The organism is Staphylococcus muscae (assembly GCF_003019275.1).
GTDB lineage: Bacteria > Bacillota > Bacilli > Staphylococcales > Staphylococcaceae > Staphylococcus > Staphylococcus muscae.
This window is the reverse complement of record NZ_CP027848.1, coordinates 1,441,787-1,557,129: the sequence shown is the minus strand read 5'-3', so window position 1 is coordinate 1,557,129 and position 115,343 is coordinate 1,441,787. Positions and strand designations below refer to the sequence as shown.

Annotated in this window: 99 protein-coding genes, 2 tRNA genes, 2 pseudogenes, 1 riboswitch and 1 other annotated feature (2 of these 105 running past the window's edge); of the genes and pseudogenes, 27 read left to right on the top strand and 76 right to left on the bottom strand. The window is 37.7% G+C overall.

Going from position 1 to position 115,343, the window contains the following annotated elements; translation table 11 throughout:
• A protein-coding gene (gene secY2, locus C7J88_RS07675) for an accessory Sec system protein translocase subunit SecY2 (RefSeq protein ID WP_095118095.1) crosses the window boundary here: on the bottom strand, window positions 1-834 show its 5' portion. It extends 411 nt beyond the left edge of the window; the window shows 834 of its 1,245 coding nt (coding positions 1-834); the start codon lies at window positions 832-834; the stop codon falls past the left edge of the window.
• 103 nt (window positions 835-937) lie between these two features.
• Window positions 938-1,186, bottom strand: coding sequence for an LPXTG cell wall anchor domain-containing protein (locus C7J88_RS10595; protein WP_142380986.1), 249 nt, complete (start codon window positions 1,184-1,186; stop codon window positions 938-940).
• On the opposite strand from C7J88_RS10595, the gene C7J88_RS10590 reads away from it, so the two are divergent.
• Window positions 1,185-6,431, top strand: a complete 5,247-nt coding sequence (locus tag C7J88_RS10590; protein ID WP_188595401.1) for a hypothetical protein — start codon at window positions 1,185-1,187, stop codon at window positions 6,429-6,431. The genes C7J88_RS10595 and C7J88_RS10590 overlap by 2 nt on opposite strands.
• A gap of 2,018 nt (window positions 6,432-8,449) precedes the next feature.
• On the opposite strand, the pseudogene C7J88_RS10790 reads toward C7J88_RS10590, so the two are convergent.
• Both C7J88_RS10790 and C7J88_RS07660 read right to left on the bottom strand, forming a co-directional pair.
• Window positions 8,450-8,593 (bottom strand): annotated as a pseudogene (locus C7J88_RS10790) (KxYKxGKxW signal peptide domain-containing protein); the annotation flags it as partial.
• Between the two features lie 336 nt (window positions 8,594-8,929).
• On the bottom strand, window positions 8,930-9,811 hold the full coding sequence (locus tag C7J88_RS07660) for a LysR family transcriptional regulator (protein WP_095115064.1): 882 nt from the start codon (window positions 9,809-9,811) through the stop codon (window positions 8,930-8,932).
• Between the two features lie 117 nt (window positions 9,812-9,928).
• On the opposite strand from C7J88_RS07660, the gene C7J88_RS07655 reads away from it, so the two are divergent.
• Together C7J88_RS07655 and C7J88_RS07650 are read left to right on the top strand one after the other, a co-directional pair.
• Window positions 9,929-10,498 (top strand): sugar O-acetyltransferase, encoded by a 570-nt coding sequence (locus tag C7J88_RS07655; protein ID WP_095115063.1) that lies wholly within the window; start codon window positions 9,929-9,931, stop codon window positions 10,496-10,498.
• An 11-nt stretch (window positions 10,499-10,509) separates the two neighbouring features.
• On the top strand, window positions 10,510-11,493 hold the full coding sequence (locus C7J88_RS07650) for an alpha/beta hydrolase (RefSeq protein ID WP_095115061.1): 984 nt from the start codon (window positions 10,510-10,512) through the stop codon (window positions 11,491-11,493).
• 59 nt (window positions 11,494-11,552) lie between these two features.
• Here C7J88_RS07650 and gtfB read toward each other — a convergent pair whose 3' ends face one another.
• The 8 genes from gtfB to C7J88_RS07610 form a co-directional block, all read right to left on the bottom strand.
• Window positions 11,553-12,896, bottom strand: coding sequence for an accessory Sec system glycosylation chaperone GtfB (gene gtfB / locus C7J88_RS07645; protein ID WP_095115060.1), 1,344 nt, complete (start codon window positions 12,894-12,896; stop codon window positions 11,553-11,555).
• Window positions 12,889-14,397 (bottom strand): accessory Sec system glycosyltransferase GtfA, encoded by a 1,509-nt coding sequence (gtfA, locus tag C7J88_RS07640; RefSeq protein WP_095115058.1) that lies wholly within the window; start codon window positions 14,395-14,397, stop codon window positions 12,889-12,891. The genes gtfB and gtfA overlap by 8 nt, the downstream gene beginning before the upstream one ends.
• A 16-nt stretch (window positions 14,398-14,413) precedes the next feature.
• Window positions 14,414-16,804, bottom strand: coding sequence for an accessory Sec system translocase SecA2 (secA2, locus tag C7J88_RS07635; RefSeq protein ID WP_095115057.1), 2,391 nt, complete (start codon window positions 16,802-16,804; stop codon window positions 14,414-14,416).
• Window positions 16,801-17,670: an accessory Sec system protein Asp3 gene (asp3, locus tag C7J88_RS07630; protein ID WP_095115055.1), complete on the bottom strand. Its 870-nt coding sequence runs from the start codon at window positions 17,668-17,670 to the stop codon at window positions 16,801-16,803. Before asp3 ends, secA2 begins: the two co-directional genes overlap by 4 nt.
• A 1-nt stretch (window position 17,671) precedes the next feature.
• Window positions 17,672-19,210, bottom strand: coding sequence for an accessory Sec system protein Asp2 (gene asp2 / locus C7J88_RS07625; RefSeq protein ID WP_095115054.1), 1,539 nt, complete (start codon window positions 19,208-19,210; stop codon window positions 17,672-17,674).
• Window positions 19,200-20,741: an accessory Sec system protein Asp1 gene (asp1, locus tag C7J88_RS07620; RefSeq protein ID WP_095115052.1), complete on the bottom strand. Its 1,542-nt coding sequence runs from the start codon at window positions 20,739-20,741 to the stop codon at window positions 19,200-19,202. Before asp1 ends, asp2 begins: the two co-directional genes overlap by 11 nt.
• Window positions 20,742-20,751: 10 nt before the next feature.
• Window positions 20,752-21,975: an accessory Sec system protein translocase subunit SecY2 gene (gene secY2, locus C7J88_RS07615; RefSeq protein ID WP_095115051.1), complete on the bottom strand. Its 1,224-nt coding sequence runs from the start codon at window positions 21,973-21,975 to the stop codon at window positions 20,752-20,754.
• A gap of 87 nt (window positions 21,976-22,062) precedes the next feature.
• Window positions 22,063-30,102 carry a KxYKxGKxW signal peptide domain-containing protein gene (locus tag C7J88_RS07610; RefSeq protein ID WP_159031413.1) on the bottom strand — a complete coding sequence of 2,680 codons (8,040 nt, stop codon included), beginning with the start codon at window positions 30,100-30,102 and terminating at the stop codon, window positions 22,063-22,065.
• A gap of 526 nt (window positions 30,103-30,628) precedes the next feature.
• Here C7J88_RS07610 and C7J88_RS07605 point away from each other — a divergent pair.
• Entirely contained in the window at window positions 30,629-31,363 is a 735-nt protein-coding gene (locus C7J88_RS07605) for an NAD-dependent protein deacylase (RefSeq protein WP_095115047.1), read from the top strand.
• A 46-nt stretch (window positions 31,364-31,409) separates the two neighbouring features.
• Here the strand turns inward: C7J88_RS07605 and deoB are convergent, their stop codons facing one another.
• From deoB to C7J88_RS10785, 10 genes are all read right to left on the bottom strand, one after another.
• Entirely contained in the window at window positions 31,410-32,588 is a 1,179-nt protein-coding gene (deoB, locus tag C7J88_RS07600; RefSeq protein ID WP_095115045.1) for a phosphopentomutase, read from the bottom strand.
• A 28-nt stretch (window positions 32,589-32,616) separates the two neighbouring features.
• Entirely contained in the window at window positions 32,617-33,279 is a 663-nt protein-coding gene (gene deoC, locus C7J88_RS07595) for a deoxyribose-phosphate aldolase (RefSeq protein WP_095115043.1), read from the bottom strand.
• Window positions 33,280-33,292: 13 nt separating this feature from the next.
• Complete coding sequence (locus C7J88_RS07590; RefSeq protein ID WP_095115041.1) at window positions 33,293-34,648, bottom strand: MFS transporter; 1,356 nt, start codon at window positions 34,646-34,648, stop codon at window positions 33,293-33,295.
• A 12-nt stretch (window positions 34,649-34,660) separates the two neighbouring features.
• On the bottom strand, window positions 34,661-35,368 hold the full coding sequence (deoD, locus tag C7J88_RS07585) for a purine-nucleoside phosphorylase (RefSeq protein WP_095115039.1): 708 nt from the start codon (window positions 35,366-35,368) through the stop codon (window positions 34,661-34,663).
• A gap of 240 nt (window positions 35,369-35,608) precedes the next feature.
• A complete protein-coding gene (locus tag C7J88_RS07580; RefSeq protein ID WP_229709381.1) occupies window positions 35,609-36,346 on the bottom strand; it encodes a GntR family transcriptional regulator in 738 nt (245 codons plus the stop codon).
• 859 nt (window positions 36,347-37,205) lie between these two features.
• Complete coding sequence (locus tag C7J88_RS10455) at window positions 37,206-37,355, bottom strand: hypothetical protein (RefSeq protein ID WP_157728655.1); 150 nt, start codon at window positions 37,353-37,355, stop codon at window positions 37,206-37,208.
• 1,020 nt (window positions 37,356-38,375) lie between these two features.
• Entirely contained in the window at window positions 38,376-39,368 is a 993-nt protein-coding gene (locus C7J88_RS07570) for a hypothetical protein (protein WP_095115037.1), read from the bottom strand.
• A gap of 238 nt (window positions 39,369-39,606) precedes the next feature.
• A complete protein-coding gene (locus C7J88_RS07565; RefSeq protein ID WP_095115035.1) occupies window positions 39,607-40,395 on the bottom strand; it encodes a membrane lipoprotein lipid attachment site-containing protein in 789 nt (262 codons plus the stop codon).
• 441 nt (window positions 40,396-40,836) lie between these two features.
• Entirely contained in the window at window positions 40,837-41,781 is a 945-nt protein-coding gene (locus C7J88_RS10450) for a hypothetical protein (RefSeq protein WP_095115033.1), read from the bottom strand.
• Between the two features lie 162 nt (window positions 41,782-41,943).
• Window positions 41,944-42,015, bottom strand: coding sequence for a helix-turn-helix domain-containing protein (locus tag C7J88_RS10785; RefSeq protein ID WP_371866977.1), 72 nt, complete (start codon window positions 42,013-42,015; stop codon window positions 41,944-41,946).
• Window positions 42,016-42,143: 128 nt separating this feature from the next.
• Between C7J88_RS10785 and C7J88_RS07550 the strand changes: the two genes are divergently transcribed.
• The 4 genes from C7J88_RS07550 (at window position 42,144) to xylE (ending at window position 47,634) form a co-directional block, all read left to right on the top strand.
• Complete coding sequence (locus C7J88_RS07550; RefSeq protein WP_095115031.1) at window positions 42,144-43,289, top strand: ROK family transcriptional regulator; 1,146 nt, start codon at window positions 42,144-42,146, stop codon at window positions 43,287-43,289.
• 120 nt (window positions 43,290-43,409) lie between these two features.
• Window positions 43,410-44,732 carry a xylose isomerase gene (gene xylA / locus C7J88_RS07545; protein ID WP_095115029.1) on the top strand — a complete coding sequence of 441 codons (1,323 nt, stop codon included), beginning with the start codon at window positions 43,410-43,412 and terminating at the stop codon, window positions 44,730-44,732.
• A gap of 5 nt (window positions 44,733-44,737) precedes the next feature.
• Window positions 44,738-46,228 (top strand): xylulokinase, encoded by a 1,491-nt coding sequence (gene xylB, locus C7J88_RS07540; RefSeq protein ID WP_095115027.1) that lies wholly within the window; start codon window positions 44,738-44,740, stop codon window positions 46,226-46,228.
• A gap of 17 nt (window positions 46,229-46,245) precedes the next feature.
• Window positions 46,246-47,634, top strand: coding sequence for a D-xylose transporter XylE (gene xylE / locus C7J88_RS07535; protein WP_229709382.1), 1,389 nt, complete (start codon window positions 46,246-46,248; stop codon window positions 47,632-47,634).
• A gap of 50 nt (window positions 47,635-47,684) precedes the next feature.
• Here the strand turns inward: xylE and C7J88_RS07530 are convergent, their stop codons facing one another.
• From C7J88_RS07530 to C7J88_RS07520, 3 genes are all read right to left on the bottom strand, one after another.
• A complete protein-coding gene (locus C7J88_RS07530) occupies window positions 47,685-47,885 on the bottom strand; it encodes a hypothetical protein (protein WP_095115023.1) in 201 nt (66 codons plus the stop codon).
• A gap of 73 nt (window positions 47,886-47,958) precedes the next feature.
• The gene (locus tag C7J88_RS07525; RefSeq protein ID WP_157728653.1) at window positions 47,959-48,201 is read right to left on the bottom strand and encodes an SdpI family protein; all 243 of its coding nucleotides are present in this window, start codon (window positions 48,199-48,201) and stop codon (window positions 47,959-47,961) included.
• Between the two features lie 175 nt (window positions 48,202-48,376).
• Complete coding sequence (locus C7J88_RS07520) at window positions 48,377-48,904, bottom strand: hypothetical protein (RefSeq protein ID WP_197696961.1); 528 nt, start codon at window positions 48,902-48,904, stop codon at window positions 48,377-48,379.
• A 193-nt stretch (window positions 48,905-49,097) separates the two neighbouring features.
• On the opposite strand from C7J88_RS07520, the gene C7J88_RS07515 reads away from it, so the two are divergent.
• Complete coding sequence (locus C7J88_RS07515; protein ID WP_159031412.1) at window positions 49,098-49,922, top strand: hypothetical protein; 825 nt, start codon at window positions 49,098-49,100, stop codon at window positions 49,920-49,922.
• A 431-nt stretch (window positions 49,923-50,353) separates the two neighbouring features.
• Here C7J88_RS07515 and C7J88_RS07510 read toward each other — a convergent pair whose 3' ends face one another.
• The 5 genes from C7J88_RS07510 to C7J88_RS07490 all read right to left on the bottom strand — a co-directional run bounded on the left by C7J88_RS07510 (window position 50,354) and on the right by C7J88_RS07490 (window position 54,280).
• Window positions 50,354-51,394, bottom strand: a complete 1,041-nt coding sequence (locus C7J88_RS07510) for a YjiH family protein (protein WP_229709383.1) — start codon at window positions 51,392-51,394, stop codon at window positions 50,354-50,356.
• A 118-nt stretch (window positions 51,395-51,512) separates the two neighbouring features.
• Window positions 51,513-52,097 (bottom strand): hypothetical protein, encoded by a 585-nt coding sequence (locus C7J88_RS07505; RefSeq protein WP_095115015.1) that lies wholly within the window; start codon window positions 52,095-52,097, stop codon window positions 51,513-51,515.
• Entirely contained in the window at window positions 52,090-52,707 is a 618-nt protein-coding gene (locus C7J88_RS07500) for an AbiTii domain-containing protein (protein WP_095115013.1), read from the bottom strand. The genes C7J88_RS07505 and C7J88_RS07500 overlap by 8 nt, the downstream gene beginning before the upstream one ends.
• A 128-nt stretch (window positions 52,708-52,835) precedes the next feature.
• Window positions 52,836-53,519: an AlbA family DNA-binding domain-containing protein gene (locus C7J88_RS07495; RefSeq protein WP_095115011.1), complete on the bottom strand. Its 684-nt coding sequence runs from the start codon at window positions 53,517-53,519 to the stop codon at window positions 52,836-52,838.
• Window positions 53,520-53,971: 452 nt separating this feature from the next.
• Complete coding sequence (locus tag C7J88_RS07490) at window positions 53,972-54,280, bottom strand: nucleotide pyrophosphohydrolase (protein ID WP_095115009.1); 309 nt, start codon at window positions 54,278-54,280, stop codon at window positions 53,972-53,974.
• A gap of 106 nt (window positions 54,281-54,386) precedes the next feature.
• Here C7J88_RS07490 and C7J88_RS10445 point away from each other — a divergent pair, with 106 nt between their 5' ends.
• Entirely contained in the window at window positions 54,387-54,545 is a 159-nt protein-coding gene (locus C7J88_RS10445; RefSeq protein WP_157728651.1) for a hypothetical protein, read from the top strand.
• Between the two features lie 86 nt (window positions 54,546-54,631).
• Entirely contained in the window at window positions 54,632-55,669 is a 1,038-nt protein-coding gene (locus C7J88_RS07485) for a S66 family peptidase (protein ID WP_095115007.1), read from the top strand.
• Between the two features lie 182 nt (window positions 55,670-55,851).
• On the opposite strand, the gene C7J88_RS07480 is transcribed toward C7J88_RS07485, so the two are convergent.
• Window positions 55,852-57,006 (bottom strand): Eco57I restriction-modification methylase domain-containing protein, encoded by a 1,155-nt coding sequence (locus C7J88_RS07480; RefSeq protein WP_282956679.1) that lies wholly within the window; start codon window positions 57,004-57,006, stop codon window positions 55,852-55,854.
• Between the two features lie 17 nt (window positions 57,007-57,023).
• The gene (locus tag C7J88_RS07475) at window positions 57,024-57,650 is read right to left on the bottom strand and encodes an N-6 DNA methylase (protein ID WP_106904265.1); all 627 of its coding nucleotides are present in this window, start codon (window positions 57,648-57,650) and stop codon (window positions 57,024-57,026) included.
• 72 nt (window positions 57,651-57,722) lie between these two features.
• Between C7J88_RS07475 and C7J88_RS10780 the strand changes: the two genes are divergently transcribed.
• The 3 genes and pseudogenes from C7J88_RS10780 to C7J88_RS07460 all read left to right on the top strand — a co-directional run.
• The gene (locus C7J88_RS10780; protein ID WP_095115003.1) at window positions 57,723-57,935 is read left to right on the top strand and encodes a helix-turn-helix domain-containing protein; all 213 of its coding nucleotides are present in this window, start codon (window positions 57,723-57,725) and stop codon (window positions 57,933-57,935) included.
• Window positions 57,936-57,945: 10 nt separating this feature from the next.
• Window positions 57,946-58,884, top strand: coding sequence for a restriction endonuclease (locus C7J88_RS07465; protein ID WP_095115001.1), 939 nt, complete (start codon window positions 57,946-57,948; stop codon window positions 58,882-58,884).
• Window positions 58,885-58,907: 23 nt separating this feature from the next.
• A pseudogene (locus tag C7J88_RS07460) lies at window positions 58,908-59,123 on the top strand (LD-carboxypeptidase); the annotation flags it as partial.
• 59 nt (window positions 59,124-59,182) lie between these two features.
• Here C7J88_RS07460 and C7J88_RS07455 read toward each other — a convergent pair.
• The 4 genes from C7J88_RS07455 to C7J88_RS07440 all read right to left on the bottom strand — a co-directional run bounded on the left by C7J88_RS07455 (window position 59,183) and on the right by C7J88_RS07440 (window position 62,699).
• Window positions 59,183-59,884: a zinc-ribbon domain-containing protein gene (locus tag C7J88_RS07455; RefSeq protein ID WP_095114997.1), complete on the bottom strand. Its 702-nt coding sequence runs from the start codon at window positions 59,882-59,884 to the stop codon at window positions 59,183-59,185.
• 21 nt (window positions 59,885-59,905) lie between these two features.
• Complete coding sequence (locus tag C7J88_RS07450; RefSeq protein ID WP_095114995.1) at window positions 59,906-60,793, bottom strand: hypothetical protein; 888 nt, start codon at window positions 60,791-60,793, stop codon at window positions 59,906-59,908.
• Between the two features lie 164 nt (window positions 60,794-60,957).
• Complete coding sequence (locus C7J88_RS07445) at window positions 60,958-61,899, bottom strand: hypothetical protein (RefSeq protein WP_095114993.1); 942 nt, start codon at window positions 61,897-61,899, stop codon at window positions 60,958-60,960.
• Window positions 61,900-61,994: 95 nt separating this feature from the next.
• Window positions 61,995-62,699, bottom strand: coding sequence for a GntR family transcriptional regulator (locus C7J88_RS07440; RefSeq protein ID WP_229709384.1), 705 nt, complete (start codon window positions 62,697-62,699; stop codon window positions 61,995-61,997).
• A 136-nt stretch (window positions 62,700-62,835) separates the two neighbouring features.
• Here C7J88_RS07440 and C7J88_RS07435 point away from each other — a divergent pair, with 136 nt between their 5' ends.
• Window positions 62,836-64,272 carry a 6-phospho-beta-glucosidase gene (locus tag C7J88_RS07435; RefSeq protein WP_371866975.1) on the top strand — a complete coding sequence of 479 codons (1,437 nt, stop codon included), beginning with the start codon at window positions 62,836-62,838 and terminating at the stop codon, window positions 64,270-64,272.
• Window positions 64,273-64,475: 203 nt separating this feature from the next.
• Window positions 64,476-65,297, top strand: a complete 822-nt coding sequence (locus C7J88_RS07430; RefSeq protein ID WP_095114987.1) for a Cof-type HAD-IIB family hydrolase — start codon at window positions 64,476-64,478, stop codon at window positions 65,295-65,297.
• A 90-nt stretch (window positions 65,298-65,387) separates the two neighbouring features.
• Here C7J88_RS07430 and C7J88_RS07425 read toward each other — a convergent pair whose 3' ends face one another.
• The 9 genes from C7J88_RS07425 to C7J88_RS07385 form a co-directional block, all read right to left on the bottom strand.
• On the bottom strand, window positions 65,388-65,903 hold the full coding sequence (locus tag C7J88_RS07425) for a YceI family protein (protein ID WP_095114985.1): 516 nt from the start codon (window positions 65,901-65,903) through the stop codon (window positions 65,388-65,390).
• A gap of 149 nt (window positions 65,904-66,052) precedes the next feature.
• Window positions 66,053-66,253 carry a TM2 domain-containing protein gene (locus C7J88_RS07420; RefSeq protein WP_095114983.1) on the bottom strand — a complete coding sequence of 67 codons (201 nt, stop codon included), beginning with the start codon at window positions 66,251-66,253 and terminating at the stop codon, window positions 66,053-66,055.
• Between the two features lie 57 nt (window positions 66,254-66,310).
• A complete protein-coding gene (locus tag C7J88_RS07415; protein WP_095114981.1) occupies window positions 66,311-66,979 on the bottom strand; it encodes an ABC transporter ATP-binding protein in 669 nt (222 codons plus the stop codon).
• 17 nt (window positions 66,980-66,996) lie between these two features.
• Window positions 66,997-68,046 (bottom strand): ABC transporter permease, encoded by a 1,050-nt coding sequence (locus C7J88_RS07410; RefSeq protein WP_095114979.1) that lies wholly within the window; start codon window positions 68,044-68,046, stop codon window positions 66,997-66,999.
• A 364-nt stretch (window positions 68,047-68,410) separates the two neighbouring features.
• Entirely contained in the window at window positions 68,411-68,509 is a 99-nt protein-coding gene (locus tag C7J88_RS07405) for a type I toxin-antitoxin system Fst family toxin (protein WP_106904264.1), read from the bottom strand.
• Between the two features lie 371 nt (window positions 68,510-68,880).
• Window positions 68,881-68,979 (bottom strand): type I toxin-antitoxin system Fst family toxin, encoded by a 99-nt coding sequence (locus C7J88_RS07400; protein ID WP_106904264.1) that lies wholly within the window; start codon window positions 68,977-68,979, stop codon window positions 68,881-68,883.
• A 371-nt stretch (window positions 68,980-69,350) separates the two neighbouring features.
• The gene (locus tag C7J88_RS07395) at window positions 69,351-69,449 is read right to left on the bottom strand and encodes a type I toxin-antitoxin system Fst family toxin (RefSeq protein ID WP_106904263.1); all 99 of its coding nucleotides are present in this window, start codon (window positions 69,447-69,449) and stop codon (window positions 69,351-69,353) included.
• 581 nt (window positions 69,450-70,030) lie between these two features.
• Window positions 70,031-70,420, bottom strand: a complete 390-nt coding sequence (locus C7J88_RS07390) for a DUF3021 domain-containing protein (RefSeq protein ID WP_095114975.1) — start codon at window positions 70,418-70,420, stop codon at window positions 70,031-70,033.
• 12 nt (window positions 70,421-70,432) lie between these two features.
• Window positions 70,433-70,888 (bottom strand): LytTR family DNA-binding domain-containing protein, encoded by a 456-nt coding sequence (locus C7J88_RS07385; RefSeq protein ID WP_157728649.1) that lies wholly within the window; start codon window positions 70,886-70,888, stop codon window positions 70,433-70,435.
• 423 nt (window positions 70,889-71,311) lie between these two features.
• On the opposite strand from C7J88_RS07385, the gene C7J88_RS07380 reads away from it, so the two are divergent.
• Window positions 71,312-72,883 carry a Vga family ABC-F type ribosomal protection protein gene (locus C7J88_RS07380; RefSeq protein WP_095114971.1) on the top strand — a complete coding sequence of 524 codons (1,572 nt, stop codon included), beginning with the start codon at window positions 71,312-71,314 and terminating at the stop codon, window positions 72,881-72,883.
• 42 nt (window positions 72,884-72,925) lie between these two features.
• Here the strand turns inward: C7J88_RS07380 and C7J88_RS07375 are convergent, their stop codons facing one another.
• The 10 genes from C7J88_RS07375 to C7J88_RS07330 form a co-directional block, all read right to left on the bottom strand.
• Complete coding sequence (locus C7J88_RS07375; protein WP_095114968.1) at window positions 72,926-73,768, bottom strand: CPBP family intramembrane glutamic endopeptidase; 843 nt, start codon at window positions 73,766-73,768, stop codon at window positions 72,926-72,928.
• A 37-nt stretch (window positions 73,769-73,805) separates the two neighbouring features.
• Window positions 73,806-74,123, bottom strand: a complete 318-nt coding sequence (locus tag C7J88_RS07370; protein WP_095114966.1) for a helix-turn-helix domain-containing protein — start codon at window positions 74,121-74,123, stop codon at window positions 73,806-73,808.
• A gap of 107 nt (window positions 74,124-74,230) precedes the next feature.
• Window positions 74,231-74,647 (bottom strand): hypothetical protein, encoded by a 417-nt coding sequence (locus C7J88_RS10440; RefSeq protein WP_159031411.1) that lies wholly within the window; start codon window positions 74,645-74,647, stop codon window positions 74,231-74,233.
• 460 nt (window positions 74,648-75,107) lie between these two features.
• Window positions 75,108-75,587 carry a 23S rRNA (pseudouridine(1915)-N(3))-methyltransferase RlmH gene (rlmH, locus tag C7J88_RS07360; RefSeq protein WP_095114962.1) on the bottom strand — a complete coding sequence of 160 codons (480 nt, stop codon included), beginning with the start codon at window positions 75,585-75,587 and terminating at the stop codon, window positions 75,108-75,110.
• A 340-nt stretch (window positions 75,588-75,927) separates the two neighbouring features.
• Window positions 75,928-76,710 carry an MBL fold metallo-hydrolase gene (locus C7J88_RS07355; RefSeq protein ID WP_095114960.1) on the bottom strand — a complete coding sequence of 261 codons (783 nt, stop codon included), beginning with the start codon at window positions 76,708-76,710 and terminating at the stop codon, window positions 75,928-75,930.
• 22 nt (window positions 76,711-76,732) lie between these two features.
• On the bottom strand, window positions 76,733-77,515 hold the full coding sequence (locus C7J88_RS07350) for a two-component system regulatory protein YycI (RefSeq protein ID WP_095114958.1): 783 nt from the start codon (window positions 77,513-77,515) through the stop codon (window positions 76,733-76,735).
• Complete coding sequence (locus C7J88_RS07345; protein WP_095114956.1) at window positions 77,512-78,849, bottom strand: YycH family regulatory protein; 1,338 nt, start codon at window positions 78,847-78,849, stop codon at window positions 77,512-77,514. The genes C7J88_RS07350 and C7J88_RS07345 overlap by 4 nt, the downstream gene beginning before the upstream one ends.
• Window positions 78,839-80,671: a cell wall metabolism sensor histidine kinase WalK gene (gene walK / locus C7J88_RS07340; RefSeq protein ID WP_095114954.1), complete on the bottom strand. Its 1,833-nt coding sequence runs from the start codon at window positions 80,669-80,671 to the stop codon at window positions 78,839-78,841. The genes C7J88_RS07345 and walK overlap by 11 nt, the downstream gene beginning before the upstream one ends.
• 15 nt (window positions 80,672-80,686) lie before the next feature.
• Entirely contained in the window at window positions 80,687-81,388 is a 702-nt protein-coding gene (gene yycF / locus C7J88_RS07335; RefSeq protein WP_095118090.1) for a response regulator YycF, read from the bottom strand.
• A 249-nt stretch (window positions 81,389-81,637) separates the two neighbouring features.
• Complete coding sequence (locus C7J88_RS07330; protein WP_095114952.1) at window positions 81,638-82,657, bottom strand: NADP-dependent oxidoreductase; 1,020 nt, start codon at window positions 82,655-82,657, stop codon at window positions 81,638-81,640.
• Window positions 82,658-82,707: 50 nt separating this feature from the next.
• Here C7J88_RS07330 and C7J88_RS07325 point away from each other — a divergent pair, with 50 nt between their 5' ends.
• On the top strand, window positions 82,708-83,262 hold the full coding sequence (locus tag C7J88_RS07325) for a TetR/AcrR family transcriptional regulator (RefSeq protein WP_095118089.1): 555 nt from the start codon (window positions 82,708-82,710) through the stop codon (window positions 83,260-83,262).
• Window positions 83,263-83,513: 251 nt separating this feature from the next.
• On the opposite strand, the gene C7J88_RS07320 is transcribed toward C7J88_RS07325, so the two are convergent.
• Both C7J88_RS07320 and C7J88_RS07315 read right to left on the bottom strand, forming a co-directional pair.
• Window positions 83,514-83,587 (bottom strand) — tRNA-Asp (locus C7J88_RS07320).
• A gap of 6 nt (window positions 83,588-83,593) precedes the next feature.
• Window positions 83,594-83,668 (bottom strand) — tRNA-Glu (locus C7J88_RS07315).
• 106 nt (window positions 83,669-83,774) lie between these two features.
• Here C7J88_RS07315 and C7J88_RS07310 point away from each other — a divergent pair.
• Window positions 83,775-84,668 carry a YitT family protein gene (locus C7J88_RS07310; protein ID WP_095114950.1) on the top strand — a complete coding sequence of 298 codons (894 nt, stop codon included), beginning with the start codon at window positions 83,775-83,777 and terminating at the stop codon, window positions 84,666-84,668.
• Between the two features lie 158 nt (window positions 84,669-84,826).
• Here C7J88_RS07310 and C7J88_RS07305 read toward each other — a convergent pair whose 3' ends face one another.
• From C7J88_RS07305 to hutH, 10 genes are all read right to left on the bottom strand, one after another.
• Window positions 84,827-86,113, bottom strand: a complete 1,287-nt coding sequence (locus C7J88_RS07305) for an adenylosuccinate synthase (protein ID WP_095114948.1) — start codon at window positions 86,111-86,113, stop codon at window positions 84,827-84,829.
• Window positions 86,114-86,398: 285 nt separating this feature from the next.
• Window positions 86,399-87,799 (bottom strand): replicative DNA helicase, encoded by a 1,401-nt coding sequence (dnaB, locus tag C7J88_RS07300; protein ID WP_095114946.1) that lies wholly within the window; start codon window positions 87,797-87,799, stop codon window positions 86,399-86,401.
• 109 nt (window positions 87,800-87,908) lie between these two features.
• Window positions 87,909-88,355, bottom strand: a complete 447-nt coding sequence (gene rplI, locus C7J88_RS07295) for a 50S ribosomal protein L9 (RefSeq protein ID WP_095114944.1) — start codon at window positions 88,353-88,355, stop codon at window positions 87,909-87,911.
• Window positions 88,352-90,319 (bottom strand): DHH family phosphoesterase, encoded by a 1,968-nt coding sequence (locus C7J88_RS07290; RefSeq protein WP_095114942.1) that lies wholly within the window; start codon window positions 90,317-90,319, stop codon window positions 88,352-88,354. The genes rplI and C7J88_RS07290 overlap by 4 nt, the downstream gene beginning before the upstream one ends.
• Window positions 90,320-90,330: 11 nt before the next feature.
• Entirely contained in the window at window positions 90,331-91,245 is a 915-nt protein-coding gene (locus C7J88_RS07285) for a DUF2232 domain-containing protein (RefSeq protein ID WP_231910259.1), read from the bottom strand.
• Between the two features lie 199 nt (window positions 91,246-91,444).
• On the bottom strand, window positions 91,445-92,410 hold the full coding sequence (metX, locus tag C7J88_RS07280) for a homoserine O-acetyltransferase MetX (RefSeq protein ID WP_095114939.1): 966 nt from the start codon (window positions 92,408-92,410) through the stop codon (window positions 91,445-91,447).
• Window positions 92,411-92,480: 70 nt separating this feature from the next.
• Window positions 92,481-92,583: riboswitch (SAM riboswitch) on the bottom strand.
• Window positions 92,584-92,638: 55 nt separating this feature from the next.
• Window positions 92,639-92,968, bottom strand: a complete 330-nt coding sequence (locus tag C7J88_RS07275) for an AzlD domain-containing protein (RefSeq protein WP_095114937.1) — start codon at window positions 92,966-92,968, stop codon at window positions 92,639-92,641.
• Window positions 92,965-93,657, bottom strand: coding sequence for an AzlC family ABC transporter permease (locus C7J88_RS07270; RefSeq protein ID WP_095114935.1), 693 nt, complete (start codon window positions 93,655-93,657; stop codon window positions 92,965-92,967). The genes C7J88_RS07275 and C7J88_RS07270 overlap by 4 nt, the downstream gene beginning before the upstream one ends.
• Window positions 93,658-93,926: 269 nt before the next feature.
• Complete coding sequence (gene serS / locus C7J88_RS07265; RefSeq protein ID WP_095114933.1) at window positions 93,927-95,207, bottom strand: serine--tRNA ligase; 1,281 nt, start codon at window positions 95,205-95,207, stop codon at window positions 93,927-93,929.
• Between the two features lie 75 nt (window positions 95,208-95,282).
• Window positions 95,283-95,483, bottom strand: a binding site (T-box leader).
• Window positions 95,484-95,517: 34 nt separating this feature from the next.
• The gene (hutH, locus tag C7J88_RS07260) at window positions 95,518-97,035 is read right to left on the bottom strand and encodes a histidine ammonia-lyase (protein WP_095114931.1); all 1,518 of its coding nucleotides are present in this window, start codon (window positions 97,033-97,035) and stop codon (window positions 95,518-95,520) included.
• A 213-nt stretch (window positions 97,036-97,248) separates the two neighbouring features.
• Here hutH and C7J88_RS07255 point away from each other — a divergent pair, with 213 nt between their 5' ends.
• Complete coding sequence (locus tag C7J88_RS07255) at window positions 97,249-98,061, top strand: NAD(P)H-hydrate dehydratase (RefSeq protein ID WP_095114929.1); 813 nt, start codon at window positions 97,249-97,251, stop codon at window positions 98,059-98,061.
• Window positions 98,062-98,121: 60 nt separating this feature from the next.
• On the opposite strand, the gene gyrA is transcribed toward C7J88_RS07255, so the two are convergent.
• From gyrA to dnaA, 7 genes are all read right to left on the bottom strand, one after another.
• Window positions 98,122-100,719, bottom strand: coding sequence for a DNA gyrase subunit A (gene gyrA / locus C7J88_RS07250; RefSeq protein WP_095114927.1), 2,598 nt, complete (start codon window positions 100,717-100,719; stop codon window positions 98,122-98,124).
• A gap of 36 nt (window positions 100,720-100,755) precedes the next feature.
• The gene (gyrB, locus tag C7J88_RS07245) at window positions 100,756-102,687 is read right to left on the bottom strand and encodes a DNA topoisomerase (ATP-hydrolyzing) subunit B (RefSeq protein WP_188595404.1); all 1,932 of its coding nucleotides are present in this window, start codon (window positions 102,685-102,687) and stop codon (window positions 100,756-100,758) included.
• 12 nt (window positions 102,688-102,699) lie between these two features.
• Window positions 102,700-103,815, bottom strand: coding sequence for a DNA replication/repair protein RecF (gene recF / locus C7J88_RS07240; protein WP_095114923.1), 1,116 nt, complete (start codon window positions 103,813-103,815; stop codon window positions 102,700-102,702).
• Window positions 103,812-104,042, bottom strand: a complete 231-nt coding sequence (locus tag C7J88_RS07235; protein WP_188595403.1) for an RNA-binding S4 domain-containing protein — start codon at window positions 104,040-104,042, stop codon at window positions 103,812-103,814. The genes recF and C7J88_RS07235 overlap by 4 nt, the downstream gene beginning before the upstream one ends.
• A 165-nt stretch (window positions 104,043-104,207) precedes the next feature.
• Window positions 104,208-104,897, bottom strand: a complete 690-nt coding sequence (locus C7J88_RS07230) for a DsbA family protein (protein ID WP_095114919.1) — start codon at window positions 104,895-104,897, stop codon at window positions 104,208-104,210.
• Between the two features lie 133 nt (window positions 104,898-105,030).
• Window positions 105,031-106,164, bottom strand: coding sequence for a DNA polymerase III subunit beta (dnaN, locus tag C7J88_RS07225; protein ID WP_095114917.1), 1,134 nt, complete (start codon window positions 106,162-106,164; stop codon window positions 105,031-105,033).
• Window positions 106,165-106,340: 176 nt separating this feature from the next.
• Entirely contained in the window at window positions 106,341-107,687 is a 1,347-nt protein-coding gene (gene dnaA / locus C7J88_RS07220) for a chromosomal replication initiator protein DnaA (RefSeq protein ID WP_095114915.1), read from the bottom strand.
• Between the two features lie 751 nt (window positions 107,688-108,438).
• Between dnaA and rpmH the strand changes: the two genes are divergently transcribed.
• From rpmH to C7J88_RS07185, 7 genes are all read left to right on the top strand, one after another.
• Complete coding sequence (gene rpmH, locus C7J88_RS07215; RefSeq protein WP_000240855.1) at window positions 108,439-108,576, top strand: 50S ribosomal protein L34; 138 nt, start codon at window positions 108,439-108,441, stop codon at window positions 108,574-108,576.
• Between the two features lie 159 nt (window positions 108,577-108,735).
• Window positions 108,736-109,083: a ribonuclease P protein component gene (gene rnpA / locus C7J88_RS07210; protein ID WP_095118088.1), complete on the top strand. Its 348-nt coding sequence runs from the start codon at window positions 108,736-108,738 to the stop codon at window positions 109,081-109,083.
• 148 nt (window positions 109,084-109,231) lie between these two features.
• Window positions 109,232-110,614, top strand: coding sequence for a tRNA uridine-5-carboxymethylaminomethyl(34) synthesis GTPase MnmE (mnmE, locus tag C7J88_RS07205; protein WP_095118087.1), 1,383 nt, complete (start codon window positions 109,232-109,234; stop codon window positions 110,612-110,614).
• Between the two features lie 17 nt (window positions 110,615-110,631).
• Window positions 110,632-112,506: a tRNA uridine-5-carboxymethylaminomethyl(34) synthesis enzyme MnmG gene (gene mnmG / locus C7J88_RS07200; RefSeq protein WP_095118086.1), complete on the top strand. Its 1,875-nt coding sequence runs from the start codon at window positions 110,632-110,634 to the stop codon at window positions 112,504-112,506.
• Window positions 112,507-113,226, top strand: a complete 720-nt coding sequence (gene rsmG, locus C7J88_RS07195; RefSeq protein WP_095118085.1) for a 16S rRNA (guanine(527)-N(7))-methyltransferase RsmG — start codon at window positions 112,507-112,509, stop codon at window positions 113,224-113,226. It abuts the gene before it with no gap.
• Window positions 113,227-113,253: 27 nt separating this feature from the next.
• Window positions 113,254-114,105, top strand: a complete 852-nt coding sequence (locus C7J88_RS07190; RefSeq protein ID WP_095118084.1) for a ParB/RepB/Spo0J family partition protein — start codon at window positions 113,254-113,256, stop codon at window positions 114,103-114,105.
• 158 nt (window positions 114,106-114,263) lie between these two features.
• A complete protein-coding gene (locus C7J88_RS07185; protein ID WP_106904262.1) occupies window positions 114,264-114,359 on the top strand; it encodes a type I toxin-antitoxin system Fst family toxin in 96 nt (31 codons plus the stop codon).
• Window positions 114,360-114,612: 253 nt separating this feature from the next.
• Here the strand turns inward: C7J88_RS07185 and C7J88_RS10435 are convergent, their stop codons facing one another.
• Together C7J88_RS10435 and C7J88_RS07180 are read right to left on the bottom strand one after the other, a co-directional pair.
• Window positions 114,613-114,789, bottom strand: a complete 177-nt coding sequence (locus C7J88_RS10435) for a hypothetical protein (RefSeq protein WP_095118083.1) — start codon at window positions 114,787-114,789, stop codon at window positions 114,613-114,615.
• 287 nt (window positions 114,790-115,076) lie between these two features.
• A protein-coding gene (locus C7J88_RS07180; protein WP_095118082.1) for a cyclase family protein crosses the window boundary here: on the bottom strand, window positions 115,077-115,343 show its 3' end. Its footprint extends 480 nt past the window's final position; only the last 267 of its 747 coding nucleotides appear in the window; its start codon lies off the right edge, out of view; its stop codon occupies window positions 115,077-115,079.

Sequence of the window (115,343 nt, the reverse complement as noted above, 5' to 3'; positions counted from 1 at the left end):
CGTTCCAGTTAGAAAAAACATCGCCATATTCAGCAAACTATTGATCAGAATATAAACAGACAAACTCATCATAATCGTAATACTACCTGCTGGATTCAACTTCCAAGCAACAAATGATGACAGCTGTGTTTGTTCTACTTGCATGATGTTGTAATATGACAGACGGTACTCTACTAATTCTAGGAATAACAAGATGATCATAACTATCACAATCGCTCCAATAACGAAAAACATCATATGTCTATCCATTGAAAAAGTAGACACCTTCTGATGAAAAAGCGTTCTAATAATACTTATCAACACAATGGGCATCGCGCCTGCTATGCCATATCGCACATTTTGATCTGCCAGCCAGATGAGCATCATTGCCCCTGTAACAAGAATAAGTAACAACATCCATACATTGACCTTCTCTAACTGTTCGTCACGTATATATTGATGAATGACAAAATAGCCTTGTATAAGACTAAAAATAAGCGTCAACCACTTTTCTTGACAGTGTTGTTCTCGACGTGTTTGATGCAACATCTTCTCACTATTGCGGTAGCGCCATAACATTAAGAGCACCAATGCCGTCAACCATGGCCCCAACCCCAATGTGAATATATTCAAAGTGTTGATATTGCCACCCACATTCGAAATCGCCAGACGATAAAATGACTGATTATACACTCGTACACTCGATTCATCTACAATCGTCACATGGCTACCTAATATGTATATCAATAAAATAAACAACGTAAACGCTGCTCTTTTATAAACAACTTTATATTCGTATTGATAAAAAATACGATGTAATAAATTCTTTTTCACTTTAGACCTCTTTTTTAACATGATGTCAAAGAGACAGTCGGAGTGGGGCAAAAACTTGATATTGATTTTTTGCCCCAACTCTCTGCCTCTTTAACGCATGTTTTCTTACTTATAATCTTGTCTACTACTCTTGATGTTCATCTTTTCTAGATCGTTTCATGAAACCTAATCCACCAAGCATTGCAGCAATTGCACCCATCATACTTATATGGTTAGAAGATGCCACTTGACCTGTATCAGGAAGTTGTTCTTTGACCGGCACTTTGGCAGGTTCTTTGACAGGTTCTTCTACTTTTGGTACATCTTTCGTGACTAAGCTATCTGTTGGTGGCACATGTAATAACGACTCACTCGTATGAACCGATTTACTCATGGATATTGAGTTACTTGGCGATACCGAGTTACTTGGCAACTTGGACTCACTTGTATGTGTTGAAGTTGAATCCGAGTGGCTAATCGGTGCCAATGACGGTGCATGTGGCGCTATGCGGAAACTATTCGTTGGTGCCAATGAATTTGTCGTAACATCACTAATCAATATCGATGTGCTTAACGATACTGAGTCGCTTATCGATAAAGAATCACTTACTGATGCTGAATTACTTTCACTTATTGATAACGAGTTACTTACTGATGTTGAATTGCTTACTAAAATTGATGTACTTTCGCTGGCTGAGTTTGAGTCTCTCAACGACCCTGAGTCTCTTAACGATGTTGACTCGCTTTCACTCACTGATACTGAATCTCTCTCAATATTTTCTGAGTTACTTACTGATGTTGATGTGCTCTCACTGGCTGAGTTTGAGTTTCTCAATGACTCGGAATCTCTTAACGATGTTGATTCGCTTTCACTTGCTGAAACTGATGCACTTCCACTTACTGATTCAGATTTTCTTATTGATGTCGAATTGCTCTCGCTTGTTGATGACGAGTCTCTCAACGACTCGGATTCTCTTAACGATGTTGATTCGCTTTCACTCGCTGATACTGAATCTCTCTCAATATTTTCTGAGTTACTTACTGATGTCGAAATACTTCCTGAAATGGATGTACTTTCACTGATAGATTCAGAGTTTCTTATTGACGTCGAATTGCTCTCGCTTGTTGATGACGAGTCTCTCAACGACTCGGATTCTCTTAACGATGTTGACTCGCTTTCACTTGCTGAAACTGAATCTCTCTCAACATTTTCTGAGTTACTTACTGATGTTGAAATACTTCCTGAAACTGATGCACTTTCCCTTACTGATTCAGAGTTTCTTATTGATGTCGAATTACTCTCGCTTATTGATGATGAGTCTCTCAATGACTCAGATTCTCTTAACGATGCTGAGCTACTCTCACTTGTTGATACTGAATCTCTCAATGAATCTGAATCTCTTAACGACGTTGATCCACTTTCACTCACTGATACTGAATCTCTCTCAACACTTTCTGAATTGCTTACTGATGTCGAATTACTTCCTGAAACTGATGCACTTCCACTTACTGATTCAGAATTTCTTATTGATATCGAATTACTCTCGCTTATTGATGATAAGTCTCTCAATGACTCTGATTCTCTTAACGATGTTGAAGTACTTACAGAAATTGATGTACTCTCGCTTGTTGACTCAGAGTTTCTTGACGACGTTGATTCACTTTCGCTCGCTGATAACGAATCTCTCTCAACATTTTCTGAGTTACTTACTGATGTTGAAGTGCTTCCTGAAACTGATGCACTTTCCCTTACTGATTCAGAGTTTCTTATTGACGTCGAATTACTCTCGCTTGTTGATGACGAGTCTCTCAATGACTCGGAGTCTCTTAACGACGTCGATTCACTTTCACTCGCTGATATCGAATCTCTTATTGATTCGGAGTCTCTTACTGATGTTGAGTTACTTGCTGAAATCGATGTGCTCTCGCTGGCTGAGTTTGAGTCTCTCAACGACTCGGAGTCTCTTAACGATGTTGAGTTACTTACTGATGTCGAAATACTTCCTGAAACTGATGCACTTTCACTTATAGATTCAGAGTTTCTTATTGACGTCGAATTGCTCTCACTTGTTGATGATGAGTCTCTTAATGACTCTGATTCTCTTAACGATGTTGACTCGCTTTCACTCACTGAAATTGATTCTCTCTCAATATTTTCTGAGTTGCTTGCTGATGTTGAGTTGCTTACTGAAATTGATGTGCTCTCGCTTGTCGATACTGAATTTCTCAACGACTCGGAATCTCTTACTGATGTTGAGTTGCTTGCTGAAATTGATGTGCTCTCGCTTGTCGATACTGAGTCTCTCATTGATTCCGAATTCCTTAACGATGTTGACTCGCTTTCACTCACTGAAATTGAATCTCTCTCAATATTTTCTGAGTTACTTGCTGATGTCGAATTACTTACTGACACTGATGCGCTTTCACTTATAGATTCAGAGTCTCTTATTGACGTCGAATTACTCTCGCTTATTGATGATGAGTCTCTCAATGACTCGGATTCTCTTAACGATGCTGAGTTACTCTCACTTGTTGATACCGAATCTCTTATTGATATTGAATTGCTTTCACTCGCTGAAACCGAATCTCTCTCAACATTTTCTGAGTTACTTACTGATGTTGAAGCACTTACTGAAACTGATATGCTTTCGCTTGTTGACTCAGAGTTTCTTGACGATGTTGATTCGCTTTCGCTCGTTGATACCGAATCTCTCTCAACATTTTCTGAGTTACTAACTGATGTCGAAATACTTCCTGAAACTGATGCACTTTCACTTACTGATTCAGAGTTTCTTATTGATGTCGAATTGCTCTCGCTTGTTGATGACGAGTCTCTCAACAACTCGGATTCTCTTAACGATGTTGATTCGCTTTCACTCGCTGATACTGAATCTCTCTCAATATTTTCTGAGTTACTTACTGATGTCGAATCTCTTATTGATTCAGAGTCTCTTAATGATGTTGATTCACTTTCACTCGCTGATATCGAATCTCTCTCAACATTTTCTGAGTTACTTACTGATGTTGAATTGCTTGCTGAAATTGATGCACTTTCCCTTACTGATTCAGAGTTTCTTATTGACGTCGAATTGCTCTCACTTGTTGATGATGAGTCTCTTAATGACTCTGATTCTCTCAACGATACTGAGTTACTCTCACTTGTTGATACCGAATCTCTTATTGATATTGAATTGCTTTCAATCGCTGACTCAGAGTCTCTCATTGATTCCGAATTCCTTAACGATACAGAATTACTTTCACTTACTGACTCAGAGTTTCTTATTGATGATGAGTCTCTCAATGACTCAGAGTCTCTTAACGATGCCGAGTTACTCTCACTTGTTGATATCGAATCTCTTATTGATTCAGAGTCTCTCAACGATGCTGAATCTCTTTCACTGACTGATACCGAATTACTGGCTTCCATCGAATTTCTTACTGAAATTGATGTGCTTTCACTCGTTGATTCGGAATTTCTCAACGATGCTGAGTTACTCTCACTTATCGATATCGAATCTCTTATTGATGTTGATACCCTTTCACTTTCACTTGTTGACTCACTCGCACTTATTGAGTTTCTTCTTACATTTTCTGAGTTACTTGCGGATGTTGATTCGCTCTCTGACAACAATTTGCTTGCGCTCGCCGATTTACTTCCCGAAACCGATTCACTTTCTCTTGTGCTGATCGATAACGATGTACTTTCGCTTGTCGACACTGATTCTCTCAACGACTCTGAATTTCTTATCGATTCAGAATTTCTTAACGACGTTGATTCGCTCTCACTTGCTGAAACTGAATCTCTCTCAACACTTTCTGAATTTCTTGCTGAAGTTGATGTACTTTCACTTATAGATTCAGAGTCTCTTATTGACGTCGAATTACTCTCACTTGTTGATGTTGATACTCTTTCACTTTCGGACGTTGACTCACTCGCACTTATTGAGTTTCTTCTTATATTTTCTGAGTTACTTTCAGATGTTGAGATACTCGCTGATGTTGATTCGCTCTCTGACAAGGATTTGCTTGCACTCACTGATTTGCTTCCTGAAACTGATTCACTTTCTCTTGCGCTGATCGATAACGACGTACTTTCACTTGTTGATACTGAGTCTCTCAACGATGATGAGTCTCTTTCACTGACTGATACCGAATTGCTTGCCGAAATTGATGTACTTGTACTTACAGATTCTGAGCCTCTCATTGATGCTAAGTTACTCTCACTTGTTGATGTTGATACTCTTTCACTTTCGCTTGTCGATTCGCTCGCACTTATTGAGTTTCTTCTTACATTTTCTGAGTTGCTTTCGGATGTTGAGATACTCGCTGAAGTTGACTCACTTTCTGACAACGACTTAATTAAGCTTGCTGACTTACTTCCTGAAACTGATTCGCTCTCTCTTACGCTAATCGATAACGATGTACTTTCGCTTGTCGACACTGATTCTCTTAATGATATCGAGTCTCTCTCACTTACTGATTCAGAGTCTCTTAATGATGCTGAGTCTCTTTCACTGGCTGATACCGAATTACTGGCTTCCATCGAATTTCTTACTGAAATTGATGTGCTTTCACTCGTTGATTCGGAATTTCTCAACGATGCTGAGTTACTCTCACTTGTCGATATAGAATCTCTTATTGATGTTGATACCCTTTCACTTTCGGAGGTTGACTCACTCGCACTTATTGAGTTTCTTCTTACATTTTCTGAGTTACTTTCAGATGTTGAGATACTCGCTGATGTTGATTCGCTCTCTGACAACAATTTGCTTGCACTCGCTGATTTGCTTCCTGAAACTGATTCACTTTCTCTTGTACTCAACGATGTTGACGTACTTTCGCTCTCTGACAATGATTTACTTGCACTCGCTGACTTGCTTCCTGAAACTGACTCACTTTCTCTCGTGCTCAACGATGTTGACGTACTTTCGCTTTCTGATAACGATTTACTCACACTCGCTGACTTGCTTCCTGAAACTGACTCACTTTCTCTTGTACTCAACGATGTTGACGTACTTTCGCTCTCTGACAGCAATTTACTTGCACTCGCTGATTTACTTCCTGAAACTGATTCACTTTCTCTTGTACTCAACGATGTTGACGTACTTTCCTTCTCTGACAATGATTTACTTGCGCTTGCCGATTTGCTTGTTGAATCACTTAATGATGCTGATGCACTTGTACTTGTTGAACGGCTAATTGAGTCACTTGTATTCACACTTGCTGAGCGACTCACAGATTCTAATGCGCTGATACTTTCAGATAATGACTTACTTGCACTTGCTGATGTGCTCACTGAATCACTTAATAATGCTGATGCACTTGTGCTTGTGGATTGGCTGATTGAGCTACTTGTGCTCGCACTAATTGAACTGCTCACAGACTCCAATGCACTGATACTTTCAGATAGTGATTTACTTCCACTTGTTGAAATAGATGTACTCAAGCTCGCACTTGATGACGCGGATATACTTTCACTAGTTGATACAGATGTTGATTTAATTGCTGAGATTGATGCACTTTCACTCGCAGCAAGTGAGACACTTGTACTGTCAGACAATGATGTACTTCTACTTGTAGCTGCCGATGCACTTTCACTTGCAGCCAATGATGCGCTTGTACTTGCTGAAATACTTTGACTCTCGCGTTGGCTTATTGATTGATCACGTTCACTAATAGATTGTGAGTTACTTGTTGAGACACTATTGATTAATGACTGTCGCTCAGATTGGCTTCTTGAGTCTCTTTCTGAGTTAGACAGACTTGTACTTCTCGATACACTATCGCTAATGCGTTCACTGTCTCTTTGCGAATTACTTGTAGATATACTATCTATCAACGACTCACGTTGCGAAAGACTTCTACTATAACTATCATAGCTTGAATCACGCTCCGATATACTTCTAGAGTCTTGTTCTGAAAGGTGTTGACTATATGAAAGACTTCTTGAGTCTATCTCGCTAAAACGACGACTACCTGATTCGTATTCACTCTCTTCAGTAGAAATCGATATAGATTGGGAAACAGAGTGAGAGTAATCAGCATTACGTGAATCAATTTCACTATATAGTTGACTCAGTGATACAGAACGACTATTCGCTGCATCATCACTCATTGACTCTCTAATAGAAATGCTTTGTGATCTTGAAGTGCTGCTCTGCTCTTCAATTGCAAGTGATTGACTACAATACTGACTGTGTGAACGGCTATAAAAATCACTGATAGACTGTTCAATATACGTGCTTTCCGATGCACTTCTTGATTCACTTACCGATGTCCAACTTTCGCCAAGACTACGTGACTCACTCTCGCTTAATCTCCGGCTATTCGATTGTATTTCACTCAATTCCTCAGATTGTCTAATAGAAGTACTTTCTGATTCTTCTGCTGTTGGATTGTAACCACCATCTACAATATTCCCTGAGCTATCATTCGGCTTAAGAATATCGTGGAAGTAGTTCACGCGTCCTTGTGATGGATCATCTTGTGTACCATGTGGAATGAAACAATATTCTAGATCTTGGGATGCATCTGAAATAGGAACTGTCACGATAGAAGTTAAACCATAACCTTGATTCGCAATCGGCCCTGTTAAAACACCAGACGTCCAAGTATAGTCTTGTGTCCCATACCAATCATGAACAGCGACATTTTGAGACTTACCGTCTTTAAAAACATCTGTGTTGTAGCCTGGTAACGTAATACCAATTCTAGCCGGTACCGGTGCACCAAACCCTGGACTTAACTTCAATACTGGGAACGTTCCTTGTCTTGTACTCGTAATCGTTACATCTCTTGGTAGTTCTGGTGTTTCAATGTATGGCGTATCAGGATTGTCATAAGAAACCGTATAAATGAATGTCAGTTGGTGTCCATCATTGAGCACTTTCAACTTATAATAAATTGGTAGATTTACCTTTGTATCTCGGCCAGAACCTGTAAACACTTGCTCAGCTGGAATTCTTGATGCTGTACTATAATATGAATGGTGTACAGAACGAAACGCTGTGCCCCCAAAATTTTGAAGGTCGTTTTTGATAATTTTAGAAATATAGGTTGGCTGTGAACTTACAGCCTTATCTGTTGATGTATGTACTGGAGTATGTTGTGTTCTTGCTATAAGTGATGTTGGCTGTTCTGAACTAGCACTGTCTGAAGTTGTTGTTCTCGTAGAAGTGTTTGATTGTTCATGTAGTAATGAAGTCGACGTTTCACTATCTAATATAGAAGTATGTGTGTGCTCAGATGATGTTTCCGAAGTCGATTGACTCTCTGATACTTCTGAAGTAGATGTTGATTCACTACTTATTGATTGTGACCTTGTACTGTCTGCAGACTGTGATATATCACTGCTATCTGTGATTTGATCTTCGCTTAATACAGAAGCTTCACTTCCAACTTGTGAGTCATCAATAGTTGCAGATTCACTCTCTGATGTTTGCGATTGATCAATTGTCACTGAAGTTTGATCTCCAATGGTTTGACTATGTACTGTAATTTCCGATGCGATAGGGGCTTCTGATGCTGCTAAAGCATGTTGATCATGCAACATATTGAAAGTAAATAAACCACCCGATATGGCAGTGGTTTTTAACGCATTGTCTTTGATTCGGCTACCGATAGTTGTCGTATCATTGTTTGTTTTATCAACCGTATCAGTTAACAACGACAAGCCTAGCATCTTTAGCAACTTAAATTCTCTAATTCCTGCTTTGACCCAGCTTTTTCCAGACTTATACAAACGTACTCTGGCTTTTTCTTCACTGAGACATCTTTTAAATTCTCTCAATTTTCTCGTCATTGCAAATCTCCCGTCAATAATTTTGATATCAACATAGCCTATATCCTTCTCTTGTCTATTGAAATATAGAGCTATTCTGATATTCTACACACGGTCGTTTTTTGATACAACTAAATAATTATTTTTATTTAAATGATTAAAATACAATGTTTAAATGAAAATTCAATGAGAATTCGTTAAATAACAAGGCGACAGAAAACTCATGTTTCTGCCGCCATAGATGTGATTCGCAATAAAATATAGTCACTTGCACAATAAAAATCATACAATGATATTGTAATATTAACCGAAAAGTTTGCAATTATATAAAGTTTGAAAAGCTAATTATTAAATCTATTACACATCGCTTGAAAGAATTAACTTTAACCTTTCCAAAAAGAATTGGGCACTGGTGGATAAAGGCTTGCCACGTTTCCAAATAACACTCAACTTAGAAGTAATCTGGGGTTTAAGGGGAAGAAATATCAAGTCCGTACCTGTTGTATTGATAATCCCATCCAGTGTCACTGCATGTCCAACATGTTCCTGCACGAGCAACGAGGCGTTATAAAGTAAATTGTATTGCGCTACAATATCTAATGATGTTTCATCAAGCCCTAATTTGTTAGCAAGCATGCGTGTCGTACCTTGTTGTGCAGATACGATGAGTGGCAAGCCGACTAATTGTGTTGCCGTGACACTTTCATATTGTGCGAGTGGCCCATCCTTTTGTGTCAATACACCCCATACGTCTTCATCATTCAACGATAAAGTTTCATATTCAACCTTGTTAATCGGCTCTACAATCACACCATAGTCTAACAGACCATTATCTAGCTGTTCCAAAACTTGTTGTGCATTACCACTTTGAATATGAAAGCGAGTATTCGCATACGTCTGCTGAACATCTTTTATCGCTTTGGCAATTGAAATAACCGCTCGAGACTCTGCTAATCCAATCGTGACAGTTCCGTACATATCATGGCTCTTGGCTAAATTTGATGTTGTCGCATCAACAAGGTTTAAAATATTCTTCGCTTGTTCAGCCAAGTAACGACCTTCTTGCGTTAATGTCATATGTTTTCCTTTTCTCTTGAACAATGTCACATCTAATTCCTCTTCTAAACCTTTCAACTGACGAGACAATGTTGGTTGAGTAACATGTAGTAACTGCGCAGCTGCACTGATATTTCCTTCTGATACAACCGTTAAAAAGTAACGTAAGACTCTGTTTTCCATCTTCTCACTCCCATGCTTTTAAGGCATAATACTCCATTCAATATAGGTATTGGTAATATAATCCACTTCATTATACGATAGTTTTACATACTTTTTATACTGATTGGGGTGAAACAAATGGTTCAATATTTATGGGACGATATACTCATCGGTACACCGATTCATGTCGACAATCCACTTTTCACAAAAATTCATGAAGTGGTCAATGCAAATGCACAACGCATTATGACTTTGAATACACAACCGGCAACACAAGAATTACAACACCAACTATTAGAAGAGATAACCGGGCATCCGATTGATTCAACCCTTCAGGTCAACCTACCTTTCAATACAGACTTTGGCAAACATATCTCAATCGGCAAACATGTGTTCATCAACAGCAACGTCATGTTTACAGATCTCGGTGGTATCACACTAGAAGATCACGTATTGATTGGACCACGTGTCAACTTGATAACAGTCAATCATGATATCGACCCACAAACGAGACGGTCGCTCGTCTTGAAACCTATTACGATTAAGCGCAATGCGTGGATTGGTGCAGCTGCAACGATTTTACCGGGCGTCACGATTGGTGAAAACGCAGTGGTAGGTGCCAATGCTTTAGTCACGAAAGATGTTCCACCAAACACCATTATTGCTGGTAACCCTGCACGTATACTAAAAATGATTGAATCTTCATAGGAGGCGTTATTATGACATACACAACACATTTACACATCACACAAGCTTGGGACAAAGTATTTCCAAAAAGTGATAAAGTAATCCATTCAAAAGTCACATTTCCGAACCGCTTCGGCATTACACTTGTTGCAGATTTATATCTTCCTAAAGATGCCGGTAACGAACAGTTACCTGCACTTGCAGTAAGTGGTCCATTCGGCGCAGTTAAAGAACAATCTTCTGGCCTATATGCACAACAAATGGCAGAGAAAGGATATCTCGCAATTGCATTTGACCCCTCTTATACTGGTGAAAGTGGGGGCACACCACGTTACATGGCTGCACCAGACATCAACACAGAAGACTTCCAAGCTGCCGTTGACTTCCTAAGTAACCACCATCTTGTCGACAAAGAACGTATTGGACTTATTGGTATATGCGGTTGGGGCGGCCTTTCATTAAATGCCGCAGCGATTGATACACGTGTCAAAGCAACAGTTGCTACCACTATGTACAATATGAGTCGTGTGAATGCGAAAGGGTATTATGATGCAGAAGACAGCCCAGAACAACGCTTAGAAAAGAAAAAACAACTCAATGCACAACGTACGCAAGACTTTGCTTCTCAAGATCCAGAACTTGCTGGTGGTGTGGTTGATCCATTACCAGACGATGCACCACAATTTGTAAAAGATTACTATGCGTACTACAAACAACCACGTGGTTATCATCCACGTTCATTAAACTCAAATAGAGGTTGGTCTATCACAATACCCCTCTCATTTATCAACACACCGTTGTTACATTACATCGATGAATTAGAAAGTGCTGTACTACTCATTCACGGTGATGCTGCACACTCATTCTATTTCAGCGAAGATACGTATAAACAACTGAAAGGTGATAACAAAGAATTCCATATCATTCCGGGTGCATCTCATGTAGACTTGTACGACCGTCTCGATATCATTCCTTTCGATATAATCGATGACTTTTTCCAAAAACATTTAAAATAAACGCACAAAAGCCGTATCGTTCAAGCAATGTATGCTTGTGATACGGCTTTTTACTGAATTTATTTAAAAAGTTGTGACATCACACGATTGAAGTCTTTCACACTGACTTCATGTACATGTGCTTTTTGATACGTCTGTCGTGCTTTGAAGTAACGTGGCTTGCGCTGAATATCTTTCAATGCTTGTATCAGTTCTGAAACACCTTGTCCTTCTTTACTGAACAAGTTTTCAGGTGCTGTAACGGCCTTATTATGGGCATTCTGCTCATATCCTAAAACGAGTAAGTCATGATCAAATGCTCTGCGGACAGCATTAATAATCTCGCCACCTTCATTAATATCTAAATAAATGTCGCATGATTGATAGAGTTGGTTCACCGTTCCAATCTCAATGGCAGGGAAAAGTTTAACGTTGTCGTATCTTTCCATTGCCATAAGCTTATCCGACATTTCAGTGACAGCACCGATATGGAACGTCGCATTTGGGCAAGCTTCTACTATTGCTTCGATATGTGGCAACTGATCTGAGTTAGTCATCGTGACAACTTTTGGTTGATACATATTTTGGCGCTTATAGTCATAAATATAGCCACCTTTAAACACATATTGACGTTCTGCTGCTGACATCTGCTGCGTCAAAACATCATATTCTTGTAGATCTGGTACAACGACACGATATTGTCTCGTATGATGATTTTCTAACATCAATTTCATATTTCCCGGGACATTGCCATCGCTCTGTTCTTGCCAGAATAAGATGTCGTTGCCATGCATATCTAAACGATAACTCAGTAGGAATGGCATACCTAACGAATTGATGATAAAACCATTCAAGTCCAACTGCAATGAATTGATAAAAAATTGTAGAAATTCAACTTTATCGCTGAAGTGATGTGACTTACCTTGCCAATTGAGGATGATCGATTGCGCCACATAATTCTCATAGATCACTTCATATCCCTGTTGGTCTAGGTATCTACGGAATATCTTCTCACCTTTTAGATTGTAGACTGTCTTCGCAAAGCAAACACCTTCTTGTGTGTAATGATCCACATATTGTAAACGCCCCTGTTCATCTATCCATTCGACACGATCCACAATACGTGGTTTCAAACCTTGATGGTAACGAATCTCACCACGTACTTTCCCCATATCCTTGATCATTGCTTCACTGTTATTTCCGTCAATTTCCCAGTAGCGTGGAATATCGATTTGATTGAAGTACCGAGACTTGGCATTGTCTGAAATCTGATACTCTGCAAAATAACGATACGGTGTGATGATGGATGCTGGTAAAAATCCGTTATCTTCCAAAACAATCGTCTCATGCTTGTAACCAGCAAGTTGTAACGTTGTATACAGTGTTTGCGCTTGATGATCAAAATGCTCAAATAGATTAATCATGGGACACCTCCGAAATCAAATCTTGCCATTGTTGTTGCACATCTGGTGTAAGGTATGGACGCGCTAATTGATATGACACTTGATGTGGTTCACTTGGTCCATCATTAAAGAATCGAATGATTTGTTCCGCATAACGTGCCACAATCTCATCTGTGCTCTCTTCTTTCACGTCAATAGGGATGAGATAACCATTCTGTTCATTTCTAATGAATGTCGGATTCCCATAATTCACATCAAAACCAATCATACCGAGTCCAGAGCCAACCGCTTCTAACAAGGTTAATCCAAATCCTTCACTTGTTGACCCTGATACGAACAGTTTATAGTTCGCATAAACATCGTCCAACTTAACGTGCCCTTTTAAGTGAATAAACTCTTGGGCATGATGCTCTTGAATGAGTGTTCGCAACGTTTCCTTTTGACCGCCTTCACCATAAATGTCGAACTGCAACTCTGGCACTGATTGTTTCGCAATGATTGCCGCACGTACGAGCCAGTCAATATGCTTTTCACTTGCCAGTCTTGATGCGCTAATCATCGAATACGGGCGGCGCTTAGCGTTAGGTTGTTTGAGTTCATGCACACTGCCTACTGGAATCGTTACAATTCTCGGCGTTGCATCCAAATACTTTTTAAATTGTTCTGTTAAAATTTGATTTTGTAAGTCTGTCGCAGTGATGTAAAAGTCAATTTCATCATGTTGTGCAAATTGATATTCATAGTAATTGTTCCACAAGATATGATCATCATCCGTCGCATTGATACTGAAATGTTCTGCATGAACGACGACCCCTATTTTGGCAGGTCCTATGTTTTGTAAAATAGCTTGTCCTACTTCTGTTGCACGATCAAGAATGACGATATCTTCGGAATTTAAGTTCAACTGTTCGATAAAGTACGCAATAAACGCTTCACGACTGTATAACTTGTTATTTGGAAAGTCATACATATTCGTCTGACCGTCAATATATTCCGTATATGCAACTGTGCCATCTTCATTATAAAACTGACGCATATACACCTTTGCCTTTTGATCACTTGGCGCATAGTACTCCGAAAAAGTACGTACGTAACTGTAAAAATCTTTACGTACGAGCATACCGTTCACAACAAATTCTGCACGGTCCACAATGTCTTGATCTGCATACTTCAAATAACAAGTAATAAAATTCTGTTCACCCGGTAAGTAGAGACGCTTGATCTTCCCTTCATGCGTCTCACGCTCCACAGATTCAGCAATATCATTCACGATATCGGTCACAGTATATGTTGTTGGCGCAACTGGGATATCTGTAAAGTATTGATAGAGCCAGATCACTTCATCATCTTTGAACCCAATATTTTCTGTCAATGTCTGGATATTCTCATTATTAATAAACTCTAAAAATACAAACTTCGTCGATACATTCAGTTCTCTTAGGAGCTTTGCTCGGTAACTTTGGGCATACTCTACGCCACTACTCGCCCAGCCAATACCAAAGTTAACATTATAAATTGTCACGTTTCAGATCACCTCTTTAATTTGGAAAATGTATTACCAGATCACCTTGCTTATCAAATGTTGCCACGCTTTGACATAAGTTATGGATGATATGTGCTTTAATGACATCTCGCATGGATTCAAAAGATGCCAATGCAACGCGGTGGTATTCAAAGATAGCATTACGCTGCCCATTTTGTCGGTTATTAATACTCCCACGCAGTTGTTGTAAATGATCGACTTGTTGTATCCAATTGCTGTCTATCGCTTTTAGAATCGCCTTCTGTACAAATCGCATAAACATGTATGAATCACCGATGACTTGCTGTTGTGCATCCAGTTGTTGTTCAAATAATGATACGAGATGTGCCACAACGGCTTGCTCACGATTTAAATCAATCTCTTCTAACTGCCCTGTATACTGGAAACTAATTTGCTGGTAAATATAATTGCGCAAGTTCTCTTCATCATTCAGAGATTGTTTGCGATACGCTTGATGGAATACTTCTGTCGCAAGCTGACGTAATGCCATCTTGTCGATATCCCATTGATTCAGCACACGGTCACGTTCTTCATAAATAATCTCACGTTGCGCACTCAAACTTTTTTCGTATTCATTCGCCATTTCTCGCATGGCAATCCCTTGCTCTTCAGACACACGCTGTGCACGTGTCACAATATGTTTTACACGCTGTTGGAATAGTCGACTCTCATCCAATCCTTGTTCGCTAATACGCTCAAGTTGTGTGCTGTCTAAAAGCTTACTCTTGCCCCAGCGTTGTACCACATAGTCTTCGAGCGAAATGTATATCTGAGATGAGCCGGGGTCACCTTGTCGGCCAGCACGTCCACGCAGCTGTCGATCAACACGGCTATTCTCCATATGCTCACTCACAATGACTGCCAGTCCACCGAGTTCTTTCACACCTTCTGCCAGTTTGATATCCGTTCCTCGACCTGCCATACTCGTCGCAACTGTGACCGCACCCAATTGTCCCGCTTCAGCAATCATCTGTGCTTCTTTTGCGACATTTTGTGCGATCAGCAAGTTATTGGGAATATCTCGGTCGAAAAACTGCATGGAAAAGTACTCAGCCAATTCAGCTGTTCGTGTGATAAGCAAGACAGGACGTTTCTTGTCATACAATTCACAGACACGATCAATAATCGCCGCATTTTTTGAAGCAATATCTTTAAAAACACGATCTGAGTAATCGATACGTTCAATCGGCTTGTCTGTCGGTATTTGCACAACAATTTTGCCATATAAATCGAAAAACTCTTTTTCTCCTAACTTACTCGTGCCAGACATTCCCGCAAACAGTGTGAATTGGTGAAATAAATTTTGGAAAGTAATCGATGCCATCGCACTCATATCTTTAGAAATATCGATGCCTTCTTTCGCTTCAATTGCTTGGTGCAAGCCTGATTGTAGCTTCGTTCCCGGCAACATTCTTCCCGTCACACGGTCAATCAGAACTACTTCCCCGTTAAAAATAAAGTAATCCAAGTTCGATTCAAACAGATAACGTGCACGCAATGCTAAGTTGATATTTCGTACGAGATCAAAAGTAACTGCATCATATATGTTTTCAACACCAAAATACGCATTCGCCGCCGCAATGCCTTCTGGCGTCAACCACACGGCCTTTTCTTTGGCGTTCAGTTCAAAATGTGTATCTTCTTCTAATGTTTCCACAAACGTCTTTGTAATACCAAATAAATTTGACTGTACACGTGGTGCACCTGAGATAACCAATGGTGTTTGTGCTGCATCTAAAATAATCGAATCTACTTCATCGATAATACCAAAGTATAAATCCGGTAAAAACTTCCCTTCTTGTCCATCTGCAAGATGATCGATGAGATAATCAAAGCCTAAGCGACCGTTCGTTGTGTATATAATATCATGTGCATAAATGGCTTTTTTCTCACCCGGCTTATATTCGTAATCAGGTTCATCGACAAAACCTAGCGAGATCGTCAATCCTAGCCATTTGAACAGTGGCGTCATTTCTTCACAGTCACGTGCTGCCAAATAATCATTCGTTGTAATCAAATACGCCCCTTTGCTCGTCAAACCATACAGATAGAGTGGCATCGTAGCAGTCAGTGTTTTCCCTTCACCTGTCTGCATTTCCGGCATATTACCTTCAGCCATTACAATAGCACCTAACACTTGGACTTCTTTCGGATACATCCCGAGCACACGCCAACTTGCTTCACGTGCAACCGCATACGCTTCGGGTAACAGATTCATCAATGATTCACCTTGTGCTAAACGCTCACGGAATTCGTGTGTCTTTGCTTGTAATGCGTCATCACTTAACGCACGACACGACTCATGCCAACTATTCACTTGGTTCAATCGCTTGGAGAGTTTGTTCAATCGGCTTTGATTAATGATCTGTTGAATAGAATGTTTCATTCCTGCATGCCCCCGTTCAATGACATTCTGTCCAAGTCACGCAAAGGTCGGCTTTCATGGAATAATGGCGCAACCAATTGATGTGGTGAGTGAGACATCGTACCATACTCATGAATCGTTGCCGCACTGTTATCTTGTATGTCGCTCTTTGAAGTTACCCATGCTGTTGCATCTAAAGTACTAGCCACTTGGTATGCCAATTGATTCGTGTATGATGTATAACCAATGACATTTAGTACATAACCACGAGTTAAAGGCTCTAAGCATGTCACTATGCGTTGTATATCATCTTGGTGGGCATGTTCAATCAGAATTATATTGTGCAATCCTTGTTGTGCATCACGAGATAGCCCCTGATCACCCACACAAATAATATTCATCGTCGATGTTTCAGATTGTTCATTCAAAATAGAAGAGATAGTCAATGCTCTATTTACCTTCATCTCTTGTTGCTCTGCAATAACAATCGCACGGAAACAGACAGATGTTGCAGCCGCATTGATCATTTGTATGTCATAAGAGAAGGCGTCATCAGGAAACGTCACATCCGCTTCGTGAGACTGAACAATGATATGCTCTAGTTCAACACCATTTCTCTTCTTAAAGTTAATTTTGAAGTACACCCCACCCGCTGGTTCGACATCAAAGTCAAAAGTAAAACGATACGTGCGACCATGTTTCAAAATGGGTAATTGTGGAAACGTCTTATCAGTACTGTAAACTGTCATCATCTTCCATTCATGAATGACACATCCAGAAGGCATCAATGCATTTTCAAAGTATGTCGCTTGTTCAGTTATTTCTAGACGCGTCCCATACATGAAAGTATCTGCTGTGACTTGCGTCCACGGTATCACTTGTTGCATCTTAACGCTCCCTTCCGAATTGACTTTCTAATATCAGATGATAGAAGTTCACAAACCAACTTGTAATCGTTGGTGAATCATCATTATGTCGACCAGGCACACCCCTTTGCATGACACGTGCATGTTGACGACTCAGTGTTGGCAATAACATATTAAACGCTTCTTTATCATAGTCATCATGCATCATATAGGAAATCGCAAAGGTCGTTTGAGAGAAGTCCGCTTGGTTAAAACACCGCCAAAACTTATCATTCAATCTCTGAATCGCTTCGGCAGATAGGTCACCTTCATTTTTTCGTAAAATATCAAGTGACGTACCAAAATCATTCGGTCTCACCAATGCCATATTCTTCGCAACAGTTCCGATATTAACTAGAGGTTTACCCACGATAATCGCTGCGGGGTTCAGCTGTGCCCCATAATATAGTGCGCCGAACGAGCCCATCGACAGTCCTGATAATATGAGCTCATTACTTTCAAAGCCTAACTCATCCAGTCTATCTTGAATAACCTGTTTAATCGCACTTTCATAAGACGGTGATCCGAGATAGAATGCGCCCCCTTCTACACGAGGATCACCGATTAAAATAAACGGTGCATTCAGTTGATTCATCATAAAAAAGCCTTCGAACCCTTCTGCTGAACGATACCCACTGAAATAAACGTTCAACGGCGGCTTCATATCTCCGGGATTATAATAATGAATGAACTCATTACGATTCTCGTCTGTATACCGTTCTCCACCTAGAATAAATTGTCCCATATCCAGACGTGACCAGCGCTTATGAACCGCACCCACTCGTATCGTGCCTGTTCCTTTTGCATGCATCGTCATAACAATATACGCGTCATCATCACGACTTGGAATTTCCAATGGTGTTTGTAAGTCTTCATGACGCAAGACAAATTGCTCATCCACTTTATCTATCGCATGAAATGATACGAGACGACAAACAAACTCAATCTCAACATTTCCAGTCAACGTATATTCCGGCCAGACTTGTATCACTTTATTTTTGTCATAGATGAGATGACGTTGCCATGTTAATAACGGCATCATGGTATCCCCAAACTGTCCTGATACCACAAAAGCATTATTCCCTTCATAATGTGCTGTTCCATCAAATGATCGAGACACCATACAAAACTTAGGTGAGATTTTGTCACCATATTGCCCGGGAAATGTTACTGCCTTTAACTTTTCTAATCGTTCCGCATCATCTTTATATATGAATGGTCTGATTATTTGTTGTTGAACAATCGGGTTTTGCGCATAACCTGTATCCCAATACGCTTGATCAATATAGGTAGTGTAAGGCGCACTTAATGTTTCTAAGACTTGAATGAACGCATCAGAAAATGGTGCTTGAACAAAGATAAAATCAAACGATCCTATCTCTGACAAGGCTTCCAGTATCGCTTCCGATTCCGTTATGACTTGCTCTGTCGTAACAAACTGCCAAAGTGTTTCTGACTGTTGTTGCATCATATCAGACAAGTCATGGTCTCCTATTTGTAATACTTTAAACTTACGCGCCATTACTTTCACCTTCAATCAATGCATCTAGTTGCGCAATAATCTTATCCGACGCATATTGTTTACCTAACTTCATTGCATAGGCATAAGACTGGTTCCAATTTTTCAATTGTTGCAAATAATAATCTAATGCACTAGATAATGCTGTATCATTCTCTAATACCATGCCGTTCATCTGATGTCGAACATAATCTGTCGCACGCATATTGATTTGTGGCAAACCGGCACTTAAGCAACTGATTTGTAAAAATAAGTCCGGTTCATATGACAGATCAATCATCACACGCAACGTCGCAAGTGCTTCAATCACATCCAGTTCAAATGGTACACTTTTCAGTTCCACAAATATCGTTGGTTCATCTTCCTTCATCAGTTCTCTAACCGCTTCTGATGTGTCACCTGGTTGTTGCAGTCGTACATTCAGTTCATCAACTTTCTGCGTCAACCATTGTGGCACCGTATATTTCTGACGTCGCGTTAACAATGTCAGTCGTAAAGCTGTATCTCGACGCATATAGTCAGCTAATTGTTCTAAAATCTGATCAAGTCGTGCATCTGCCAATCCATCTATCCATAATCCCACATACGTTTCATGTAACTGACTACTGATATTCGGTAATGTTTGCGCATCAAAAGGTGTAATACGCATTAATCGGTTCGTCAACTGATGTGTCACTCGATACCTAGCCAATCGCTGTTCATTCTCCAACGTATCAACCAGCCAACTTGCATCTTGATCCAATGTCTGAAGTTGTTCACCTGATTGAAATCGTTGTTGAAACACAGAATAACAACGGTTGTACGAAGAGAAAGTCTGAGCCAATGCCTCATTATGTCGCACATCCGCAGCAATCACGACGACATCTTGTTGTTCAAATGTACGATTACGATAGGATGTGACATATTCAAAAATAACCGTTTCCATAGATGGGTAATGACTTTGTGAAAACATAGACTGATACGGTGCATGCACTGTTACCTCACCACTCGATATCTCAACTTCTAGAATCCAATCTCCTGTATGAGTCAAATACTGTTGTTTCACATGTGTGCCGACTTTATTGTAAAAGTCGATACGTGAGACAAAACCACGATCGTCAACAATGTAACTATACTGCTTTGTTTCGGACTGATAGACTTCAATACTTGAAACATACCCTTCTTGGCTAAAGCGAATATTAGCATACCGATCATCAGGCATCAGTGCACGTATCATAGCTGGCAAATAGATGAATTCCGTCCCTTTTGGCCAATCCAATTGTCGATAATCAACAGCTTTCGGCGTCGCATGTTGAAACCCTTGAATTTCATCAAACACAGACCAATAGGTTGTATCGAATAATTCATAGCGATGTAAAAATGTGCGTAAGTTGGGCTTATAATTCAAGACAATCAGTTGAAACGGCTGTTCATTTTGATGATGCATAGACATCAAACTAATCATGTCATCGAAAGCAGTCGTCGATGATGTCTCTTCTATCTCACTATGCCACATAGGTTGCTGACTGTACCATGCAGGTATGAAATATTTCATAAAATTCTCCTTACCAATACTTTGTTAAAAATGGTTTATATTTGTCGAAATAAAAATAGGTTCGAATGGTTTCTGCAATATTGATGCTGATATACATCATAATCATCATTTGAATAACGAAATAAATCTGTTGAGAGAACTGTGGCACTAACAATGACAAATACAATGGCCCACCAATAATGACACCAATCATGAGTGCACCTGTCCAACAGATAATACGTGCTTTGTGGTTTAAATAATGCTCCGTTTCTATCCCCGGTGCGACACCTTCAAAATAATTGCCAGATTTCAAAAATTCTTTGGACTTCTGTTTCGTATTAATTAACAACCGTGACAACGCATAACTCAGGACTACTTGCAATACGATATAAATGGTTACACCTATCGGATGACCAAGCTCTATAATATGAAGTGGCTGTTCTCGGCCAATAACAAGGTAAGCAATTACATTTACTAAACTACTTAATAAGATAAACACCGATAAACTAATCATAATCGAAATACTGCCAGCAGGATTTAATTTCCATGCGACAAAAGTTTGGGTATTATTTTGCGTGACTTGCATAATATCACGGTATGGCAAGCGATATTCAACCAACTCAATGCATAACAGAATCAGCATAACCAACATGATAAGTACTAAAATAGTCCCCATAACAATATGATCCATAGACGCTGGATTTCCGTGATGACGAAGTGTTGAACGAACGATACTTAACAAGACAATCGGCATCGCTCCGGCAATACCATAATGGATATTTTGATCCGCTAGCCATATCAACAACATCGTTCCTGTCACAATAATGAGTAACAGAACCACAATCGTTGTCCAGTCCGCCTGTTTCATTTCTACATGACGTGAAATCACAAAAAGCCCTTGCACTATACTAAAAGCCAATGCAAGTAGCTTTTCTTGATAGTGCTTCTCTTTACGCGTCATCTGCATCATTTTTTCTACATTTTTATAACGCAATAGCATTAAAACCACCATTGCCGTTAACCATGGACCGAGTCCGAGAGAAAAAATGTTGAGATTCTGAATATCACCACCGACATTCGTAACCGCAAGTTCATAAAATGACTGCTTGCCGTTCTCCAATTTTGATTGACTCAAAATAGGGATACGACTACCCAATATGTATATAAATAAAATCACTAATGTAAATGCTAACCGCTTGTATACAATTTTATATTCGTATTGACGTAAGATGCGATGTAATAAGTTGTTCTTCACGTTAAACCTCTTTTTAAAACATGGTATCGAAGAGGCAAACACTCACCGAGAGTGCTGCCTCTTCAACGCATGTCATATTATTCTTTATTACTTAGATTGTTCTTTATTTTGCCCTTTTTTAGACTTTCTAAACAATCCTAATCCTGCAAGTAACGCTGCAACGCCACCCATCAAACCATAGTTATTATCTGATGTTGCTTGTCCAGTTTCAGGAAGTTCACCTTTAGCCGAATCTGTCATAGACGTGCTATGAGTTGCTTGGCTTTGAGACATAGATTCACTTGTATTCATTGATGTTGACGTACTTGTTGACATTGAACCATTCATACTTGTTGAAGTTGAGGTGCTCATTGATGTCGAATTGCTTACGCTCACTGACATTGAAGTACTCATGCTTGTTGAAGCTGATGTACTCATTGATGCTGAGTTACTTTCAGAAATTGATGTGCTTTCTGATAATGAAGCCGAAGCACTTATCGATGCTGAATCAGATTCGCTTACTGATGTCGATTCAGATACTGATTCACTTTCTGATAATGATGCGCTCATTGATAATGATGCACTTTCACTTTCTGATAATGATGTACTCATGCTTGTTGACGCACTCGTGCTATCTGATACTGACGTACTCATGCTCATTGACTCACTATTGCTCAACGATTCACTGTTGCTTAGTGACTCGCTATTACTCAATGATTCACTGTTACTTAATGATTCACTATTACTCAACGATTCACTATTGCTTAATGACTCACTATTGCTCATTGACTCACTATTACTCATTGACTCACTATTACTCATTGACTCACTATTACTCATTGACTCACTATTACTCATTGACTCACTATTACTCATTGACTCACTATTACTCAACGATTCGCTGTTGCTTAGTGATTCCCTGTTGCTGAGCGAGTCGCTGTTGCTTAATGATTCGCTGTTACTCAACGAGTCGCTATTACTCAACGAGTCACTATTGCTTATTGATTCACTATTACTCAATGATTCGCTATTACTCAATGATTCGCTATTACTCAATGATCCACTGTTGCTTAATGACTCACTATTGCTCAATGATTCGCTGTTACTTAATGACCCACTGTTGCTTAGTGACTCGCTATTACTCAATGATTCACTATTACTTAATGACTCGCTATTGCTTAATGACTCGCTATTGCTTAATGACTCACTATTACTCATTGACTCACTATTGCTCAACGATTCACTATTGCTTAATGACTCACTATTGCTCAACGAGTCGCTGTTGCTCAACGAGTCGCTGTTGCTTAATGATCCACTATTGCTTAATGACTCGCTGTTACTCATTGATTCGCTATTACTTAATGACTCACTATTGCTCATTGACTCACTATTGCTCATTGACTCACTATTGCTCATTGACTCACTATTGCTCAATGATTCACTATTACTTAACGACTCACTATTACTTAATGATTCACTATTGCTTAATGATCCACTATTACTTAATGATTCGCTATTATTCAACGATTCACTGTTACTCAACGAGTCGCTGTTACTTAATGACTCACTATTACTCAACGAGTCGCTGTTGCTCATTGATTCGCTGTTACTTAATGATTCACTGTTGCTTAACGACTCACTGTTACTTAATGACTCACTATTACTCAACGAGTCGCTGTTGCTCATTGATTCGCTGTTACTTAATGATTCACTGTTGCTTAACGACTCACTGTTGCTAAGCGATTCGCTATTGCTGTGCGACTCACTATTACTTAATGATTCACTATTACTTAGTGATTCGCTATTACTCATTGATTCGCTGTTGCTTAACGACTCACTGTTACTTAATGATTCGCTATTACTCAACGATTCGCTGTTACTTAATGATTCACTGTTGCTTAACGACTCACTGTTGCTAAGCGATTCGCTATTGCTGTGCGACTCACTATTACTTAATGATTCACTATTACTTAGTGATTCGCTATTACTCATTGATTCGCTGTTGCTTAACGACTCACTGTTACTTAATGATTCGCTATTACTCAACGATTCGCTGTTACTTAATGATTCACTGTTGCTTAACGACTCACTGTTGCTAAGCGATTCGCTATTGCTGTGCGACTCACTATTACTTAATGATTCACTATTACTTAGTGATTCGCTATTACTATTACTCATTGATTCGCTGTTGCTTAACGACTCACTGTTACTTAATGATTCGCTATTACTCATTGATTCGCTATTGCTTATTGATTCACTATTGCTTAATGATTCGCTATTGCTTATTGATTCGCTGTTACTTAATGACTCACTGTTGCTCAATGATTCACTGTTGCTCAATGATTCACTGTTGCTCAATGATTCACTGTTGCTGAGCGACTCGCTGTTGCTTAATGATTCACTGTTGCTTAACGACTCACTATTGCTCAATGACTCACTATTGCTCAATGATTCACTATTGCTTAATGATTCGCTGTTACTTAATGACTCACTGTTGCTTAACGACTCACTGTTACTCAACGAGTCGCTGTTACTCAATGACTCACTATTACTCAATGATTCACTATTACTTAATGACTCACTGTTGCTGTGCGACTCACTATTACTTAATGATTCGCTGTTGCTTAATGATTTACTGTTACTTAACGACTCACTATTACTCAATGACTCACTATTACTCAATGATTCACTATTACTCAATGATTCGCTGTTACTCAATGATTCACTGTTGCTCAATGATTCGCTATTGCTTAATGACTCACTGTTACTTAATGATCCACTATTGCTTAATGATTCACTGTTGCTTAGTGATTCACTGTTGCTTAGTGATTCACTGTTACTCAATGATTCACTGTTACTCAATGATTCACTGTTGCTTAATGATTCACTGTTGCTTAGTGATTCGCTATTGCTTAATGACTCACTATTACTCAATGATTCACTATTGCTTAATGACTCACTGTTGCTTAATGACTCACTGTTGCTTAATGACTCACTATTACTCAACGATTCACTGTTGCTCAACGATTCGCTGTTACTCAATGACTCACTATTACTCAATGATTCACTGTTACTCAATGATTCACTGTTGCTTAATGATTCACTGTTGCTTAATGATTCACTGTTGCTTAGTGATTCGCTGTTGCTTAACGACTCACTATTACTTAATGATTCACTATTACTCAACGATTCACTGTTGCTTAATGATTCGCTGTTACTCAACGATTCACTGTTACTCAATGATTCACTGTTACTCAATGATTCACTGTTACTCAATGATTCACTGTTACTCAATGATTCACTGTTACTCAATGATTCACTGTTACTCAATGATTCACTGTTACTCAATGATTCACTGTTACTCAATGATTCACTGTTACTCAATGATTCACTGTTACTCAATGATTCACTGTTACTCAATGATTCACTGTTACTCAATGATTCACTGTTACTCAATGATTCACTGTTACTCAATGATTCGCTATTACTCATTGATTCGCTATTACTTAATGACTCACTGTTGCTGTGCGACTCACTATTACTCAACGACTCACTGTTGCTTAATGATTCACTGTTACTCAACGATTCGCTGTTACTCAATGACTCACTATTACTCAATGATTCACTGTTACTCAATGATTCACTGTTGCTTAATGATTCACTGTTGCTTAGTGATTCGCTGTTGCTTAACGACTCACTATTACTTAATGATTCACTATTACTCAACGATTCACTGTTGCTTAATGATTCGCTGTTACTCAACGATTCACTGTTACTCAATGATTCACTGTTACTCAATGATTCACTGTTACTCAATGATTCACTGTTACTCAATGATTCACTGTTACTCAATGATTCACTGTTACTCAATGATTCACTGTTACTCAATGATTCGCTATTACTCAACGATTCACTATTGCTTAATGACTCACTATTGCTTAATGACTCACTATTGCTTAATGACTCACTATTGCTTAATGACTCACTATTGCTTAATGACTCACTATTGTTTAATGATTCGCTATTACTCATTGATTCGCTATTACTTAATGACTCACTGTTGCTTAGTGACTCGCTATTACTCATTGATTCACTATTACTTAATGACTCACTATTGCTCATTGACTCACTATTACTCAATGATTCGCTGTTGCTTAACGATTCGCTATTGCTTATTGACGTGCTTGCTGATTTACTTAATGATTCACTGTTGCTTAGTGATTCGCTGTTGCTCAATGATTCACTATTGCTTAACGATTCACTGTTACTTAATGATTCACTGTTGCTTAGTGATTCGCTGTTGCTCAATGATTCACTATTGCTTAACGATTCACTGTTACTTAACGACTCACTATTACTCAATGACTCACTATTACTCAACGATTCACTGTTACTCAACGAGTCGCTGTTACTTAATGACTCACTATTACTTAATGACTCACTATTACTTAATGACTCACTATTACTTAATGACTCACTATTACTTAATGACTCACTATTACTTAATGACTCACTATTGCTTAATGACTCACTGTTACTCAATGATTCGCTATTGCTTAACGATTCACTGTTGCTCAATGATTCGCTATTGCTTAATGACTCACTGTTACTTAATGATCCACTATTGCTTAATGATTCACTGTTGCTTAGTGATTCACTGTTGCTTAGTGATTCACTATTACTCAACGATTCACTGTTGCTTAATGATTCGCTGTTACTCAACGATTCACTGTTACTCAATGATTCACTATTGCTTAATGACTCACTGTTGCTTATTGACGTGCTTGCTGATTTACTTGTTGACTCACTGTTGCTTAACGATTCGCTATTGCTCAATGATTCGCTATTACTTAACGACTCGCTATTGCTTAATGATTCACTGTTGCTTAATGATTCGCTGTTACTTAATGACTCACTATTGCTTAATGACTCACTATTGCTTAATGACTCACTATTGCTTAATGATTCACTGTTGCTCAATGATTCACTGTTGCTTAGTGATTCGCTGTTGCTTAGTGATTCGCTATTGCTTATTGACGTACTTGCTGACTTGCTTGTCGATGTGCTTAAACTTTCGCTTGCCGATTTACTTGTACTTTCACTTTCGCTATTTGAAACACTTGTACTTGCTGACTTGCTTGTCGATACACTTACGCTTTCGCTTGCCGATTTACTTGTGCTTTCACTTTCGCTATTCGAAACGCTCGTACTTGCTGATTTACTTGTCGACGTGCTTATGCTTTCGCTTGCCGATTTACTTGTACTTTCACTTTGGCTGTTCGAAACGCTCGTGCTTGCTGATTTACTTGTCGACGTGCTTATGCTTTCGCTTGTCAATTTACTTGTGCTTTCACTTTCGCTATTTGATACGCTTGTGCTTGCTGACTTACTTGTCGACGTGCTTATGCTTTCGCTTGCCGATTTACTTGTACTTTCACTTTGGCTGTTCGCAATACTTGTACTTGCTGACTTACTAACTGATGCACTTTCACTTTGACTATTCGCCACGCTTGTACTTGCTGACTTACTAACTGATGCACTTGTACTCTGACTATTCACAAGGCTTGTACTTGCTGACTTACTAACTGATGCACTTTCGCTTTGGCTATTCACAAGGCTTGTACTTACCGATTTACTCATCGATACACTTTCACTCAACGATGTTGATTTGCTTACACTCTCACTTTGACTATTTGAAAGACTTGTACTTGCTGACTTGCTTGTTGATGTGCTTAAACTTTCACTTGACGATTTACTTGTACTTGCACTTTGGCTATTCACAAGGCTTGTACTTGCTGACTTACTAACTGATGCACTTTCACTTTGACTATTCGCCACGCTTGTACTTGCCGACTTACTCGTCGATGTACTTAGGCTTTCGCTTGCTGATTTGCTTGTTGACGTACTTACGCTCTCGCTAGCTAATTTACTTGCGCTCTCACTTTCGCTATTTGATACGCTCGTACTTGCTGACTTGCTTGTCGATGTACTTAGGCTTTCGCTTGCTGATTTACTTGTGCTGGCTGACTTGCTTGTCGATGTACTTTCACTTTGACTATTCGCAAGACTTGTACTCGCTGATTTACTTACTGATGCACTTTCACTTTGGCTATTCGCAAGGCTTGTACTTGCCGACTTACTCGTCGATGCGCTTGTACTCTGACTATTTACAAGGCTTGTACTTGACGACTTACTCGTCGATACACTTTCACTTTGACTATTCGCAAGGCTTGTACTCACTGATTTACTTGCTGATGCACTTTCACTTTGGCTATTCGCAAGACTTGTACTTGCTGACTTACTCGTCGATGTACTTGTACTCAATGATGCTGATTTGCTTGTCGATGTTGACTCACTTTCACTTAATGATGTTGATTTACTTACTGATACTGATTCGCTCTCGCTTACTGACGTCGACTTGCTTGTCGATGTACTTAAACTTTCGCTAGCCAATTTACTTGTGCTGGCTGACTTACTGGCTGATGCACTTTCACTTTGACTATTCGCAAGACTTGTACTCGCTGATTTACTTACTGATGCACTTTCACTTTGGCTATTCGCAATACTCGTGCTTGCTGACTTACTTGTCGACGCACTTATGCTCTCACTATTTACTTTACTTGTACTCGCACTTTGGCTGCCTGCAATACTTTGTGAGGTACTAGCACTCTGGCTGTTCACTAAACTTGTGCTCGCACTTTGACTATTCGCTTGGCTTACACTTGTCGATACAGATCTACTTGTTGAAGCTTTTGACTCACTTTCTTGTAGTGATTGACTCTGTGATGTGCTTGAAACCGGTTCCGTTCCAGTCACTGTGTCTTTGAAATAATTGTTAACGGCATATAGTGATCCATCTTGTGCCGCAAAAGGTTTGAATGTCCATGTTGTATCACCAGATGGATTATTGATAGGCACCGTAATAGTGGTTGTCTGACCATAACCATTGTTCACTTGGGTACCACCCATTGCTTGTGTATCCCACCAATAGTCACCAGTTTTCTGATCAAGGTTAACTGCCGGATTACTTACAGGTGGTCTAGATAAATATGTACCATTAAACCCTGTTGTATATCCATTTTGTGCCGTTGTTGGTGAACCATAGGCATTTCCTAACGATAACATTGGATAAATACTATCCAGTGATGTCGCAACAGCTTGTCTCGTTGATACTAATGGATTTGGTTTCTCAATCGTTGCTGTATTCGGGTTATCATACGATACCGTGTATTGGAACGTCATGTTTTTCCCATCACTCGTTACTTTCAAATGGTAATAGACAGGAAGCTTAAATACTGTATCGTACCCTGTACCAATAAATACTTGTTCTGTCGGCACAGTTGTTGCTGCACGTGATAATGAATAATTCATCGAACGGAATGCTGAGCCACTTAAGTTTTGAATCTGTGTCTTGATTGCTTGAGACGTTGATGTAGACTGAGAAGTTGTCACTTCTGCTGTTGTTGAATTATTTAATGCAACTTGCATCGTTGAAGATGCTACTTTTTGTTCAGAAGTCTGTATTTTTTCTGATGTGATATCTTTATTTGTAGTTTCTAATTGTGATTGATACACACTTGTTGATTGTGAAGCTTTTTCATTTTCAGACTGTGATAATGACTTCGATTCTGACTCTGATAAACTTGCTTGATTTTCAGAATCTACTTTTTCACTTTCTGCAGATGTACTTTCTGACGTCATAACTTCGCTTTCTTCTGAAGTTTGACTATCACTTGCGATTTGAGATTCACTTGCTTCTGATGGTTGTTCGCTTTCAACCGTTGATTGTGATTGTTGAATCACAACAGATGTTTGATCACCCACTGTTTGGCTATTCATTGCCAATTCAGATGTGACTGGCGTTTCAGATGCTGCTAATGCTTGGTGATCATGCAACATGTTCACTGTAAATAATCCACCTGTAATGGCTGTCGTCTTGAGTGCATTATCTTTGATGAGTGTTCCGACATTTGTTTTGTCATTTTGCTCTTTATCAACCTTGTCTGTCACAAAAGACAAGCCTAACATTTTAAGTAATTGAATCTCTTTTAAACCTGCTTTAACCCAGTTTTTACCAGATTTATACAGCTTTACTCTTGCTTTTTCTTCCCTAAGACTTTTATTGAATTCCCTTGTTTTTCTCGTCATTGCAAAACTCCCATTACAAATTTTCTCCCAATATAAAGGTATATTTAAGGACATATCATTATATTGATATTGCTCAATGATAAAAACATTTATATATTGCGGTCAACATAAATGAAATTTGTAAATTTTTCCATTTAATTATCATTAAAAAAGTAAACTTGTAGAAATCCTTATTTTTCAACCTTTAAAACATTTTTATCGCTTTAATACGACAAGCCTTTTATGCAAGTTTGTGTAAACGCACTAATAAGATATCGCTTCCAAAATACATCATGTAAAAATACAAAAAACATTCTAAATCTCTATATGTAAATCATAACGCCTTATCTCACAAATCAAAGGGACACAAAAGTTATCCTCATATATTTCATAATGAATAAAAAGCCACTTATTTATGTAAGTATACAAAATCCAATCATATAGGAATTTCTTAATACTAACGCTTAAAAACATTGCCTTCACGCCTTTTATCAACATATGTTACGATGAATATATGATTATGATTCACTAAAATGGAGTGATAGAAATGGATAATGTCATCACACAACTAAAAGAAATTGTAGATGCTTCTGAGCGAATTGTATTCTTTACAGGAGCGGGTGTCTCTGTCGCAAGTGGGATTCCCGACTTCCGATCAGCAGGTGGTTTATATGATGCAATTGAACAAAAGGGAGCCTCACCAGAATACTTATTAAGCCATGATTATTTGAGGGAAGATCCTGTTGGTTTTATGGAATTTTGTCATCAATACTTACTCTTTGCGGACAAAAAGCCAAATCCTGTACACGAATGGATGGCACAGTTAGAGGCGCAAGGGCACTCTCTCGGAGTCATTACACAAAATATCGACGGCTTACATTCCGATGCAGGGAGTCAAAAAGTGGATGAATTGCATGGTACGCTCAATCGTTTCTACTGTATACAAGATAGTCATACGTATACAAAGTCTGAAGTAATCGACCAATATCTATTACGTTGTCCAGAGTCCAATGGCCCGATTCGCCCGGATATTGTTCTATATGGTGAGATGCTGAATGAACAAACCATTTTCAGTGCATTGAACAAGTTACAGAAGGCTGACACACTCATTGTGTTAGGTTCTTCACTGCTTGTACAGCCAGCTTCCGGTCTTATATCGAACTTTACCGGTCAGAATCTCGTCATTATCAACCGAGATCCAACACCTTTCGATCGTAACGCACAACTCGTCATTCACGATGATATGGTCTCTGTCATTAAACAACTACAAAACCATCAATAAACACATAAAAAACCTCTATCCAGAACGATAGAGGTTTTTCTTATCATTATTTCAATTCTGCTAAATAGCTACGTCCAAATTCTGGTAATTCAACACCGAAGTTATCCGCAATTGTTGCGCCAATTGAGCTAAATGTTGTGTCGCCTTCAAGGGCTGCACCACCCTTGAACTTCGGACTGTAAAACAATACCGGAATATATTCACGTGTATGGTCTGTCCCATCCGCTGTCGGGTCATTACCGTGATCAGCTGTAATGATCAACAAGTCGTCTTCACGCATGTTGTCTAACAGTTCAGGCAAACGTTCGTCGAAATCCTTCAACGCTTGCGCATAGCCTGGCTTGTCTCTACGATGACCGTAGAGCGCATCAAAGTCTACCAAGTTCAAGAAACTCAAGCCTTTGAAATCCTTCTTCACAACGTTCATCAGCTGATCCATACCGTCCATGTTGCTCTTCGTGCGGATCGCTTCCGTCACACCTTCACCGTCATAGATGTCATTAATCTTACCAATCGCAATGACATCATGATCGGTATCCTTCAATGTATTCATCACCGTACGGCCGAATGGTTTCAATGCGTAGTCGTGACGGTTACTCGTACGTGTGAAGTTACCTGGTTCACCCACATATGGACGGGCAATAATACGTCCGATTAAGTATTTCGGATCTTTCGTTAATTCACGGACTTTCTCACAAATATCATACAATTCTTCAAGTGGAATAATGTCTTCATGTGCCGCGATTTGTAACACAGGGTCTGCAGATGTGTAGACGATCAAGTCGCCTGTTTCCATCTGATGCGCCCCCCACTCGTCAATGATTTGTGTTCCTGATGCTGGACGGTTCGCTACGACTTTACGTCCTGTCAGGCGTTCGATTTCTGAAACAAGTTCATCTGGAAAGCCGTTCGGGTACACTTTGAATGGTTCGTTAATATTCAAGCCCATGATTTCCCAGTGACCCGTCATCGTGTCTTTCCCAACAGATGCTTCGCTCATCTTCGTATAGTACGCCGTTGGGGCATCGACACGCCCAACGACTGGTAAGTCATCGATATTACCGAGTCCGAGGCGTTCTAAGTTTGGTAATGTTTGATCAAAGCCTTCTAATGTATGTTTTAACGTATGTGACCCTTCATCGTTGAACGCTTTCGCATCAGGCGCTTCCCCGATACCGACAGAGTCCATAACGATTAAATGGACACGTTGAAATGGTACTGTCATCACAATCACTCCTTATTCGTGTTCAATCTTAATAATCTGTGTCTGCTTCTAATCCTTGCATAATTTGTACGCCTGCACTTGCGCCGACACGTGTTGCGCCTGCTTCCAACATCGCTTGGAAGTCCGCCAAGTTACGCACACCACCTGATGCTTTCACTTCAAGTGCGTCACCTACTGTATCTTTCATTAACTTCACATCTTCCGGTGTTGCACCGCCGCCTGCGAAGCCTGTTGATGTTTTCACGAAGTCTGCGCCTGCTGCTTTTGATAACTCACATGCTTTCACTTTTTCTTCATCTGTTAATAATACTGTTTCAATAATGACTTTGACTGTTTTGTCGTCAGACGCTTCCACAACCGCTGCGATGTCTGCTTGAACATCATCATAGCGCCCGTCTTTTAATGCGCCGATATTGATAACCATGTCAATTTCATCTGCCCCTTTAGAAATGGCATCTTTCGTTTCACATGCTTTCACTTCAGATGTTGAAGCGCCTAATGGGAATCCAATCACTGTACACACAAGTACGTCTGAATCCGCTAATTTTTCTGCTGAATACGCCACGTGTGTTGGATTGACACAAACTGATTTGAAGTGGTATTCTTTCGCTTCTTCAATAATCTTATCAATTTGTTGACGTGTTGATTCTGGTTTTAATAATGTGTGATCAATATATTTTTCGTAGTTCATGTTATAACTCCTTTTATGCTTCTGTTTTTGTCCAACGGTTTAAGATAATGAATAATACAAGTCCAACGATACTCATCACGCCCAAGATAGCTAAGATAATACCAAAGTGTGATGTGAGAGCTGTATTACCCGGGAAATTAAGTGCTTTAAGATCAATTAAAGCTGCCGCAATCGCAATACCTACTGATACTGCAACGTTGATGATCAAGTTGTAGAATCCAATCGCTACCCCTGTCATGTTCACGTCGATTGTACGAATCGCTTCGTTTAATAGTGGTGCATACATTAACGCAAAGCTACCTGCGAAGAAGATCATTGAGATGACAAAGATAGAAACGTGTTGTCCTACTGCGAACGCTGGTAAGAACAAGCTTAAGGCAATTAACGCAATCGCTGTAATAATCGCTTGTTTTGAATTTAAGAAGTTCGCAATTTTACCACTCAATGCACCGACAACCACAGCGACTAAGTAACCTGGGATGAGTAATAATGATGTTGTATCTAATTCAAAATGATAAATCTGTTCCATAATGAATGGGAACGTGAAAATATAACCAAGTTGTATCATATACATCACAAACACAATAAACAAGAATGATGCATAACGTTTGTTTTGGAAGAATTTCTTATCCACCAATGGATGTTTTGCATTTTTAATATATAGTGCGAAAATCGCGATGACAACCAATGCAGCTGCTAAGTACCACCAGTTAAAGTTCGTGATAAATAACATCACTGTTGTCGCAATTGTAGACACTAAGACTAAACCAATGAAGTCAAGATGCGCTTTGTTCTCTGATTCTTCTTTTGGTAACAGTTTGAATAAGAACGGTAACGTAAATACAACAATCAATGCGATTAAGAACATGTTTGTCCAGTGAAGATACGTTGAAATAAAGCCACCTGATAACGTTCCGATAACAAGTGATAATGAATAACTACTTGTACTCAAACCAAGATATGTCTTCTGATCTTCTTTAGACAAGTACTTCGCTACATAAATAACATATAACGTTTCTGCCGCTGCAAGTCCTGCTGTTTGAATAATACGTCCTGCTAATAACAGTGGGAAGTTGCTTTGGAAAATATAACCAATAATAGAACCGATAATGATTAAAAATACGCCGTAAATGAACAGTGTACGAATACTGATCGCATCAGAGAGTGATGAATATACCACTGCCCCAATACCAATCACAAGACCAGCAAGAGTCGCTTGCCAACTTACTGTCGTTACAGAAATATTCAAATCATTCGCAATCGCAACTGAGATTAATTTGAATGAGTTGTCGATTACTAAACTAAATACGAATAAGAAAAGTAAAATCGGTACGGCTTTTTTAATTTTGTCATATGATGCTGTTGTCATCGTCGCCACTCCTTAAATGAGAGACAGTGCGATTTCAATCATATCCGTAAACGCACGTTCTCTTTCTTCTGGTGTTGTTGCTTTGTTATGAATAAGATGGTCACTTACTGTAAAGACACCTAATGCTTCAACACCTGCATATGTTGCGTTCATGTATAACGCTGCAGATTCCATTTCAACACCTAAGATGCCCATACGTTGCCAACGCTCATTGGCTGTTTCGTCTGCATTGTAGAAAATGTCACTTGATAAGATATTACCTACGTGATAGTTAACGCCTTTTTCACGAGCCTTACTTACCGCTCCCTCTAACAAGTTGTATGATGCAATCGGTGCATAATGTCCTGGTAAATTATATTGCTTCACGTAGTCTGAGTCTGTTGATGCACCTTGTGCAATGATGACATCATATAAGTCAATATCTTCTTGCATTGCGCCACATGAACCGACACGGATTAACTTCTTACATCCAAATGTGTGAATTAGTTCATAAGAATAAATACCGATTGATGGGATACCCATACCTGAACCCATCACAGATACTTTTTGACCTTTATAAGTTCCTGTGTAACCAAACATGTTACGTACACCATTGAATTGTTGTACATCTTCCAAATACGTTTCTGCAATAAACTTCGCACGTAGTGGATCCCCTGGTAATAAGACTGTCTCTGCAATTTCAACGCCATTCATCGGCTTAATATGTGGTGTAGCTTTCATTTATAACGACCTCCAAGTTGTATAGTTATTTGTCTAATTGTCTAACCACTTATATCTTACAACTTGTAGATAGCGCTTTCAAGATGTAATTTGTGACAATTTGACGAACAGCATCAAAACAGCAAAAAAGCCATACAAGTGTATATGTTTTAGACATATTTTCTCGTATGACTTTCATTTATTTTCTATTAGACAACCTTTATTTATTTTAGACAACTTATGCTATGCAAGGGAACTTGTCTATGTCGTTTCCTTCATTCGTGTTACATTTATATCCGCCTGTGTATGCGGTACGTACCATTTATTAATCATCACTGGACTCTCATGACCATTATACAGGGTCTCTACAATCAACCAGCAGTGATTGCCGCCATCAAACGTATGCGTGTCGTGTGCAAAGTGTGGTTTTTGCGTCATTGAAAACTTCAAATCAGACTGCGCCGCATATTGATACACCTGTTGTTCCACAAACTGACGTACTGCTGATTCGTCCTGTGTTGATACCTCGTACAGATCAATCACATTGATAGGAATGAACGTGAAACACATTGCATCCGCTTGTTGCGTTGAATTGCCTTCTCTTACATAATAACGCTCCATTGCCACAACTGCTGAAGGATGGTCGGGAAACAAATGATTCGTATATTCACTTTCCAAATCCACACGGTAGTGAACCGCTTCTAACGTCATCTCTTCACGTGCCATTTGTTGGAGCGGATGTGCCAAGTGTGCCATGCTCGACGTACTATGATCACGATGTTGTGACACAACAAAATGCCCTTTCCCACGAATACTCTCAACAACACCATCTTCCGTCAATAACTTGATCGCTTGACGCAACGTCATACGACTCACACCAAAGCGTTCACAAAGCACCTTCTCCGTCGGCAATGATTCGCCGCCTGGAAACTTACCCATTTGTATTTCTTCATAAAGTGTATTGTAAATTGTTAAAAATTTTGGCTGTGCTTGCGTCACCAAAATAACCCCCAGTATCTCTATGCTTATATCTTCATCATACACCAATTTCATGCGTAACATAATGGCAATATTGAAATATTCAAGACACCCTTCTTAGTGACCGCACTGTGACGGAAGACTGACCTAGCTTTCTATATCGTTTGCTCTCATTATAATCAGGAACTTATTGTCATTAAGGTCTAACTCTTTATGACAATATTGTAAGGGGGTGGATTTTACTAAGGAGATAGATTTTAATGTAGATTTTGCACGAATATAATCTTTAATCATCGCGCTATATTTACGTTGAATAGCAGTATGTTGTGTCTTTAAATAATTATTTACATTTTAGGGAATATGGACTTTTATTTTATATTGCAAATAGTTCTGATTACTAATAACAATTAATTTAGTTAAATCTAAGGCATAATTGGGTTTATCAAGCGGTTCATGTCCAAGCTGAATTTTATATTTATTTGGAACTGTTTTTCAATTACTCCTAAGCGGTATACAAACTCTATTATCATTGATTTTAAACGAGTAATAATAGGGTCTTCTTCCAACTTTATTGGCAATCATTTCTTTTCCTTGTAAATGGTCTCTAAGAAATAATTGGGGACTTAAACAAATAATTTCCATTAATACTTCACCCAAAAATAATAAAAAAGACGTTCTAGACGCCTTTTCTACTTCATATTGTTATACCTATTATAATGGTATCTTTTCGTATAGTATTAATTTTTATATCTGCGCCACAACGCTGATTCTTTTATATTTACATGATATTATGATATCGTAAGCGCTCAATGTAAATCTGCACTATCATATTTAAAAGCTGTACAAAAAGGTGATATTCCCACTCTTGTATGGCTGTTGTTTATGATTTTTTAGGTAGTTTCCCTAATAAAAATATAATAAGTGCACCAACTAATAGTCCATATACTAAAGAAAAGATAAAAGTATGTTCATGAACAACTGCGTACATTGAACAAGCATAGCAATGATTCCAATTTTTAACATATACCATAGCCTCACCCCTTTTTTATTTGTATAACAAAAGGAAGAGAGGCATACATTTCTCATAACAGCAGAGACTGTGATTGTTGAATGATTAAATAGCTATTATCCTCGTTTAAACCTTGTCTTAAATTTATTTTTATGTTAATATATTGATTGAGTAAATCACTGAATCATTTTTATATAACTTTATAATAGCAATACATACTACCAAAATTAGATTTTTGTTTCGTTCAATATCTAATACCATTTCATCTGATAATCAAGGAGAGACTAATGAAAGATATATTAAAAAAATATTTCAATACACCCAAAATGCCGCTTTCATTCTATTACACACCCTATACTGTGATTTACTTTTTTCACTTCTTAATAATGCTCTTATCGGGGGCGCACGGCGTTATTAGTTGGACTTTCAATATTATTGTATTTATTTTAGGGAGTTATACTTATGCTTGGTTGAGTGAATATATGCTGACCACATCTAATAATTTTTTTATTAGATATTTGTTTACTAAAAGTATGATATTCCGAGGAGATTTCCGTGAGTACGTTTCAAATGTATACTCTGCAAACAGTAAACATAATATAACTAATAGTAGAATCTCAGAAGCACACGAAGTTTATGTAAAAAGAACTTTTATTTCTATTGGAGTAAATGTGATTATTAAGTTTCTGCTAGCGTTAATCGCATCTCCATTATTTATGATATCTATATTTACGCACCCTATCATCATGAAAAAATTCTACTTATTAATTGATAAAATGAATGCTGTAAATAATTCTTACTAGTAAATACTAGAATATAAACTATTTTGTATACTCCATTCTCGTAAATTAGAGCATGGGGTATTTATATGTCATATATCACTTCCTATCATTCTTCCTATGTTTAATTTTAAGGGGTATTTCTCTCATTCAAGATTGGATTTATGGTTGTAAAAATGCCAAACAAATACTCAAAAAAAGTGTGAGCCAGATATCGATATATCTCGTTCACACCTTTCGCTTTTCATTATTAAATTATTTTCTACACTTCAATACCTTTTTCATCATATTTTGTTACGGTGCCATCTTTACTGACAATATATGACCCTGCCAAGTTCCCTGACTTATCAAGGAATGAGAAGCCCCAGCTACCATCATCCATCTGTTCTGGCTCTTTATATGTGTATTTCTCTGTATCTAATGCATGACCTTCGTATTCTTCCACTATGTCGATTACATTCTCACGTGTCACTGTTGTATCTGATGAGCTTGATGTGTCCGTATTTGAGCTACTTTCTTCTGAATCACTCGTAGCTGATGATTGTGTCGGTTCATCGATAAATTGGCTTTTGGCTTGTGGCGGCTCTGGGCCAAATGCAATCTTACTTGCAAGCTCTTTATAGTTTTGATGACTGTGCTTATTATATAAATCCTTTATATTGTATACATTGGCTGCATCACTACTATTCTGATCTAAAAGGTCATGATATCTTGGCGCATGTTGCGTCGCATAGATTATAATTTGATCATTCGAGATTGCAACATAGCCAACCGACCCGCCCGACTTTTGAGGATATGGTTTATACAGCTTCAAATCACTTGGTGGACCTGGAATTGTCGCTACTGTTTCTGGAGTCAATATGAGTTGAGATACAGGCAAAACTCTGTCTGAAGTGCCCGGTGGACCATATCGTTTCTGTGTATATTGACCACTCATCAATTCATCTTTTGAAATACTCACTTCACCTTGTATGATACCTACTTCACCAAGAGAAAGTTCATATAATGCGAGTGCGACTTTTTCTTCATCCGTTAAGTTTTGAACCGCTTCATCTGCCGATATTTGTTTTTCAGTTGTTTGATTTGATGATTGATTGCCTTGCTTTTTCGTTTGTTCATTTGATTTATTTTGAACTGCTTCTTTTTTATTGCTTATGTCTTTTTCTTGATTAGCTTGTTCGTTATCTCCACCTGAACAAGCTGCTAATGTTATTGATAATGCTGTTGTCATCAAAATACCTAGTACGTTTTTCACAGTTCTATCACCCTTATCCTTTGAATCATTAAACTTATGTTCAAGCTATTATCTCACAAATAAGTTTGTTATTAAAGTACTATTTTAGTAATTTAATATATTAATTTTGGATACACACATATTGTTTGAAGAAAATCATTTAATAGTCTCACTAAAAAACACTACAATGATAACTTTGTCTCTATCATTGTAGTGCTTGTTTATCACGTTATATTCAATTCAATGTATATTTTGTGTATTATTCTACTTCATCAACATATTCATCATCTTTAGAGTCGAAAATAGACTTTTCAACCTTGTCTCCTACTTCAGTCACGATATATCTTCCACGATTACTATAAAGTCCTGCGTATCTCTTCTCATGAACATCAACTGGATCAATAGAACCTATTAATGTTAAATCATGTTCCTTCTCTTCATAGTCTGAAAAATTATTTGATTTTTTAAATACGAACATTTCTTCCCCTGTCTCATCTTCAGAATAACCTGCAAAACCTGTATACAAGACTAATTTCATTTTTTTAAATTCAGGGTCTTCATAGTGCGTTTTCTGAGTCTTAATAAGCTCTTGATTTAATTCATCGTATTCTGCATCAGTTTCTTCAATTTCATTTTCAACTAAAGGATCACCTGCATCCTTATGTAGTTCATGTAGTTCATCTTCTGTGCTTTCCATTTGACCTTTTATAGAACTTATCAATTCTCGCTTCTGGGCATTAAACGCCTTTTTATCTGCTTCTAATGCTTTATCTTCAATTTTTCTATCTTTCATTTTCGCAAAATCACCTAACGTATACTCCCCTTCATACACATTATATAACTTTGTTTCACCTTTTTTAGAGACAATCACAAATTCTACTGGTGCATCTCCTTTTGATTCTTTCGGGTCATGCGTTGTAATGTAACTAATGTGTTCTTTACCACTATTAAAAACTTCTCCCATTTTCAATTCTTTTGAGTTTGTTTCATTTGAACATCCTGTTAATAGAAACATTGCAGTAATTCCACCAAGCAAAATTTTTTTCATGTGCTAATCTCTCCATTTCATATAATGATTCGACTGAATCTTATTATGCTAATATTCTCTCATATAACTTTAAATAACTAAAGTACTAATTTAATATTTTATAAACAAATATATGGAACTTTCTTTTTCCTGAGAATGTTGCACTTGCTTTGCAGATTTAACGACAAGACAAAAGGGGGACATATTGATGCCTTCGTAGATCAATCATATAGGGGGAGCTATCCTTCCAATACTATACGTCATAGCAATGATCTATTTATATGTTATACACCACTTTCCTAACTTCCTATCATTCTTCCTATTCCTAATTTTAGGTGAAATCTTCCTTATTGAAGAATGGGTTCGTGGTCGTAAAAATATCAAAAAATAATACAAAAAAGTGTGAGCAAGATATCGCTGTATCTCGTTCACACTTTTTTCTTTTTATTATTAAATTTTTATTTACTCTTCAATGCCTTTTTCATCATATTTTGTTACAGTACCATCTTTACTCACAATATACGATCCAGCGAGATCCCCTGACTTATCAACGAATGAGAAGCCCCAGCTACCATCATCGCGTTGTTCAGGTTCTTTGTATGTGTATGTGTCTTTATCTAATTGATGGCCTTCATATTCTTCTACTAAATCAATGACATTTGCACGTGTCACTGTTGTACTTGATGAACTTGATTCGCTTTCGTCTGAATCACTTGAGCCTGATGAAGAAGTCGATGATCCTTGATCTACTGCTGGTGCAGGGCCAACTACAATTTTACTTGCTAACCCTTTATAGTCTTGGTTGCTGTGTTTACTATATAAATCTTTGACATCGAATACCATCGTATGTTCCTGATTCATAACGTAATCATATGTTACTGGTGATTGTACCCCAAACACAATTACTTGACCGCCAGTCACTGCAACATATGGAACAGCATTAACTCTTATTGGAGATACACTATAGAGCCTTAAATCACTTGGTGCCCCTGGAAGGATCGTCTGAGTATCTCTAGGTGTTAATGTAAGTTGTTCTACAATTCTCATCTCAACTGACATGTGAGTCATAGGTTGGTATGTATATTCACCTCTTGCCAATTCATCAGCTGTAATGATTGTTGGATCTACACTCGTTTCATAAAGAACCAACGCAACTTTTTCTTCGTCTGTTAAGTTTTGGATTGCTTCTTCTTCAGATTGGTTTTTCTGAGCCGATTTGTTTGTATTACCATCAGCGTGATTATTTTTGTCACTAGGATTATCATTTGACTGACTTTGACTTGCTTGATTTTCATTACTTTTCCCTGAATGATTCTCTTGCTTATTTTGTCCATTGTCCCCATTTGAACATGCAGCCAACGTTGCAACTAAGGCAGTTGTCGTTAAAATACCAAATATCTTATTCACAGTCATATCACCCTTATTTTTATATTGATTACAACTATATTATCTCATAGGCTTTTTAGACATTAAAGGTCTATATCCTTTGATGACTTATATATAGAATGTTAGTTACACAAAAACGCCATATTCCCTAATAAGAGAATATATGGCGTAACGTTAATATCTTTATTCATTTACGATAATATCACCAGGCTGACATTCTAAATAATGACAAATCGCTTCCAGTGTGAAAAACAAAATCTATGGATATACCTTTCACCACACATATCTTCAATTAATGCTATACTTATGTATTATTATGGCAGACATTTACATCTACCTGCCGAACGTCTAAATAGTAAGAACACATTAAAGGGGTACGCGCAATGAAACAGATGCAACACTTAGCCTTTACTGCCAATGAACAGATGGTGCTGAAGGCGATCTTTAATCATAAACCGATTTCGATGACAGAGATTGCACGATTGACAGAGACGAATAAGGCGACGATATCAGGTGTCGTCAATGGCTTAAAGACACAAGGCGTTGTTCGAGAAGCAGGACAAGGAGAGAGTACGAAAAAAGGCGGTAGAAAGACCATTTTGCTGGAGATTAATCCCGATTTTGGCTATACCGTATCGCTAGATTTCACTTATGACTCTGTGGATATAATGATCAATGCATTTAGCGGTAAGATGATGGCGTATCGTTCATATCCCCTATCAGAGAAAACGATGGCATGTGCTTTGTCGATTGTAGAAACAGAGTTGGATCCACACGACCAACGTGACACGCAACATGGCTTACTCGGGGTTGCGGTGTCTATTCACGGAATTGTAAACCAAGACCAATCGATTCGCACGCTACCATTCCTTGAACTGGGTAGTATATCGGTGACAGACCGATTGGAACAATATGCCCAAGTACCCGTACTTATAGAAAATGAAGCAAACTTGGCTGCGCTGTATGAGCATGCGCTACGCAACCATACATGCACAGGAAGTTTGGCAACGCTCAGTATTCACAAAGGGATTGGCGCAGGTCTCATATTGAACAATCAACTGTATCGTGGGGCAGATGGCAGTGCGGGTGAAATTGGCCAGTCGCTTGTACGTGTCTCAGGAACGCACTATGACAAAATCGAAAATATTTGTTCTCAAGATGCGCTGATTTCATGCCTTTCTGACCGCTTAGATGAATCGCTGGCGCTTGAAACAATCGCAACTTATTACAAGTCACAACACCCGATTGTTTGTGAAGAAATTGAACATTTTATCAGTCGCATTACTGTGTTGATTCATAACTTTTCAATACAACTTAATCCAGCACATATCTTTATCAACTGTCCAATTATGAATGAAATCCCTGATATTTTAATACAAATTCAAGAGAGACTTCATGCCTATTCACACTATGCGACCATGATACGTCTAACGTCTAACGTCCGATATGCGACGTTATTTGGCGGCGCATTGGGAATTACACAACGCATTCTCGATATCGACAACATCAAACTTGATTTTTCATCGTAAAAAACAATCCAACATTTGGGTTGTTTTTTTATTTACGAAAACGTTTACAAACATTTAAAAAGGTGCTATATTCTAGTTAGTTAATTTATTAAACAAACTAACATGCGGGAGGTTTTCTCTATGACATATTTCAATATAGACAAAGTATCTTATGAAGGACCCACATCAACAAACCCATTTAGCTTTAAGTATTACAATGCAGATGAAAAAATCGGCGACAAAACAATGAAAGAACATTTAAGATTCAGTGTGGCTTACTGGCATACATTCACTGCAGACTTATCTGACCCATTCGGTGTAGGAACAGCACAACGTGATTGGGACGACTTAGACGAAATGGATAAAGCAAAAGCACGTGTAGAAGCCATTTTTGAATTTATGGACAAAACGGGTATTGAATATTTCTGTTTCCACGATGTTGATATCGCACCTGAAGGCAAAACATTGGCTGAAACAAATGCGAACTTAGACATCATCACAGACTTAATTAAAGAAAAAATGGACGCCACTGGTAAGAAGTTATTATGGAATACAGCGAACAACTTCACACATGAACGTTTTGTTCATGGTGCTGCAACTTCATCTCATGCAGATGTTTTCGCCTATACTGCCGCAAAAGTGAAAAAATCATTAGAAATTGCGAAAAAGCTAGATGCAGAAAACTTTGTATTCTGGGGTGGTCGTGAAGGTTATGAAAGCTTACTCAACACAGATATGAAGTTAGAGTTAGATAACTTAGCACGCTTCTTCAAAATGGCGAAAGCGTATGCAGACGAAATTGGCTTTACAGGTCAGTTCTTAATTGAACCAAAACCAAAAGAGCCAACTTCACATCAATACGATACAGACGTTGCGACAGCACATGCATTCTTACAAAAATACGGCTTAGAAGATGTCTTCAAATTCAATATTGAAGCGAACCACGCAACACTTGCAGGACATACATTCCAACACGAATTACGCTATGCACGTGATAACGACATGTTAGGTTCAGTTGATGCGAACCAAGGTCATCCATTACTTGGCTGGGATACAGATGAATTCCCATCAGATGTTTATGAAACAACACTTGCGATGTATGAAATCTTGAAAAATGGCGGTTTGACTCCGGGTGGTCTTAACTTCGATGCAAAACCAAGACGTACATCATTCGCACAAGAAGACTTAGTACTAACGCACATCGTAGGTATGGATGCTTTCGCACTTGGCTTACGTGTCGCACATAAAATGATTGAAGATCGTTTCTTTGAAGACATCGTCGACAATAAATATGCATCATACAAAGAAGGACTAGGGGCTAAAATTGTGAATGATACGACTTCATTTGCAGAGTTAGAAGCTCATGCATTAGAACTTGGCGATATCGATTTAGAATCTGATCGCTTAGAAGTCATCAAGTCACGTATTAATCAATATATTTTAACGATTAACAACGAAGGATGATCCATATGAACTATGTTATTGGCATGGACATCGGTACGAGCGGCTTGAAAAGTCTCAAAGTCAATATGGAGGGAGACGTTGTAGATCAATACAGCGTCTCTTATCATACAGACCACCCACACTCTGGATATAGCGAGATGGATCCGGAAGTATGGTATCAAGCCACGATCGAGAGTCTCACATACTTTTTTAAACAAAACGACGTACAAGACATTGTAGGTATTAGCTTTTCTGGACAAATGCATGGTCTCGTAACGATTGATGAACAAGGTGACGTAATTCGCCCTGCGATATTATGGAACGATACACGCACAGCAGATGAAGTCCGTTCGTTACTCGATACAGTTGGTTTAGAGACGTTCTTACGAGAAACACAAAACACTGTGTTAGAAGGATTCACCTTACCAAAGTTGATGTGGGTTCGTCGTCATGAACCAGATCATTACAATCGCATTCATAAAATCATGTTACCGAAAGACTATATCGCCTTCCGTCTGACAGGCAATGTCTTAAGTGAACCGTCTGATGCATCAGGAACGTCACTGTTTAATGTTAAAGAAGGCGCATGGTCGACGCCTTTATTACAACAATTAGACATTCGTGCAGATATTTTACCGGATATTATTCCGTCACACGGTAAAAATGGTGTACTGACGGATGATATCAAGCAACAACTTGGCATTTCACATGATGTGGCCATCTATCAAGGGGGCGCTGACAACGCATGCGGTGCGCTCGGATCTGGTATTACAGACGACAAAACACAAATGGTCAGCATCGGCACGTCTGGTGTCGCACTATCTATTCAAAATGATCCACAGTTCGAGAATGACGGCAGTGTCCATTACTTTAACCACTGTGTCCCTAACCAGAACTACATGATGGGCGTGACACTATCGGCAGGTTACAGCTTGGGCTGGCTCAAAAAGCTTTTACGTCCAGATGAAGACTTTGAACAATTTCTTGAAGGTTTAGAGGAAACGAAGGCCGGTGCAAATGGTTTATTGTTCACACCGTATCTTTTAGGCGAACGTACACCGTACAACGACACGACAATACGCAGTAGCTTCATGGGACTTGATGCGACAACGACGGATAACGACTTGAAACGTGCTGTTATTGAAGGCATTACCTTCTCAATTCACGAAAGTGTCAACATCATTCGCCAGAGTGGTACACCGATTACACAAATCGTCTCAATCGGTGGCGGTGCGAAAAACGCAGACTGGCGCCAAATTCAAGCGGACATCTTTAATGCGCAGATTATTACGCTGACACAAGAACAAGGTCCTGCTTACGGTGCCGCTATTCTTGCGGCGATGGGAGCAGGTTGGTTTGAAGACTTCCAAGACATTCGAGAACAATGGATCAGTTACCGAGACACCGTTCAACCAAACACAGAACAGCACCAGATTTATCAAAAACTGTTCCCAATCTACCAGTCAGTTTATCAACAAACACAAGCCATTTCTCAACAATTACTGTCATTCAAATAAACGAGGGGATGCATTCAATGAGAAACTATGATAATAAAAAGTTCATTTTCACCATTGCCTTAATTGCCACGCTCGGTGGTTTACTATTCGGTTATGATACAGCCGTTATCTCAGGTGCCGAGCAATCATTACAAAAATATATTACAGCGGACTATAACGACCTGATTCATGGTCTTACCGTTTCCAGTGCCTTAATCGGCTGTGTTATCGGTGGGATTCTGTCATCAACACTTTCTAGTCGCTTAGGTCGTAAACGTACCTTACAAGTCGCAGCGATTCTTTTCGTCATCTCAGCATTGCTGTCAGGCTACCCAGAATTTTTATTCTTCACACCTGGCGAACCGACACTTGCATTACTGATTATGTTCAACATCTATCGTGTCATCGGCGGAATTGGTGTCGGGCTGGCATCAGCGATTTCACCGGTATATATCAGTGAAATCTCACCTTCCAGTATTCGTGGACGTTTGGTATCGTTCAACCAGTTCGCGATTATCTTTGGGATGCTCGTTGTATACTTCGTTAACTACGGCATTATCTATGGAGAAACAGCACAGTGGATTCAAACAATCGGATGGCGTTATATGTTCGCAACAGAAGCCATTCCAGCAGCTGTCTTCTTCTTCCTGTTGTTCTTCGTGCCAGAAACACCACGTTACTTAACGTTGATCAACAAAGAACAAGAAGCGTTGTCTGTGTTGAACAAAATCTATACATCCGCAAACCATGCACAAAAAGTATTTAACGACATCGTATCAACAAAAAATAAAGAAACAGACATCAAAGCACCACTTTTCAGTTTTGGTAAAACGGTTGTTATTGTTGGGATTTTCCTATCCATTTTCCAACAATTCATTGGTATCAACGTCGCATTGTATTACGCACCACGTATCTTTGAACAACTCGGTGCCGGTGGTAATGCAGCTATGGTTCAAACCGTTGTGATGGGCTTAGTCAACGTTATCTTTACCGTTGTCGCTATCTTATACGTCGACAAATTTGGCCGTAAACCATTACTTATTATCGGTTCAACAGGTATGGCTATCGGTATGATTGGCATGAGTGTCCTTACAGCGAACGGTACATTCGGCATCATCACACTGTTATTCATGGTTATCTACACAGCGTCATTCATGATGAGTTGGGGTCCGATTACATGGGTATTACTCTCTGAAATCTTCCCGAACCGTATTCGTAGTGGTGCCATGGCCATTGCCGTTGCAGCACAATGGCTTGCCAACTTCACAATCACATCAACATATCCGTCTATGATGGCATTCAGCGGTACATTCACATACGGATTCTACGCATTGATGTGTATCTTATCTGGCCTCTTCATCTGGAAATTCATCCCAGAAACAAAAGGCAAAACACTCGAAGCACTCGAAAACGTATGGCAAAAATAACAACAATCCCCCAGCGATACACCTTAATGTGTTCATTGGGGGATATTTATTTAAAGTCCTTTTCGCTTCACTTGTCGTGCTAAAAATATCAGCATTAAAAGACCGTGTATGATCGTTAATCCTTTGAAAATCGGTGAACTGAATGAAATAAAGAAATTGGTCAGTATCATTTCAAGGGCGAGTATAACGATAATTATTGCCAGTAATCCTTGTTGAGACTTCGGCATTTGTTGTTTTTGTTTATCCTCCATAATGAGTCCTTTGGTGTGTATATTTCCTAATCATAACATAACTGCTATATCACTAATCCAACTGTCGATTGACTTACCCACATACGACAAAATGAACTAACAAGAAGGTGATTGCCTGGGAAATAACTGAAGTGATAAACAATTTATCATTGTTCATAATTAATAAAGCAATATCAATGATAAGTGGTACAACTGAGACTATCAATGTATAACGACAAGCTTTTACAAGCATTTCTGCATAAAGCTTTTGTGCTTGATTCCAATTTTTCTGACTCTTCATCGCCTTCTTAGAACGAAATCCAAAAAAATAGTTCATATGTATCGGTGGTGCATCCATAAATAGACGTGTGACTGCATTTGAGTAAGATCATTGGTAGTCCTCTTTTGTATCGCTAACATAATGTAGTAAAAGGTGATTTCTTTATTTAAAATATAATGAGATGATGTTAGTCTATCATTATTTCATAAACGTAAAAATAAATAGAGGTTTTTTATATATTCTTTCTTCTTACTACTTTGTCACTAAGTCTTCTCTCAAGAAATGGTTTTATTGAAGTCACTATAATAGCTTTAATTTTACTTTTTTGTTTATCACTAGGCTCTCTTCTTTGATTAAACATTTTTAAAATGAATTCATAATCATTTTTTGCATTATAATTATTATATTTATTAGGCTTAAATGCATTTTGGTCAAAAAGGTATCTCAATAATTTTCTAGAAAAATAATCACTATCCAGAGATATAAACTTATTCTCTTTTACTGCATGGAATAACTTAAATAACCTTTCATTAACAGAAGTAATCTCATTCAAATCATTTCGATTAAATTTTTTTATACATGAACTACCGATAGGAAAGAGAATCTTATCATTCTTCATATTTTTTATTGTAAATAAGTATCTAATATTTTCTTTCCCGCATATACAAGAGGAACTATTGTGCTCATCTTCCTCTACATCATATATTTCCCATTCTTGTACCGCATCATTCCAAGCATTACTTTCAGAACTATCAATCACTTCACATATTATTTTTTTAAATATTCAGACTTCATAATCTTCACTCCTTTTCAGGGACTTGTGGTTTACTAATACAATCATAAAATATTCATCACTTCCAAATTGAATACTTATGATTTAAAAAGAGCTAAATAATACTTTACTTGTAATTTTAGTGTTGCTATATTTGATTATATATTATTTATATATCTTTATGGAAGGGAATATAATTTTGGAGCAAAGTTTATTAATTATTCAAACAATTACAGGAGTTTTATCTTTATTATTAGCAATTAAAGCTATAAATTTAAACAATCAATCTAATATGAATTCAAATAATAACTATATTAACACTGGAACTCATAATCAATCCTACATCAACAATAATATCAATATAGTAGAAGAAAAACATTCAAATAAAATATTTCAAGAAAAACGACGTTACATAAAATACTTTCATTGGATTTTTATGATTGCATTTTTTGGTACTGGCTTATATACATTATTTAAAATGTATCCTGTGTTCCTTCAAAATATTAACATCTTAGATGGCGGTATAACTCTTACGAATATAACCAAACTTCTTGTATATTCTCTGCAAAATGCTTTGCTAGGTTCCCTATTAATTAACATAATCAGTGGATTAATATTAATTATCACTATCATCATCAAACCTTATATCACTAAAAGAAAGATACCGTTAAGTATGATTATTGTTTTAACCAACTCATTAATATTTATTGATTTATGGAATAATAAGTATTATGAAGAGTTTGTCTATAATTCATCCACTAACAATTTCACTAATTATCTAATTGTCTGTTTTATTCTCATTATTATGATGATCGTCTTAGCAAATAATACGATACTTGGTATATATCTATTTGATTTGAATGATTATGATGGACAGTTAGAGGATCCACTAGTAAGAGTGACAATTATACTTTTAACAATAGTTATTTTTATATTTGCGAAATGGATTGTCTTTTATAATGGTTTAGAACTTATACAAGAACAATTAACTAATTATTTTGATTAGAAATCATTACTTCCCTCGACATGTTTGCTCAACACTTATTGGAACGGGTATTTATAATAACTCTTTAAACTAATAAAGACTGTATAACAGCTATCAATAAACTGGTTTACAACAGAAAACATTACGTGCAAATTAAATGCATGTTAAAGAATTTTCAAGTTGTTTTTGGAAGTTGTTTATAATATATATGCCCCAAAAGTGATATGTCTCATATATTTATGCGCTGTGGTTAGGTTCAACCGCTTCAATCATTCTAGAAACAATAAAGCTTTGATTTGTCACTAAAAAAGATATTCTAGAAATGAATATACTCATACTCTTTTCTAAAATATCTATTGATTCTATATGAACTTTTCTTTATTAACCTAAGAATAAGAATGCCAGTGGTGTCACAATGATTAAACTAAGAATCGAACGTTCAAACCAGATAATCAAAAGTCATGTATCTTTAATGGTATGTGTGTCGACATCATACTTGGAACGCTGACTGAAAAGAATATGATTGTGGACACTGATACAACAGCAATAATAAATTTAGTTACGATTGGTGCACCGACTACAATGAGTGATGGTAAGAACATTTCTGTAATACCAATGGCTGTTCCTTTTGCAGCTAAGAATGGTTCTGGAATTTGTAAAAGTGCTGTTAGTGGATAGAAGATATACGCAACATAGTTAAAGACCGGTGTATACTCAGCAAGTAACATGAAAATAAGGCCAATTAATAAGATTGTAGGCAGGATGCTCATCGTCATCAAGATACCTTCTTTAAAGTTTTTCCATACGTTGTTCAATAAACTTGGTGATTCTTTAACCGTTGTGAGTCCCCGCTCCCATGCAAGTGAAACCTTATCTTTAAAAGACAAATCACTTAAACCTTCTTCAACTTCAGGCGTATCATAATATTCTGTACTCATGCGACTAATAGGTGGAATACGTGTTGTCAGTGCTGTGACTGCAAAGGTAACGAACAGCGTTACAAAGAAATATAAGTTCCAATGTGACATTAAATCTAAAGTTTTAGCAATAACAATCATAAATGCCACCGTTACTGTTGAAAAACCAGTAGCAATAATGACTGCTTCTTTATGATTGTATTTACCTTCTCTATACTCCTTGTCTGTAATCAACAAACCTACTGCAAAACTTGCGACAAATGAAGCTAGTGCATTAACTGCTGCACGACCAGGTACATTCCATATTGGTTTCATAATACGTTGTGTGAATACCCCGACAAACTCAAACAACCCATAGCTAACCAGAAATGTAAGAAACGCCGCTCCAATAGGTACTGTCAACCCTACAGGTACAACAAGATAATCATACAGGTATAACCCTGTATTCTCATTCACAAACCAATCTGGACCAATTCTAAAAAATAGTAAGATACCAATCATCGCACCTAAAACTTTGAAAAAGATAAAGCTAATGGCGATTTTCCCCTTTTCCCAATCTTTCTGGATAAATGGCAAGATCCCACCACAAATAACTGCGATTAAATTGCCGTTTTCCTACATTTTAAATTTGCCCTTAACAACATCTAGAAATTATATTATTGGATTATAGGAATCCGTGGGTACAGTTATAAAATTAATTAATTTTATTCCAATGATTATCAAGATTGATCTCACCAGATAACAAATTATCATCAAGTATTAAGAAATTGTAGGTTTTTGGTTTGTTTTTTAAATTATAATATCTTATTTTAATTTCATCAATCTCATTACTAGTTTTCAATATAAAGTATAATTCATATTTTTGTATGTTATGACCTTCTATAAGAAATGAATAAGCTCCATCATTTGCTAATGGCAATCTTTGTTTGGAATATTCATTAATCTGTTTAAAATCTTTAATTTTATTACCTTTGTAATATGCAACTAAATTAAAGTCTCTTACAACTTTATTAACTTGAGTAGTATTTAAAAACTCAACCCATAAAGGAATATTAATTTGAAATTCATTTTCTTTATGTTTTATTATTTGGGCTTTAGTATTTGATGCCTTCCCCTGAATATGCTTATAAAATATATGTAAACGTCCCTTTCTTTTGTATATCCCTTTAAATAAACTTTGAATAGCAAAAGCAATTGTACCAGTTATCAAAGTCAAGATAGATCCAATAATCAAATATAATATTTTAGAATTTGTCATTAGTTCATTTAAATCAATCAACTACTTCTCCTCCTGAAAATAATTTATTTATATCTGAATTGACTTTCTTGATTTTCTCGCTTGAAATATTATCAAAATTTATATCAAAATCATCAATATTACCAAAATTACTTTCTAATTTCAAAAGTATCTCCATTAGATTAAACCTAACTTTGTCAACCACACTCTTATAATGTGAAATATTTATTTTATTTATGATGCTATAACACTGTATAGATGTTTTTTTATAGACCTCGGGAGCAAATGTAGTTAAATCAATACCTAATTTAAGATTTTCACTTGTACTATATTCCTCAATTGTTTTTATTCCTTCATTTATACAAATAGTAAAAAAAGTATCTTTTAATTCATTAGGTATATAGTGCCATGGTAAAGGTACATTTTTCATATTAAACGCACCATTTATTCCAGAATAAATTATATTCATGTTTTTCACAATTCTATAAGAAGGAAGATGATCGCCTTCTTCATAACCATTTAATTCACATTTTATCCATTTCATTAAATTTTCATTCTTCATACCATATGAAATAATATAAAGTCTTTCCAAACCACTACTTAAAGATATTTTATTCATAGTTATATCTTTAATAAGCATACTTTTAGCCACTTTTGATTCCCCCTTTTTAAAATAATCAGCTGTTTTTTCATTCCTTCTTGATGAATTAATTTCATACGCACATTTTAAGTTTGTAATCTAAATAAGCATCCTTTGAAGTAACCATTGTTTCTGTTGCTTTAATAAGTCAATTTTTTTACTTTGTTTTTTACTAATCCATCAAATATACACAGTAATTCTCCTATTTTATTTTGTTCACCAATACTACTTGTAATTCTTATATCCTCTTTAGAATAATCCTTGAGAAAATCTTCTATTGAAAGATTTTTTATTCTCTCCTCTCCACTATTTTTATAGACATCATCTCGATACATTCTTATATCTTCAATATTCAAATCGTCCAAATCATATCCTTCAATGATGAAACTATCTAAATCACTTTGAGAATTAGCGTGCATATATTGAATTTGTTCTTCTGTCGCCTCCCTATCACCCGATCCTAACCTTTTATATGAAATCCATCTTTTCTTTGTTTTTACACTTATTGGTTTTAATCCATATTCTGCTTCAGGGACTGTAATGATTATAACTTCTTTCTCTTCCATCTTTTTTAAACAAACATTTTCATTAGTTAATATATTTTTATTGACCTTCTGTTTACTTGTAATTGTATTCCAGAAATCATCAATAATTGATTGACTATTTTCAACACCTTCAACAATAAATCGACCGTCTACTTCTTTTATACCTAAATATATTGTTCCCCCGACAGTATTAGCAAATGCGCTGTATGTTTCCCAAACATCCTCTGGTAATTTATTTTTAGCCAACTTATACTCTATTTCTAAATTTTCATTGATCATTTGAACACCTCGCACTATTTCATTTATTTGCCATTGATTATTCCCTTGATACTACTGACTTATCATATTATTTCACTCGTTTATCAATCGATTATTCCCTTGATACTACTGACTTATCACATTATTTCACTCGTTTATCAATCGATTATTCCTTTAATATCACTTATTCCTTTCCTGATTTAAATTTATATGTATATACATGAAATAACTTGAACTAGCAAATCCTATTGAATAGGGAGAGTAAATTTGAGATATTTTATATTTATGTCATTTTGTCACAAGTATGTACTAATTAAAAGGTCATTAGTGTAACGGATGTAAGTTCTTCATAACCACCTATAATGGGAACGTATGTTCTGTTTGGGGTATTAATATTTTATAGTATATCTAATAAAATGTAAATAACTCTCTACTTTTAAATTCTTACCTTATGCTAAGTTATAAAATCATTCCTATTCCTCACTCTCTAGAACAGGATACTTCTCATTATTTTTAACAAGTTTCTTTTCAATAATATCATCAATATCAAAGTTTAGGTTATCTGCCATCATATAGCTGTATATCAAGACATCTGCTAGCTCTTCTTCAATACGTTCTCTATTATTTTGAACGACATCTTCAGGGTTTTTCCACTGAAATAGTTCAAGTAACTCAGCTGCTTCAATACTAATAGACAACGCCAAGTCTTTCTCATTATGGAACTGTCTCCAATTGCGATCATCTCTGAATTTATTTATCTTATCCATACTTTTCTTAGTCATTTGGAAGGCTCCTTTTCAAATATTTCCGTATTTATATCATCATTTTTATCATACCACAATGTATGTTACCCTCCTTATACAACTACCCTATAAAGGAGAAATCGCTATGCGTGAAAAATTGATATCCGGCTTTATCATTCTTACTTTATTAATCGGTGCAATGGCTCTCAATTTCCTAGGTATTTCAGACTTAGGTTTTCTTATATATGCCGTAGTTTCTATTGTCATCATTGCCTTACTCTTTAAATTAACTAGAAAATCCTGACCTTATTTCATTTTTATAATTTTCAGAATTCTATTTTTATGTTATTCTTTTAATACTCAAAACATCAAAAACAAAGGGGGTTTTTCATGACACATTTACAGAAACCACCTGCATTGAAACCTGGAGATACAGTCGCGCTTGTTTCACCTTCATCTGGACTGGCAGGAGAAGTCGATATAGAACATCGTGTTACAACAGCAATCCAACGCTTAGAACAAGATTTTCAGCTAAAGGTTAAAGTGATGCCTCATGCACTGAAGGGGTTAGATTATGTGCAGAAGCATCCTCAAAAGCGTGCTGAAGACTTAAACAATGCATTTGCTGATCCAACTGTCAAAGCCATCATTGCGTTTATCGGTGGTGATGACTCTATTAGAGTTACAGAGTATCTCAAACCTGACATCATCAAAAACAACCCTAAAATTTTTATGGGTTATTCAGATGCGACATCCCTTCATCTCTTTTTATATCAACATGGTATTGCATCATTTTATGGACCAGCAATACTTACTGACTTTGCGGAAAATGTGTCAATGGATGACTACACAACCCATTGGATTCGTCGGACACTATTTGACGATGCACCGCTCGGCAATATCCCTACTTCACCTTACTATCACCGCTTCGGCCTATTATGGCACGAGCGCACCCATCACACACCACGACCTACTATCTACAATCATGGCTACGAAGTCATTAACGGCCATGGGACAGCAACTGGTCAACAATTAGGTGGTTGTATTGAAGTGCTTGATCGATTACGTAATAGCACTGTTTTCCCTGACGCAGAAACCTTTAAAGACAAGATTTTATTTCTCGAGAACTCTGAAGCACCCCTTTCTGTCCCATTACTCGCTGCATTTATTGAATTTCTCGGCACTTCACAAATTTTAAAAAATGTAAATGGTATTATCATCGGAAAACCACAAAATGGCGAGCACTATGAAGCGTATAAACGCACGTGGCAAGCCATGTTAGAAGACTTGAACTTACATGACCTTCCTGTCTTCTATAACGCAAGCTTCGGTCATAACGAACCAAAATGTATCATCCCATACGGTGCAACTGCTTCTCTTGATGCCTCTAACAAAACCTTCACAATTCATGACAATGCTTGTGAATAAAATATAACCACCCATTTTATGGGTGGTTGACTTTAAGACTAAATGTCTCTGTTACTAATAAGATCTTATAAAAAGGCTAAAAATAACTGTAATACTTCATCAGTAATCTTTAATTTATTCTCGCCTACTGCAAATAGGGCAATATGTTCTACCATTTAGAATTTTTCTGCCTCCAGGAGCTGTTACTGGCAAAAGTCATAATAATCTAAGTTATATAGAGAAAATATATATTCATTCAACAATTCAATATTGTTGCTTTTTTCCAACTCTATAATTCTAAAAATATCATCCCTTTTTAGGAATGGTATCGTGAATTTTTCAATGTATTTCTTTTGGTAACTTACATATCCAGAACTAATGAAATAGCTTGTACAGAGCATAAATATTTTAGTGAGTTGAGAGTTCAATATAATCTCTAGGGCTTTAAGTCCATCATTGGGTAAAGATTCTTCCTTTAAACCATAAATGGCATACCCATTAAAAAAAAGAGCACGATCATTCACTAAGTTGAAATTAGGCTCAAGCGAATTTGTGGGGAATAATATTTTCTTTTGGAAACGATTTAAAGATTGACTTCTTCCATATTTATACCAATTTGAATCAGTACTATTAATACCACTTCGTTTACACAACTCTTCTTTTGCATCCAATAAATAGTTGTATGTGTTAGGTTCATTTTTGGATATGTAGTCGATAGATTTTAAAATAGCTTTATTTTTCTGTATTGTATAAGGATAAATTATATATGAGTAGTTTAAATTCCCTTTTCTTTGACCTGAACCTTTGAATATTTTTACAACACTTTCTTTTTCAATTAGATACTCATTATTATTAAATATTTTCACCATATACTTATTGTCGATCAGGTCAGTTTTATCAACTAAATATAACTTATCTTTTTGAGTAGCTATCCCTGTTGAAATATCTAAAGTATATAATTGAGATTGTACTTGATTTACTAGTCGTTCTTCCTTATTGTCCATTAAATTTATAGAATCTTGTGTTATATTTTTAGGCGATAAGACTTTCCAATCACTATTCTCTAAGTACATTAACGATTCTGTATCGTTAGGTAATGATTTATATAAAATTTTGTTTTTTTGATGACTAAGTTCTACTGCCATAGAGTATGTGCCTACTCCATCAAATATTTTATTAGCATTGAAGTTTACAATTCTTTGAATATTATTATTTTCAAGTAAATAACTCCTTAAATTTTGTGCTGATTTAATTTTCAAAAGATAATTAGGAACCAATTGTAAAGATATTCCATTTTCGTTTAACAACGAAATAGATAGTTCTATAAACGCATAATATAAGTTATAATTAGACTTAATAGTCTCAAAATTATATATTAAAAATCTCTGTATGAACTAGGGATATTTTGCTGTTTTACATATGGGGGATTTCCAACAATTAAATCAAACTTAACAATATTACTTTGGTTATTTATAAAATGTTTTAGAGTATCTACATTGAATAAGTTAAACTTTATATTTTGGGGGTTTTCTCCAAAATATAGTGATAGCAAGAACAAATTTAACTTTGTAAAATAAATATTCTCTTTTTTTACATCATATCCATATAAATTATTTTCAATAAAATCAACTATCGACATTTCTGGATACTTTTCTTTTAACAATAAAATTAAACCAACAAAAAAGGCACCATTCCCAACCGATAAATCAGCAATCTTATAATTTTTAACATATTCGAGAGGTAATGATAGTACATCTTTATACATATACTTAACAATAGGGATAGGGGTGAACGTGATACCATCTGATTTAGCATCATTTATAGAGAAATTGTGTCTTAGTATCGATGTGATATCTAAAATATCAGGATCAAAAAGGTTATTCGACTTACTTTTACTGATTATTTCTTGGATATATTTATTTTTGATGACTTGGGGGTCAATTTTTTTAGCTAACAGGCTGGTAATGTAATTTGTTTGTACTTCATTTAAAATATCTAGCATATTAAACTCCTTTACTAATCAAATTATAACTCCAGGAGTTATAATATGTCAAGAATATAAAGGACGATAATTATGATATTTTTTAACTTACATGAAATTTTAAAAAAAGAAAATATGTCACAAAATAAATTTTCAAAGATAAGTGGTGTTAGGCCAAATACTATTAATAATATCTGCAATAATAACCTTAAACGCTTCGAATTGGCTACTCTTGAAAAAATAATGGCTGTATTGTTTCCTATGGGATATAAAATTGAAGATGTTATTACATATAAAGATAGATAGGGGATACGGTATGTTTAGTGATTTTAAAGATTTTAATAAGAATGAAAGTTTTGCAAGATTACAGAATCGAGTGAATAATATTCAAGAACTTATGAATAGCGCTGTTCAATATAAGATGTATAGAAATCCATATACAGATGAGATTGTTACAGGTACAACTAAAGGAAGTACTTTTGAAGATGGATTAGCAGCTAAAACTTCTCTAATAAGATCTCAAAAATTAATTTATGAATTACATGAGTATATAAAAGATGAGTTTATTAGTTATGGTATTAAGCCTAGTTTAGTGTTTCCACCTAAGAACAAAGCTAAGCCAGAGATCACCATTAGCGGAAGGTTTAAGCAAAAACAGCAGGATGTTTGCATTGTACCTGACGATATTGATAATAAATTAGAAAAAATAGATTGGGGTATTTTGAAACATAGTAATAAAGAATCGAAATATGGTTCTTACAAAGAAGAAAGAATATTGTGTGTCAATCTAAGAAGTCAACTAAGTAGTTTAAATAAAAATACAGATACATTGTTTGAGAGAATGATTGCAGAGCCACTAAACCTTCATCTTCAATACCCTAAGCTGGTAACTGGAGAATTATACATGATTCCCGTTTTTGAGTATGATGAGACTGCAATGCATCAAAACAAAGTAAAGTTTAAAAATAAAGTAACAAATCTAGCTAAATATATATCATTTTTTAGTGAACTAAATGGTTATAGTTCAACCAACGTTGAAAAAGAACCATTCAAATATAATCATGCAGGTCTTTTGATTGTTGATTTTAGTAGAGAAATACCTAAAATATATACATGTACAGACGAACTCAAGCAAGATAACCTCATTGAACAAGACTATTCACTAGAATTGGCTGAGATTTCACCCATAGACTTACCCTATAAGTTATTAAAAGAATATAAAACTTTTCATGATGAAGGATACATTTTGAAATAAATCACTAAGAAAAATACAAAGCGTTTATCATCGGAAAACCACAAAATGGCGAGCACTATGAAGCGTATAAACGCACGTGGCAAGCGATGTTAGAAGACTTGGACTTACATGACCTTCCCGTCTTCTATAACGCAAGCTTCGGTCATAATGAACCAAAATGTATTATCCCATACGGTGCAACTGCTTCTCTCAATGTCTCTAACAAAACCTTCACGATTCATGATAACGCCTGTGAGTAAACAAACAGCATGCCGTGTACAAAGTTTGTTGTACATGACATGCTGTTTTATGTAGCACTCTAATATTGTGGGCCATTCTCTACCGCAACGACATATCCATTTTTCGTATGGACATAAATACTGAAGCCGTTATTCGGATTGTTGTCATACAACATCGGACTGCCACCACCGATTTTAGGGTCGCCGTGGAAGTTTGTGAATGCCTGTGTTGTGACATTATCCGGTGTGACATAAACAGAGATCACCTTGTCGTCAGCACCGTACAGTACACCGATGTTATTGTACCTTATCAGGCGTTTGCCGCTGAGTTGTACCGTGCCGGTAGACTGCCCTGTCGTCAGTTCTACTTGATGGCGTGTCATACCGACATCAATCCCATTATATCCACCGACATGTGGTTCATTCATAAAGTTCGCACTGAAGCTATCCGACAAGACATCAATGTTTGTTGTACGTTCTGCACGTTGCTGTTGGTTCGGTCCAGTGATTAACGCCGTAGCCGGGGTGTCTGTGTCATTCTGCATTTGCTGAGATGTCTGTGCACTTTGGTTCGATCCCATATTGTTATAGATTTGAAGCCCCGCAAATGCTAATCCTGCTAACAGTATCAATACGCCGAGAATACCGAATATCCACGGCCATGGACTGCGCTTTTTCGGTTCAGCATACGCAACCATTCTGCCAGCAACGGGGTGCCCGCATCGATTACAAAATTTTTGATTTTCTGACAGCTGATTCCCGCATCTTGTACAATATTTCATGTTTATCTCCACCTATATTTATTACTCTGGGTCACCGTTCTCATCATACTTCGTGACGGTACCATCTGGATCAATAATATAAGAACCTGCTAACTCTCCTGTTGCTTTATCAATGATTGAGAAGCCCCAACTACCATCTGATTGCTGTTCTGGTTCTTTGAATGTATATGTGTCCGTATCTAAATATTCCCCTTCATAGTCTTCCACTAAGTCAATGACATTGTCACGTGTCACTGATGTGTCGGAGTCATCACTTGATGAACTTGAAGGTCTCTCTACATCAAAGCCTTCAAATGCTTCAGCCGCACTTGGTTCTGGTGTACTGTGTGTGATGTACTGTGCGACATAATTAATATCGGACTGTGCTGAATTTTTAATCGTTACAGTACGTCCTTGATCGATTATTTTTTGAGATTCTCTTAATGAAAAATCATCTTCAAACCAGCCATCATCATGAAAATGACCCGGTGCATCAAAAAATGTCACTGTGCCATCATTGTTATCTCTGAATGTCACACTACCCGCCGCTGTTACGGATGGACTTAACACGATTGTGCCATCAGGATAATTCACTGTCGCATCTGGATTATAAGGATTAACAAGCGTACCCGATGCATCTATCGGTGTATATGACACATCATTCATACTCGTAAATACTGATAAGTTGTCTCTATCTGTTAACCAGATTTGCGCATAGTATTCCCGTGTGTTTTTATCATAAATATATGACCCTTGATCATTCGTATTTTGTTGATGATTTTGATTGCTTTGTCCGTCTTGATGAGTGTTTTGATTTTTTGTATGATTTGTTGACTGATTGTTATTTTGATTATTTGGCGCCAACAAGTTGCACCCTGTCAACAATAGCGTACTTGCGACAACACCAATGAGAATGGATTGTTTTTTCATAAAGGCCCCCCACGAATCTTTTTATAAATTAATTATACATTGTACAAGGTAAATTAATAAACCACCTTTTGTAGATATTTTCGTCAAATATTAAAAAACTGCCGATATTGGGCGTACCCTTATCGACAGTTTTTCAATTTTATATGTGATGTATTCCTCATTCTTTACACTGGCTGCCCTTTTTCATCGTACTTCGTGACGGTACCGTCTGTATCGATAATGTATGACCCTTTAAGGTTCCCGGACTTATCTAAAATTGAAAAGCCCCATCGGCCGTCTGACATTTGTTCCGGCTCTTTATACGTATACATGTCTGTATCTAACATATGACCTTCATAGTCTTCTACTAAGTCGATAACGTTGTTACGTGTGACTGTTGTGCTTGATGAAGATGCGCTTGACGATGCACTACTTGATCCATTGCTTGAATTCGTCGTTCCCGATGAAATCGGTGTACTGTTTTCAATATGTTCCGCCACAAAATCAATATCTGATTGTGATACATCCTTAATTGGATAAGTTTGACCGCTATTCATCATTTTTTGCGTTTCACTTAATGAATAATCGTCATCCTCAATCCATTGAAGATCTTGGAACTTCGTTGGGACATCATAAACTGTGATTGTTCCATCATCATTATCTTTAAATGTGATAGAGCCTCCCGCTGTTGGCGTTGGCATTAATTGCATCGTGCCTTGTGGGAACGTTGCTGATGCATCTGCATTATTGTAATTCACTGGTTCTCCTGAGCGATCATAAACGCCATATGACAATGACAAATTATCGAAACTCTCCATATCGTTTCTTACACTCAACCAAATTTGTGCATAGTATTCTCGTGTGTTTTTTTGGTACACATGGTCGATTGAACGACTTTTACTTTGTTGGACTTCGTTGTTTTCAGATGTGTTATTTTTTTGTGTTTCGTTGCTTGTTTGTACTTCATTTTTCGTATTTTGATCTTGTTGCGTCTTTTCTTTATCTTTTTGACTCGCTGTTTGTGTCTCAGATTGTGATGTTTTTTCTGAGTTGTTATTTAAAAAACCACATCCTGCAAGTAACATTGTACTGGCCACGACTCCGATGAACATATTTTGCTTTTTCATAACAAACCTCCATTGAGTATTTCATTAATTTAATTATACAACATTTTAGTTTGTTATTGTGGCTTTTTATAACATCCAGACAATAAGTCACATTTTTAATTATTGACGGATTGTAAGAAGAATTTTGCGTGTTTGTAATGATACACAACTTTTGAATAATCAAATGGGATGCCTGTCGCTAAGTAAACGACTTGTTCCATATAAAGACCGGGCGATAACAGCGGTAAGTCTAACATGTCCGCTTCTGCCTCGTTCAATTGGTCAATGACTAAGTAGACGTCCGCAAAGCTAATATTTATCTTATAGGCTGTTTCTAAATAATGAAAAATAGACTGCTCGGCAATTTCTTTATTCAAATATGGAACAACTTGGACAGGAAAGTATGACACTTCCTTACATAACTTCTCTTCATCCATATACACGAGTCGTTCGACTAAGTAGACAGGCGCCCCTGCTTCGATATGCAAGTTGTTGGCGACGTCTTCGTCCGCAACAGTCTTTTCAACATTCAATACGTCATAGCGAATATTGCTGTCTTGGAAGTTGGCGCTGAAGCCACTTGTGACAAGTAAACTCATATAACCTTCACGTCGTTGGCGTCTAACGAAAATGCCACTACCACGTTGTTGGAATATCGCACCACGTTTTTCAAGGGTATCCAATGCCTTGCTAATGGTACTTCTGCTGACATTGTAACGCTTTGTCAATGTATCTAAGCTATCCAATTTTGTCCCTTGCGCCAAGTTATGTTCATGAATATGTTGTTCAATTTCATATGCGATTTGTTGATATTTATTCACGGCTGTTACTCCTTTATTCAAGCTTTCACTCATTATACACAATTCAACATAGTTACGCACTTGAATAATTGTACCAGTACAATTATAATGTTGATTAATAATTATGGTGAGAACAAAGAAATGAGGAGGCAATATCATGGCATTACCAAAAGATTTCTTATGGGGTGGCGCATTCGCTGCACATCAATTTGAAGGTGGTTGGGACAAGGACGGCAAAGGTCCTTCAGTAGTAGACGTCTTAACTTCAGGAGCACACGGTGTTCCACGACGCATTACAGAAAAAGTAGAACCAAATGAATTCTATCCAAACCATGAAGCTGTTGATTTTTATTCTAACTATAAAGAAGATATCGCCTTATTTGCGGAAATGGGCATCAAAGTTTTAAGAACATCTATTAGTTGGACACGTATTTTCCCAAAAGGTGATGAAGCAGAACCAAACGAAGCAGGTCTTCAATTTTATGATGATGTCTTTGATGAATTATTAAAACATGGTATCAAACCAGTCATTACGTTAAGCCACTTCGAAATTCCACTTCACATAGCAAGAGAATACGGTGGTTTCAGAAGTCGTAAGGTGGTTGACTTCTTTGAACACTTCGCAAAAGTCGTATTTGAACGCTATAAAGACAAAGTGGAATATTGGATGACATTCAATGAAATTAACAACCAAATGGATGTGAATAACCCATTATTCTTATGGACAAATGCAGGGATTGAAATTCAGCCAGGTGAAGATGCGCGCAGTGTGATGTATCAATCAGCACACCATCAATTACTCGCAAGCGCAAAAGCTGTCATTGCGGGGCATGAAATCAATCCAAATTTCAAAATTGGTGCAATGGTATCTCACGTGACAGTCTATCCCTACTCATGTCACCCGAAAGACATTATGGCAGCAGAAATCGCAAACAGAGAGCGTTTCTTCTTCCCAGACGTACAAGTGCGTGGGAAATATCCAATGTACGCCTTGAAAGAACTCGACCGTCTTGGTGTTACACTACCAATTGTGCCGGGCGACGAAGAAATTCTTGCGCAAGGTACCGTAGACTACTTAGCATTCAGTTACTACATGTCTACAACAGTCAAACATGACGTTCAAAACAACGAAACAGACAATATTGCGAACGGTGGGCTACCAAACGGTGTGAAAAACCCTTATATCAGCGCTTCTGATTGGGGTTGGGAAATCGACCCAGACGGCTTACGTTACGTCTTAAACACATTGTACAATCGCTACCAAATTCCATTGTTCATTGTTGAAAATGGCTTCGGTGCGGTCGATGAATTAACAGAAGACAACACTGTGCACGATGCATCTCGTATTGATTACTTCAAAAATCATATTCAAGCGATGAAAGATGCGGTGGAATTAGACGGTGTTGACCTACTCGGTTACACACCTTGGGGCATTATGGATATCGTATCATTTACAACAGGCGAAATGAAAAAACGTTACGGCATGATTTACGTAGATCGTGATAATGAAGGTAACGGCTCAATGAAACGCTACAAAAAAGATTCATTCGATTGGTACAAAAACGTCATTGCAACGAATGGGGAATCATTATAATCAATGTTATGAGGGGGAGTGGGACAGAAATCTTTATTACTATAAAAGATTTCGTCGTCCCACCCCGGCAAGGGTGACTAGAAGTGAAAAGAGTTTTCAAAAACGCATTTTCACTTTAGACACCTACTGCCACTATACTTATATCTATATTCAAAAGGAAGGAACTGTTTCAGCCCCCTCTTTTTCGAAAGGATGAAAAAGGCATGCAAGACATTCAATTAATCGCTTTAGATTGTGATGGCACACTCATTAATGATCAAGGACATATCACTGAACGAACACAACAGGCACTGATTACTGCTCAAAAACAAGGGATTAAAGTAGCATTGGTTTCTGGTCGTCCTCGTACGGGCTTTCATTATGAGACTGAGGAGTTACAACTCCATCAACATCACGGCTTGATTGGTGCTTATAACGGGGGACTTGTTCTTGATGTTACAACAGGAGAAACACGCTTTAAAAAAGGGATTGACCTAGCAGAAGCACGTGAATTTTTAACAGCCATACAAGACTTAAACTTGACTTACATTGTAGATCACGATGGTAAACTATATACAAATACACCAGACAATCAATATGTTCAACATGAATCTCGTGCACATCGCTTAGAGCTTATCTACGAACCAAAGTTACATGAGATAATTGACTTCCATCCAGTCAAAATTTTATTAACACAAGATCCTGACTATATTGATGGTATTGCGACAGAAATTCAAGGTTTTTGCGGTGACACGCTTCATACGATTCGTTCGACACCCTTTTACTTGGAAATCACCGCAAACGGCGTGAACAAATCCAATGCGTTAGACCATATATGCCAAGCAATCGGCATTCGAAAGCAAAACGTCATCGCATTTGGCGATCAGCTCAACGATATGGAAATGTTAAACGATGCAGGCATTGGTGTTGCGATGGGTAATGCAACACAAGAAATTAAGGACATTGCAGATATCATCACTGACGATAACAACCACGATGGCATCGCAGTGGTGGTAGAACAGATACTCGATGCACGGATGCGGTAAGTCTACCGTGTGAGTAACTTTAGACTTACGGACGTCTTAGAACGTAAAAAAAGCAACTTCTCATAAAGGAAGTTGCTTTTTTTGATTTGATTAGTCTTCTACTACAAACTCAACAGATGCTTCGAATTTTACATCTTTACCTAACATCACACCACCTGTTTCTAATGCTTGGTTAAATGTAATGTCATAGTTTTCACGGTTGATTTTACCCGTTACGATGAATCCTGTTACTTGTGAACCGTCTAATGGGTTTTTGCTTACGCCGTTGAATTCTACATCGAATGTTTCTTCACGTGTAACACCTTTGATTGTTAAGTCACCTGTCACGCTGTCTTCACTTACTTTTTTAGTAACGAATGTAATGGTGCTGAACTCTTCAGTTGCGAAGAAGTCACCTGATCTTAAGTGATTGTCACGATCTTCATTAGCAGTGTTGATTGATTTTGGATCAATTGTTACGTTTGCTTGAAGTGTGCTCAAGTCATTGATGTCACCTTCAACATTTACTGCGAAGTCATCGAAGCTTCCTTTTGTACGTGAAACCATTAAGTGTTTAATTTGAAAATCTAAATCGCTATGTGCTTTATCAAAAGTAAATTTTGTCATGATAATTCCTCCAAATAATTAAGTATAAATTTTATATTAGAGTCAGTTTATCAACTTTATTTGAATAATGCAATGATTTTATCTCGAAATCGTAATATTTTTTATTATTTAAAAAGAGATCGCTTTACACGACCCCTTTTCACTTCAGATTAAACGGTTATTTTACCATTGTCAGATGGTCTGAGTAAGGCAATAATTGCTTCAATAATAGCAATCACGCCTGGAATACCTGTCCAACAAAATAGCAAGTACAAGACACCCCAGCCTGTTTTTTTCGCATAAAATTTATGTGCACCAAGACCTCCTATAAAGAATGCAAGTAGTACATATGCAAATTTATCCACTACCATACGATCAACTCCTTCTATCTTTTATCATATATATTTTATTTGATTTGACCTCACATATCAATTCTGTACTTCTTCCAGCACACCATCTTCCATGTGATACACTTTGTCGCAATATGATGTCAGTCGCTCATCATGGGTCACAACGATACACGTTTTATTTTGTTCTTTAGACTGTTCTTTTAAAATACGCATGACTTCCATCGCATTTTCCGTATCCAATGCAGCAGTAGGCTCATCTGCTAAAATAATTGATGGTTTTGTATACAATGCTTTCGCAATCGCCACACGTTGTTTTTGACCGCCTGATATTTCACTTGGAAGTTTGTTTTCAATCGCATCCAAATTCAACTGTTTCATCAGCTTTTGATACGCTTCTTCACTCAAGATATCCTTCTTCTGTTTTGCCAACAACTTGAATTGTTGTTTCACCGTTAAAAACGGCACCAAGTTCGTTGCTTGTAGAATAAAACCAATCTCCTGCATACGTGTTTGTGCGAGCGCTTTTTGAGACATTTTGGAAATATCTTGATTATTAATTAAAATATCACCAGAAGTCGGTGTTTGTAGCGCACCGGCCATCGTCAAAAACGTACTCTTACCAGAACCTGAAGGCCCAATAATCGCAATTAATTCATTCTTCTCAAACTTCAATGATGTTGGCTTCACAGCTTGTATCGTTTGATTCCCATCTTTAAAATCCTTCGTTACATTTTTAAATTCCAACATGTCATTTTCACCTTCCTTTACCCAATTGCTTTCAATGGATCTACCTTTCGAATCGTCAATATTGAAAATAAGCTACCAATCAGTGACACAACGATAAGCACCACCCCATAAATAATAAGCGTTACTGTGTCGAACTTAATAGGAACTGCACTTGGCAAAAAGGCACCAGTTAGTAGTGTTAAACCTAAACCAATCAATGTTCCAATTAATGAAATAATGAACGTTTGTGATAGCACGACTTTCGCTAAATAACCATTTGTGAAGCCTTGTGCTTTTAATACACCAAATAAGCTTGTTTTTTGTAGTGTCATGACATACAAGAAAATACCGATAACTGTCGCAGAGATCACAAACAAGAATGAAATCATAAAGTTTAATGTTAAATTCTGTGCTTGATAGCCTGGTAAATTTTCAATAAAGCTTTCAATTTCGATTGCTTCCAAATCACTCTCTATTGTTTTCTTCTCCCAGTTCTTATCTTTAACAACAACTGCATTTGTCACTTCATCATTTAAAGAAGGATTCAGTTTTTCAATTGTGGCATCATTTCCAAACAACACCGGTGATGCGTTGTACTTCGCACTTTCACTAAATCCAACAATTTTAACCGTTTCATCAGATTGTGATAGAGAAAGTGTGTCTCCCACTTTGAATCCTTTTTCTTTTAACGTTTCATCCGCAATGACTTCATTGTCAGCCTTAAATGGCTTTCCTTCAATTATTTTTGGAATTAAAAATGATTGTTTTTCTACACCGAATAATAAAGCATTCTCTTCCTTATCACTATTCGATACGATAACTCCGGCCTGTTTTAACGTAGCTTGTTTGTCATAGACGTCCTTCACATCCTCTTTTTCAAACAATGATTGTTGTACGGTTTGATTCGCATCTTTATTTAGGATAATCGCATCTGCTTGCCAGCGATCAATCCCTTCTCTATTCATATTCATCAGCCCACTCGCCAGACCAGATAGTAAAAACAGCAAATAACTAATCATGATCAGCACACCGATAATAAGACCAAACTTTAATTTATTGCGTTTAATTTCATTCCAAGCTAAAAACATATACGCCCTTCTTTCTTCTTCATATATTGATATATTCCCAAAAATAAGCAAAATCATGTAGAGATTTCATTTTAAAAACATCCAGATTTTTAGAAGCCTAATGCTTTATATCTTATCAACATTTATGAATAGATGCAGTAATATCGGCTTCGTTCACGTAAAAAGAGACCTGCACCAAAACTTCAACACTTTACTATTTTGATATAATGAACATGTAGTAACCACAGAATCTAAACTTTCCTAATTTTTCTTTTTCTGGACGAAGTGTTATAATGTAATAGAAGAGTGTTCCAATCATATCATACACCAAAACCCCCACACTACTGTTACTAGTGTGGGGGTTTATTTGGTTTGGCTTCATCGTCTATTTTTTCTCGTCTCGTTTACGTAGCCAATGCGCAAACAAGGCAACTATACAACCACTTATTACTGTGGTTGCGACATGAAAGAGTGTCCCGATCATATACATCCACCCCCTTTCTACGTCATTTGACGTCTAAAGGATAGACGACTTACTTTTATATTAAACTGTTTCACACTTTTTAGTCGAACTCCATTCTTTTAATTTCTGTATAGTATTTCTGATTTTCCCTTTATAATATTCGACTAACAAACATTGTCATATCAATATTCCTTACTATTTAACTGCTTTATAAATTTTACAGTTTTTCATATTATTTATGCTATCCAAACACAGAATCTAAACTTTCCTAATTTTTCTTTTTCTGGACGAAGTGTTATAATGTAATAGAAGAGTGTTCCAATCATATCATACACCAAAACCCCCACACTACTGTTACTAGTGTGGGGGTTTATTTGGTTTGGCTTCATCGTCTATTTTTTCTCGTCTCGTTTACGTAGCCAATGCGCAAACAAGGCAACTATACAACCACTTATTACTGTGGTTGCGACATGAAAGAGTGTCCCGATCATATACATCCACCCCCTTTCTACGTCATTTGACGTCTAAAGGATAGACGACTTACTTTTATATTAAACTGTTTCACACTTTTTAGTCGAACTCCATTCTTTTAATTTCTGTATAGTATTTCTGATTTTCCCTTTATAATATTCGACTAACAAACATTGTCATATCAGTATTTCTTACTATTTAACTACTTTATAAATTTTACAGTTTTTCATATTATTCATGCTATCCAAACACAAAATCTAAACTTTCCTAATTTTTCTTTTTCTGGACGAAGTGTTATAATGTAATAGAAGAATACATCAATCATTTTCAATCCCCAAACCCCCACACTACTGGAACTAGTGTAGGGGTTTATTTGGTTTGGCTTCATCGTCTATTTTTTCTCATCTCGTTTACGTAGCCAATGCGCAAACAAGGCGACTATACAACCACTCATCACTGTGGTCGTTACATGATAGAATACATCGTGCAACTTCAATCCCCCTTTCTACGTCATTTGACGTCTAAAGGATAGACAACTTACTTTTATATTAAACTGTTTCATACTTTTTAGTCGAACTCCAGTTTTCCTGATTTTACTATGTTTAAATAACAATTTATTCATATACTTATGCTCACACCTATCTTTGATATCACAATGATTTGGTCAATTAAACTTGTTTTATACTCTTAACGTTTTTACTGTCTTGACTAAAGTCTACGGAATCTTACTATTTCTAAATTTCGCTAATTTAACACAACTCATTGCTTACCGACTAACTAGCTATTATTTCTGTTATTGTTACTAACTTCCCATGCTGATACGATAATGACACCTTTGAAACAAAAAAGTAGTGAAAAACTTACAATCATAAAGTTTCTCACTACTTCTTATATGCTATTTAATTTTTATCATGTTAAAAATATCTCAGCAATTTGTCTCAAACGGTAACTTTTAATGAACTCCATTCAAAAAATAAGTATGCCGTCAGTCTAAACGCTTTACTTCTCAATCAACTTAAAAAGTGCGAAGAAACTGCACAATGTTTCAATCTCTTACACACTTTTTTGTTGTTACTTTTGTGTTTCTTTAATTTTTTTATTGATCTGCTTGCTTTGTTTTACATTGATTATGAAGAATATGAACCAAATAACAAGAAATATCATTGTGAAAATGATGAATGCACCAACTAATGCCTCTACTTTTAATGGCACCCAATCATTGAGCGTTGAAATAATAAAGAACGCAATGATACTTCCACTAAAGTGAATCAAGAGTTGCAATGCAAGTGGCATACGTTCATTTTGATAGACAATCGGTAAAAAACCACACACTACCCAAATCACATAGAGCCCCAAAACATCTTGAATGCCCATTTGAATATTATATATCGGGATAACAAACAGCGTAATAGAACTACCAATTCCTATTGCCATAAGCATTGATTTTATCATTTTTTTCATAATTTCTCCTCCCTATATTCCTAAACTTTGCATTAATTTTTTAACATACCTTCTAGATATTGTGACTTTTTGTTGATTGGTTAGTGTTGCATACAAATTCCCAGAAAACGAAGGTGCTACTTTTGTAATATAGTCAATATTGACGAGAGATGATTTACTGATCTGTACAAATTGACGGTCTGCTAATGCTTGTTGTAATCGTTGAAGTGTCATTCGTGTTGTGTAAGCATGTTCTGTTGTCACAATCGTCAGTTGCTTTTCAAATATCTCCGCAAAGATAATGTCTGTTTTAAGTACAAGGTGAACACCCTGTTCTGTTTTTACACCAATTTTACTATGCGGTGCTTCGTACTGTTGTATGTACTTCAACAAGTCTGTTCCCAGTGCTGAATCATGCGTGTTAATTGTTACATCTGTGGTGGTTGAATTCGTATCCAAATTTAAATGGACATTGAGTAGTTGTTTCATCATCATCCCTCCTTCACCTATATCGTATGTCTTTTATTCATGCTTGTCAGTAGTTATGGCGCAACCGGTCTGTTTATAGGAATGAGCGGTTATTTAAAATCAAAATCACCTTATAAAATGTAACTATTTGACAAGAATGTAAATCATGTATATGTTAAGAGTAAGTATTATAAATGAAAGGGTGAACCAATTACATGAGCTACTAATCCTATTTTTGAACATAAACAATTGAAGGATTCTCATTATTTGATGTTGTATGAGTCTGTCTTCAACTGTTATTTTTCAGGATAGGATTGTATATCTGTATTGGTATCTAAGGCAGAATTATGCCTTTTAGATGACACCTATGTCGATTAAGACCTCCTATTCTGAATGAAATAGGGGGCATTTTTTGTCTCCACTTATTTTAAGGGGGATTAATTTATGAGCATTTTATTAGAAGCTTCTCACATAAAGTACTCTATCGCAGACCGCTTACTTTTGGACATCGATCATTTACAAGTTTATCAAGGTGAACGCATTGGGCTAGTTGGGCGCAATGGCACTGGAAAGACAACATTACTTCAAATACTCGATCATAGCATTTCGCCTGAACAAGCGACTGTCAGACATTATGCGCAATGTGGACATATACCACAATTAAAGACTGTGCATGCTCACAAAAGCGACGGCGAAGTAACACAAACATATATTCAACAAGCATTGGATAAGAGACCAGAACTATTGCTCGCAGATGAACCAACAGCCAACCTTGATATCACACATATAGAAGCGCTAGAACAGCAATTGAAGAATTGGCATGGAAGCTTTATTATCGTGTCTCATGATCGCTCATTTTTGGACACATTATGTACGACAATATGGGAACTGAAAGATGGAAAAATCAACACGTACAAAGGAAATTACAGCGACTACATGAAACAAAAAGCATTAGAAGAACGACAAGAACAACTAGCCTATCAAGAATATGAAAATCAGAAAAAGCACTTGCAAGAAGCAATCAAACTTAAAAAAATAAAAGCACAACAAGCAACGAAAAAACCGAAAAATCTCAGTGATTCGGATGCGAGACAAAAAGGGATAAACGTCTATTTTGCGAATAAGCAAAAAAAGCTCCAAAAAACTGCAAAGTCATTAGAAACACGATTAAATCAATTGGAGATTAAACACCAACCGAGAATGATTCAACCATTTAAAATGGATATTCTTCATTCCGAATCATTAAACAATCGTATCGTTATTCGAGTGGAAGATCTTACAGGATTAGTTAATAACAAAACCTTATGGAATCCAACCAGTTTCAATATTCGTGGTGGTGAAAAACTAGCAATTATTGGAGATAATGGCGTTGGTAAAAGCACCTTAATTAATAAGATTGTTCATCATGATCCTAATGTTTCACTCTCACCATCAGCTAAAATCGGTTATTTCAGTCAAAATTTAGATATATTAAAACTTGAAAAATCTATATTAGAAAATATTCAAGATTCATCTAAACAAAATGAAACATTGATTCGAACAGTCCTTGCGAGAATGTATTTTTTTAAAGATGATGTTCACAAACGGGTGAAAGTTTTAAGTGGTGGTGAACGCGTAAAGGTTGCACTTGCCAAGATTTTTCTAAGTGACGTTAATATATTAATATTAGATGAGCCAACAAACTTCCTAGATATGGAAGCAGTAGATGCATTTGAATCTTTATTACAAGACTATGAAGGCACTTTAATTTTCGCTTCTCATGATAGACGCTTTATTGAAAAAGTGGCAAATCGAATCCTGATGATTGAGAATCAGGAGGTCAACATATTTGAAAGTGATTTTAACCAGTTTAAATCTGAGCAAATGAAACAAGAAAGAAGTACAACAGAAGATGAAAAAATGATACTTGAGATGAAAATAACGGAGATACTCAGCAGATTAAGTATTGAGCCAACAGATGAATTAGAGCATGAATTTCAAAATCTCATCCAGAAAAAACTTGAACTTGATGATTGATATCAGATAAAAAAAGAATAAGCAAACCGAACTAATCAATAGTTAGTTCGGTTTATTTAATATTATATTCTTGTGATTAACGCCCTTTGAAATACACAAAATAAGAATGACGGATATGTAACCTAAAATCGAAATGAAAGATGCATCGATACCGTATTCGCCACCAGTCAACCAAACATTATCTATTTTGATAATGTACTGAAAAAGACTGTAATCTACTTCAACTCTAGTAACAGTAAATATTCCTGCTATGTTCCAGCACATATGCAAGGCAACACCTGCCCATATAGAATTAAAATAATACGAAGCAGTAGCATACATGGTACCTGCTAAAAATCCTGCTAAAATTAACAAATATAAGTCAATGCCTTCTAATTTACCATTAAATAAGTGCACAATACTGAATAAAAAGGAACTCAAAATGATTGCAAAAACAATATTCGTTTTCTCTTCAACATATTTTAGAAGTATACCTCTAAACACCATTTCTTCCACAATAGGTGCAACTATGCCTGAAATAAACACCGTATACAGTAGCATTTCAATATAATCCGTCATTGAATCTAATTGCGTCACTACAAACTCACCTGGTATAAAAGTGATATAAATCAAATTAACAACTACTGGTAAAATTATACCTAGAATGACACACAATGGGAATATCTTAATATGCGTTATACGATAATCAGACAACTTGCTCTTTAATCCTTTGTTAACGAGCCATTTAATCAACATTACAGTTACAATAAGGTTAGTCACCCCATGCAATACGTACTCTAACCCTTTCCAATTGAAAAAATGCCATAATACCCCTAAATTTTGTGCAAATACTGAAATGCAGAATAGTAATATAACCATACCTAAAATTTTGGCTGTCTTTGCCATCTAATGACCTCTTTCAAAAAATTATGTAGGCAACATTCTATCCGAAAATTTGTCCAAAAGTACCACAGATAACAAGAACAATGATTAAAATAAACCACCATTTTTCATTAGCAAATTCCCAAAAATTCATAGGTAATCTTTCTCTAGAATTTTTAGTCTGCACACCGTTTACTAATTCATCAAGACTTATCTCAAACAGTGTTGCTAATTCATTTAACATCTGAAGGTTAGGCTCCAAAACACCTTGTTCCCACTTTGAAACTGACTGTCGTGTTGTATTCAGTTTTTCTGCCAACGCTTCTTGAGTCAGACCCGCCGCTTTTCGATATTTTCTTATCTGAGTACTAAGTTCCATATATGTCACCTCTCAATAAATTTATCAAAGTTGCATGTCAAATTCTGCATACAATATGGATCATCGTGTCACTCATTTCGATCGTTATGTTATATCTGTTTCGGATTTTACATGTTGTCTCTCTTATTACATAAATAATCAAAGTGATATACAATTTCATCCCAGTTTTCAGAACGATTAATTATTTCAAAACTGTCATCACTTCCGTTAATCATTTCTTTTTCCACCACATAATATATAGTTTTTTCTCTATAAGAAGGCTTCACAATCAAGTACCTATTCTTTTCATTCAAAATAATATATCTTAATTCCAACTTTTCTCTATTAATTCTAAAAGTTGTTCTATCAATAGGAATTTTTAGAATAAAAATAGATTTTAATATATATGAAATTAATATTAAAATCTTGAGTATTCCTAGTCCTGAATTAATTTCAATGGATCTCTCACTCAAATAATCATATCTGACATTATTAAAAAATAACAAAACAAGAAAATAATAAATCCAATACTTTGTAAGTATCAATATATATAAATTAATAATTCTATTTATTGCGGCAACATAATTAACTGATCTACTTGTACCATCCGTGTACTCTTTTTCATTAAAGGTAAATTTATACGTACCTAGCCCCTTATAAATAAATAAAATGATAAGAACTATACATATAAATATAAATGTACATAAAATGAGATGGTCGTATATCAATGAAAATGTATGTAAGACTTTATTCTTCAAATCTTTATTTACAAAATTGCTTAATTTATCTATTCGGTAGCCTAAACACCAAATGATCAATGCTATGCCAAATAATACATAATGAAAAGGTATAGAGAGTCTTTTTTCGACATCATCTTTAAATCTACGATAATAACTTATTATATCTAATGTACTTATTATTAATATCTCCTTTCAACAACTACTTAAAGGTATTTTAGAGAATGCTTCTGCTTATCTGATAGTGATGTGATTCCAAAAAACCGCATCATTTATGGTATGCTTCTCCACGCATGATCTTAAACGCACGATACACTTGCTCCAACAATATCACACGCATCATTTGATGTGGGAAGGTCATTTTACTGAATGACAACGCATAATCGCTACGGTTCATCACATCTTGATGCAGGCCGTTAGAACCACCGATGACAAATGTAAAGTCACTTGTGCCACGCGTCATGCGTTGCTGGATTTCTTGTGCGAGTGCTTCCGAGCTCAACATCTTGCCTTGTATTTCTAATGTAATGACGGTAGATTGTGGTTTGATTTTAGCTAAAATACGTTGTCCTTCTTTGTATTTTACTTGTTCTACTTCTTTATCGCTCATAGTTTCAGGCGCTTTTTCATCAGGAACTTCTACAATGTCTATTTTTGTATAAGTGCCGAGTCGTTTTTCATATTCTGCGATCGCTTGCTTCCAGTATTTTTCTTTCAATTTTCCAACTGCAATTACTGTGATTTTCATTTTATGCTCCTTATGTGTATAATTCGATAAGTTATCCACATGTTATTAACTTATTCACACTATCTCTTCTTTTTATGCATCCTATGTATAGAACAACTATTTAAAAACAAACATTTACCCTTCTTTTTGTGGATAATTCTGTGGATATGTGTATAACTCTGTTGGTAAGCTCTTTATTAACATGTGGATAGTACATTTTGTTGATATTTTTGTGTACAGTTTTGGGGATAATTCATTGCATATTTGTGCATTTATTCATTTATACTATACACAAAAAAGACCATGACGTACACAGCGTTCATTGCTCTGTGATCATCACGGCCTTCATTGTTCAATTTCCTTATAACGTATAGATAGGTGTTGCTTGTTCTTTATCCGTATCACACAATTTTAGTTCATTCGTCGTATCAATATCATGCTCTTGCAATATTTGACCCACGCTCATACGCGCCAAATCTTTCATATTGTTGTCTTGAGACAGATGTGATAGGTAAATGCGTTTCGTCTGACCTGTGATGACATCTCTCATAGCATAGGCCGCATCTTCATTGGATACATGCCCCATATCGCTCAGAATACGTTGCTTCGTCTTCCACGGATAACGTCCCATTCGTAACATATCGACATCATGGTTACTCTCAAATACGAAAGCATCACTACCACGAATCATGCCTTTCATACGATCGGATACATAACCTGTATCTGTGATCAGCGTCAATTTCTTATAATCGTTATGAAAAATATAAAATTGCGGATCAATCGCATCATGAGACACACTGAATGATTCGATATCAAAACCTGCGATTGACTTTGTTTCATATGGTTTAAAAATAAATTTCTGATCTGTTGGAATTTTGCTGTCTTTCTTTTCGATGCACGACCATGTTTTTTCGTTCGCATAAATAGGCAGTCCGTATTTGCGCGCAATTACACCTAATCCTTTAATATGATCGACATGCTCATGTGTCACTAGAATACCGTTCAGGTTTTCAATTTTTCGGTCTATTTGTTCAAATAAGCCTTCCATCTTCTTACCTGTCAAACCTACGTCGACAAGTAGACTGCCTTTGTCATTCTCTATATAAGTGGCGTTTCCTGTGCTACCACTCGCAAGTACACTCATTCGTATCAAGTGACCACCCTTTCTACTGTTCTATAATTTTTGGATTCGATGAGACGGCCTCAACATAATACGTTTTCGTCTGATTGCCACGCTTCACATGAATTTCCCAATTGGCTTGAAGTACTTGAAGGTTCGTCTCTTTTACAACAGTATAATAGCCTAATCTCAAGCCCTTAACTTCATCGCCATCTTTAAGATACTGATTGTAATAAAGTGCTTCTAATGCTTCATATGCACTGATGACTTTGTGGCGCTTATTATTCGCCCCTTTAGACGGACGGACGTCTTCCATTGCAGCTTGTTTGTATGACTTCACTCGATTGTTATCTGCTGTGACAAATGTCAAGGCAGCTCGCCTATTATTCATGATTGGGAAGCCTTCAAATGTTTGTTCATATTTAATTTCTTCGCCTTTTGTTTCATGATATTGATATTCATTGCCTTTGTAGACGTTATCATTAATATACGGTTTAAGATGAGAAATTGGATCCAATTTGACATCGACCGTTTCATTGACTTCCTTCGTCAGAACATAACCATTTTCACTTTGACTTGAGTCACTCTGATCTTCTGTATCTTTTTCAAAGTTATGTGAACGTGCTGTGATCAGCTGCATTTTCACTTTGCTTACTTCGGGAATATTTTTTGGTAGCTTGATGTTTTCTTGTGCAAAGTTAACACCGTTCTCTGTCGCTGATGGGTTTAGTTTTGACTTGTTGTACTTATCAACGTACAAAATGACAAGTACGACATTGATGAGAAAGAATACGATAATGAATAATGTTTTGGCGTGTTTCCAATTCATTGTTCGATCAACTCCCCATCATTGAATTCGTACCATTTCCCTTCATGTTTCACAAACCATATCGGTTCAAACTGACTATTTTCTTGAATTTCTAATCGATTATCCGGCCCTTTTTTCGATACCATACGGTAACCGACTACCAATTGTTCAACTTTTCGATAGTCGACTTGGTTACTACTTGCCAGTGCACCACGTACATCTTCCAGTGTCGGTAATTTCTTAGGTTTTTCCCCATTATCGATTGTTACATTCGTCTTCAACAAACCTCTGCTGTATTCAAAGATACCACGCTCTCCCCAACTCACCAAAATTTGGTTCAGTTGATTTGGATAAAAGATAGGCCGTCCATTTAGGAACATTTGATACGTAATCAATCCTTGATCTTTATTCGTATTGAAAAGGCGGAAATCATCGGTAAAGCCACCGTGCTCATTGATATAATCAAATGTTCTTGGAATACTGATATTCATATCTCGTGTGCTGTATTCATCTTCTGTCAAGTTCGTATAATGATATGTTTTTCTATCTGGATCGTAGTTCACGACGCCTGTGTTGTTATTGTATATCGTATTTCCACTTTTCGTTGTACGTACAATTGGCGTATCATCAAACAGAATCGCATTCAAATCTTCTACACTAATGTGATTGAAAATCGTGCGATATGTTTTTAAATTTTCGGGTGCTTTCGGCGCATAAAGATATGTCGCTTTATTAACCGTATCTTCATTTGTTGAGACATTCATATATGGTCGCAAAGCCATCTTCAATTCTTCCAAGTGGTTTTTTGCACTGCTCGTTTTAATTGATGTTGTCATTTTAACTGCACGATGTCGTGTTTCATCAATTGCGTAGACAACAAGATGTTCTGCCGAATCAATATCATAAATCAAACGATTAAATTTAAAATGGTTCGGTACTTTTGCCTGTACATCGAGCACATCACTGAGATATATCGCTATCGGGATGTCTGTCGGGTAGTCTAAAATGAGAAAATGATCGCTCAGTTCTCTTAATAATAACGACTGATCATTTTCAATGTAGACGACTTTATTGATGTGCTGTTTGGCAAATATATCTGACAGTTCATTTACTTCACGTGTTGCTGGCATGCCTTCAATGTTCGTGCCGTGGACATGAACCAATTGTAAGGGTGCGATGACTTGATTGATTTGTGATTCGAATCGTGGTCCAATCGATTTTGTATTCTCTTTCGCTAGTTCACTGTCTACATCCGCAATATCTGGCGTAAAGTTCCAGATTAACAGTGTCAGCACAATGCTTGATATGACAAGTATCGTAAGCGTGATGGATTTGATCAGTTCTTTAATTCGCATCCCAATCACCATCTTCTATGACTTCACATGGTAACGTAATAAAGATAGACGTTCCTTGGCCTTCTACACTATTCGCCCATATGCGACCATTGTGTGCTTCCACAATCTCTTTAGAAATGGCGAGACCAAGTCCTGTACCACCCATTTTTCGTGTACGTGCCTTATCCACACGGAAAAAGCGATCAAAGATTTTATCGACTTTGTTTACTGGTATACCGATACCATTATCTTTAATGCGGACTGTGAGACGTCGGTGTGTCACATTATGTTTCACATGAAACTCTACCCGCTTCTCACCACGTGAATACTTCAACGCATTGGTGATGACGTTATCAAACACTTGTGTCATCTTGTCTGGATCAATTTCTGTAAAGATCGTCTGACTCGGGATATCACGCACGAATGTCGTTTCCTTCTCTGACATCTCATGACGGTTGATGATTTTGTTGATAAACATATTGAAATCAACGATCTCTTTCGTAACCTGTTCCGACTTATTGTCCATTTTCGATAAGTGTAACAGATCATTCACGAGTCGAATCATACGTTCCGTCTCTTCTCGTGTTACTGACAAGAATTGTGGCGCGATTGATTCATCTTTCCATGCGCCTTGTTCTAACGCCTCGATATAGCTATTCATCGACGTCAGAGGCGTGCGCAACTCATGCGATACATTGGCCACGAATTCGCGACGTTCTCGTTCGATTTGTTGCTGCTCAGTCACATCATGCAACATTGCGATATAACCATTCACAAATCCCGTGTTTTGGACAATCGTGCTAAAGTTCAAGCGTGCAATAATCCCGTCTTCTTCGTTAATGTCAATTAGCAAGCTTTCGTTGTTATCGTTCAGTTCATCTAAGCTAAGTTCATCGTTCAAGTCCAGCACGTCAAAGATGAACACACCTTCGACATCTTCCTTCGTCTTGCCGAGCATTTTCAACGCCATATCGTTAATAATCTTAATCCGTCCACGTCGGTCTGTCGCAATAACACCGTCACTCATATGACGGATCACCGAGTCCAGGCGCCGCTTCTCACTTTCCGTATTCGCCTGTGCTTCTTGAACACGCTTCGAAAGGTTGTTGAACGCAAGTGCCAGTTCACCAATTTCGTCATTACCGTAGATTTTCACACGTTGCGTATAGTTCCCTTTCGACATCTCGACCGTCTGGTTACGCATGTCCGTGATTGGTTTCGTAATCGTACGTGCTATGAAGAAACCTAAAATCACAGTAATAATCAGTGAGATCCCTGTCCCGACAATAAAAATCTGATTGATATCACTCAGTTGATCATACACTTGGTTAATATTCGATTCGATGTAAATATTACCGATGAGTCCCTTACTCGTTGTCACCGGCATGTTTTTAATCCATACTCGCTGCTTGCCTTCCCCATAATCTTTCAGCACTACTTCCGAGTTCGATTGGCGCAGCGACAAAGCTTTCTGAATCGCACTGTCATTCGCCTTCTGATTGATGAGATGACGATTTGACTGTTTCGATGTTGCAACGATAATTTGGTCTGTATCGATGAAGCGAATTTCAATCATTTCATTGCGATTCGCATATTCATTCAGCAAGTTCTGAATTTCTTTCTGTGTATTGGTTGTATTGTTACCTTCTGCATAAATCCTTTCAATACTCAACTCAATCTGCTTGGCATTTTGTGCAATGTTCGTTTTGAATGTCTCGGTCATTTCTTTTTCTAGACTATTGGTGAAGTATAAACCAATAATCTGCATTCCGATAATAATCAATAAAACATACACAATCACCAGTTTTGTGTGAAGAGATTGAAATTGTTTTAACCACTTCATAAATGCAACATCCTTCTACTCATGATGTTGTAGGAAGTATCCCACACCTCGACGTGTCACGATATAGTCTGGATGTGATGGATCATCTTCAATCTTTTCACGCAAGCGACGGATCGTCACATCTACTGTACGTACATCTCCAAAATAATCATAACCCCATACGGTTTGTAATAAGTGTTCACGCGTCATCACTTGTCCCATATGTTTAGAGAGATAATGGAACAATTCGAACTCACGGTGTGTCAGGTCGATTGACTCACCACGTTTTTTAATCGAATATGCATCTGGATACACAACAATGTCTTTAATCGCAATTTCGTTAGACTGCTGGCTGTTGTCCACACTTGGTTGTGCATGGTGACGGCGTAAGTTTGCTTTGACACGTGCGATTAATTCACGTGTACTGAACGGCTTCGTTACGTAGTCATCTGCGCCAAGCTCAAGCCCTAACACTTTATCAATCTCAGAGTCTTTCGCCGTTAACATAATGATTGGCATGTCATATTTTTTACGCACTTCACGGCAGACTTCCATGCCGTCTCGACCTGGCAACATAATATCGAGCAAGACAATATCCGGCTCTTGTGCATAGATTAACTCGACTGCATCATCACCATCGTAAGCAACAAAGACGTCATATCCTTCTTTTTTTAAGTTAAACTCAAGTATATCTGCAATTGGTTTTTCGTCGTCTACTACAACTACTTTTTTCGCCATCATCCATGACCTCATTTCTTCATTCATCCAACGTCGAAGCGCTGAACATGTTTTAATATGTGATGAGCTACTATACGATCTTTTTAAATAATAGTGCTCAAGTTCACACTCCTATACCTTATAATGTATCACTTCTAAAGTGTGAATTCTATCCTTTTACTTTTCTATTCCACCAATACATCAGAAAATAATCCTATAAAAAAACTGAATCACATGCTCAGTTGTCATGCATCCAGCTGTATTTCAATTTTAGTGCGCATACTCTGTATCGAACTGAATCAATACTTTCCCATTCGTACGTTGATTGAATGTATAATCAAGTGCTGTTTCTATTTCATCGATGTTGAAAATACGTGGATCTACGGCAGGTACAATATTTTCACGCTCAATCATGTCCGTGATAACTTTCAATTGTTCACCATCAGCACGTACGAAGATGAAGCGGTATGCCACACCTTGTGCTTTCGCTTTACGATCAAACTTTTGTCCAACCAATGTAAATAATAATGTTTTAAACTTTGAAAATCCTTGTTTCTCTGCAAATGCTTTGTTCGGTGCATTGATCAGACTAACAATCTTTCCACCCGACTTCATAATCGACAATTCTTTCTCAAATTCTTTTGGACCCAATGTGTCGATGACGTAATCTACATCCGATAAAACTTCCCAGTAGTTTTCCTCCGTGTAATCGATGTATTGGTCAACACCTTTCTCCAAAAAGGCTTCTTTTGCGCGTGTATTTCCTGAAATAATAACTTTAAGCCCCATTGATTTCGCAAGTGGGACTGCCATCTGTCCGAAGCTACCTGAACCACTAGAGATGAAAAGCGTTTTCCCTGCTTCCACTTCAAGTTCTTCTGTTAATGCTTGATATGCCGTTAATCCTGTTAATGGCACGGCAGTCGCTGATTTTACATCTAAATTTTTAGGAATTGTTGTCACCAAGTCAGCTTTTACAGCAACATATTCAGCAAATGCTCCAATGCGTGTGATTGGCAAACGTGTATAGACGACATTACCTACTGCCAAACTTTGAACGGATTGTCCTACTTCTACAACTGTTCCTGACAATTCATTGCCGAGTGTGACTGGCTTAGGGTAATCTTGAATGAGTTTGACAGCACCTGTAATTGTCAGCTTTTCTAAAGGGGTAATTGCTGCATATGCCACCTTGATTAATACTTCATCTGCTTGAATCGTTGGGACAGATATTTCATTCACTGTTACTTTTAAATCTTTATTATACTTCTGTAATTGTACGGCCTTCATATAAATCGGCACCTCTTCTTATTTTAGTTTTTTGTGATAATATAGTGTTTATGGAAAAACAAAAAATAACCAAATCATTAATCATTACAACTGCGCAAACGATGATTCAAGAAACACAGCAGACAGAAATTTCACTATCAAAAGTTGCTGAAGCACTAGATGTCACACATGCTGCTATCTACAAACACTTTGATAACAAACAAGCTTTATGGACTGCTGTTTGTAAAGATTGGTTTATGACGCATATCATCGGACGTATTGACATTGATGATGCTGCATATACAGATAAAACACAATGGCTTCATGATTACCTTTGGGCGTTTGTAAATGCCAAACGAGAGACGTATCAGTCGAACAAAGTGATGTTTGATCTGAATACACGTTATATCGACAAGGATCCATTTATGTTACGAGAAGTTTTAACGCCTTGTTATGTGCGCATTCAACAGCAAATGGGATATGATGTATCTCATATTGAAAAAGCTGAAGTCATTCTATCTGCGTTTGCTACTTTCACATTACCAATGTTCAAAGATACGTGGCATTTACCCGACTATGCACACCGTTTTGAGATGACATTTAACTTAATCAAACAAAGTGTTTAAATCCCCTTTAATTTATGTCGCTTTATTAACATAAGTTAAAGGTTTTTTATTATTTGAATCATTAAATGGTTACAAATTTGATTTTTTGTAACCGTAATATAACACATTTCTTTTATAACGACGACTGATTCAACTTCATTTTTTCTTATAAAACCATTAAAAAAGCGCACACCATTCGGCGCACGCTTTGAACATTATCAGTAAATACTTTTAGACAATAAAAAAGCTCATCCTATTGGATGAGCAATTAGCGGTCCCGACGGGAATCGAACCCGCGATCTCCTGCGTGACAGGCAGGCGTGTTAAACCGCTCCACTACGGGACCAAAAAATGGTGACTCCTACGGGACTCGAACCCGTGTTACCGCCGTGAAAGGGCGGTGTCTTAACCGCTTGACCAAGGAGCCGTTCTTTAACACAAAAATTATTATAGCATCGTCTATTCTCATTGACAAGATTTTTTTTGATTTTTTTTGTATAATTTTTTATAGATGACTAAAAGGGGGACAATATATGGAAATTCCGGAATCACAAACTGTATCCTACAAGCGAGAAAAGCCTAAACGTGCGACGTATTTTGTGAAACGCTTTTTCTTTATCACACTCGGTGCACTATTAATGGGTGTCGCATTAGAATTATTTCTCGTTCCGAATCAATTGCTCGATGGGGGTATTGTCGGTATCTCGATTATTTTATCGCATTTAACAGGATGGAAGCTTGGTGTGTTCATCTTTCTTCTTAATTTACCCTTTTTCTTCTTAGGTTATAAGCAGATTGGTAAAACTTTTGCGATTTCTACTATTTATGCGATCACAGTACTATCTATCTCTACTATTTTACTTCATCCCATTGATCCCGTGATTGATGATAAGTTTCTCGTTACGATTTTTGGTGGTGCAGTACTCGGTATTGGTGTCGGTATCGTTCTGAGATATGGTGGCTCACTCGACGGGACAGAAATCTTGTCTATTCTCGTACAGAACAAAGTACCATTTTCAGTTGGTGAAATTGTAATGATTATCAACTTCTTTATCTTTGCAGTTGCAGGCTTTGTCTTCACATGGGAAAGTGCACTTTTTAGTGTTGTAGCCTATTTTATCGCATCCAAAATGATTGATACGGTATTACTCGGTTTCGATGAATCGAAATCGGTGTGGGTCATCAGTGATGCTTACAAAGATATCGGTGAAGCAATCAATTCACGCTTAGGTCGTGGTGTCACATATTTGAAAGGAGAAGGTGCTTATACAGGTGAGGATAAACGCGTGATCTTCTGTGTTATTACACGTCTAGAAGAAGCAAAATTAAAAGATATTGTTATGGAAATTGATGACAGTGCATTTCTTTCTATTGGTAATGTATCAGAAGTACGCGGCGGTAACCATAAAAAACGCGATATCCACTAATCATGCAATCTATTTACATATTTATCACTTAAGTTGCTTAAGTCCTAAATATGTAAATAGATTTTCTAGTATAAAAGCCTAAGACATGTCCTGTCTTAGGCTTTTATACTAGGTCAGTCTATCCGAAGTATGTCCGGTAGACTTCCCCCATGATTCAATTATACCCACAATTGTTCTACAACATTTGTTTGATTGCGGTCTGGACCAACTGAGAAGATTGAGATATGAACGTTACATAACTCAGAAATACGTTCTAAATAACGACGTGCGTTATCTGGTAATTCTTCTAATGTACGAACACCTGTAATATCTTCTGTCCAACCTGGTAACTCTTCAAAGATTGGTTTGCAGCGTTTTAAATCATTTAAGTTTGCTGGATACTCTGTGATTTCTTTGCCATCTAACTCGTATGCTGTACAGATTTTTACTGTATCTAAGCCAGTTAAGACGTCGATTGAGTTGATTGATAAGTCTGTAATACCGCTCACACGACGAGAGTGACGTAATACAACTGAGTCGAACCAGCCGACACGACGTGGACGTCCAGTTGTTGTTCCGTATTCACGACCAACTTCACGAATGTGGTGACCGTCTTCATCGAATAACTCTGTTGGGAATGGGCCATCACCTACACGTGACGTATATGCTTTACATACACCGACAACTTTTGAAACATTTGTTGGACCAACACCTGCACCCACTGTTACGTTACCTGCAATTGGGTTACTAGATGTAACGAATGGGTACGTTCCGTGATCGATGTCTAACATCACACCTTGCGCCCCTTCGAATAATACACGTTCATCTGCAACAAATGCGTCGTCCAATACTTTCGCTGTGTCTGTTACATATGGTGCAAGGCGTTGACCTGCTGCATAATATTCTTCAAAAATCTCTTCAAATGCAGGTGCTTCTGTGTTGAACATCCCTTTGAAATAATCATTTTTATAAGCTAAATTTTCTTTTAAACGTGCTTCAAATACTTCTTTGTCTAAAAGATCAGCCATGCGGATACCGATACGTTGTGCTTTGTCTACGTATGCTGGGCCGATACCTTTTTTCGTTGTACCAATTTTGTTATCACCACGACGGGCTTCTTCAAGCTCATCTTGCATTAGATGATAAGGTAAAATCACGTGTGCACGGTTTGAGATACGTAAATTATCTGTTGCGATACCACGTTCGTTTAAAGCATCTAATTCTTTTAAAATTGCGACTGGGTCTACAACGACACCGTTACCAATCACTGATAATTTATCTTTATAGAAAATACCAGATGGTACTAAGTGCAATTTGTATGTTTCACCGTCAAACTTAATTGTGTGACCTGCGTTATTTCCACCTGAAAAACGTGTAATCACGTCTGCTTGTTCTGCTAAAAAGTCTGTAATCTTACCTTTACCTTCGTCTCCCCATTGTGTCCCAACTACTACGATTGATGACATAAGAGCACCTCCAAGTTTTCTCAATTAACCAAATGTATTCTACCAATAACTCTCTGCGAATGCAAATGAAAAAACGAACATTCATTTTGACTTGTTTATTGATAGCCCAGTTCACTCTTCAATAACGTACGATACTGTCAACCACGCATTATACAAGGATTTTTATAGTATATCGAGTGAGTTTAAAATCCTAACTAAATTTAAAACACACTATCAAATACAATACAAAAACCGCACATAAACTAATCAAACAGTTTTAAAGTACGGTTTTTGACACGAAATTTTTTATGCCATTTCTGCATGTGCATAATCAATATCTGTAAATTTATTGTATTGTTTCATGAAATGCAGTTTTACAGTACCAGTTGGACCGTTACGCTGCTTGGCGATAATAATTTCAATTTCACCATTTTCATCATTCGTTTGCGGTTCAAAACTTGAATCATCACCGTCTTCATCATTGTCTCCACGATTATAATAATCATCACGGTATAAGAAGGCAACGATATCGGCATCTTGCTCAATTGATCCTGATTCACGAATATCACTCATCATCGGTCGCTTATCTTGTCGTTGTTCTACACCACGTGATAGCTGACTGAGTGCGATAACTGGACATTCTAGTTCACGTGCAATTGCCTTGAGCATACGTGAAATCTCAGAGACTTCTTGTTGACGGTTATCCGAAGCACGAGATCCGCTTCCTTGAATCAATTGTAAGTAGTCAATTACGATCATATCAAGTCCATGCTCTTGCTTTAAACGTCGACATTTTGAACGAATATCTGTAATGCGAATACCCGGTGTATCATCAATAAAAATCTTTGTTCTCGATAACTTACCGACAGCTACCGTGAAGCGACTCCAGTCTTCCTCTGTCATCGTCCCAGTTCTCAGACGATTCGAGTCGACATTTCCTGAGCTACATATCATACGTGTCGCTAACTGATCAGCGCCCATCTCAAGCGAGAAGATACCGACTGTATAATTGTCTTCGTGCGTCGCCACTTTTTGTGCAATATTCAGTGCAAAGGCAGTCTTACCTACTGATGGACGGGCTGCTAAAATAATCAAATCATTACGGTTAAAGCCCGCTGTCATTTGATCAAGATCACGATAACCTGTTGGAATCCCCGGTGTTTGACCACTATTTTGATCGAGTTCTTCCGCATTTTCATATACTTGACTTAATACATCACGAATATCTTTGAAACCATCACTTTCACGTGTTGTGGACAGTTCTAAAATACGTCGTTCTGCATCATTTAAAATTGTATCTAAATCTAATTCATCATTATAACCATCACTTGCGATGCTATCCGCTGTATGAATTAATTTACGCTTCATTGCGTGTTTGAAAACGACATTTGTATAATATTCGATATTTCGTGTTGTCGGCACACTCGATGTAATCTCTGCTAAATATTGTGCACCACCCGCTTCATTGACAACACCGTCTTGTGTTAAGCGATCTAACACTGTTACGATATCGATGTCATTGCCGTCTTCGTTTAAATGCATCATGGCACGGAAAATATGTTGATGCGGCGCACGATAAAAAGATTCTGGCATTAAAATCTCTTGTGTCGTTGAGATGAGTTCTGGATCTAAAAATATCGCACCTAATACAGATTGTTCCGCTTCATGACTATGTGGCATTTGATTATGGTCAAACATACCCTCCATGCCATCAGCCTCCTTTAACTATATTGCACTTCGCTCTATCGACTGGTTGATATATTAAGGCTGGAACATGTTCATTATGCCCCAGCCTCTAACACGCTCCATCACGCTCTTATTGTTCTACTGTATGAACACGAATTGTACCATCTACATCTTTGTGTAACTTCACAGGTACATTTGTATATCCTAACGCATGGATACCATTCGGTAAGTCCATTTTGCGTTTGTCTAGCTTGATACCGTGTTGTTTGTTCAATGCTTCAGCGATTTGTTTCGTACTGATTGAACCGAATAATTTGCCGCCTTCACCTGATTTTGCCTTCACTTCTACTTCAAGTGTTTCGAGCTTTTCTTTTAACGCTTTCGCATCTTCAAATTCTTGTTGTTTTTCTTTTTCAATGCGTTTATTTTTTTGTTCAAGTTGTTTTAAGTTACCCGGTGTCGCTTCAACTGCATAACCGTTTTTGATTAAGAAGTTATTCGCATAGCCGACTGGTACATCTTTAATTTCGCCTTTTTTGCCTTTACCTTTTACGTCTTGTGTAAAAATTACTTTCATGATTCGTCACTCCTATCTATTTGTTCCGCAATTGCTGTTTTCAGCTGTTCAATTGCTGCTTCTACCGTTACATCTTTCATCTGCGTTGCTGCATTTGTAAGATGTCCGCCACCACCGAGCGCTTCCATCGTTAACTGAACGTTAAATCCACCCAGTGAACGTGCAGACATTCCAACTAAGTCCTGCTCTCGGCGTGCAACGACATACGATGCCTCCACGCCGTCCAAGCTCAACAATTCATCTGCCGCCTGGGCAACTGTTACAGGGTGATAGATTTTGTCATCTGCACCGTGTGCAATCGCAATGCCGTTATCTTGTAAATCTACCGTACGAATTAACTCTGAACGGTTGATGTATGTTTCAATATCATCTTTTAAGAAATGCTGTGTCAGAATCGTATCAGCACCGTGTGCACGCAAGTAGCTTGCTGCATCAAATGTCCGTGATCCTGTACGCAACGTGAAATTACGTGTATCGACAATAATACCTGCATACATAACAGTCGACTCGAGTCGTGTCAAACGTTGCTCTGTCGGTTGATATTCAAGTAACTCTGTAACAAGTTCAGCCGTAGAACTTGCATAAGGCTCCATGTATACGAGTAATGGATTCGAGATAAAGCTGTCACCACGACGATGGTGGTCAATCACAACTTTACGGTTCGCTTTATTTAAAATATTCTCATCAATCACCATTTCTGGTTTATGTGTATCAACTACTACTAAAGTCGTTCTAGATGTCATCATATCCCACGCTTCATCAGATGTAATGAAACGTTCTTTCAGCTCTGGCTTTTCATTGATTTCATCCATCACACGTTGGAGTGTTGGATCAATATCTGAATCATTCAGCACAACATACGCATCCAAGTTATTCATCATCGCAAAGCGTGTGACACCTATTGCTGCACCAATCGCATCTAAGTCTGGGCGCTTATGTCCCATCACAATCACTTTGTCACCTTCAAGCAAGATATCTTTCAGCGCATGTGAGATAACACGTGCACGAACGCGCGTCCGTTTTTCCATCGGGTCAGTCTTACCACCGTAGAAACGAACGTTACCATTGATATTTTTAATCGCTACTTGATCGCCACCACGACCTAACGCTAAGTCGAGTCCAGATTGTGAAAGTTCTCCGAGATCGATTAAGTTTTCTGAGCCTTCCCCAACACCGATACTGAATGTCAGTTGTGCACGATAACCACTACTCTTCTCACGCAATTGACTTAAAATATCGAACTTACTCTCCTCAATCTCACGTAAAATACGTCTATTTAAATACGCAACGAATTGATCCGAGCTATAACGTTTGAAGTAAACATTATGTGTTTGTGCCCAACGGCTGATGACACGTGTCACCATAGCGTTAATCTCCGAACGCTGCGTATCATTCATATTTTGTGTAATTTCATCGTAGTTATCCAAAAACAACGTTGCAATAATCGGCTGTTGATCTTCATATTCTTGTCGAATTTCACTTTCTTCTGTCATATCAAGGAAGTAAAGTATTTTCTCTTCTTCTGAATATTTCACACGATATGCGTATGGACCATCTTCATATTCAATTTCTTTCGCTTTTTCTAATCGCTTCAAAATATTTGGGTACACTTCATTGATTGGATCTGAAATCACGTTGCGTTCAATACGTTCTGACATAAACGGATTGACCCATTCAATTTGTTCTGCATCGTCTAATACAATCAATCCCATTGGCATCGTTTTGACCGCTCTATCACTTCCAACTGAAATCTTGCCGCTCAACTGATCAATGTAGCGATCAAAATGTTGATACATACGTTTCAGAAGTACTGCACAAATGATAAGCACAACGAACAACACTAATGCCAACACGAGTGCGGTCATCTTGTTAAAAAGGACCAATACACCAACGCTTATCATAGCAGCAAGCGTCATCAATACAAACGGGATGACCAGTGCCTTCTTTATAGCATGACGATTCATTTTGTCACCTCTTATCGTTTTTTAATCATACCTTTTAAATTCAAACCTATATCTAACAATCCAATTAAGCGTGTTAAAGGATAAAATACAATACCTAACATGACAAACACAATCGTCAAACTAATATGTAGACGGTTCATCACACATACATAATGGATAAAACTCAAACCTTGAATAACGAGTAAAAAGCCGAGTACAACTTGAAAATTCACACTGATACTATTCATTGTCGTTGCAGGTTCAGTTGTCATGCCTACCAATAATGCGATCGCATAAATAATAAAAATCGAACGACCCATCTGCCATAAAAAGAGCGGTCTAAATACCGGTGTTGCAATCTTGAACTTGCGCAAAATAGGGCAAATGATAACAAGTGTTAAAAACATGAAAAGCGCTAATGTAATAACGATCAAACCTGGCATCTGTATCGCAAGTTGTTGTACTGACGCATTCAACACTTCTTTGGATGCTTCATCTACATCTTGCATTGCAGCTGCTTGATCTACGATGGCTTGATAAGGTTCTAACATTTCATGTGCATAAGGTAATTGTCGAATACTTTGTAAAAACATCATCACACCTAATGTTAATACACTAGATACCAATGTTGTCATATACAAGATGCGTTCTTTAGAGGCACGCTGTTGTAACAAACGTCCAATCAGTGCACTCATTACGAACACAATCATCATAAAGCTCATTAACAAAACACTTCCTGTTAATGTTGCAAAGATGAATGTAATAAAGACACTAAATCCGAACGAATGGATTGAGCGATGCCATAATATAATACCCGGGAGTGTTGCGAACAGTGCGACAATCAATCCTAATGCGGGTAAAAAGTCTATTACTAAGATGACCAACAGCCATGCAAGTGTACATAGCAACATTGGCTTAAACTGTATTTTTGAAAACAATAACGCCACTTCCAAACTAATTTATTTCTTTATCGCTTATTTTACAAACTTTGCCATACGAATACAATGACTTGGATTGATATGACGCTGACAAAATACGAATAGAATGAGGCGTCTATGTCTTGTTGCATCTATGTGCATTCAAAATTTTACCCCTTCTCTTCTTCATTCCTTTGATTATAACAAAATGTAAGATATCCGTCTAAGCCTAGCGACGAAAACGGGAAACTTTTAAGAAATGATAGAGATAAGGTGCCCAATCATTAAAGTTTAGCAAGAAGCCATCATGTCCAACATTGTCAGGGACAAAGAAATGACGATGATAACGAAAATGTTGGCCGACCGCTTCAACTTGATCATCTGGATATAGCAAGTCATCCACGAAACCTATTGTTAAAACTTTCGTGTCGAGCATGCGAAATACTGCGCTCACATCATCTCTCCCACGATAAATATCATGACTATCTAAGACGTCCAGCAGTGTCAAATAACTCTCTAAGTCGAAGGATGACTTGAACTTGTCTCCTTGATATTTTTGATAAGCAACCACTTCATCCGGCGTGAATCTTGACTCATAACTTTTAGAAGAACGGTAAGTCAAGAAACCAAGCTGTCGTGCAATACTCAATCCTTCTGTTCCTCCTAAATGTATTGCCTGACGTGCAATTTCGTTAAATGCACGGCTATACGAAGACGTCTTCGCAGTTGCTGCAAGAATCACAGCCTTTTTCACGTGAAACTGTCGATTGTATAACAACTCCATCACCTGCATACCACCGAGAGATGCACCGATCAGAATATCAATTTCTGTATAGCCGAGTGCCTTCACACCAAGTTCGATTGCTCTAACGATATCACGCATCGTTAAGTGCTCTGGAAACTTACTGTCATTAGCACGTGAGCTTGATCCAAACGGACTGCCTATGACGTTAAATGTTAAAAACTGATAGTCGTGAAACGGCATATATCCACCATCGATAATTTCACGCCACCATCCTGGCTGTTCATCTGTACCATAAGTTAGGTGGTTGCCCGTTAAAGCATGACAAACGAGAACCAATGGCTGCCCTTTGTAACCGACATATTCATAGCGCAGTTGTAAATCTTGAATTGTTTCGCCTGATTCTGTTGTGAATGTTCCTAAATGTAATGTATCTACGGTATAGTTGCTCATTGCACGCCCTCCTAAAAGTAAAAAACTGTATCATTGAGCCAACAACGATACAGTCTTATCTATATAGGATGACTTATTATCCGACCGCAATCGTTGGTTGTAGCACCGTTCTCGTATATAAGTGGTTGCTGAAGCGTCAGCGGGCCAAATCCCTCAGCTTCTCTCAATAAGTTTTCAGCATATTTAAATTAAGTGTTATGATACACTATTTTTATCTATAAAACAACATCAAGGGACCATTGTAAGTCTCAATAACGCCACTGCCACCATCCCCACCAATACTGTTATTGTCAAACTCCGTGTGCGCAGGGCAATCCATATCGTCGGAACAAGCGCAATGAGAAACGTCCAATTGATAGCATAACCAAACACACCACTCTCTTGTTTGATCAACCCATCAACGACAAGCGCTGTAAATAACGTGATTGGAATAAAAGATAACCATTTAATGAATTTCTCAGAGAATTCGATCCGGGAAATCATCACTAATGGTAAGACACGTACAAATAATGTCACAACGCCTGATAAGACGACTGCAATTAAGAAATAAAATGTCATTGTTCCATCACCATCCCTAATGTCGCTGTCAATATCGATGCAATCATAATAGCCAGATAAGACGGCATAAATAGACTTAATACGAGCATTAATACGATAACGACGAAGATAAGCAGCAAGTATAGGCGTATCTTAGACTTCTGTACGCCTTCTAATTGTGCTGCTGCCAAGAAAACGAACATCGCTAATATGGCATAATCAAGACCGAGCATTTCTGGCCGACTCACAAAGTCACCGAGTGCGCCACCAAGAATTGTCGTAAAAACCCAAAAGAGATATGCTGTAATGTTCAAACCATACATCCAGTTACGACCAATCGTCTCCCCTTTTGAGTATGGAGTAATTGCTACCCCGAATGTCTCATCCGTCAACAAGGTACCGATTCCTATACGATGCCATAATGTCTCCTGCTTGAAGGAAGGTGCTAACGTCATGCTCAACAAAAACATTCGGCTGTTAACAATCAACGTGGTAAGAACGATAACCCATACAGGCGTATGAACAACCATCAAAGCAATCACGATGAATTGTGCTGCGCCAGCATAAATTAAGATAGATAGTAAGGCGATTTCAAATAAATTGAACCCAGATGTTATCCCTACGACACCGAATGAAAAGCCAATACCTGCGTATCCAAGCAAGGTGGGAATACAATCTTTGATACCTTGTCTGAATGTCTGATATGCCATGATGTGACCCCCTTCATCAAAATTAAATTTATTGTATTACAAATTAAATTCAAAATCCACATCATTAGACACCCTTCACAGCGCACGCACACATACCGATGTCTAAAAACGTTGTTAAAGCAATGTTTTTTGTTACTAAATTTTCTGACAATATTAGTCAGAAGGATGTCTTAATATCAAAAAAAGACCTTTCAAAGTGAGAGAGAATTCACTTCAAAAGGTCTTCATGTATCTATATTAATTTAGAGAGTAAATATTGGTACCGATAATTATTTTGGTTCAATAACTGTTTGTCCGCCCATGAATGGTACAAGTGCTTCTGGGATTGTGATAGAACCATCTTCATTTTGATAGTTTTCAACGATAGCTGCAAATGTACGACCTACTGCTAAACCAGAACCGTTTAATGTGTGTACATATTCAGGTTTTGCATCTTTATCACGTTTGAAGCGGATGTTTGCACGACGTGCTTGGAAATCAACGCAGTTTGAGCAAGAGCTGATTTCTTTATAGTCATTGTAACTTGGTAACCATACTTCTAAGTCGTAAGTTTTACTTGAACCGAATCCGATGTCTCCAGTACATAAAATCACACGACGGTATGGTAAGCCTAATTCTTCAAGAATCGCTTCTGCGTTACCAGTCATTTCTTCTAATGCATTCCAAGAATCTTCAGGTTTTTCAATGCGTACCATTTCAACTTTTTCGAATTGGTGAAGACGAATTAAGCCACGTGTATCGCGACCAGCAGATCCTGCTTCACTTCTGAAACATGCAGATTGTCCTGTGAATTTTTCAGGTAACACACCCGGTTGAATCACTTCTTCACGGTAGTAGTTTGTTAATGGTACTTCTGCCGTTGGGATTGTGTAAAGACCTTCTTTTTCAACTTTGAATAAGTCTTCTTCAAATTTAGGAAGTTGGCCTGTTCCATACATTGAGTGACGGTTTACAAGTTGTGGCACATTCATTTCAGTGTAACCATGTTGTGTTGTATGTTTTGTCAACATGTAGTTGATTAACGCACGCTCTAACTTCGCACCTTCGTTTGTTAAGAATACGAAACGTGCACCAGATACACGTGCAGCACGTTCAAAGTTTGCCATGCCTAACTCTTCAACAAGATCCCAGTGTGCTTTTGCTTCAAAGTCAAATTCACGTGGTGTACCCCATTTTTTCAATTCAACGTTTTCTGTATCATCTGCACCTTGTGGTACATCGTCATGAATTAAGTTAGGGATGCGTGATAATTTATCTTGTAATTCATTATCCACTTCTTTAAGTTCTGTATCGATTTCTTTTACTTTTTCTCCTGCTTTGCGTTGCATTTGGATTGCTTCTTCAGTGTCTTCGTTATTACGTTTCTTTTCAGCGATTAATTCAGATGCTTTATTGCGCTCTGCTTTTAATTCTTCTGTTTGTTTGATTAATTCACGGCGTTTTTGATCAAGTTCTAACACTTCATCAACGACTACCGGATCATCTCCACGTAATTGAATCTTCTCTTTGACTTTTTCAGGCTCGTTTCTGAATAATTTAATGTCTAACATAATGCGACATCCTTTCTTTGTGTAATAGTGAGATTTATTTTTTGGGGGAACCCATAAAAAAACCACGTCCCTATTACAAGGGACGTGGTTACTACGCGTTGCCACCCTATTTAACAAGCATATTAAAAATACGCCTGCGCTCAACAAAAGTTAACGGTTTTACCCGAATTGTTCTTCATATGTGGGTAGATTTCATATCTTCATCATCTGTTTGTTCACACCGACCACAAACTCTCTGTTAGGATTCAGATATTACTTAGTCCACAAACAATTAATTATTCTGAATTTATATTTAATATATCAGACTATTTTATAAATTGCAAGCCCTATCATAATACGCACTTTTTTGTAAATAATTCGCCACATATTCAATATCTTTATGGAATTGGCGATCTTCTGTAATTGAAGGTACGATTTCACGTAGTGCTTCGTACTGTTCTCGTGTTTTTGGCGAAAGCCCTTCGATTCCCCTCAATTCAACTGCTTGCAATGCAATAATTGCTTCAATAGCAATGACACGACGTACATTTTCCAATATTTTATATCCGTGTCTTGCAGCAATCGTCCCCATTGATACATGATCTTCTTGATTCGCTGAGGATGGAATGGAATCAACACTTGCTGGATGTGCCAATGTCTTATTCTCTGATACGAGACTTGCCGCCGCATACTGCATAATCATCGCACCACTTTGCAGTCCTGGTTCTGGACTTAAAAATGCAGGTAGGCCACCATTCAACTGTGGATTAACAAGACGTTCTAGACGTCTTTCTGATACATTAGCCAATTCACTCAGACCAATCTTTAAGAAATCCAATGCAAACGCAATCGGTTGTCCATGAAAGTTCCCACCAGAGATGACCAATGTCTCATCTCCTTCATCAAAAATCAATGGATTGTCATTAGCCGCATTCATCTCACATTCTAACTTCTCACGCACATAATTGAACACTTGAAAGCTCGCACCGTGTATTTGTGGTATACAGCGCAATGTGTATGGGTCTTGCACACGTAACTCCCCTTGTCGTGTTGTCAATGTTGACCCTTCAAGCCAGTCTAACATCCGTCTTGCTACGTCTGTTTGTTCATCAAAGTTCCGTACTGTATGAACAGACGTATGATAGGCATCGGTTATCCCTCTCAGCGCTTGATGTGTTAAAGCAGCAATCCATTCCACTTCAAAAGCCAAATGCTCCGCTTCAATCATCGTTACAACACCTTGTGCAGTCATCGCTTGTGTACCATTAATCAATGCCAAACCTTCTTTGGCTTGTAACTTTAACGGCGCTCTATCTAAGCGCTCCAAGACGTCCGAGCTGTCTAGCAACTGCCCTTGATAGTAAACTCGTCCTTCTCCTATTAAGGCCAAAGCTAGGTGTGATAAAGGTGCTAAGTCACCCGATGCACCAAGTGAACCTTGTTGTGGAATAACTGGAATGATTCTTTGATTGATAAAGAATTGTAACTGTCTCACGAGATCAACTGTCGCACCAGAGTGCCCTTTTAATAATGTGTTCAATCGCAACACCATCATGACTAATGATACTTCTTGTGAGAACGGTTCCCCTACCCCACATGCGTGTGAGCGTATCAAATTGACTTGTAGTTGATTGTATTGTTGTGGATCAATAAGGACGTCACTAAACAAGCCAAATCCTGTTGTAATGCCATAAACTGTCTCTTTGTTTTCAATAATACGTTCTACGATTGCCCGGCTTTCTTTGACACGTGTTAATGCATCTTCTGTGATCTCTACGGTTGCCTGTTCATGCAAGAAGTCACGTATATCATTTATCCTAAGCTGATCACCTGTTAAATATAAAACCATCTTATCCAACCCCTTTGTTATTTCTTACCATCCTCATTTCAGTATAGGTTCCAGCTATCACTTACACAATAGTTGTGACAATATTCGTTATTAGGTAGCGCGTTACTTGAATGCTACGCTAAATCGCCTTATTTTATCTATTGACGAATAAGTCACACCCGTATATCATATCTTGTTGTAATATCGGAATATCAGATAGGAGGTTCTTGCTCTATGGAAATATTGTCGGATGTTAGAATACCGAAACGCAAACAAGATACACACAAAGGTGACTATGGTCGTATTCTTCTGATCGGTGGTAATGCAACGTTAGGTGGCGCGATTATGTTAGCTGCACGTGCATGCGTGTACAGTGGTAGTGGTTTGATTACGGTAGCAACGCATCCAACGAACCATGTCGCACTCCATTCACGCTGTCCAGAAGCGATGGTGATTGATATTAATGATACGAAAAAACTGACAAAAGTCATCGAACAGTCAGATTGTATCTTAATCGGTCCAGGACTCGGGCTCGACTTTAAAGGGAACAATGCGATGACATTCTTGCTACAAAATATTCAATCACACCATACATTGATTGTTGATGGCGATGCGATTTCTATTATGAGTAAGCTCAAACCAGAAATCCCACCATGTAAAATCATTTACACACCACATCAAAAAGAATGGGAGCGTCTTAGTGGTATTCCAATTGAAGAACAGACATATGAACGCAATCGTGCTGCTGTCGATAAGATTGGCGCAACAGTTGTTTTGAAGAAACACGGCACTGAAATCTTCTTCAGAGACAATGAATATAAGTTAGAAATTGGTACACCTGCCATGGCAACAGGTGGTATGGGCGATACACTAGCTGGCATGATCACAAGCTTCATCGGTCAATTTGATGACACAATTGATGCTGTGACGAGTGCCGCTTATACGCATAGCTACATTGGAGAAAAATTGTCGAAAGATATGTATGTCGTTCCACCTTCAAAAATCATTGACGAAATTCCTTATGCCATGAAACAACTCGAACAATAACATAAACGCAAAAAAAGGTTCAGAACATCTACATGCTCTGAACCTTTTTGATATCAACATTTATTCGTCTATCTCATCTTCATTGGCAATATCTTCTTCGACACGTGCCATGAAGTCTTCTCTCAATGTTTCTTTTGAATCATCAGCGTTATCACTGTCTATTTCAGCGACTTCTTTAGACATCCCGCTGTCTTGTTCTTCCGCTTCTAAGTCATCTGGTTCTTGTTTTACTTTCGCAACAGTTGATACGAATTGATCCTCATCAAGGCGAATCAAACGTACACCTTGTGTATTACGACCGTTAACAGAAATATCTTCTACTTCCATACGAATGATGACACCATGGTCTGTTACGACCATCACATCTTCATTACCTTCGACTGTTGCAATACATACAAGTTTACCGTTACGTTCAGTGATATTGGCTGTCTTAATACCCATACCTGCACGACGTGACAAGCGATACTCACCAATCGGTGTTCGCTTACCGTAACCTTTCTCCGTTACAACAAGAATTTCTGCTTGATTATCCTCATCTGCCACACCAAGACCGATGACTTCATCATCTTCACGTAATGAGATTCCTTTAACACCTGAGGCAATTCGGCTCATCGCACGAATATCCGTCTCCTTAAAGCGAATGAGTGAAGCTTGAGAAGTACCAATCAGAATATGTTTGTGTCCATCTGTCAAACGAACCGCTACCAGTTCGTCATCATCTCTGAACTTAATCGCAATTTTACCGTTTTTGTTGATGCGGTTAAAGTTGCTTAATGCTGAACGTTTCACCAAGCCTTTTTTCGTTACAAAGACTAAGAAGTTATCTTCAGAATCCAAGTCCTTCACAGCAATCATCGTACTGATCACTTCGTCACTCTCAAGTGCAATCGCATTGACGACTGGAATTCCTTTAGACTGACGTGAGAGTTCCGGCACTTCATAACCACGTAACTTATACACACGTCCTTTGTTCGTAAAGAAGAGTACATCATCATGTGTACTTGTCGTTACGAGTTGACTTACGAAGTCGTCTTCAAGCGTATTCATACCTTGAACACCACGTCCACCTCTATTTTGTGCACGATATGTCGATACAGGTAGACGCTTAATATAGTTATTGTGACTTAATGAAATCACAATTTGTTCTTCTGGAATTAAGTCTTCATCTTCTAGATGATCCACGCCACCTAATTGAATCTCTGTACGACGATCATCACCGTAACGTTCTTTGATATCTGTTAGCTCTTCACGTACCAATGCGAGTAACTTTTCTTCGTCTGCTAAAATCTCTTCTAACTCAGCGATATAAGCAATCAACTCATTGTATTCATTTTCAATCTTGTCACGCTCTAACCCTGTCAAACGACGTAAGCGCATATCTAAAATAGCTTGTGCTTGGCGCTCTGACAATGAGAAACGTGTCTGTAAGCTATCCATTGCGACTTTGTCTGTCTCTGATTCACGAATAATCGTAATAATCTCATCGATATGATCGAGCGCAATACGCAGCCCTTCAAGAATGTGCGCACGGTCTTTCGCTTTACGTAAATTGTATGCAGTACGACGACGTACGACTTCCTTCTGGTGTTCTAAGTAATGGTACAGTGCTTCTTTCAACGTGATAAGTTGTGGACGACCATTCACTAATGCAATCATGTTGAAGCCAAATGACGTTTGCAATGGCGTCTGTTTATACAAGTTGTTCAAAATGACACTTGCATTGGCGTCTTTACGAACATCGATTACAATGCGGACACCTGTGCGTAAGCTTGTCTCATCACGTAAATCTGTAATCCCTTCAATCTTCTTATCACGAACGAGATCCGCAATCTTCTCAATCATACGTGCCTTGTTCACTTGGAAAGGAATTTCAGTCACAACGATGCGTTCACGACCACCACCACGTGATTCAATATCCGCTTTGGCGCGCATCATGATAGAACCACGTCCTGTTTCATAAGCACGACGAATACCACTCTTACCAAGAATTAAACCCGCTGTTGGGAAGTCTGGTCCTTGGATGTCTTCCATCAGTTCTGCTGTTGAAATCTCTGGATTGTGACTCAAACTCAACACGCCGTCAATGACTTCACGCATATTGTGCGGTGGAATATTCGTTGCCATCCCAACCGCAATTCCTGATGCACCGTTCACTAATAAGTTCGGGAAGCGAGACGGCAAGACACTCGGCTCTCGTTCGTTCCCATCGTAGTTGTCGATAAAATCAATCGTATCTTTGTTAATATCTCTTAAAAGTTCTAGCGCCAGCTTCGTCATTCGTGCTTCTGTGTAACGCATTGCGGCAGCACCATCGCCGTCCATTGAACCGAAGTTCCCTTGACCATCTACCAGTGGGTAACGGTAGCTGAACTCTTGTGCCATACGTACCATTGCTTCGTAAATAGATGAGTCACCATGTGGGTGATATTTACCCATAACGTCCCCAACGATACGTGCTGATTTTTTGTAAGGTTTATCTGGCGTCATGCCTTGTTCATTCAAACCATAAAGTATACGGCGATGCACAGGCTTCAAACCATCTCTTACGTCTGGCAATGCACGAGATACGATAACACTCATGGCATAGTCCAAAAATGATTCACGCATCTCTTTGCTGATATTCCGTTCATTGATTCTTGATTCAGATGTTTCAGCCATCAAGATATCCTCCTTTTCATTTTCAAGTGTTCATAATTAGAAATCCAGGTTGGCATAGACAGCGTTATCTTCAATGAACTGGCGACGATTCTCAACAACATCGCCCATTAACATTTCGAATGTTTGATCCGCTTCAATCGCATCGTCTAGCGTTACTTGTAACATCGCACGATTTTCTGGATTCATTGTCGTCTCCCACAACTGATCGGCGTTCATCTCACCCAAACCTTTATAGCGTGCAATCGACCATTTCGGTGTTGGATTCAGCTGTTCTTTTAACTTGTCTAGTTCGCGATCATTAAAGACATAATATTTTTGTTTTCCTTGCGTCAACTTATAAAGTGGCGGTTGTGCAATGTACACATAGCCCGCTTCAATCAACGGACGCATAAAGCGATAGAAGAAAGTCAATAACAACGTACGGATATGTGCGCCATCGACATCGGCATCAGTCATGATCACGATCTTATGATATCTTGCTTTTGAAATATCGAATTCGCCACCGATACCCGTTCCGAATGCTGTGACCATTTGACGGATCTCGTTATTGTTTAAAATCTTATCTAATCGCGCCTTTTCTACGTTAAGAATTTTCCCACGCAATGGCAAGATTGCTTGAATACGAGAGTCACGTCCTGATTTCGTAGACCCCCCGGCAGAGTCACCCTCTACTAAGAAAATCTCACTTTCTGATGGATCTTTACTTGAGCAGTCCGCTAGTTTACCCGGTAAGCTAGAAATATCTAAAGCAGTTTTACGACGTGTCACTTCACGTGCCTTTTTGGCCGCAATACGTGCACGTGATGCCATAATCCCTTTCTCAACGATCGTACGACCAACTTGTGGGTTCTCTAGCAAGAAGCGTTCAAATAGCTCTGAGAACGTACGGTCTACGATTTGACGTACTTCTGAGTTCCCTAACTTTGTCTTCGTTTGCCCTTCGAATTGTGGATCACCGTGCTTAATAGAAATAACCGCTGTTAAACCTTCACGTGTATCTTCACCAGAGAGACGCTCCTTGTCTTCTTTGATGATTTTGGACTGTAACCCATAACTATTAAGAACACGTGTCAGAGCCCGTTTAAAGCCGTCCTCGTGTGTCCCACCTTCATACGTATGGATATTGTTCGCATAGGTCAGTAAATTAGTCGCATAACCGCTGTTGTACTGTAAAGCAATCTCTACTTCAACATCATCGCGTTGTTCATGTACATAGATAGGTTCAGGATGAATTGGTTCTTTCTTCTCGTTAATCAACTCAACGTAAGACTTAATCCCGCCTTCGTAGTAGTAGTTATCTTCTCGTAGCGCTTCATCATCACGTTCATCACGCAGTGTGATTTGAATACCTTTGTTTAAGAATGCCAACTCTCTAATACGTTTTTGTAATGTTTCATAGTTGTAAACCGTTGTTTCTTGGAAAATATCGGGATCTGCTTTGAAGCGGATAACCGTTCCTGTTTTATCTGTGTCATCAATCTGTTTCAAATCAAACTCTGGCACGCCACGTTTGTATGATTGGTGATGGATGCGACCATCTCGGTGTACGTACACTTCAAGCGTCTCACTCAATGCGTTTACAACCGATGAACCTACACCGTGTAAACCACCTGATACTTTATATCCGCCACCGCCAAACTTACCGCCGGCATGAAGCACTGTAAGAATAACTTCAACAGCTGGACGCCCCATCTTCTCTTGAATATCGACTGGGATACCACGACCATTATCTGTCACTTTGATCCAATCATCTTTTTCGATGACGACTTCAATCGTATCTGCATAGCCTGCAAGTGCCTCGTCAATACTGTTATCTACAATCTCCCATACAAGATGGTGTAGACCACGTTCTGCAGTCGAACCAATATACATCCCTGGTCGCTTACGAACCGCTTCGAGACCTTCTAATACCTGAATCTGACTCGCACCATAGTTTTCTGTGTTGTTCACATCAGCCAATGCTTCCACCTTCACTTTCTGCTATTTCTTAATATTTCCTTCTGCAATTCGATATATTTTAGCATCTTTCATTATTTCATGGTCGATACCATCCACGGATGTCGTTGTTACAAATGTCTGTACTTTATGTTGTATCGTACTCAACAAATGCGTTTGTCGAGAATCATCTAACTCACTTAATACATCATCAAGCAACAAAATGGGGTATTCCCCCACTTCTTGATGCATTAATTCTATTTCGGCTAGTTTGATTGACAGTGCTGTTGTACGTTGTTGTCCTTGAGAACCAAATGTCTGTGCATCCATCTCGTTCACTTGAAATCCAAGATCATCTCGATGTGGCCCTTGCATGCTCACACCACGCTCAATTTCTTTCTTGAGTGAGGCTTGTAGTGATTCAAATACATCATTGATTAAGCCTTCCTCATCTTGCGGGGTGTCTTGCAACTTGATACTCGGCATGTACTGTAACGTCAGTCGTTCTTTACCATTCGTAATCCCTGAATGAATCGGTGCTGCGAGTGTTTCAAGTTCTGCAATGAATTGCTGACGTCTCAAAGTCACCTTGACTGCATAAGTTGCAAATTGCTGATTCAACACCTCTAGCATTGTCGTATCTTTTTGTTGTTTGAGTTGTAGTTGTTTCAAATAGTGATTTCGTTGTTTGAGTATGCGCTGATATTGCGACAGATCATTCAAATATAGACTGGAGATCTGTCCAAGCTCCATATCAATAAAACGACGTCTTACTTGTGGCGCACCTTTCACAATATTGAGGTCTTCTGGCGCAAATAAAACGACGTTAAGATGACCGATATATTGCGTCAAACGACTCTGCTCTAAATGATTGACCTTTGCCTTTTTGCCCTTTTTCGTAATAAACATTGTCAGTGGCATATGACCATGTCTAAAACTTAATTCACCTTCTATTTTAGCATATTCTGCATCGAACCGAATCAACTCTCTATCATTCGTCGTTCTGTGACTTTTAGCTAAGGCCAATGTGTAAATTGACTCGAGTAGGTTTGTCTTACCCTGTGCATTCTCTCCAATGAGTATGTTGACTTCCGGATGACATGCCAAATCAACTTGTGCATAGTTCCGGTAGTTTTCTAACTGGAGTGTTGTTAACTTCATTGCGCACCAATTTTAATCACATAAGATCCTACTTCAGGAATCTCAATCACATCGCCATCACTTAACTTTTTACCACGACGTGTCTCGTGATCGCCGTTCAAAAACACATCATATTCTTGTAAAAACCATTTTGCTTGGCCACCTGATTCGATAATACCTTCATAGTTCAAAAACTGACCTAATGTCAAAACGCTATCCACTGTAACTTCCTCAGCCAAAATTATCACTCCATTCGTAATTGCTCACCTAGTCTATTATACCTTTTTATCCGCTAAATTTCATGTAGAAATGCGTATTTATTTAAGGTGTGTCGCTAAAAGTTTCATGTGAAACAAATAGGCGACACACCTTGTGTTTTGATGCGATAGCGGCACACAAAATCCACTATCTGTTTATTTGTTTTTCTGTTCGTCAAGTGCTCGATCAATCGCACCTTTGACTGCTTCATAATCTGTTACATCTTTTACACGTTCGCCATTCACGTACAAAGATGGCACTTTAGATACTTTGTATTGTTTTGCCAATTGATCATCATGCTTCGCTTGTTGATGAAACGCTTTATCGTTATAAGCATTCAAAATTTGTTTCTTCTGTTCTGGTTCAATCTTCAGCTTGTTGATCTCTTGTTCAACAAGTTGCTCTGTTAACCACTTGTCATCTGACACTGCTTCTTTCGACTTTGGCTGTGCACGGTATAACGCTTCATGGAACGACCAATATGCTTCTGGCGAAAATTTATTAACCGCTAATGATGCACGTGTCGATAACTTAGACTCCTCGCCATGAATGAGTACATTCACGTAACGAAGTTCAGCTTTATTCGTGTCGATATAGTCTTTTCGAATTTTTGGTAATATTTGGCTTTCGAAATCTCCGCAATATGGGCATTTATAGTCACCGAAAAGTACGAGTTTCACGTCGCTCTTCTTATTGCCGATTTGTGGCTGTAAAGCCGTGTCTTTATGCAAAGATTTACTGTCCAATTTATCTTTTGAATCACTTGAAAAAGAGAATGTTCCTAAAACAGCAAGTACAAATAAACAAATAACAACGCCAATCAATAGCGTCTTTTTAACTTTCATATTCCGTTCCTCCAAGATTACATATAGTTTTATTATACTCGATTTCGCCCCTATATCACTACACGTATGAGTAAAATATATTACTTCTACACGAAACGGAAAAAGCTAAGGCACATCGCCCTAGCTTTTCTCTCTAGTATGTTCGAATCGGTAAAATTAATTGCGTCACCGTATCATCGTCTTTTGGTTTTAAAATAAATGGTTTCATTGTACCGAAGAATGCTACTTCTACTTCATCGTGATCAATTGCTTTCAACGCATCCATCATGTACTTCGAGTTGAAAGAAATTTTTAAGTTGCCACCTTCAACATCATTTGCTGTAATTTCTTCTTTTACTGTTCCAATTTCAGGTGACGTTGATGACAACTCAATTTGATTATCTCCCGTGCTGAGTTTGATGACATTGTTGCCACCTTCACGCGCTAATAATGATGCACGATCAATCGCATGATAGAATTCGCTGTTATCGAGTCCTAACTTAATCTCATAGTTTTCTGGGAACAAGCGTGATGTATCAGGATAATGTCCTTCTAACAAGCGAGAAATGAAGTTGACATGACCTACTCGGAATAACACTTGGTTTGCAGCAAAGTAAATGTCAATGTGGTCATCACTATCTGACATAATTTTGTTCAGTTCAGCAAGTGCTTTACCTGGAATGATGACATTTTTATCACTGATGTCTTCGTCTTCTAACTTCAACTTCCTTACAGCCAAGCGGTGTGAATCGGTCGCAGTGCATATTAATTCATTTTCTTGTATAAGCCAGTTCACCCCTGTTAGTACTGGTCGTGTTTCTGAGGTGGACACTGCAAAGTTTGTTTGTGCAATAATATTTTTCAAGACTTTGATTGGTAGTTGTAAAGCATCTTCACTAGAAATTTGCGGTAATAGTGGGTATTGATCCGGATCTAAACCACTTAAGTTAAATTCTGAATGACCTGATGTAATCAAAGTTTGGAATTGTTCATTTGTTATTAATTTGACGTCTTTTCCTGGTAATTTTTTAATAATATCCACGAAGAAACGGCCTGGTAACACGACTGATCCCGGTTCTGTCACTGTTACAATCTCTTCACCATCGATTTGATTTGGAATGGTAATCTCAATAGAAATTTCAGAATCAGATCCTGTTAATACAACACTTTCATTTGTCGCATGGATCTTAATCCCTGTCAGTATTGGTAAAGTTGTTCTAGGTGAGATAGCTTTTAATGTATCGTTCAATTGCGTAATAAAATAATCACGTTTAATTGTGAACTCCATAAAGTATAAACTCCTTTCAGTCGTTTATATAAGTTATAGTTATTATTAAAAATCGTAATAATAGTAGTAGGGCTTGTGGATTAGTGGATAACCTTTATGAATTAAGAAAAATAAAGGATGTGCACATGTGGATAACCTGTGCATGATGTGTACAACTTCTGCACACTATCCACAATCTAACTTCGAAGCTCTTTTTCAAATTGCTTGATTTCTTGTCTCAATGGAGAATTACTCTCAAGCTCTTTTTTGATTTTATCATGTGCATGTATCACGGTCGTATGATCGCGCCCGCCAAACTCTTCACCAATTTTAGGCAATGAAAAATCAGTCAGTTCACGAGATAGATACATTGCGATTTGGCGAGGGTATGCGATTGATTTTGTACGTTTTTTTGCAGCAAAATCTTCAATACGCACACCATAGTATGCACCGACAACCTTTTGAATATCTTGGATGGTGATTTTTTTACTTTGTGATTCTTGGATAATATCTTTGAGCGCTTCTGCTGCTAACTCTGTTGTAATCGGTTTACCTTGCAAATTCGAGAAGGCATTTACACGGTTAAGTGCACCTTCTAATTCACGAATGTTCGTTTGGATTTGATTGGCAATATAAGTAAGTGCTTCAATCGGTACATCAAGATTTTCTTCTTCTGTCTTTTTCTGCAAAATTGCCATTCTTGTTTCCAAATCTGGTGGTGTAATATCAACGATGAGACCCCATTGGAAGCGGGATTTTAGACGTTCCTCCAAAGTTGAAATTTCTTTTGGCGGACGATCACTGGAAATGACAATTTGCTTGTTGTTTTGGTGTAATTCATTGAAAGTATGGAAAAATTCCTCTTGCGTCTGTTCCTTTTTCTGAATGAATTGAATGTCATCAATGAGTAAAACATCGATGTTGCGGTATTTTTCACGAAATGATTCCGTATCGTTGTTACGAATGGATTGAATAAATTCATTCGTAAATTTTTCACTCGTTGTATAGAGCACTTTCGCATCTTTGTTATTTTCCATAACAAAATGTCCGATCGCATGCATCAAGTGTGTTTTACCGAGACCAACGCCCCCATAGATAAATAGTGGGTTGTAGGCTTGTGCTGGTTTTTCAGCTACGGCAAGACTTGCAGCGTGTGGGAAGCGGTTGCCCGGTCCAATAACAAAAGTGTCAAATGTATTTTTGGTATTGAATTGTTCCCCTTGTGCGACTACGGGTTGAACGGGTTTGACGTCATTCTGAGCTGTTGCGAAATTTGCACGTAGTTCATCTAAGTCATCTTCAGTTAGCACTTCTAAATGTGTCACGTTCTTCCCAGTAATGGCGTTTACAGATTCAATGATTACGCCTTTATAGGATTGTAGTAACCAGTTCGCTTCAAATGCATTATTGACGACTAAAACAACTTTTTCATCAGAAAGTGCATGCAGTTTCGTTTCTTTGAAAAAAGTGTCGTATGATGGACCTTTTACGTGTTTATTACGAATCAACTCCAGAACGTTGTCCCAAGTTTCTTGTTCTGTCATTTTTAACGCCATCTTCCTCTATAAAATTTTAGTTATTCACAATATCCCCATTGTAAAAAAGCAGATAAACACAGGCTGTGAACAATTATCCACATATTCATCCACACCCTGTGGATGAATAGAGATACCATTCTTGTTATTCACAGAATAATTGGGGAAAACGATAAGTATGAAGTCAGATAATATAAGGGTTCCAACCACTTATCCACACAATTATACTTTTTAACATATAGCACTGTCAAATAGGTGTGAACATGTGTGTGGATATTTGGATAAATTGTGGGGAGAAAATAATTATCCACAAGTTTTCAAAAACAATTTGTGAATAAGTGGATAACTTACAAACAGTTTCATTCATGTGTGGATAATATTTTTTGTACGATTAATATCGAAATGAATGACACGATATGATTGAATATATCGTTGTACAATTAAATTGAGAATTGCATCAATAATTAATGAGATGTAGATATTATTTCATATTCAATTTTATGAGATTTTCTTACTGAGCATGATTTCCTATATAAAGCGTGGTTTTTCATTAGCTTTGTTAGTTTGTTTGATACAAAATAATAGAAGTTATAAAAATCGTACTTGATTTACAAATTGTATTTTGTTATATTGTAGTAGTTGCTTGAAATGTAAACATTTCATTTAAAAAGACAGTTCTATTTTAAATGTAGAAATCGAAAATTAACTTATCTAGAGTGATGATTAGATAATTGGACGAATTGAGACGGAGGTGTTTTGCATGGTAAAACGTACTTATCAACCAAACAAACGTAAACATAGTAAAGTTCATGGTTTCAGAAAACGTATGAGCACTAAAAATGGCCGTAAAGTATTGGCGCGTCGTCGTCGTAAAGGTCGCAAAGTTTTATCAGCATAAGATCACTGACTTATTCAGTGGTCTTTTTTTTGCGAAAGTATCGTGCATCTGATGTGATGAATAGGGTAGGGGAGTCTACCCAATGAGTGAAATATAGAATTATAGAGCGGATATAATAGTAGAAAGAGACGTTATAATCAGAAAGACGAGTGATAGTAAATGGAAAAAGCATACCGTATTAAAAAGAATGCTGACTTTCAAAAGATTTATCGACATGGCAAATCAGTCGCGAATCGCCAGTTTGTCGTTTATAGTTATGATCGACAACAAGCGGATCATTTTCGCCTAGGGATTAGCGTTTCAAAAAAACTGGGTAATGCAGTGACACGCAATCGTATTAAGAGAAGTATTAGAGAATGTTTTAAAGTACACAAAGAAGATTTTTTACCGAAAGATTTAATCGTCATTGCACGTTTTCCGGCAAAAGATATGTCAGTACAAGAAGTGCAAAAGAGTTTGGAACATGTCTTGAAGATTGCGAAGGTTTTTAATAAGAGAATACCATAGCGGTTAGACTTCGGGTTGTGTGATGTCAGACAAACCGAAGTCTAAAACGTAGTAACTCTTTCAGTGTTATGAACAGGATAGTCGCAATTCGAACTGAAACATTTTACAATAAGGCATAATCAACTTGAGATAAAGGAGGCACGTATACGTGGAACAGTTAGATACAATTACGAGTATATCAACGCCGATGGGTGAAGGTGCGATTGGCATTGTGCGTTTATCTGGACATGATGCGGTCGCAATTGCAGATAAATTATATAAAGGTAAACAAAAGCTTGAACAGGTACCAACGCATACAATTAACTATGGACACATCATTGATCCAGAGACGGGTGATGTTGTGGAAGAAGTGATGGTTTCTGTTTTACGCGCACCACGTACGTTTACGAGAGAAGACATCGTGGAGATTAACTGTCACGGTGGGATTTTAACGATTAATCGTGTGCTAGAGTTAACGATGACGCACGGTGCACGTATGGCTGAACCGGGTGAGTATACGAAGCGTGCCTTTTTAAATGGTCGTATCGACTTATCTCAAGCTGAAGCGGTAATGGACTTTATCAGATCTAAGACGGACCGAGCGTCTAAAGTGGCGATGAATCAAATAGAAGGACGACTGAGTACATTGATTCAACAGCAACGTCAGTCGATTTTAGAAGTATTGGCGCAAGTTGAAGTGAATATCGACTACCCCGAATACGACGATGTCGAAGAAGCGACAACGGACTTTTTATTGGAACGTTCTCGTCAAATCAAGCAAGAAATTCAACAATTGCTTGATACAGGCGTTCAAGGAAAGATTATGCGTGAAGGTCTTTCAACAGTCATTGTTGGGAAACCAAACGTAGGGAAGTCTTCTATGTTGAACAACTTGATTCAATCAAACAAGGCGATTGTGACAGAAGTAGCTGGAACGACGCGAGATGTTTTAGAAGAATATGTGAATGTTCGTGGCGTGCCATTGAAGTTAGTTGACACGGCAGGTATTCGTGAAACAGAAGATATTGTGGAACGTATTGGTGTTGAGCGTTCACGTAAGGCGTTACAGGAAGCGGATTTGATTTTGTTCGTTTTAAATAACAATGAGATGCTCACACAAGAAGATCGTCAATTATATGAAGTGATTAAAAATGAAGATGTTATTGTCATTGTGAATAAGACTGACCTCGATCGTCAGCTTGATATCGATGAAGTGAAACAAATGATTGGTGATAAGCCACTTATAGAAACATCAATGCAGACACAGCAAGGAATTGATGCGCTAGAATTACAAATTCGTGATTTGTTTTTTGATGGATCGATACAAAATCAAGATATGACGTACGTGTCGAATTCACGTCATATTTCATTATTAAAACAAGCGAAACAAGCAATTCAAGATGCGATAGAAGCAGCAGAATCAGGCATCCCAATGGATATGGTACAGATTGATTTAACACGTACTTGGGAGTTACTCGGTGAGATTATCGGCGAATCAGCAAGTGAAGAACTGATTGACCAACTCTTTAGCCAGTTCTGTCTCGGAAAATAATGTATGGAGGAATACGAATGATTAAAACATATGATGTCATTGTTGTAGGTGCAGGGCATTCAGGCGTTGAAGCAGGTTTGGCTTCTGCACGTCGTGGCGCACGTACATTAATGTTAACGATAAATTTAGACAACATTGCATTCATGCCATGTAACCCTTCAGTTGGTGGACCGGCAAAAGGAATTGTTGTCCGTGAAATTGATGCACTCGGTGGACAAATGGCGAAAACAATTGATAAAACGCATATTCAAATGCGCATGTTGAATACAGGTAAAGGACCAGCCGTACGTGCATTACGTGCACAAGCTGATAAAGTGTTGTATCAACAAGAAATGAAGCGTGTGTTGGAAGATGAAGACAATCTTGAAGTAATGCAAGGGATGGTCGATAAGTTAATCATTGAAGATGGTGCTGTGAAGGGTGTTCGTACGAATATCGGTACAGAATATCGTGCTGAAGCGGTTATTTTAACGACTGGAACGTTCTTACGTGGTGAAATTATTCTCGGTAACTTGAAGTACTCAAGTGGACCGAACCACCAATTACCATCGATTACATTGGCGGATCATCTGAGAGAAATCGGTTTTGATGTCGTGCGTTTTAAAACAGGAACGCCACCACGTGTCAATGCGAAAACCATTGATTATAGTAAAACAGAAATTCAACCCGGTGATGATGTTGGTCGTGCATTTAGTTATGACACAACGGAATATATCTTGGATCAACTCCCATGCTGGTTAACATACACAAATGGTGAAACACATAAAGTCATTGATGACAACTTGCATCTTTCAGCGATGTACTCAGGTATGATTAAAGGAACAGGACCACGTTATTGTCCATCAATTGAAGATAAGTTTGTCCGTTTTAATGATAAACCACGTCATCAGTTGTTCTTAGAGCCAGAAGGTCGTAATACGAATGAAGTATATGTTCAAGGATTGTCTACAAGCTTACCGGAAGCGGTTCAACGTCAAATGCTTGCGACAATTCCAGGGCTTGAGAAAGCAGACATGATGCGTGCGGGATATGCGATTGAATATGATGCGATCGTTCCTACACAACTTTGGCCAACACTTGAAACGAAAATGATCAAGAATCTTTATACAGCAGGACAAATTAACGGAACATCTGGATATGAAGAAGCGGCAGGACAAGGTTTAATGGCAGGCATTAATGCAGCTGGACGTGTTCTAGGTAAAGAAGAGAAAATCTTGCGCCGTTCAGATGCGTATATTGGTGTATTAATTGATGACCTTGTAACGAAAGGGACAAATGAACCTTATCGTTTATTAACATCTCGTGCAGAATATCGTTTATTATTACGTCATGATAATGCAGACTTACGTTTAACAGATATTGGTCATGAACTTGGCTTAATTTCCGAAGAACGTTATGCACGTTTTAATGAAAAACGTGAACAGATCAAAGACGAATTGGCACGCTTGGCAGGCATTCGTATTAAGCCATCAGAGCGTGTTCAAGCCATTATTGAACGTGAAGGTGGTTCTCGCTTGAAAGACGGTATCTTAGCGAATGAATTGTTGCGCCGTCCAGAGATGACATATGAGACAGTCTTAGAAATTTTAGAAGAAGAACATGTGTTATCATCAGATGTTGAAGAACAAATTGAAATTCAAACAAAATATGAAGGTTATATCAATAAATCCTTACAACAAGTTGATAAAGTAAAACGTATGGAGCAAAAGAAAATTCCAGAGGATCTAGATTATTCTAAAATTGATAGTTTGGCATCTGAAGCACGTGAAAAATTATCAGAAGTCAAACCATTGAATATTGCGCAAGCGTCACGTATTTCAGGGGTAAACCCAGCTGACATCTCAATCTTGTTGGTTTATTTGGAACAAGGGAAAATACAAAGGGTGAAATAAATGAGTGTAGAATGGTTAGCAAAACAATTAGATGAACATGGTATTACGTTGTCAGACAAGCAGAAGCAACAATTTGAAACATATTATGATATGCTTGTAACGTGGAATGACAAAATTAATCTGACAAGTATTACAGAGAAGCATGAAGTTTATTTGAAACATTTTTATGACTCGATTACACTCAGTTTTTACTGTGACTTGAAGGAACCATTACACATTTGTGATGTGGGAGCAGGTGCTGGTTTCCCGAGTATCCCACTAAAAATTGTATTCCCACATTTACATGTGACGATTGTTGACTCGTTGAATAAACGTATCCAGTTTTTAAACCAATTGGCGGATGCCTTAGAATTGGAAGGGGTCAGCTTTGTACATGATCGTGCAGAAACATTTGGTAAGAATGAAGACTACCGGGCGTCTTTCGATATTGTCACAGCACGTGCAGTAGCGAGATTGTCAGTATTGAGTGAACTGTGCTTACCACTCGTAAAAAAACATGGACTTTTCATGGCATTGAAGTCTTCAAAAGGGCAAGAAGAATTAGATGAAGCACGTTTTGCGATTGGTATCTTAGGTGGCCGTGTTGAAGATGTATATAGCTTTACATTGCCTGAAGAAGCAGGAGAACGCCAAATCATTAAAATTCAGAAACGTAGTCAGACACCAAAGAAATATCCACGAAAACCAGGAACACCGAATAAAGCACCGCTCGTAGAATAGCAGCAGCTGAAAGTGAGAGATGCGCATATGAAGAAGCCTTTTTCTAAGTTGTTTGGACTTAAAAATAAAGATGCGTTGATGGAAGTATCGGAAACGGAACGACAAGGTGTTGAGACGATTCGTATAGAACGAATTGTGCCGAACCGCTATCAACCACGTCAGACCTTTGATCGTGCACGTATTGAAGAACTTGCAGAATCGATTCGTGAACATGGTTTACTACAACCAATTGTTGTACGTCCAATTGAAGAAAATATGTATGAAATCATCGCAGGAGAACGTCGTTTTCGTGCCTTACAGATGAATCAGATGACTGAAGCAGAAGTGTTAGTACGTCATCTTGATGATGAAGAGACAGCAGTTGTCGCATTGATTGAAAATATTCAACGTGAAAACTTGTCGGCAGTGGAAGAAGCTGAAGCGTATAAGAAACTCTTGGCATTTGAAGGCATTACGCAGGCCGAACTTGCGAAAAGTGTTGGTAAGAGTCAAAGCTTTATTGCGAACAAGTTACGCTTATTAAAGCTGACACCGTGTGTCTTACAAGCAATTCGTGACCACCAAATTACGGAACGTCATGGTAGAGCACTTGTTGGCTTGTCAGCGGAACGTCAAGAAGAGATGTTAGCATTGATTGTGAAACAACAATTGAACGTCAAACAAACTGAAGACAAGCTGAAAGAAGCGGCTAAGTCAGAAGTTGTGGTAACAGGAGACAATGACGAAACAACACCAGAAATGGTATATGATATTTCTACAGCACGTGACATTATCGCTGATAGCTTGTTAGAGATTCGTGCAAACGGAATTAAGTTTGAACAAAAAGAACAAGATCATGATGACTACTATGAGATTCGTGTGAAAATATATCGAAAATAAATATAACGGACAGTAACCTATTAGAGAAAAGGGGGTACTGTCCGTTTTGTTATTTTTGAAAATTTAATAACTATATTAATCTTTTTTTGATGTTGATATAATAAAAGTGTCGCCTATCCCTCGGGTGTCAAACTTGACGTAGAGAGGAGGTGCTGAAGGTGACAAGTATTCTTGTTCATATCACAACTGCTGTTATTAGTGGTTGTATCATTGCGCTTTTTTCGCATTGGCTTCGAAAACGCGATGAAAAGTAAAAATAGGTGACTAAGCCACACTAAAAAATCCCCTTACTATTGCAGTAGTAAGGGGATTTGGTGCTTAAAATGCAAGTATTCTTGTTACTTGTAGTGTAACATAAGTTGATGAAAAAGTACAAATTTATTAAATCTTAACTCCTGTCTCAATGCCTTATTTTTGGTGTTGTAGGAGGATAACTTCTGGTTTTAAGTAGTAGTCTCTAATCTATAGGGAGCCAGTTTATAATATGATTCTGTTGTTTTTGCTTTATTAATTATTAGATTTGAAATATTTCAAATCCTCATTAGAAATTTTAAAAGTTACTTCTCCGGTTTCGGTGTCAAGAACTGCTTTAATTTCAACTGTTTTAGTCGAAAATAAATTTTGCTTAACTTTCAGTTTTAAAGGAAATGATCCGTAAGTCATTGTACTTATTATTTTTTTCATTATCATTCTCCTAATGGTTATTTAACATACATACTAGATATCGTGATACCATATGTGATTTTTACAAAAACTATAATAATATAAAAAGTTATTTATTTTTTTATTTTCTAAATAAAAATGGATATTAACAAAAACTAATGGAAGTAAACAAAGCATAATTACTATAAAACCATTCATAAACTCCTCCTCCTTTTCTTCATGGGTGTTGTCATGACGGCTGTTCGAACATCTTAATATAAGAAAAACAAGGTACACAGCGGGGAATGTGTACCTTGTTTGTGTATGTTTTATGATTGAGGGGCAATGGCGAAACTACGCACGGGGAAGCCGGGTGCGTGATCGGGTTTCGGGGCAATATTGTAAATCACGGCACCACGTGCGGGCAGTTGATCTAGGTTGGTTAAGAGTTCGATTTGGTATCGATCTTGACCAAGAACGTAGCGTTCACCAATAATGTCTCCATGCTTGGCGATGTCAACAGAAGCATCCGTATCAAATGTTTCATGACCTATCGCTTTCACATGGCGTTCTTCTAAGAGATATTTGAGGGCATC

What these genes read in the sequence shown, in the direction of transcription:
- yycF (WP_095118090.1), bottom strand. Translation starts at nt 81,388, where the DNA reads ATGGCGAAAAAAGTAGTTGTAGTAGACGACGAAAAACCAATTGCAGAT.
- C7J88_RS07325 (WP_095118089.1), top strand. Translation starts at nt 82,708, where the DNA reads ATGGAAAAACAAAAAATAACCAAATCATTAATCATTACAACTGCGCAA.
- recF (WP_095114923.1), bottom strand. Translation starts at nt 103,815, where the DNA reads ATGAAGTTAACAACACTCCAGTTAGAAAACTACCGGAACTATGCACAA.
- C7J88_RS07310 (WP_095114950.1), top strand. Translation starts at nt 83,775, where the DNA reads ATGGAAATTCCGGAATCACAAACTGTATCCTACAAGCGAGAAAAGCCT.
- C7J88_RS10780 (WP_095115003.1), top strand. Translation starts at nt 57,723, where the DNA reads ATGATATTTTTTAACTTACATGAAATTTTAAAAAAAGAAAATATGTCA.
- C7J88_RS07610 (WP_159031413.1), bottom strand. Translation starts at nt 30,102, where the DNA reads ATGACGAGAAAAACAAGGGAATTCAATAAAAGTCTTAGGGAAGAAAAA.
- C7J88_RS07590 (WP_095115041.1), bottom strand. Translation starts at nt 34,648, where the DNA reads ATGACAACAGCATCATATGACAAAATTAAAAAAGCCGTACCGATTTTA.
- C7J88_RS10455 (WP_157728655.1), bottom strand. Translation starts at nt 37,355, where the DNA reads ATGGTATATGTTAAAAATTGGAATCATTGCTATGCTTGTTCAATGTAC.
- rpmH (WP_000240855.1), top strand. Translation starts at nt 108,439, where the DNA reads ATGGTAAAACGTACTTATCAACCAAACAAACGTAAACATAGTAAAGTT.
- C7J88_RS07475 (WP_106904265.1), bottom strand. Translation starts at nt 57,650, where the DNA reads ATGCTAGATATTTTAAATGAAGTACAAACAAATTACATTACCAGCCTG.
- dnaA (WP_095114915.1), bottom strand. Translation starts at nt 107,687, where the DNA reads ATGACAGAACAAGAAACTTGGGACAACGTTCTGGAGTTGATTCGTAAT.
- C7J88_RS07450 (WP_095114995.1), bottom strand. Translation starts at nt 60,793, where the DNA reads ATGAAAAAACAATCCATTCTCATTGGTGTTGTCGCAAGTACGCTATTG.
- C7J88_RS07255 (WP_095114929.1), top strand. Translation starts at nt 97,249, where the DNA reads ATGGAAATATTGTCGGATGTTAGAATACCGAAACGCAAACAAGATACA.
- C7J88_RS07425 (WP_095114985.1), bottom strand. Translation starts at nt 65,903, where the DNA reads ATGACAAAATTTACTTTTGATAAAGCACATAGCGATTTAGATTTTCAA.
- xylE (WP_229709382.1), top strand. Translation starts at nt 46,246, where the DNA reads ATGAGAAACTATGATAATAAAAAGTTCATTTTCACCATTGCCTTAATT.
- C7J88_RS07490 (WP_095115009.1), bottom strand. Translation starts at nt 54,280, where the DNA reads ATGACTAAGAAAAGTATGGATAAGATAAATAAATTCAGAGATGATCGC.
- mnmG (WP_095118086.1), top strand. Translation starts at nt 110,632, where the DNA reads ATGATTAAAACATATGATGTCATTGTTGTAGGTGCAGGGCATTCAGGC.
- C7J88_RS07330 (WP_095114952.1), bottom strand. Translation starts at nt 82,657, where the DNA reads ATGAAGGCCGTACAATTACAGAAGTATAATAAAGATTTAAAAGTAACA.
- C7J88_RS07400 (WP_106904264.1), bottom strand. Translation starts at nt 68,979, where the DNA reads ATGATCGGGACACTCTTTCATGTCGCAACCACAGTAATAAGTGGTTGT.
- rlmH (WP_095114962.1), bottom strand. Translation starts at nt 75,587, where the DNA reads ATGAAAATCACAGTAATTGCAGTTGGAAAATTGAAAGAAAAATACTGG.
- serS (WP_095114933.1), bottom strand. Translation starts at nt 95,207, where the DNA reads ATGTTAGACATTAAATTATTCAGAAACGAGCCTGAAAAAGTCAAAGAG.
- C7J88_RS07355 (WP_095114960.1), bottom strand. Translation starts at nt 76,710, where the DNA reads ATGAGTGTACTTGCGAGTGGTAGCACAGGAAACGCCACTTATATAGAG.
- C7J88_RS07290 (WP_095114942.1), bottom strand. Translation starts at nt 90,319, where the DNA reads ATGAATCGTCATGCTATAAAGAAGGCACTGGTCATCCCGTTTGTATTG.
- gtfB (WP_095115060.1), bottom strand. Translation starts at nt 12,896, where the DNA reads ATGATTAATCTATTTGAGCATTTTGATCATCAAGCGCAAACACTGTAT.
- deoC (WP_095115043.1), bottom strand. Translation starts at nt 33,279, where the DNA reads ATGAACTACGAAAAATATATTGATCACACATTATTAAAACCAGAATCA.
- rplI (WP_095114944.1), bottom strand. Translation starts at nt 88,355, where the DNA reads ATGAAAGTAATTTTTACACAAGACGTAAAAGGTAAAGGCAAAAAAGGC.
- C7J88_RS10595 (WP_142380986.1), bottom strand. Translation starts at nt 1,186, where the DNA reads ATGAGTAAATCGGTTCATACGAGTGAGTCGTTATTACATGTGCCACCA.
- C7J88_RS07525 (WP_157728653.1), bottom strand. Translation starts at nt 48,201, where the DNA reads ATGAACTATTTTTTTGGATTTCGTTCTAAGAAGGCGATGAAGAGTCAG.
- C7J88_RS07565 (WP_095115035.1), bottom strand. Translation starts at nt 40,395, where the DNA reads ATGAAAAAAATTTTGCTTGGTGGAATTACTGCAATGTTTCTATTAACA.
- C7J88_RS07385 (WP_157728649.1), bottom strand. Translation starts at nt 70,888, where the DNA reads ATGAAACAACTACTCAATGTCCATTTAAATTTGGATACGAATTCAACC.
- C7J88_RS07605 (WP_095115047.1), top strand. Translation starts at nt 30,629, where the DNA reads ATGGATAATGTCATCACACAACTAAAAGAAATTGTAGATGCTTCTGAG.
- C7J88_RS07420 (WP_095114983.1), bottom strand. Translation starts at nt 66,253, where the DNA reads ATGGTAGTGGATAAATTTGCATATGTACTACTTGCATTCTTTATAGGA.
- C7J88_RS07550 (WP_095115031.1), top strand. Translation starts at nt 42,144, where the DNA reads ATGAAACAGATGCAACACTTAGCCTTTACTGCCAATGAACAGATGGTG.
- gyrA (WP_095114927.1), bottom strand. Translation starts at nt 100,719, where the DNA reads ATGGCTGAAACATCTGAATCAAGAATCAATGAACGGAATATCAGCAAA.
- C7J88_RS07380 (WP_095114971.1), top strand. Translation starts at nt 71,312, where the DNA reads ATGAGCATTTTATTAGAAGCTTCTCACATAAAGTACTCTATCGCAGAC.
- C7J88_RS07455 (WP_095114997.1), bottom strand. Translation starts at nt 59,884, where the DNA reads ATGAAATATTGTACAAGATGCGGGAATCAGCTGTCAGAAAATCAAAAA.
- C7J88_RS10435 (WP_095118083.1), bottom strand. Translation starts at nt 114,789, where the DNA reads ATGAAAAAAATAATAAGTACAATGACTTACGGATCATTTCCTTTAAAA.
- C7J88_RS07370 (WP_095114966.1), bottom strand. Translation starts at nt 74,123, where the DNA reads ATGGAACTTAGTACTCAGATAAGAAAATATCGAAAAGCGGCGGGTCTG.
- asp1 (WP_095115052.1), bottom strand. Translation starts at nt 20,741, where the DNA reads ATGAAATATTTCATACCTGCATGGTACAGTCAGCAACCTATGTGGCAT.
- C7J88_RS07430 (WP_095114987.1), top strand. Translation starts at nt 64,476, where the DNA reads ATGCAAGACATTCAATTAATCGCTTTAGATTGTGATGGCACACTCATT.
- C7J88_RS07345 (WP_095114956.1), bottom strand. Translation starts at nt 78,849, where the DNA reads ATGCGAATTAAAGAACTGATCAAATCCATCACGCTTACGATACTTGTC.
- C7J88_RS07435 (WP_371866975.1), top strand. Translation starts at nt 62,836, where the DNA reads ATGGCATTACCAAAAGATTTCTTATGGGGTGGCGCATTCGCTGCACAT.
- C7J88_RS07305 (WP_095114948.1), bottom strand. Translation starts at nt 86,113, where the DNA reads ATGTCATCAATCGTAGTAGTTGGGACACAATGGGGAGACGAAGGTAAA.
- C7J88_RS10590 (WP_188595401.1), top strand. Translation starts at nt 1,185, where the DNA reads ATGGATATTGAGTTACTTGGCGATACCGAGTTACTTGGCAACTTGGAC.
- dnaN (WP_095114917.1), bottom strand. Translation starts at nt 106,164, where the DNA reads ATGGAGTTCACAATTAAACGTGATTATTTTATTACGCAATTGAACGAT.
- hutH (WP_095114931.1), bottom strand. Translation starts at nt 97,035, where the DNA reads ATGGTTTTATATTTAACAGGTGATCAGCTTAGGATAAATGATATACGT.
- metX (WP_095114939.1), bottom strand. Translation starts at nt 92,410, where the DNA reads ATGAGCAACTATACCGTAGATACATTACATTTAGGAACATTCACAACA.
- C7J88_RS07465 (WP_095115001.1), top strand. Translation starts at nt 57,946, where the DNA reads ATGTTTAGTGATTTTAAAGATTTTAATAAGAATGAAAGTTTTGCAAGA.
- C7J88_RS07530 (WP_095115023.1), bottom strand. Translation starts at nt 47,885, where the DNA reads ATGGAGGATAAACAAAAACAACAAATGCCGAAGTCTCAACAAGGATTA.
- C7J88_RS07390 (WP_095114975.1), bottom strand. Translation starts at nt 70,420, where the DNA reads ATGAAAAAAATGATAAAATCAATGCTTATGGCAATAGGAATTGGTAGT.
- xylA (WP_095115029.1), top strand. Translation starts at nt 43,410, where the DNA reads ATGACATATTTCAATATAGACAAAGTATCTTATGAAGGACCCACATCA.
- asp2 (WP_095115054.1), bottom strand. Translation starts at nt 19,210, where the DNA reads ATGGCGCGTAAGTTTAAAGTATTACAAATAGGAGACCATGACTTGTCT.
- C7J88_RS07410 (WP_095114979.1), bottom strand. Translation starts at nt 68,046, where the DNA reads ATGTTTTTAGCTTGGAATGAAATTAAACGCAATAAATTAAAGTTTGGT.
- secA2 (WP_095115057.1), bottom strand. Translation starts at nt 16,804, where the DNA reads ATGAAACATTCTATTCAACAGATCATTAATCAAAGCCGATTGAACAAA.
- C7J88_RS07190 (WP_095118084.1), top strand. Translation starts at nt 113,254, where the DNA reads ATGAAGAAGCCTTTTTCTAAGTTGTTTGGACTTAAAAATAAAGATGCG.
- xylB (WP_095115027.1), top strand. Translation starts at nt 44,738, where the DNA reads ATGAACTATGTTATTGGCATGGACATCGGTACGAGCGGCTTGAAAAGT.
- asp3 (WP_095115055.1), bottom strand. Translation starts at nt 17,670, where the DNA reads ATGCAACAAGTGATACCGTGGACGCAAGTCACAGCAGATACTTTCATG.
- deoB (WP_095115045.1), bottom strand. Translation starts at nt 32,588, where the DNA reads ATGACAGTACCATTTCAACGTGTCCATTTAATCGTTATGGACTCTGTC.
- C7J88_RS10445 (WP_157728651.1), top strand. Translation starts at nt 54,387, where the DNA reads ATGCGTGAAAAATTGATATCCGGCTTTATCATTCTTACTTTATTAATC.
- rsmG (WP_095118085.1), top strand. Translation starts at nt 112,507, where the DNA reads ATGAGTGTAGAATGGTTAGCAAAACAATTAGATGAACATGGTATTACG.
- C7J88_RS07515 (WP_159031412.1), top strand. Translation starts at nt 49,098, where the DNA reads ATGGAAGGGAATATAATTTTGGAGCAAAGTTTATTAATTATTCAAACA.
- walK (WP_095114954.1), bottom strand. Translation starts at nt 80,671, where the DNA reads ATGAAGTGGTTAAAACAATTTCAATCTCTTCACACAAAACTGGTGATT.
- C7J88_RS07230 (WP_095114919.1), bottom strand. Translation starts at nt 104,897, where the DNA reads ATGAAAGTTAAAAAGACGCTATTGATTGGCGTTGTTATTTGTTTATTT.
- deoD (WP_095115039.1), bottom strand. Translation starts at nt 35,368, where the DNA reads ATGAAAGCTACACCACATATTAAGCCGATGAATGGCGTTGAAATTGCA.
- rnpA (WP_095118088.1), top strand. Translation starts at nt 108,736, where the DNA reads ATGGAAAAAGCATACCGTATTAAAAAGAATGCTGACTTTCAAAAGATT.
- C7J88_RS07405 (WP_106904264.1), bottom strand. Translation starts at nt 68,509, where the DNA reads ATGATCGGGACACTCTTTCATGTCGCAACCACAGTAATAAGTGGTTGT.
- C7J88_RS07650 (WP_095115061.1), top strand. Translation starts at nt 10,510, where the DNA reads ATGACATACACAACACATTTACACATCACACAAGCTTGGGACAAAGTA.
- C7J88_RS07660 (WP_095115064.1), bottom strand. Translation starts at nt 9,811, where the DNA reads ATGGAAAACAGAGTCTTACGTTACTTTTTAACGGTTGTATCAGAAGGA.
- C7J88_RS07350 (WP_095114958.1), bottom strand. Translation starts at nt 77,515, where the DNA reads ATGAATTGGAAACACGCCAAAACATTATTCATTATCGTATTCTTTCTC.
- C7J88_RS07275 (WP_095114937.1), bottom strand. Translation starts at nt 92,968, where the DNA reads ATGACATTTTATTTCTTAATTGCAGTCGTCTTATCAGGCGTTGTGACA.
- C7J88_RS07485 (WP_095115007.1), top strand. Translation starts at nt 54,632, where the DNA reads ATGACACATTTACAGAAACCACCTGCATTGAAACCTGGAGATACAGTC.
- C7J88_RS07375 (WP_095114968.1), bottom strand. Translation starts at nt 73,768, where the DNA reads ATGGCAAAGACAGCCAAAATTTTAGGTATGGTTATATTACTATTCTGC.
- C7J88_RS07655 (WP_095115063.1), top strand. Translation starts at nt 9,929, where the DNA reads ATGGTTCAATATTTATGGGACGATATACTCATCGGTACACCGATTCAT.
- C7J88_RS07415 (WP_095114981.1), bottom strand. Translation starts at nt 66,979, where the DNA reads ATGTTGGAATTTAAAAATGTAACGAAGGATTTTAAAGATGGGAATCAA.
- C7J88_RS07270 (WP_095114935.1), bottom strand. Translation starts at nt 93,657, where the DNA reads ATGGCATATCAGACATTCAGACAAGGTATCAAAGATTGTATTCCCACC.
- C7J88_RS07445 (WP_095114993.1), bottom strand. Translation starts at nt 61,899, where the DNA reads ATGAAAAAGCAAAATATGTTCATCGGAGTCGTGGCCAGTACAATGTTA.
- dnaB (WP_095114946.1), bottom strand. Translation starts at nt 87,799, where the DNA reads ATGGAGGGTATGTTTGACCATAATCAAATGCCACATAGTCATGAAGCG.
- C7J88_RS07495 (WP_095115011.1), bottom strand. Translation starts at nt 53,519, where the DNA reads ATGATCAATGAAAATTTAGAAATAGAGTATAAGTTGGCTAAAAATAAA.